General features: G+C 72.3%; 106 protein-coding genes, 1 tRNA gene and 2 pseudogenes (2 of these 109 running past the window's edge). 43 read left to right on the top strand and 66 right to left on the bottom strand.

The genetic code is table 11. From position 1 onward, the window contains the following. The 3 genes in view from DEI91_RS04900 to DEI91_RS04890 are tightly spaced (each overlapping or abutting the next) and all read right to left on the bottom strand, a layout consistent with a single transcriptional unit that may run on beyond the window. Positions 1-524: the 5' portion of a carbohydrate ABC transporter permease gene (locus DEI91_RS04900; RefSeq protein WP_111051184.1), read on the bottom strand. Its footprint begins 325 nt before the window's first position; only the first 524 of its 849 coding nucleotides appear in the window; the start codon lies at positions 522-524; its stop codon lies off the left edge, out of view. Further along, positions 524-1495 (bottom strand): carbohydrate ABC transporter permease, encoded by a 972-nt coding sequence (locus tag DEI91_RS04895; protein WP_111051183.1) that lies wholly within the window; start codon positions 1493-1495, stop codon positions 524-526. Before DEI91_RS04895 ends, DEI91_RS04900 begins: the two co-directional genes overlap by 1 nt. Then, positions 1492-2811 (bottom strand): ABC transporter substrate-binding protein, encoded by a 1320-nt coding sequence (locus DEI91_RS04890; protein ID WP_111051182.1) that lies wholly within the window; start codon positions 2809-2811, stop codon positions 1492-1494. The genes DEI91_RS04895 and DEI91_RS04890 overlap by 4 nt, the downstream gene beginning before the upstream one ends. 214 nt (positions 2812-3025) lie before the next feature. Here DEI91_RS04890 and DEI91_RS04885 point away from each other — a divergent pair, with 214 nt between their 5' ends. From DEI91_RS04885 to DEI91_RS04875, 3 genes are all read left to right on the top strand, one after another. Then, entirely contained in the window at positions 3026-4444 is a 1419-nt protein-coding gene (locus DEI91_RS04885; protein ID WP_111051181.1) for an ATP-binding protein, read from the top strand. Next, a complete protein-coding gene (locus tag DEI91_RS04880) occupies positions 4438-5142 on the top strand; it encodes a response regulator transcription factor (RefSeq protein ID WP_111051180.1) in 705 nt (234 codons plus the stop codon). The genes DEI91_RS04885 and DEI91_RS04880 overlap by 7 nt, the downstream gene beginning before the upstream one ends. Before the next feature lie 120 nt (positions 5143-5262). Then, positions 5263-6153 (top strand): hypothetical protein, encoded by an 891-nt coding sequence (locus DEI91_RS04875; RefSeq protein ID WP_111051179.1) that lies wholly within the window; start codon positions 5263-5265, stop codon positions 6151-6153. A 75-nt stretch (positions 6154-6228) separates the two neighbouring features. On the opposite strand, the gene opgC is transcribed toward DEI91_RS04875, so the two are convergent. From opgC to DEI91_RS04860, 3 genes are read right to left on the bottom strand one after another with little or no spacing between them, the layout of a single operon-like run. Next, positions 6229-8721, bottom strand: a complete 2493-nt coding sequence (gene opgC / locus DEI91_RS04870; RefSeq protein WP_146244214.1) for an OpgC domain-containing protein — start codon at positions 8719-8721, stop codon at positions 6229-6231. After that, positions 8718-9128 carry an ATP-binding protein gene (locus DEI91_RS04865; RefSeq protein WP_111051177.1) on the bottom strand — a complete coding sequence of 137 codons (411 nt, stop codon included), beginning with the start codon at positions 9126-9128 and terminating at the stop codon, positions 8718-8720. The genes opgC and DEI91_RS04865 overlap by 4 nt, the downstream gene beginning before the upstream one ends. Then, entirely contained in the window at positions 9125-11149 is a 2025-nt protein-coding gene (locus tag DEI91_RS04860) for a glycosyltransferase (protein ID WP_111051176.1), read from the bottom strand. The genes DEI91_RS04865 and DEI91_RS04860 overlap by 4 nt, the downstream gene beginning before the upstream one ends. A gap of 280 nt (positions 11150-11429) precedes the next feature. On the opposite strand from DEI91_RS04860, the gene DEI91_RS04855 reads away from it, so the two are divergent. Further along, positions 11430-11849: a hypothetical protein gene (locus tag DEI91_RS04855; RefSeq protein WP_111051175.1), complete on the top strand. Its 420-nt coding sequence runs from the start codon at positions 11430-11432 to the stop codon at positions 11847-11849. A 279-nt stretch (positions 11850-12128) separates the two neighbouring features. On the opposite strand, the gene DEI91_RS04850 is transcribed toward DEI91_RS04855, so the two are convergent. The 7 genes from DEI91_RS04850 to DEI91_RS04815 all read right to left on the bottom strand — a co-directional run bounded on the left by DEI91_RS04850 (position 12129) and on the right by DEI91_RS04815 (position 22352). Further along, entirely contained in the window at positions 12129-12560 is a 432-nt protein-coding gene (locus DEI91_RS04850) for a hypothetical protein (RefSeq protein ID WP_111051174.1), read from the bottom strand. A 31-nt stretch (positions 12561-12591) separates the two neighbouring features. Further along, positions 12592-12978 (bottom strand): hypothetical protein, encoded by a 387-nt coding sequence (locus DEI91_RS04845; protein WP_146244213.1) that lies wholly within the window; start codon positions 12976-12978, stop codon positions 12592-12594. A gap of 138 nt (positions 12979-13116) precedes the next feature. After that, complete coding sequence (locus DEI91_RS04840) at positions 13117-13434, bottom strand: hypothetical protein (protein WP_111051172.1); 318 nt, start codon at positions 13432-13434, stop codon at positions 13117-13119. A 47-nt stretch (positions 13435-13481) separates the two neighbouring features. Next, the gene (locus DEI91_RS04835) at positions 13482-18974 is read right to left on the bottom strand and encodes a DUF6531 domain-containing protein (RefSeq protein ID WP_111051171.1); all 5493 of its coding nucleotides are present in this window, start codon (positions 18972-18974) and stop codon (positions 13482-13484) included. 181 nt (positions 18975-19155) lie between these two features. After that, entirely contained in the window at positions 19156-19437 is a 282-nt protein-coding gene (locus tag DEI91_RS04825; RefSeq protein ID WP_110823592.1) for a pyrophosphorylase, read from the bottom strand. Between the two features lie 185 nt (positions 19438-19622). Then, the gene (locus DEI91_RS04820) at positions 19623-21455 is read right to left on the bottom strand and encodes a DEAD/DEAH box helicase (RefSeq protein WP_111051170.1); all 1833 of its coding nucleotides are present in this window, start codon (positions 21453-21455) and stop codon (positions 19623-19625) included. A gap of 114 nt (positions 21456-21569) precedes the next feature. After that, entirely contained in the window at positions 21570-22352 is a 783-nt protein-coding gene (locus DEI91_RS04815; protein ID WP_111051169.1) for an SDR family NAD(P)-dependent oxidoreductase, read from the bottom strand. A gap of 131 nt (positions 22353-22483) precedes the next feature. On the opposite strand from DEI91_RS04815, the gene DEI91_RS04810 reads away from it, so the two are divergent. The 3 genes from DEI91_RS04810 (at position 22484) to DEI91_RS04800 (ending at position 26086) form a co-directional block, all read left to right on the top strand. Beyond that, complete coding sequence (locus tag DEI91_RS04810) at positions 22484-23053, top strand: TetR/AcrR family transcriptional regulator (protein WP_111051168.1); 570 nt, start codon at positions 22484-22486, stop codon at positions 23051-23053. A gap of 266 nt (positions 23054-23319) precedes the next feature. After that, the gene (locus tag DEI91_RS04805; protein ID WP_111051320.1) at positions 23320-25386 is read left to right on the top strand and encodes an MDR family MFS transporter; all 2067 of its coding nucleotides are present in this window, start codon (positions 23320-23322) and stop codon (positions 25384-25386) included. Positions 25387-25471: 85 nt separating this feature from the next. Then, positions 25472-26086 (top strand): TetR/AcrR family transcriptional regulator, encoded by a 615-nt coding sequence (locus tag DEI91_RS04800; protein ID WP_111051167.1) that lies wholly within the window; start codon positions 25472-25474, stop codon positions 26084-26086. 103 nt (positions 26087-26189) lie between these two features. On the opposite strand, the gene DEI91_RS04795 is transcribed toward DEI91_RS04800, so the two are convergent. The 4 genes from DEI91_RS04795 to DEI91_RS04785 form a co-directional block, all read right to left on the bottom strand. Then, positions 26190-27395 (bottom strand): AraC family transcriptional regulator, encoded by a 1206-nt coding sequence (locus DEI91_RS04795; protein ID WP_146244211.1) that lies wholly within the window; start codon positions 27393-27395, stop codon positions 26190-26192. 119 nt (positions 27396-27514) lie between these two features. Then, entirely contained in the window at positions 27515-27775 is a 261-nt protein-coding gene (locus DEI91_RS04790) for a hypothetical protein (RefSeq protein WP_111051165.1), read from the bottom strand. Between the two features lie 71 nt (positions 27776-27846). Further along, positions 27847-28014, bottom strand: a complete 168-nt coding sequence (locus DEI91_RS16200; protein WP_181439482.1) for a hypothetical protein — start codon at positions 28012-28014, stop codon at positions 27847-27849. 180 nt (positions 28015-28194) lie between these two features. Further along, entirely contained in the window at positions 28195-29160 is a 966-nt protein-coding gene (locus DEI91_RS04785) for a helix-turn-helix domain-containing protein (protein ID WP_181439481.1), read from the bottom strand. A 108-nt stretch (positions 29161-29268) separates the two neighbouring features. On the opposite strand from DEI91_RS04785, the gene DEI91_RS04780 reads away from it, so the two are divergent. Beyond that, the gene (locus DEI91_RS04780) at positions 29269-29631 is read left to right on the top strand and encodes a hypothetical protein (protein ID WP_111051163.1); all 363 of its coding nucleotides are present in this window, start codon (positions 29269-29271) and stop codon (positions 29629-29631) included. A 100-nt stretch (positions 29632-29731) separates the two neighbouring features. Here DEI91_RS04780 and DEI91_RS04775 read toward each other — a convergent pair whose 3' ends face one another. The 7 genes from DEI91_RS04775 to DEI91_RS04745 all read right to left on the bottom strand — a co-directional run bounded on the left by DEI91_RS04775 (position 29732) and on the right by DEI91_RS04745 (position 32848). After that, entirely contained in the window at positions 29732-30001 is a 270-nt protein-coding gene (locus DEI91_RS04775) for a GlsB/YeaQ/YmgE family stress response membrane protein (RefSeq protein ID WP_111051162.1), read from the bottom strand. Between the two features lie 485 nt (positions 30002-30486). Next, complete coding sequence (locus tag DEI91_RS04770) at positions 30487-30660, bottom strand: CsbD family protein (protein WP_111051161.1); 174 nt, start codon at positions 30658-30660, stop codon at positions 30487-30489. A 92-nt stretch (positions 30661-30752) separates the two neighbouring features. Next, positions 30753-31316 (bottom strand): hypothetical protein, encoded by a 564-nt coding sequence (locus DEI91_RS04765; protein ID WP_111051160.1) that lies wholly within the window; start codon positions 31314-31316, stop codon positions 30753-30755. Then, positions 31313-31888: a DUF6286 domain-containing protein gene (locus DEI91_RS04760; protein WP_111051159.1), complete on the bottom strand. Its 576-nt coding sequence runs from the start codon at positions 31886-31888 to the stop codon at positions 31313-31315. Before DEI91_RS04760 ends, DEI91_RS04765 begins: the two co-directional genes overlap by 4 nt. Before the next feature lie 11 nt (positions 31889-31899). Continuing rightward, entirely contained in the window at positions 31900-32217 is a 318-nt protein-coding gene (locus DEI91_RS04755) for a hypothetical protein (RefSeq protein WP_111051158.1), read from the bottom strand. Then, a complete protein-coding gene (locus tag DEI91_RS04750) occupies positions 32214-32405 on the bottom strand; it encodes a hypothetical protein (protein WP_111051157.1) in 192 nt (63 codons plus the stop codon). The genes DEI91_RS04755 and DEI91_RS04750 overlap by 4 nt, the downstream gene beginning before the upstream one ends. Continuing rightward, positions 32402-32848: an Asp23/Gls24 family envelope stress response protein gene (locus DEI91_RS04745; protein ID WP_111051156.1), complete on the bottom strand. Its 447-nt coding sequence runs from the start codon at positions 32846-32848 to the stop codon at positions 32402-32404. The genes DEI91_RS04750 and DEI91_RS04745 overlap by 4 nt, the downstream gene beginning before the upstream one ends. A 340-nt stretch (positions 32849-33188) precedes the next feature. On the opposite strand from DEI91_RS04745, the gene DEI91_RS04740 reads away from it, so the two are divergent. The 3 genes from DEI91_RS04740 to DEI91_RS04730 all read left to right on the top strand — a co-directional run bounded on the left by DEI91_RS04740 (position 33189) and on the right by DEI91_RS04730 (position 36310). Next, a complete protein-coding gene (locus DEI91_RS04740) occupies positions 33189-33791 on the top strand; it encodes an alpha/beta fold hydrolase (protein ID WP_111051155.1) in 603 nt (200 codons plus the stop codon). After that, positions 33788-35377: a GMC family oxidoreductase gene (locus DEI91_RS04735; protein ID WP_111051154.1), complete on the top strand. Its 1590-nt coding sequence runs from the start codon at positions 33788-33790 to the stop codon at positions 35375-35377. Before DEI91_RS04740 ends, DEI91_RS04735 begins: the two co-directional genes overlap by 4 nt. A 105-nt stretch (positions 35378-35482) precedes the next feature. After that, complete coding sequence (locus DEI91_RS04730; protein WP_111051153.1) at positions 35483-36310, top strand: DNA-formamidopyrimidine glycosylase family protein; 828 nt, start codon at positions 35483-35485, stop codon at positions 36308-36310. An 18-nt stretch (positions 36311-36328) separates the two neighbouring features. Here DEI91_RS04730 and DEI91_RS04725 read toward each other — a convergent pair whose 3' ends face one another. Beyond that, positions 36329-38212, bottom strand: coding sequence for a family 43 glycosylhydrolase (locus tag DEI91_RS04725; RefSeq protein ID WP_111051152.1), 1884 nt, complete (start codon positions 38210-38212; stop codon positions 36329-36331). 167 nt (positions 38213-38379) lie between these two features. Here DEI91_RS04725 and DEI91_RS04720 point away from each other — a divergent pair, with 167 nt between their 5' ends. From DEI91_RS04720 to DEI91_RS04690, 8 genes are all read left to right on the top strand, one after another. Continuing rightward, a complete protein-coding gene (locus tag DEI91_RS04720; protein WP_111051319.1) occupies positions 38380-38892 on the top strand; it encodes a DUF427 domain-containing protein in 513 nt (170 codons plus the stop codon). Then, on the top strand, positions 38889-39203 hold the full coding sequence (locus DEI91_RS04715; RefSeq protein WP_111051318.1) for a hypothetical protein: 315 nt from the start codon (positions 38889-38891) through the stop codon (positions 39201-39203). Before DEI91_RS04720 ends, DEI91_RS04715 begins: the two co-directional genes overlap by 4 nt. Before the next feature lie 185 nt (positions 39204-39388). Further along, complete coding sequence (locus DEI91_RS04710; protein ID WP_111051151.1) at positions 39389-41107, top strand: discoidin domain-containing protein; 1719 nt, start codon at positions 39389-39391, stop codon at positions 41105-41107. Between the two features lie 67 nt (positions 41108-41174). Continuing rightward, positions 41175-41324, top strand: a complete 150-nt coding sequence (locus DEI91_RS16195) for a hypothetical protein (RefSeq protein WP_181439480.1) — start codon at positions 41175-41177, stop codon at positions 41322-41324. 39 nt (positions 41325-41363) lie between these two features. Next, on the top strand, positions 41364-41594 hold the full coding sequence (locus DEI91_RS04705; protein ID WP_111051150.1) for a hypothetical protein: 231 nt from the start codon (positions 41364-41366) through the stop codon (positions 41592-41594). Between the two features lie 133 nt (positions 41595-41727). Beyond that, positions 41728-42462: a YafY family protein gene (locus tag DEI91_RS04700; RefSeq protein ID WP_309148041.1), complete on the top strand. Its 735-nt coding sequence runs from the start codon at positions 41728-41730 to the stop codon at positions 42460-42462. A gap of 98 nt (positions 42463-42560) precedes the next feature. Next, positions 42561-42968 carry a VOC family protein gene (locus DEI91_RS04695; protein ID WP_111051148.1) on the top strand — a complete coding sequence of 136 codons (408 nt, stop codon included), beginning with the start codon at positions 42561-42563 and terminating at the stop codon, positions 42966-42968. Between the two features lie 40 nt (positions 42969-43008). Next, complete coding sequence (locus tag DEI91_RS04690) at positions 43009-43473, top strand: GNAT family N-acetyltransferase (protein ID WP_220038043.1); 465 nt, start codon at positions 43009-43011, stop codon at positions 43471-43473. Between the two features lie 97 nt (positions 43474-43570). Here DEI91_RS04690 and DEI91_RS04685 read toward each other — a convergent pair whose 3' ends face one another. The 10 genes from DEI91_RS04685 to DEI91_RS04640 form a co-directional block, all read right to left on the bottom strand. Then, the gene (locus tag DEI91_RS04685) at positions 43571-44374 is read right to left on the bottom strand and encodes an ABC transporter ATP-binding protein (protein WP_111051147.1); all 804 of its coding nucleotides are present in this window, start codon (positions 44372-44374) and stop codon (positions 43571-43573) included. Further along, the gene (locus tag DEI91_RS04680) at positions 44371-45183 is read right to left on the bottom strand and encodes an ABC transporter ATP-binding protein (RefSeq protein ID WP_111051146.1); all 813 of its coding nucleotides are present in this window, start codon (positions 45181-45183) and stop codon (positions 44371-44373) included. Before DEI91_RS04680 ends, DEI91_RS04685 begins: the two co-directional genes overlap by 4 nt. Then, entirely contained in the window at positions 45180-46115 is a 936-nt protein-coding gene (locus tag DEI91_RS04675; RefSeq protein WP_111051145.1) for an ABC transporter permease, read from the bottom strand. The genes DEI91_RS04680 and DEI91_RS04675 overlap by 4 nt, the downstream gene beginning before the upstream one ends. Continuing rightward, on the bottom strand, positions 46112-47074 hold the full coding sequence (locus tag DEI91_RS04670) for an ABC transporter permease (protein WP_111051144.1): 963 nt from the start codon (positions 47072-47074) through the stop codon (positions 46112-46114). The genes DEI91_RS04675 and DEI91_RS04670 overlap by 4 nt, the downstream gene beginning before the upstream one ends. A gap of 43 nt (positions 47075-47117) precedes the next feature. Then, entirely contained in the window at positions 47118-48620 is a 1503-nt protein-coding gene (locus tag DEI91_RS04665) for an ABC transporter substrate-binding protein (protein ID WP_258374294.1), read from the bottom strand. Between the two features lie 67 nt (positions 48621-48687). After that, the gene (locus DEI91_RS04660) at positions 48688-49428 is read right to left on the bottom strand and encodes a DUF1684 domain-containing protein (protein ID WP_111051143.1); all 741 of its coding nucleotides are present in this window, start codon (positions 49426-49428) and stop codon (positions 48688-48690) included. Between the two features lie 226 nt (positions 49429-49654). After that, positions 49655-51085 (bottom strand): UDP-glucose/GDP-mannose dehydrogenase family protein, encoded by a 1431-nt coding sequence (locus tag DEI91_RS04655; protein WP_111051142.1) that lies wholly within the window; start codon positions 51083-51085, stop codon positions 49655-49657. 108 nt (positions 51086-51193) lie between these two features. Continuing rightward, positions 51194-52357 (bottom strand): nitrous oxide reductase family maturation protein NosD, encoded by a 1164-nt coding sequence (locus DEI91_RS04650; RefSeq protein ID WP_111051141.1) that lies wholly within the window; start codon positions 52355-52357, stop codon positions 51194-51196. A 3-nt stretch (positions 52358-52360) separates the two neighbouring features. Beyond that, positions 52361-54280 carry a right-handed parallel beta-helix repeat-containing protein gene (locus tag DEI91_RS04645; RefSeq protein WP_111051140.1) on the bottom strand — a complete coding sequence of 640 codons (1920 nt, stop codon included), beginning with the start codon at positions 54278-54280 and terminating at the stop codon, positions 52361-52363. Then, positions 54277-55641: a glycosyltransferase gene (locus DEI91_RS04640; RefSeq protein ID WP_111051315.1), complete on the bottom strand. Its 1365-nt coding sequence runs from the start codon at positions 55639-55641 to the stop codon at positions 54277-54279. The genes DEI91_RS04645 and DEI91_RS04640 overlap by 4 nt, the downstream gene beginning before the upstream one ends. A gap of 630 nt (positions 55642-56271) precedes the next feature. Between DEI91_RS04640 and DEI91_RS04635 the strand changes: the two genes are divergently transcribed. Next, the gene (locus DEI91_RS04635; RefSeq protein WP_111051139.1) at positions 56272-56625 is read left to right on the top strand and encodes a hypothetical protein; all 354 of its coding nucleotides are present in this window, start codon (positions 56272-56274) and stop codon (positions 56623-56625) included. A gap of 314 nt (positions 56626-56939) precedes the next feature. Here the strand turns inward: DEI91_RS04635 and DEI91_RS04630 are convergent, their stop codons facing one another. Beyond that, positions 56940-57767 (bottom strand): PhzF family phenazine biosynthesis protein, encoded by an 828-nt coding sequence (locus DEI91_RS04630; protein ID WP_111051138.1) that lies wholly within the window; start codon positions 57765-57767, stop codon positions 56940-56942. Positions 57768-57943: 176 nt separating this feature from the next. Further along, a tRNA-Gln gene (locus tag DEI91_RS04625) sits at positions 57944-58015 on the bottom strand. A gap of 131 nt (positions 58016-58146) precedes the next feature. On the opposite strand from DEI91_RS04625, the gene DEI91_RS16190 reads away from it, so the two are divergent. Next, positions 58147-59214 carry a hypothetical protein gene (locus DEI91_RS16190; RefSeq protein WP_181439479.1) on the top strand — a complete coding sequence of 356 codons (1068 nt, stop codon included), beginning with the start codon at positions 58147-58149 and terminating at the stop codon, positions 59212-59214. 75 nt (positions 59215-59289) lie between these two features. Then, positions 59290-59784, top strand: coding sequence for a MarR family winged helix-turn-helix transcriptional regulator (locus DEI91_RS04610; RefSeq protein WP_111051135.1), 495 nt, complete (start codon positions 59290-59292; stop codon positions 59782-59784). A gap of 28 nt (positions 59785-59812) precedes the next feature. On the opposite strand, the gene DEI91_RS04605 is transcribed toward DEI91_RS04610, so the two are convergent. The 7 genes from DEI91_RS04605 to glp all read right to left on the bottom strand — a co-directional run bounded on the left by DEI91_RS04605 (position 59813) and on the right by glp (position 65565). Then, a complete protein-coding gene (locus DEI91_RS04605) occupies positions 59813-61681 on the bottom strand; it encodes an ABC-F family ATP-binding cassette domain-containing protein (RefSeq protein ID WP_111051314.1) in 1869 nt (622 codons plus the stop codon). A 273-nt stretch (positions 61682-61954) separates the two neighbouring features. Then, a complete protein-coding gene (locus DEI91_RS04600; protein WP_111051134.1) occupies positions 61955-62353 on the bottom strand; it encodes a PLD nuclease N-terminal domain-containing protein in 399 nt (132 codons plus the stop codon). A 34-nt stretch (positions 62354-62387) separates the two neighbouring features. After that, positions 62388-62705, bottom strand: coding sequence for a hypothetical protein (locus DEI91_RS04595; RefSeq protein ID WP_111051133.1), 318 nt, complete (start codon positions 62703-62705; stop codon positions 62388-62390). Positions 62706-62832: 127 nt separating this feature from the next. Next, complete coding sequence (locus DEI91_RS04590; RefSeq protein ID WP_111051132.1) at positions 62833-63270, bottom strand: molybdenum cofactor biosynthesis protein MoaE; 438 nt, start codon at positions 63268-63270, stop codon at positions 62833-62835. Next, positions 63267-63785 (bottom strand): molybdenum cofactor biosynthesis protein B, encoded by a 519-nt coding sequence (locus DEI91_RS04585; RefSeq protein ID WP_111051131.1) that lies wholly within the window; start codon positions 63783-63785, stop codon positions 63267-63269. The genes DEI91_RS04590 and DEI91_RS04585 overlap by 4 nt, the downstream gene beginning before the upstream one ends. Continuing rightward, complete coding sequence (moaC, locus tag DEI91_RS04580; RefSeq protein ID WP_111051130.1) at positions 63782-64252, bottom strand: cyclic pyranopterin monophosphate synthase MoaC; 471 nt, start codon at positions 64250-64252, stop codon at positions 63782-63784. Before moaC ends, DEI91_RS04585 begins: the two co-directional genes overlap by 4 nt. Beyond that, positions 64249-65565 carry a gephyrin-like molybdotransferase Glp gene (gene glp, locus DEI91_RS04575; protein ID WP_258374293.1) on the bottom strand — a complete coding sequence of 439 codons (1317 nt, stop codon included), beginning with the start codon at positions 65563-65565 and terminating at the stop codon, positions 64249-64251. The genes moaC and glp overlap by 4 nt, the downstream gene beginning before the upstream one ends. Positions 65566-65689: 124 nt before the next feature. Here glp and DEI91_RS04570 point away from each other — a divergent pair, with 124 nt between their 5' ends. The 9 genes from DEI91_RS04570 to DEI91_RS04530 all read left to right on the top strand — a co-directional run bounded on the left by DEI91_RS04570 (position 65690) and on the right by DEI91_RS04530 (position 75769). Then, on the top strand, positions 65690-66607 hold the full coding sequence (locus DEI91_RS04570; RefSeq protein WP_111051129.1) for an MTAP family purine nucleoside phosphorylase: 918 nt from the start codon (positions 65690-65692) through the stop codon (positions 66605-66607). Next, positions 66604-67674, top strand: coding sequence for an NAD(P)-dependent oxidoreductase (locus tag DEI91_RS04565; protein WP_111051128.1), 1071 nt, complete (start codon positions 66604-66606; stop codon positions 67672-67674). Before DEI91_RS04570 ends, DEI91_RS04565 begins: the two co-directional genes overlap by 4 nt. Before the next feature lie 323 nt (positions 67675-67997). Then, positions 67998-68780 (top strand): glycosyltransferase family 2 protein, encoded by a 783-nt coding sequence (locus tag DEI91_RS04560; protein ID WP_309148040.1) that lies wholly within the window; start codon positions 67998-68000, stop codon positions 68778-68780. Next, positions 68777-69457 (top strand): DUF2064 domain-containing protein, encoded by a 681-nt coding sequence (locus DEI91_RS04555; RefSeq protein WP_111051127.1) that lies wholly within the window; start codon positions 68777-68779, stop codon positions 69455-69457. Before DEI91_RS04560 ends, DEI91_RS04555 begins: the two co-directional genes overlap by 4 nt. Continuing rightward, positions 69454-70122, top strand: coding sequence for a bifunctional 2-polyprenyl-6-hydroxyphenol methylase/3-demethylubiquinol 3-O-methyltransferase UbiG (locus DEI91_RS04550; protein ID WP_111051126.1), 669 nt, complete (start codon positions 69454-69456; stop codon positions 70120-70122). The genes DEI91_RS04555 and DEI91_RS04550 overlap by 4 nt, the downstream gene beginning before the upstream one ends. Before the next feature lie 39 nt (positions 70123-70161). Beyond that, positions 70162-70482, top strand: coding sequence for a hypothetical protein (locus tag DEI91_RS04545; protein WP_111051125.1), 321 nt, complete (start codon positions 70162-70164; stop codon positions 70480-70482). A 154-nt stretch (positions 70483-70636) separates the two neighbouring features. Continuing rightward, complete coding sequence (gene pgm, locus DEI91_RS04540; protein ID WP_111051124.1) at positions 70637-72256, top strand: phosphoglucomutase (alpha-D-glucose-1,6-bisphosphate-dependent); 1620 nt, start codon at positions 70637-70639, stop codon at positions 72254-72256. 33 nt (positions 72257-72289) lie between these two features. Then, on the top strand, positions 72290-73183 hold the full coding sequence (locus DEI91_RS04535) for a hypothetical protein (protein ID WP_111051123.1): 894 nt from the start codon (positions 72290-72292) through the stop codon (positions 73181-73183). Between the two features lie 126 nt (positions 73184-73309). Further along, on the top strand, positions 73310-75769 hold the full coding sequence (locus DEI91_RS04530; RefSeq protein WP_111051122.1) for an MDR family MFS transporter: 2460 nt from the start codon (positions 73310-73312) through the stop codon (positions 75767-75769). A 47-nt stretch (positions 75770-75816) separates the two neighbouring features. Here DEI91_RS04530 and DEI91_RS04525 read toward each other — a convergent pair whose 3' ends face one another. The 3 genes and pseudogenes from DEI91_RS04525 to DEI91_RS04515 all read right to left on the bottom strand — a co-directional run bounded on the left by DEI91_RS04525 (position 75817) and on the right by DEI91_RS04515 (position 79208). Then, positions 75817-76245, bottom strand: coding sequence for a hypothetical protein (locus tag DEI91_RS04525; protein WP_146244209.1), 429 nt, complete (start codon positions 76243-76245; stop codon positions 75817-75819). Between the two features lie 130 nt (positions 76246-76375). Next, a complete protein-coding gene (locus tag DEI91_RS04520; RefSeq protein ID WP_181439478.1) occupies positions 76376-78205 on the bottom strand; it encodes an alpha/beta hydrolase in 1830 nt (609 codons plus the stop codon). 48 nt (positions 78206-78253) lie between these two features. Further along, positions 78254-79208, bottom strand: a pseudogene (locus tag DEI91_RS04515) (DNA-methyltransferase). Positions 79209-79304: 96 nt separating this feature from the next. Here DEI91_RS04515 and DEI91_RS04510 point away from each other — a divergent pair. After that, on the top strand, positions 79305-79589 hold the full coding sequence (locus tag DEI91_RS04510) for a GNAT family N-acetyltransferase (RefSeq protein ID WP_111051119.1): 285 nt from the start codon (positions 79305-79307) through the stop codon (positions 79587-79589). A gap of 24 nt (positions 79590-79613) precedes the next feature. Here the strand turns inward: DEI91_RS04510 and DEI91_RS04505 are convergent, their stop codons facing one another. Next, a complete protein-coding gene (locus DEI91_RS04505; protein ID WP_181439477.1) occupies positions 79614-79979 on the bottom strand; it encodes a hypothetical protein in 366 nt (121 codons plus the stop codon). A 64-nt stretch (positions 79980-80043) separates the two neighbouring features. Further along, positions 80044-81093: a biotin/lipoate A/B protein ligase family protein gene (locus DEI91_RS04500; protein ID WP_111051117.1), complete on the bottom strand. Its 1050-nt coding sequence runs from the start codon at positions 81091-81093 to the stop codon at positions 80044-80046. Between the two features lie 428 nt (positions 81094-81521). On the opposite strand from DEI91_RS04500, the gene DEI91_RS04495 reads away from it, so the two are divergent. Continuing rightward, positions 81522-82661, top strand: a complete 1140-nt coding sequence (locus tag DEI91_RS04495) for a S9 family peptidase (RefSeq protein WP_181439476.1) — start codon at positions 81522-81524, stop codon at positions 82659-82661. Here the strand turns inward: DEI91_RS04495 and DEI91_RS04490 are convergent. Together DEI91_RS04490 and DEI91_RS16185 are read right to left on the bottom strand one after the other, a co-directional pair. Further along, on the bottom strand, positions 82654-83541 hold the full coding sequence (locus DEI91_RS04490) for an alpha/beta hydrolase (RefSeq protein WP_111051115.1): 888 nt from the start codon (positions 83539-83541) through the stop codon (positions 82654-82656). The genes DEI91_RS04495 and DEI91_RS04490 overlap by 8 nt on opposite strands. A 29-nt stretch (positions 83542-83570) precedes the next feature. After that, the gene (locus DEI91_RS16185; protein ID WP_181439497.1) at positions 83571-83726 is read right to left on the bottom strand and encodes a hypothetical protein; all 156 of its coding nucleotides are present in this window, start codon (positions 83724-83726) and stop codon (positions 83571-83573) included. A gap of 444 nt (positions 83727-84170) precedes the next feature. On the opposite strand from DEI91_RS16185, the gene DEI91_RS04480 reads away from it, so the two are divergent. Next, positions 84171-85109 (top strand): acetamidase/formamidase family protein, encoded by a 939-nt coding sequence (locus tag DEI91_RS04480; RefSeq protein WP_111051113.1) that lies wholly within the window; start codon positions 84171-84173, stop codon positions 85107-85109. A 169-nt stretch (positions 85110-85278) separates the two neighbouring features. Here the strand turns inward: DEI91_RS04480 and DEI91_RS04475 are convergent, their stop codons facing one another. Beyond that, entirely contained in the window at positions 85279-86031 is a 753-nt protein-coding gene (locus tag DEI91_RS04475; RefSeq protein ID WP_111051112.1) for an SDR family NAD(P)-dependent oxidoreductase, read from the bottom strand. A gap of 152 nt (positions 86032-86183) precedes the next feature. Between DEI91_RS04475 and DEI91_RS04470 the strand changes: the two genes are divergently transcribed. Both DEI91_RS04470 and DEI91_RS16900 read left to right on the top strand, forming a co-directional pair. Further along, complete coding sequence (locus DEI91_RS04470; protein ID WP_111051111.1) at positions 86184-86648, top strand: MarR family winged helix-turn-helix transcriptional regulator; 465 nt, start codon at positions 86184-86186, stop codon at positions 86646-86648. Positions 86649-86728: 80 nt separating this feature from the next. Next, positions 86729-87790: pseudogene (locus DEI91_RS16900) on the top strand (MFS transporter); the annotation flags it as partial. Positions 87791-88021: 231 nt separating this feature from the next. Here DEI91_RS16900 and DEI91_RS16895 read toward each other — a convergent pair. Further along, complete coding sequence (locus DEI91_RS16895; protein ID WP_111051311.1) at positions 88022-89026, bottom strand: alpha-E domain-containing protein; 1005 nt, start codon at positions 89024-89026, stop codon at positions 88022-88024. A 48-nt stretch (positions 89027-89074) separates the two neighbouring features. On the opposite strand from DEI91_RS16895, the gene DEI91_RS04455 reads away from it, so the two are divergent. After that, positions 89075-89584, top strand: a complete 510-nt coding sequence (locus tag DEI91_RS04455; RefSeq protein WP_111051110.1) for a MarR family winged helix-turn-helix transcriptional regulator — start codon at positions 89075-89077, stop codon at positions 89582-89584. Positions 89585-89621: 37 nt separating this feature from the next. Next, positions 89622-89810, top strand: a complete 189-nt coding sequence (locus DEI91_RS04450; RefSeq protein ID WP_111051109.1) for a hypothetical protein — start codon at positions 89622-89624, stop codon at positions 89808-89810. A gap of 6 nt (positions 89811-89816) precedes the next feature. Here the strand turns inward: DEI91_RS04450 and DEI91_RS04445 are convergent, their stop codons facing one another. From DEI91_RS04445 to DEI91_RS04425, 5 genes are all read right to left on the bottom strand, one after another. Continuing rightward, positions 89817-90698, bottom strand: a complete 882-nt coding sequence (locus DEI91_RS04445; RefSeq protein WP_258374291.1) for an NAD(P)-dependent oxidoreductase — start codon at positions 90696-90698, stop codon at positions 89817-89819. Positions 90699-90745: 47 nt separating this feature from the next. Further along, entirely contained in the window at positions 90746-91435 is a 690-nt protein-coding gene (locus DEI91_RS04440) for a M23 family metallopeptidase (RefSeq protein ID WP_220038042.1), read from the bottom strand. Positions 91436-92139: 704 nt separating this feature from the next. After that, on the bottom strand, positions 92140-92655 hold the full coding sequence (locus tag DEI91_RS16180; RefSeq protein ID WP_181439475.1) for a hypothetical protein: 516 nt from the start codon (positions 92653-92655) through the stop codon (positions 92140-92142). A 191-nt stretch (positions 92656-92846) separates the two neighbouring features. Next, on the bottom strand, positions 92847-94694 hold the full coding sequence (recQ, locus tag DEI91_RS04430) for a DNA helicase RecQ (RefSeq protein WP_111051107.1): 1848 nt from the start codon (positions 94692-94694) through the stop codon (positions 92847-92849). A gap of 9 nt (positions 94695-94703) precedes the next feature. After that, positions 94704-95882, bottom strand: a complete 1179-nt coding sequence (locus DEI91_RS04425; RefSeq protein ID WP_146244208.1) for a CPBP family intramembrane glutamic endopeptidase — start codon at positions 95880-95882, stop codon at positions 94704-94706. Positions 95883-95918: 36 nt separating this feature from the next. Here DEI91_RS04425 and DEI91_RS04420 point away from each other — a divergent pair, with 36 nt between their 5' ends. Next, positions 95919-96899, top strand: a complete 981-nt coding sequence (locus tag DEI91_RS04420) for an EamA family transporter (protein ID WP_146244207.1) — start codon at positions 95919-95921, stop codon at positions 96897-96899. Between the two features lie 18 nt (positions 96900-96917). On the opposite strand, the gene DEI91_RS04415 is transcribed toward DEI91_RS04420, so the two are convergent. Further along, positions 96918-97409, bottom strand: coding sequence for a GNAT family acetyltransferase (locus DEI91_RS04415; protein WP_111051104.1), 492 nt, complete (start codon positions 97407-97409; stop codon positions 96918-96920). 103 nt (positions 97410-97512) lie between these two features. On the opposite strand from DEI91_RS04415, the gene DEI91_RS04410 reads away from it, so the two are divergent. Both DEI91_RS04410 and DEI91_RS16175 read left to right on the top strand, forming a co-directional pair. After that, a complete protein-coding gene (locus DEI91_RS04410; protein ID WP_258374290.1) occupies positions 97513-98319 on the top strand; it encodes a class E sortase in 807 nt (268 codons plus the stop codon). Further along, positions 98316-98492 (top strand): hypothetical protein, encoded by a 177-nt coding sequence (locus DEI91_RS16175; protein ID WP_181439496.1) that lies wholly within the window; start codon positions 98316-98318, stop codon positions 98490-98492. Before DEI91_RS04410 ends, DEI91_RS16175 begins: the two co-directional genes overlap by 4 nt. 48 nt (positions 98493-98540) lie before the next feature. Here DEI91_RS16175 and DEI91_RS04405 read toward each other — a convergent pair whose 3' ends face one another. Together DEI91_RS04405 and DEI91_RS04400 are read right to left on the bottom strand one after the other, a co-directional pair. Continuing rightward, a complete protein-coding gene (locus tag DEI91_RS04405) occupies positions 98541-101633 on the bottom strand; it encodes an AAA family ATPase (protein WP_111051103.1) in 3093 nt (1030 codons plus the stop codon). Further along, positions 101633-102802: an exonuclease SbcCD subunit D C-terminal domain-containing protein gene (locus DEI91_RS04400; protein WP_111051102.1), complete on the bottom strand. Its 1170-nt coding sequence runs from the start codon at positions 102800-102802 to the stop codon at positions 101633-101635. The genes DEI91_RS04405 and DEI91_RS04400 overlap by 1 nt, the downstream gene beginning before the upstream one ends. Positions 102803-102911: 109 nt before the next feature. On the opposite strand from DEI91_RS04400, the gene DEI91_RS04395 reads away from it, so the two are divergent. Next, positions 102912-103424, top strand: coding sequence for a DinB family protein (locus tag DEI91_RS04395; RefSeq protein WP_111051307.1), 513 nt, complete (start codon positions 102912-102914; stop codon positions 103422-103424). Positions 103425-103577: 153 nt separating this feature from the next. On the opposite strand, the gene DEI91_RS04390 is transcribed toward DEI91_RS04395, so the two are convergent. Together DEI91_RS04390 and DEI91_RS04385 are read right to left on the bottom strand one after the other, a co-directional pair. Beyond that, the gene (locus DEI91_RS04390) at positions 103578-105644 is read right to left on the bottom strand and encodes a DEAD/DEAH box helicase (protein WP_111051101.1); all 2067 of its coding nucleotides are present in this window, start codon (positions 105642-105644) and stop codon (positions 103578-103580) included. A 259-nt stretch (positions 105645-105903) separates the two neighbouring features. Then, positions 105904-106758, bottom strand: a complete 855-nt coding sequence (locus DEI91_RS04385; protein WP_258374289.1) for a PPK2 family polyphosphate kinase — start codon at positions 106756-106758, stop codon at positions 105904-105906. 64 nt (positions 106759-106822) lie between these two features. Here DEI91_RS04385 and DEI91_RS04380 point away from each other — a divergent pair, with 64 nt between their 5' ends. Next, positions 106823-107830: an alpha/beta hydrolase gene (locus tag DEI91_RS04380; RefSeq protein ID WP_111051099.1), complete on the top strand. Its 1008-nt coding sequence runs from the start codon at positions 106823-106825 to the stop codon at positions 107828-107830. Between the two features lie 21 nt (positions 107831-107851). Here the strand turns inward: DEI91_RS04380 and DEI91_RS04375 are convergent, their stop codons facing one another. The 3 genes from DEI91_RS04375 to DEI91_RS04365 form a co-directional block, all read right to left on the bottom strand. Further along, positions 107852-111208: an efflux RND transporter permease subunit gene (locus tag DEI91_RS04375; RefSeq protein ID WP_146244206.1), complete on the bottom strand. Its 3357-nt coding sequence runs from the start codon at positions 111206-111208 to the stop codon at positions 107852-107854. A 97-nt stretch (positions 111209-111305) separates the two neighbouring features. Further along, positions 111306-112004, bottom strand: coding sequence for a DUF6518 family protein (locus DEI91_RS04370; RefSeq protein WP_111051097.1), 699 nt, complete (start codon positions 112002-112004; stop codon positions 111306-111308). A gap of 132 nt (positions 112005-112136) precedes the next feature. Next, positions 112137-112832, bottom strand: partial view of a PLP-dependent aminotransferase family protein gene (locus DEI91_RS04365; protein ID WP_258374288.1) — the 3' end only. 744 nt of this gene lie beyond the right edge of the window; the window shows 696 of its 1440 coding nt (coding positions 745-1440); its start codon lies beyond the right edge, outside the window; the stop codon is at positions 112137-112139.

Genomic DNA, 112832 nt, shown 5'->3' with positions numbered 1-112832 from the left:
TCGATCGTCGACGGGATGCCCTGCAGGTAGTTGCGCATGATCCAGATGGCGAACGGCAGGTTGAACGCCACGTACGGCACGATCAGCCCGGGGTACGAGTTGAGCAGACCGAGGTTGCGCTCGAGCAGGTACAGCGGGGTGAGCACCGCGATCGCCGGGAACACCGACAGCATGAGCAGCGACGTCATGATCGCCGTGCGCCCGCGGATCCACCGACCGGCGAGCGCGTACCCGGCCAGGAAGGCCAGCGCGAGCACGATCACGGTGGTGGACACCGAGACGATGATGCTGTTCACCATGTACTGCCCGAGCGCGTTGTCGCGGAAGGCCACCACGAAGTTGTCGAGCGTGAACGACCGCGGGAAGGCGGTCGGCGGGGACTGCGCGATCTCGGACGACGGCTTGAACGACGTCGTCACGAGCCAGTACAGCGGCAGCGCGGTGACGACAGCGATGACGACGGCGCTGACGTTGACGGTGTTGACCCACCGCCGCCAGCCCTTGCGGATCCGTTGACGGGGCATCAGGCCTCGCCTCCCTTCGCCTGGTTCCGGAAGGCCCGGAGGAAGAGCAGACAGCCGGCGGCCACGATGAGCGCGGTACTCGTCGCGATCGCGGCTCCCGGCCCGATGTTGATGTCCTGGAAGAGCACCTTGTAGCCCATGATCGCGAGCGACTGGGTGCTCGTGCCGGGGCCGCCGTTCGTCAGCACGAAGGGCAGGTCGAAGACGCCGAACGCCTGCAGGATGCGGAACAGCACCGCGATCGTCAGCGTCGGGGCGAGCTGCGGCAGCACCACGCGCCAGAACGTCTGCCAGCCGTTCGCGCCGTCGAGCTCCGCGGCCTCGTAGTGGTCCTCGGAGATCTGCACCAGGCCCGCGAGCAGGATGATCGCGACGAACGGCGTCGTCTTCCAGATGTCCGCCACCATGAGCCCGGTGATCGCCGGGACCGGCTCGCCGAGGATCACCGGTGCCTCACCGAACAGGGCGAAGAACCAGGTCGCCACCCCGTACGTGGAGTCGTAGACGTACTTCCAGAGCTGCGCGTTGACGATCGTGACGAGCGACCACGGGACGAGCATGAGCGCGAGCATCCAGCCCCGGGTCGCACCGAGCCGCTCGAGCACGAGGGCGACGAGCATGCCGAGGACGAGTTCCACGAACACCGTGACGATCGTGTACAGGAACGTGAACCCGAGCGCCCGGTACCAGTCGGCGCTCTGCACGAGGGCCGCGTAGTTGTCGAACCCGAAGCCCTGGATCGCGAAGCCGTCGTAGCCGATCTCGACGTCCGCGAAGCTGAGGACGATCGAGTAGACGACCGGGAAGATCGTCACCGCCGCCACGACCAGGAGGGCCGGGGCGGCGAAGCCCCAGGCACTCCGGGCGCGGAGACGGTCGAGACGGTTGCGCCCGGTCCGGCGCGCCACGGGATCGGCGTGGGGCGGGCCTCCCGGCCGGGTCGGCGTGCGCACGCCGGTCGCGGCGCTCACAGCGCTGCTCCCCGGAGCGCGAGGTCGATGGCGTCGGCCATCGCGCTCGTGCCGCCGTCGACCGTGCGCTGCCCGCCGAGGATGCCGTTGCCGTTCTGGTAGACCCCCTGCGAGACCTTCGGGTAGTAGGCGGTGGACGTCGGCCGGGGCACGAGCGTGATGCCCGCGGCGGTGTCGTACGTCGGGCGCTGCTGCCGCTCCGCGTCGGCGCTGACGAGCGACGCCGAGCGGGCCGGCAGGACGCCGCCCTCGCGGGTGAGGAACTGCTGCGCCGTCTCACTCGACATCCACCGGGCGAACGTCAGGGCGGCCGCGGGCTGTTGGGTGTGCGGGTTGATGTAGTTCCCCCAGCCACCGATCGTCGAGTGGTGGTCCTCCATCCCGTCGAACGTCGGGCGGGCGGCCAGCCCGACCTTGCCCTGCACGGCGCTGTCCGGGCCGTTCGCGATCCCCCAGGCGTACGACCAGTTCCGGAGGAAGGCCGCTCGGCCGCCCGAGAAGGCGTCGTTCGTGTCCTGCTCCTGGTACGTGAGCGTCGCACGCGGGCTGGCGCCGGAGGTGACGAGGGAGCGCATGAACTCGAACGCCCGGCGGGTCTCGGAGCTCGTCGTCGTCGCGTTCTCGAGGTCGTCGTCGAGCAGCGAGCCGCCGGCGTCGCCGACGAACTCGGTGACGTTGCAGGTCAGGCCCTCGTACACGTCGCCCTGGAACGCGAACCCGTACGAGACGTCCCCGGTGTCGACGAGCTTCGCCGCCGTCTCACGGACCTCCTCCCACGAACCGGGGACCTGGAAGCCGTGCTTGTCGAGCAGGTCCTTGCGGTACAGGAAGAACGACTCGTCGATGTAGAGCGGGAACATGTAGTACGTGCCGTCGACACTGGCGGCGAGCCGGAGTCCCTCGGGGAACTGCTCGAAGAAGTCCTCCCCCACCAGCGTGTTCACCGGCGTCGCGAGCTTGTTCTTCGCGAACTGCCCGGGCCAGGCGACGTCGCCCAGGTACACGTCCGGGGTCGGTGACCCGGCGGCGATCTGCGTCGTCAGGGACGTCCGGTTCGTGTCGGTGTCGCTCGGCGCGCTGACGATCCGGACGCGGATGTCCGGGTGCTCCTTCTGGAACTCGGCGATGAGACGCCGTCGGAGGTCCCCGCCGTCCTTCGACGCCACCTGCCCGGCCCACCAGCTGATCGTCGCCGGGCCCTCGGGTGGATCGGTCGGCCAGTCGGCGACCTCGGTGCGCTCGGGGCGGGTGGAGCAGCCGGCCAGCAGCAGCACCCCCGTGCCTCCGAGCAGGAACAGCCTGCGGTCGATGTCCATCCGTCCTCCTCGACGTCCGGTCCGCACCCCCGGCCTCCGTCTGAGCGGGCGCGCGAAGCTGTGAGGCCACTCAACCCCTGGCCGCCCGACCGCGCCTGGGAGTCCGCCGAGCACCGCATCGTCCGCGCGCGGGTCGGCGCCGGGTCTCGTCCGCCGCGCGCGACGACGGCCCCTCGGGCCGTGTCGGGCGCCGAGCACCGGTTACGGTGACCGGGTGCGCGGACCACGGACGACGGAGCCAGCGCCCGACGACGACGCCGACCGCGCGCCGGGGGCCGTGGTCGTCGTGCCGCCCGACCCGCGGCGACGCCCCGCCCGCGCGACCCCGTGGCGTCGCGTCCTGGTGGGCGTCGTGCTCGCGGCGGTGCTCGGCGGGGCCGCGGTCGCCGCTGCCGGGACGCTCGTGTCGCAGCGGACGGCCGAGCGCTTCGCCGTCGAGGACGCCACCCGCGACACCGCCGCCGTCGCCCGGGCCGTCGTCGAACCCGCACTCCGCGACGCGATCGCCGACCCGGACGCGGACGCCGACGACCGCCGGCGCGCGGTGGACGCCCTCGACCGGGCCGTGCGCCGTGCCACCACGGCGAGCGCCGCCGTCCGCGTCAAGCTCTGGGCTCCGGACGGGACCGTGCTCTGGTCGGACGAACCCCGGCTCACGGGTGAACGGTTCACCCTGTCCGACGAGGACCTCGAAGCGCTCGCGGAGGACCGGTCCGACGCCGAGGTGTCCGACCTGACCGCTCCCGAGAACCGCTACGAGCGTGGGCAGGGGCCGCTCCTCGAGGCGTACCAGGCCGTCCACGTGCCGTCCGGCGACCCGCTGCTGCTCGAGGTCTACTACCCGTACGACGACGTGCTGGCGAGTTCCGCGTCGCTCCGTTCGGCGTTCGCGGCACTCGCGTTCGGTACGGTCGCGGTCGTGCTCGGGTTGCTCCTGCCGGTGCTCCTGTGGCTGCTGCTCCGCCTGCGGTCCGGCCAGCGGGACCGCGAACGCCTGCTCGTCCGTGCACTCGACGCCGAGACCGCCGAACGTCGCCGGATCGCCGCGGACCTGCACGACGGCCCCGTCCAGGACGTCGCCGGGCTCGCGTTCTCGCTCGGCGCCGTCGCACGGGGCGCGACGGGCCCGACGGCGACGGCACTCGACGCCGCCGCCTCGACCCTCCGCGGGGCCGTCTCCGCGCTGCGCTCACTGATGTCGGCGGTGCAACCGGCCGCCCCGGACCGGGACGGCCTCGGAGCCGCGCTCGCCGACGCCACCGCACGCGCCCACGCCTTCGGCATCACCACCGTGCTCGACGTGCCCGACCGGGTGGACGCCCCACCCGCAGCACTCGCGGCGGCGGTCCGGTTCGTGCGCGAGGCCGTGGCGAACACGGTGCGCCACGCGGGGGCCTCGATGGTCGAGGTGGTCGTCCGACGGCAGGACGGCGACCTGTCGGTGCGGGTGACCGACGACGGCGTCGGCTTCGACCCGGTGCCGGTGCTCGCGGCGCGCCGGGAGGGGCACCTCGGCACGACACTGCTCCGACAGGTGGCCGAGGACTCCGGTGGGTCGCTGCGCCTGCGGACCGCGCCGGGCGCCGGGACCACGTGGGAGCTCGCCCTGCCGACGGAGGCCGACCGGTGGTGAAGGTGCTGCTCGTCGACGACCACGCCCTCGTCCGCAACGGGCTCCGGGCGGTGCTCGACACGACGGCGGACTGCACCGTGGTCGGCGAGGCCGGCACGGGCGAGGTCGCGGTGGACCTGGCCGCGGACCTGCAGCCGGACGTCGTCGTGATGGACCTGTCCATGCCGGGCGCGGGCGGGGTCGCCGCCACGGCCGCGCTCCGGGAGCGGCTCCCCACCGCGCGGGTGCTCGTGCTCACGACGTTCGCGGACGACGCCCGGGTCCGAGCCGCCCTGGCGGCCGGGGCCACCGGGTACCTGCTCAAGGACGCCGACCCGGACGACGTCGTCCGGGCCGTGCGGGCGACGGCGCGGGACGAGGTGCCCATCGACCCGCGCGTGGCGCGGAGTCTCCTCCCTCGCGGCGGCGAGGACCGGGCGGGGTCCGGCACGGCTCCGGACGGGCCCGGCACGGCTCTGGACGGGCCCGGCACGGTCGGTCCGGTGCGCGGCGACGCCCACCGGGACGGACCGGACCTGCCCCCGCGCGAGCGCGACGTCCTGGTGCGCCTGGCGCGCGGCCTGTCGAACCGGCAGATCGCCACCGAGCTCGGCATCGCCGAACGGACCGTGAAGGTGCACGTCGGCAGCGTCTTCCGACGGATCGGGGTCGCCGACCGGACCAGCGCCGCGCTCTGGGCCCGCGACCACGGCTGGTGACGCCGGGCCGGGGTCGTCCGTCCTTCGGGTACTAGTACCAAGGTCCGATGGTGCCGTCCCGCCGCGGCGGCGACGATCGTGCTGAGGGGACGCACCGCCCCCGAGCACAGGAGGCACACCATGGACACCACGACCACCCACCGCGGCCGCACCGCGGGTCGTCGCACGGCCGGCATCGCCGCCACCGTCGTCGCCGCCGCGGTCGCAGCCGTCGCCCTCGTCGGGGTCACCCCGGCGCAGGCGTCCGGCAAGACCTCGACCGGCGGGGACTACGCCGTCACCGTGAACGGCACCACGACGAACCCCGCGGTCGGCAAGGACTTCCGACTCCGCGACACTGCGGTGTCCGGCACGATCGCCGTCCGCGGCAAGCACAACGGGTTCGACATCCGGCTCGCCGACCTCGGGGTGTACGACTACACGCTGACCGGTGCGCCCGACTCGCAGCGGATGGTCACGAAGCCGACGGTCGTGTTCGCGTCGAAGGTGCCCTCGCTGACCACCGCGCAGCTCGCCGGCACCCGGCTGTCGTCACTCGAGGTCCGCGACGACACGCTCGTCGCGGTCTTCAGCACCGGCGCCGGCAAGTTCAAGATCCAGGCGAAGGACGGCGCGCAGGGCGGGGTCTTCCAGATGGAGACCGAGTTCGCCGGCCCCGTCACCTTCACGCACACCCTCGGCGCCGGGCTGTTCTACTTCGTCAACCCGTACACCGGCAAGGTCAACTTCGGCGACGGCACCGCGGCGGTGACCTCGGGCACCGACGCGCACCAGATGCTCCTCGGCAAGGACTCGCCGCAGGTCGCGACGAAGACCTCGCAGACGGCCACGACCACGACCTGGACCGTGCAGCCGGGCGGGCGCATGGGCGGGGTGCTCGGTGAGGACGCCGTCGAGCTGAGCGCGGGTGCGACGAACTGCACGAGCGACTGCCAGGCGCAGAACCAGGTCCGCGGCTCCCTGCCGGTGCCGCCGGACCCGGTGGACCCGACGCCGATCGCGTCGCGCTGACGCGCGGACCGACGGACGGGAGGCCCGGTACCAGCTGGTACCGGGCCTCCCGTCCGTCTCGGCGTCCCCTGCGCGTCAGCGCGGGATGACCGAGAACAGGAACTTCTTCCGCACCATGTACCAGACGAGCAGGATGAGCACCGTGTGGGTGATGGTGCCGATCCAGACGTTGCCGTAGTCGACCGGGATCGACGCGATGACGAGGGCGAAGAAGACCTGCCACACGAACACGTAGAGGCTGGCCTGCCCGAGCGGGATCCACAGCCAGCCGATCACCGCGTTCACCGGCTTCCAGAACACGGTGAGGATGGCGTACGACACGATCGCGAAGAACGCGATGTCGACCAGACGACCCCACTGCAGGTCCACGCGCTGGTACGCCGTGTTGTAGAGCTCGCGGTACATGTCCGCGGGGAACGGCACCGGGGTGAACCCGAACCGGTCACCCGCCCAGACGTAGACCAGGAACGCCGCGTACCCGCAGACCAACACGCCGACGAGCACCTTGCCGAGTCGGCCGGTGAGTGCGTGGGTGATCTGCCGACGGTGGTACCCGAGCACGAGGCCGTGCGTGAACACCACCTGCCAGATGAACAGCGGGAACACCGCGTCGAACTGGGCGTTGACCGGCTTGAACGCCGGGTTGAGCACCTGGAACACGTAGAGCGCCCAGCTCGCGATGAGCAGCGCCCACCAGAACCTACGGCGGATGATCCACATGAACACCGGGATGAACAGGCTCAGCACCACGAACAGGCCCATGATGTTGAACGGCCAGGGGCCCATCTCGAGCAGCAGGAACTGACGGATCGCGTACCAGGGCGGCGGGTAGGCGAGCAGCTGCATCGCGTTCGGGTACAGGTCGTAGACGCGGCCCTCGGCCCGGACGCCGTCGGTCCCGGTCCCGCGGTCGGTGAAGGTCGTGATCGCGTCGGTGTTCAGGAACGGGATGAAGCTCAGCGCGAAGACGACGAGGATGACGACGAGCGTCACGACGTACTGCTTGCGCGCCCGCTTGAACGCCCCGATCGCCGATGCCCACTCTCCGAACCTGGCGACGCCGAGCGGGTAGACCATGCCGAGCACCATGCCCGAGAGGAACACGAACATCTCCGCTCCGGTGATGGCGCCGACCGCGTGCAGCGTCAGGTACGAGTACGGGCCGGAGACCTCGATGTGCGTGATCACCACCGCGAGGATGATGAACCCGCGGAACAGGTCGAGTCGGAGATCACGTCCGGGCTTGCCGTCGTCGGGGTAGCGCCAACTCGGCACGAGCCGTCCGAACAGCCCGCTCAGCACGAACACGACCGCGAGGCCCGCCGCCAACCAGACGATCCACGCCATCTGGTCGCCACCGGTGTCGAGCTGCTGGTTGGTCGCCTCGGCGCCCTGCTGCGGGGTGACCCGCTCGGTGACCGGTCCGAACACGAAGTGGTCGGACTCCTGCAGGTCGGTGCGGAAGGACCCGGCGACCCCCGGGGCCTTGGCGAACCGCCAGTCCGCGGGCCGGTTCCCCGCCTCGGGCTCCCGGCGGATGGCGTCGACGTACGTGACGCCCGTGATCTCCGGGTGCTCCTGGACGGAGGCGATGACCTGCCGCCACCACCCCTGCTTCACGGGCAGTTCGGCGTCCCCGCGGAGCGAGTGGTCGTAGAGCGCACCGGTGTCGAGGAGCATCGGGAGGTCGCGTCCCTCGGCGAAGCGCTCGGTGAACGTCTCCGGCTGCGGCTGCTGGTAGCCCCAGCTCTCGGCGAACCGCTGGGCGACCTCGTCCGCCTCGGGGACGTCGTTCCGCGTCAGCGGGACGTCCCGGCCGGCGGCCTGCGTCGCCGCGCCCTTGCCGAAGTAGAACATCGACAGGCCGACCCAGTCGACGGACGCATCGCCCGGCCAGTAGGGCAGGTACGGGTCGTCGGCCTCGGTGAGCTGACCGTCGCCGTTCGTGTCGAGCTTGTCGGTGTCGGTCGCGGACAGGTCCGCCAGCCGGCCCGCCGACGAACCGAACGGGTAGCCGGCGCCGTAGGAGGGCTGCCACACCATGCGGGCGTCCGAGTCGCCGGCGTGCACCTGCGTCGCGAGCGTCCGGAAGGCCCGGATGAACTGCGTCGGCTGTTGCCCCCACCGCACCCACGTGCCGTTCATCTGCGGGGCGAACCGGACCAGCAGCTGCGTGTCGTACTGCCGGTGGATCTCCTGCAGCAGCGCGTTCGCCCGGCGTGCGTCGGCCTTCGTCAACGACCGGAGCGCGCGGTCTGGCTCGAGGCTCACCACGAGGACGGCGCCCTGCGCGGCTGCGGCGCGGGTCGCGCGGAGCAGTTCCCGTTCGGCCGATCGGTCGACCGGGTACGCGATCTCGACGCCGTACATGGAGGGCGTCGCACCGAGTCGCCCCTCGTAGCCGTCCGGGGAGTCCGAACCCCAGTCGAGGTCCGGCCCGAACCAGGTCCTGCCGCTCGCCGGCTCACGGACACCGGACGTGACGGCGTCGGCGGGCAGCGCTCCCCCGAGCAGGAGCACGCCGATCGTCACGAGCAGCGCGACGGCCTTCCCCACGATCCGGCTCACCGAGCGCACACCAGTGTCCAGACGTTGCGGCCACCCTGGTGGGTGTGCTCGAGGCGGTCGAGTGCGGCGATCGCCAGGGCCAGCCCCCGGCCGCCCTCGTCCTCCGGGTCCGCCATGGTGACCTCGCCCAGGTCGATGTCGACCGGCATCCCGTTGTCGGACAGGACCGCGACGAGGTCGTCACCGTCGGTGCCGAGGTCGAGCAGGAACCGTCGTCCCTGGTCGACGTCCGACCGACGGGTGTGCTCGATCACGTTCGCCGCGATCTCGACGAGCGCGGTCTCGAACCGGAAGCGCAACGAGGCGTCGTCGATCCCGAGACCGTCCCACCACGACCCGAACGTGTCCTGCACCGTGTCGAGGGACGCCGGCACCGCCGGGACGTCGATGCTGGCGTGCGCGTTCACAGGGGTCCTCCGACCGTGGTCGACTCATGGGCCAGGGGCATCTCGGCCTCGGGCCCGCGGTAGCGCACGGCCCGGATGACGATGCTGAAGATGAACAGGTCGAAGACGACCCAGGCGGTGTTGACGAGCGGCGCGATGCCCTCGGCCTGCCCCGCCAGGTACCGGATGACGATCATCACGAGCGCGGCGACGAGTGCCCCCATCGCGATGAGCTGCGGCCGGACCAGGTCCCACCGGGGGCGCGCCTCGGACTCGTCGCGCACCTTCGGCGTCACGCGGAACCCGAGCGGCTTGCCCCGGAAGACGTTCTCGAACGCGCTCGTCACCGACTCGATCCAGACCGGGAAGAGCGCGAGCGAGTACTGCTGCCCCCGCCACGTCGGTCGGCCCGCGGCCACCACCCAGAACAGCAGCTGGTTGAGCACCAGGAACGGGATGAGCCGTGCGAAGAAGTCGACGCTGTACGCCTGGACGGGCACCACGCCGAAGGACAGGCAGAGCACCGGTGCGGCGATGTAGACGACCGCGGCGAAGCCCGACAGGTAGCTCCACATCGTCGAGAAGTACATGAGGCGCTGGCCGAACGACAGGCCCTTCTGCACGAGCGGGTTCTCGCGGAAGAACACCTGCATGGTGCCCTGCGCCCAGCGGAGCCGCTGCACGAGCATCGTCTGCAGGTCCTCGGGCGCCAGGCCCTTCGCGAGGATCTCGTCGTGGTACGCCGACTTCCACCCGAGACCGTGCAGGCGCATGGCGGTCGCCATGTCCTCGGTCACCGAGATCGTCGCCAGCGGCATGATCGGCTGCGCCTCGTCGTCGCGGTTGACGTCGAGCGCACGCGTCAGCACCGCGATCGCCTCGATCGCGGCCACCGGCGACGCGTCCCGCTGCCCGAGGACGTCGAGTGCGGCGTCGTCGAGGCCCGCGAAGGTGTTGGCGTCGGTGGACATCGCGGCGAGTTCCTGGAGGTCGGCGCGGACCGAGTCGAGGTCGGACGCCGCGAAGCGCCGGGCAATCGCGTCGATGCCACGCTGGAACCGGTACGTGACGTCGCCGAGCGGCTCACCGGCGGCGATGTCGGCACGGGCCTGGTCCACGACGACCTCGGCGTCGTCGAGGGCGACGAGCACGCGCGGGTCGGTCTCGGTCTCGCGCGCGCGGCCGAGGAGCTTCTTCGCCGTCTTGACCGTGCGCTGGACGCTCGTCTCGACCTCCCGCACGTACCGGGTGATGCCGAGCTGCATGAGGGCCTCACGCCGGAGGATCGCGTTCGACCCGCAGAAGAACGCGGCGTTCCAGCCGTCCTTCGACTGCTGGATCGGGCCGTAGAACAGGGGTGCCTGACTGCCGAGCGGGTCGGAGTCCGGGACGTTCTCGAACCACTGGGGCGTCTGCACGAGTGCCATCCGCTCGTCCTTGAAGTACCCGAGCGTCCGGTCGAGGATGGCGGGGTCAGGCACCTGGTCGGCGTCGAGGATGAGCAGGAACTCGCCCTGCGTGGCGAGCAGCGCGTTGTTCAGGTTGCCGGCCTTCGCGTGGCGCGGTCGGTCCACCCAGTCCTTGCCGCGCGTGATGACCCCGAGGCCCTCGGCCTCGGCGGCGGCACGCATCTCCGGGCGGTTGCCGTCGTCGAGGATCCACGTCTCGTGCGGGTGCCGGATCGCCTTCGCGGCGCGGGCGGTGCGCATCACGAGGTCGATCGGCTCGTTGTACGTCGTGATGAAGACGTCGACGGTCACTGGGTCGCGCGGCGGGGTCGGCGGCTCCCCGCGCTCCCGGAGCTTCCACGCCCCGAACGCGAAGAGCACCGAGTCGATGACGCTGTACGTCTCGGCGAGGATGAGCGGCACGGCGATCCACCACGAGTGCCAGTTCACGGACGCCACCCACCGCCACGCGATGTAGTTCAGGCCGGAGACGGCCGCGAGCACGGCGACGGTGCGGACGGCGACGAGGCGGCGGCGGCGGGTGCCGACCTCGAGTCGCCGGCGGTCCTGCCGCCCGACCTCGACCGCCGTCATCGACGTGCCTCCGGTGAACCGTGAGTGCTGTGCACGGCGTCCCCTCCTGATCCCGGCGACCCGTGCGCGCGGTTGCCGGGCACGGGAGTGGCAGCGGGGTCGACGGCGGGTCCGGGTCCCGTCGGTCGCTCCCCTGCGCTCGACGTCGCCCCCTGGCGACGTCGACGTGCTGTCCTGTCTACCGCAGGCGAGCGACCACTGTCAGCACCACGCCCCGATCTGGGGACGCCCGCGTCCCCGCTCCCCGGTGTGGACCGACCACCCGTCCTAGACTCGCGTCATGATGTTCGGGCGAGCACGGCGGAGCGCGGAACCGGTCGACCTCGGGTCGCTCGACCCCTGGCGGTCCGACGCCGTCACCGCCACGTGCGTGCCGCTGCCGATCGGCCGCAAGGGCAAGACCATCCCCGGCGTCATGCTCTTCGACGGGTCGGTCTCCCCGGTGTTCGCGGTGCGCGAGGTGCAGCAGCTCGTCGACCACGACCTGAACACCGCCGAGAACGTCAACCAGCCGCCGATCGCCTTCCTCATGTGGCCGGACGACGCTGCCGACGACTCCCCCGCCGGGCGCTGGCTCCGGGACGCTCCCGCCGAGAGCCTCACGCTGCTCGTCGACCCGCTGGAGACACCACCGACCGTCCAGTTGCAGGGCGACGCGCTGGCGTCGTTCCGCGACTGGGTGCACACCCTGCCCCGCTGACCGCGCAGCGGCCACGGGGCGCGGTCCGTCTCGCTCGGGCGACGTGTGCCGACCCCGTGGTCGGTCACCGCGATGTGCGACCGGAGACGAGCCAACGCACGTGCGCCCCGCACACCGAGCCGGCGAAGCTGCACATGATCCACGGCAGCAGCGGCGTCCCACCCGTCGAGGACGCGGGTGAACAGGGACATCGCGCCGAAGATCCCCACGACGAGGAGCAGCGACGCCGTTCGCGGGCACGGTGTGCTCCGTGTCATGACCCCGACCCCGCCCCTGCGATCAGGTCCGACGCCCCCGCTCGGTGACCCAGCGGAGGTGTGTGCCGAAGACCGACCCCGCGAAGCTCGCGAGGATCCACGGTGGCAGCGCCACGCTCCACCCGTCGAGCACCCGGTTGAACAGGAACATGGCTGCGAACATCGCCGCGACGAGCACGAGTCCCGACCACCCGGGTCGGAGCAGGGAGAACGCCACGACCCCGAGCAGGAGCCCCCCGACGAAGCCGACCGCGAGGTACGGTACCGCCCTGCCCGCCTGGTCCCCGACGACCATGATCGGGACGAGCAGTCCGATGCCCGCTCCGACCGCTGCGGCGACCAGCGTGACCGGGTGCTGTCGCTGGCCTCGCCACTTCTTCACCATGGTGGACGAGGGCGCGCCGTCGCTCGCCCTGAGCGACGACGAGCCGTTCCGCTTCACCCGCTGGACCATGTCCCTCCCAGGCCTCACTGAGGCCGACCGTTCACCGTTCGTCGTCCGCGCCGCTCCGTGCCCTGCGGAGTCGTCGCCGTGCCGCCCTGCCGAACTCGACAGCAACCGCTGCGAGGAGGAGCCACATGATCGCGGATCCCCGGATGAGCCCTCCGACTCCGATCAACAGGATGAAGACGGCAGGGATGGTGAACGGGATCAGCGCTCGGAGAAGGACCTGCCGAGGTTCGAGCAAGCCCAACAGGAATCCGAAGACGAAACCGATCGCGCCGGTCGCAGCCGCGACTGCCACCGGGACATGCGCGAGCCAGATCGTCACCCAGCAAGCGACAGCGATGACGAAGACCAGGACCGCGATCCTCCACGACACCGCACGTCCTGTCACCTGTCTCCTCTCATCTCGCTGCCCAGCAAGCATCTCGGACTCCGTCGGTCACGGCGTGGTTCGCTGCGTCCAGTACGCCGCTGGTGGACCGGTTAGGTCCCGGACCTCAGCGCGCCTCGACGGGTTCGTTCCCCCCAGACCTGACCATGTCCGAGGACCGTTCGGTGTCGGTCACCGGTGTGCGCGATCGGCGACGAGCCAGCGCACGTGCGCCCCGAACACGGAGCCCGCGAAGCTGCACATGATCCACGGCAGCAGGGCGGCATCCCACCCATCGAGGACGCGGGTGAACAGGAACATCGCGCCGAAGATCCCCACAACGAGGAGCAGCGACGCCGTTCCCGGGCGGAACAAGGCGAATGCGGACGCCGCCCACACGAGACCCGCGATGAAGCCCACCACCAGGGACGGCACGAGCACACCGGCGTGCGGGCCCGCGATCCCCACCGGGACCGCGATCCCCACGACCAGGAGGCAGACGGCAGCCACCAGGTTGACCGGATGCTGTCGCTGTCCTCGCCAGGGTCTCGTCTTCGTCATCCCGGCCACAGTCCCCTGTCCTCGAGTGCTCCGTGCAACGTGTCGGTCGCGATGCTGGTGGCGCCACCGACGGCCGCCGAAGTGCGGAGCCGGACAGCGTTCGCCGTACCACTGAAGATGCCGTCGAAGGTCCGGACGTTGTTGACGGCCAGGTGGTTCAACGAGCTGCTCGACGACTGGCCGCCGGGGATGAGCGTACCGCCCGCTCCCGTGGCCGCGTTCCACGTCGCGTCCCATCCGGACAGCCCCTTGCCGCCGACGAGGTCACCGGCAGCACCACCCGCGACGCTGCTGGAAGCCCCGAACCCGAGCGTCGCGACGCGAGCCGTCACCGATTGGGTGGTCTGCCCGAACCGCTGCGCGAACGTCCCACCGGCCGGACCAGCCAGACTGCCGAGCGCAGAACTGGCACCACCACCGACCATCTGTCCGACGAACTCGCGGTTGTCCCACTCGCCGTCGTGGTTCATCGCGTAGGAGACGCCGCTGCTGGCGGCACCGGCGACACCGTTCACCGAGGCATTCACCGCTGCTGCGCCGGCCGTACGCGACGCCGACGCGGCGGTCGCAGCCCTCGCTGCAGCGCGGCCCGCCACCATCATCCCGCCGCCGCCGAGCGCACCGGTGATCCCACCGACCGCCGTGTCCACCCCGACCTGCCCCCAGTCGACGGTGCCCTTGGTCGCCTTCTGCGAGGCGGTCGAGATCGCCCCGCTCACCATCGCTCCCGACGCGGCCATGAGCGCGATGCCCGCGGGTCCGCCGACGCCGGTGAACAGCAGCGCCACACCGATGCCGACGCCGACCGCACCGACGACCCCGGCGGCCACGTACTCCCAGTGGCTCCCGTGCTCGTCCTGGTACGCCTGCAGGTCCGCGTCCGTCGCCGGCCGGAGGCCGAGCGGGTCGACCGCGTGCAGCGGGTCGTTGCCCGCGTACGCGTAGGGGTTCCCGGCCCAGGCGGTACCGGTCACGGCGGGCAGCGGGTCGACGGACAGGAAGCCGCGTGCCGCCGGGTCGTACACCCGGGCGCCGAGCCACTCGAGTCCGGCGACGGCGAGACCGCCGGTGGCGCTCAGACCGATGCCGGCCGGGAGGCCCGGGGCCGCGTCGGACAGATCGGTCGCGGCGGACGGGCCGGTCGCGGCGGACGGACCGGTCGCGCCGAGCGCGCCCGTCGGTCCGCTCACGCGCCAGGGGTCGGCGAGGTCGCTCGCGCGGGCCGGGCGCCAGGTCGGCGCTGCCCATGCGTCCCCGATCGCGGTGATGCCGCCGGCCAGGCCGAGGACCGCGGTACCCCCGATGGACAGCAGCGACGGGAGCGGTGCGGCGCTGTCCCACCAGGTCTCGACGCCGTCGACCTCGATCGGTTCGCCGAGGACGTCCACCCGGATCCGGTGCCCGCCCGTCTCCGTGTAGGACGCGTCACGTTCGACGACGCCGGCGAGGTACCCGAGGTCGTCCCACGCGTACTCGGTCGTCGAGCCGTCCGACGACGTCCGTCGGACCCGTCGCCCGAGCCCGTCGGAGACGTACTCGACCCGTGCGCCGGTCGCGCCGTCGGTGCTCGCGAGGAGCTGGCCGGCGGCGTCGTGCTCGTGCCGCAGGGACGTGCCGCCGGAACGCTCCGCGACGAGTCGTCCGGCGGCGTCGTACTCCCAGGTGGAGACGGTGCCGTCCGGGCGTCCGGCGCGGACGAGCTGTCCGGCGGCGTCGTGCGTGAACGAGGTCGTGCCGTCCCCGTGCACGACCGCGCGGATCCGGTCCTCGGCGTCGTGCTCGATGCGGGTGGCCTCGACGCCGTCGGTCGTCGTGGTCGTGTGCGCGACGAGTCGCCCGTGCTCCCAGCTCCAGGCGTGCACGACGTCGCCCGCCGCCGCCTGAACCGGCCGGCCGACCGGGTCGAGGACGAACGAGACGTCGGGCAGGCCGGCCCGCTGGACGCCGACGACCCGACCGGCTCCGTCACGCCGGTACACCGTGCGGGTGCCGTCGGGGTCGGTCCGGGCGGTCCGGCGGCCGTCGGCGTCGTACTCCCAGCGCACGGCGCGGTCACCCCGGCTCCGTGCGACGAGCAGCCCCCGTCGGTCGTACCGGAGTTCGTGGTCGAACGCGCGGCCGGCCCCGCCGCTGTGGTCGGTGACGACGACGCTCCGGGCCGCCCGGTCGACGCGGATCTCGGACACCGTGTGCCCGTCCACCGCCACGGTGGTCCGTCGGCCGCCGTCCTCGAACGTCCACGTGGTGGAGCGCCCGTCGGGGTCGGTCTGCGCGGTCTGTCGACCGGCTGCGTCGTAGGACGCCGTCGTCCTGCGGCCGAGCGGGTCGGTCACGGCCACCACGCGGTCGGCCTCGTCGTACTCGTACCGGGTGACGCCGCCGAGCGGGTCGGTGACGCTCGTCACCCGTCCGCGGAGGTCGTGTGCGAACCGGGTCACCCCGCCGAGTCCGTCGACGGCCTCGACGAGCTGCCCGGCGGGGTCGTAGCGGAAGCGTCGCTGCCCGGACCGGACGTCCTGCGAGCCGACGAGACGGCCGGCGGCGTCCCAGCGCCAGCGGGAGGTGCCGGAGCCCGGGATGGTCCGCGACACGGGTCGACCCATCGCGTCGTACGCGGTGCGTTCGACGTCACCCGTGGGCTGGGTCCGCGTGACGACCCGGCCGTCGGCGTCGTACCCGAGCTCGGTGCGGGCGCCGAGGGGGTCGGTGCTCGCGACCGGACGGCCGCACACGTCGTACTCGTAGGTGGTCCGGGCACCGGACGGCTCGACGACCGCGGTCACCCGGCCGGCCAAGTCGCGTTCGAGACGGGTCAGGCCGCCTTCGCCGTCGACGAGTTCGACCGGGCGTCCGCAGCGGTCGTAGGTGACGAGCTCGGCCGCGCCGTCCGCGCTCGCGACCTCGACGGGGCGGCCGTACTGGTCGGAGCGCACCGTCGTGGTGCCGAACACGTCCCGCAGGGTGGCGACGCCCGTCGCCACGTCCGTGCTGCCCTCGACGCGGACGCCGGTGGGGTCGGTCACGCCGGTGACGTCGCCGTTCCGGTCGTGGTCACGGCGCCACACCTGCCCGGCGGGGTCGACCGTCTCGCGGAGGCGGGACAGCGGGTCGTGGACGAACGTCCACCGACCGCCGTCGGGCAGGTCGAGCGCGGCGAGGTTGCCGAGGTCGTCGAAGGTCCGGGAGGTCGTGCGTCCGAGGGGGTCGGTCGTGCGCTCGAGCTCGCCGTTCGTGCCGTACCCGTGGGTCGTCCGCGCGCCGGTCGGATCGGTCACCGCGACCAAGCGGGTCCCCTCGTGCTCGAAGGACCACACGGCGCCGTCCGCGTCCCGGCGCGAGGTCACCCGGCCGGCCTGGTCGTACCGGTACTCGGTCCGCGCGCCGGACGGCATCACCACGGCGGTCGGGCGTCCGGCGGCGTCGCGCTCGACCCGCAGGACGTCGCCTCGGGCGTTCCGGGTGGCGACGAGCTCACCGTGTTCGTCGTGCTCGAGCTCGACGACCACCCCGGTCGGGTCCACCGCGCGACGCAGGAGTCCCCGCTCCCAGGTGAGTTCGGTCCGCCCGCCCTCGGGGTCGACGACGACGGAGGGGTCCCGGTCCTCGCCGACGTACTCGTAGGTGACGACGGAGCCGGTCTCGGTGACGACGGTGGTCACCCGGTCGAGCTCGTCGTACCCGTACGTGACGTCCGCCCCGGAGGGGGTCACGGTCCGGGTGCGACGGCCTCGGGCGTCGACGGCGTGGACCGTCACCGAACCGTCCCGCGCCGTCACGGAGACCAGGCGACCGCGGGCGTCGTAGTGCATGGACTGCCGGACGTCGTCGGTGTCGACGACCCCGACGAGACGTCCCTTGGCGTCGGAGACCCAGGTGTTCGACCGGCCGCCGTCGGGGTCGGACACGACCGTGACGCGACCCGGCAGGTAGGCGAAGCGGACCGTGCGCCCGTGCGGGCTGACCTGCTCGACGACCCGTCGACGGTCGTCGTAGGTGTTGCGCGCCTCGACGACACCGTCCTCGCTCACGACGGCGACGACGAGACCGTCCTCGTCCCACTCGTACGTCCGGGTGCCGGTCGGTCCGGAGACGGCGACGAGACGGCCGGCGTCGTCGTAGGCGTACTCCACCCGGCGGCCGTCGGACCCCCGGGCGACGACGACACGGCCGTCGAGCGTGTCGAGGTCGATCCACCGCCCGCGCTCGTTCGCGATCCGGGCGACGCTGCCGTCGGCCGCGCGCTCGACCCGGATCGTGGTGCCCGGCCCGGTGCCCGACGCGAGCCAGACGCCGGACGGGCTGAACGCCCACCACCCGCCGTCGCTGTCCCGCACGACCAGGCGGTCGCCCTCCCGTCCGAGCCGGACGTACTCGTCCACGGCCATGGCCCAGCCGTCCCCGTCCCGCGGGAACCGGAGCACGCGCCCGTCGGCCTGCGTCAGGGCGGCTCCGTCGTCGTCGACGTCGAGCCGTGTCCCGAGGACGGACGCCCAACCGGGTCCGAACACACCGGTCCGGTCGTCGAGCGAGTTGTACATGCGGGTGAGGCGGAGCTGCTCGGACGCCCCGGTGAAGCCGAGGTCCAGTTCCGACTCGAGGAAGTTGCCGGTGGCCGTGTTGACCGGGTCCATCGAGTACCCGGTGGTCGGCGGCGCGCCGAACGCCTGCGGCGGTTCGATCGTCAGGCCGGACCGCTCGGCGGAGACACCCGCGCCCTGCAATGCGGCAGCCAGTGCCACGTCCGACACCGTCGACACCGAACCACTGCCGCCTGCTGCCTCGAAGGCCGCCGCGACCGTGTTCGCCCAGGCGACGTCGGTCTCGTTCGCCTCGAGCCACCTGTCGATCGCGGTCGCGAGCCCGTGCGCGCTGATGGTGCCCCACTTGCAGCGGGCGGCGAAGTCGTCGAGCTTGCCACGGAGCGCTCCGCCCCGGCCCGACAGCTGACCGTTCAGGCTGGCCGACCCGGTGGCGAACGAGCGCAGGTCGTCCGGACGCGCTGAGGACGTCCCACCGCCCCCGCCGCCACCGGAACCGGGTGCCGGCGTCTGCCGGGCGGTCACGGCCGGGTTGCTCGTGGGGAACACGGGCACGGGCTCGGGCGCCTCGGTCGGCGGCTTCTCCTCGCCGAAGAGCCAGTCGTGGCCCTGCTCGAACCAGTTGCGGTTGTCCTGCTCCTCCTGCCAGTCGCGGGCGCGCTTGCGACGGGCGTTCTCCTGCTCGGCGGCGGTCTTCAGGATGCGGACCCACCCGGCGACGTCCCGGAGGGCGGCGGTGAGCCGGGTCGCGTCGCCGGACGCCGTCGTCGCGTTCTGGCCGAACAGGTCGGCGAAGTGCCCGCGGAACTCCTGCGCGGCGGTGCTCACGTACGACGAGCGGCTCCCGGCCTGGCCGTCGATCGCGTCGGCCGAGGACGTCAGCTCGGCGATGAGCGCGTCGGCGGTGCCGTTGTCGAACTCGAGCGGTTCCGCTCCGTGCAGGTCGGCCATGATCTGTCCCCCGGTCGTCGTGCTGGTCGTGCTGGTCGTGCTGGTCGTGCTGGTCGTGCTGGTCGTGCTGGTCGTGCTGGGCGTGCTGGTCGTGCTGCGCGCAGGTCACGCCACGGCAGCCCGGGACGACAGCAGCCCGGGCCGTCGAACGCGTCGACGACCCGGGCACTGTCCGGCGGTGTTACGCGCCGCCACCCGCGGTGAAGATGTCCTGCGAGATCTTGTCGAGCTGCGTGCGGAGCTGCTCGAGCTCCGTCTTCGCCTTGTCGAGCGCAGCCTTCGTCTCCGGCCACGTCGACCCGCGGAAGTTCGCGGCCAGCGGGCCGTCCCACACGTTGGAGTCGGACAGGATGCGGCCCTGCGCATCGAGCTGCGAGATCTGGTCCGTGAACCCACCGTTCACGATGGACTGGATCTGACGGATGGCGGTCTTCGCCTGTTCGGTCGAAAGCACACGCGACATGGTGAACCCCTCTTCTCTTCGTACCTGCACCCCCGCGCAGAAGATCCCCCGGAGGCTCTGACGGTGACCACAGTACCGAATCCGGTCGCAGGTGCACCAGGCGGTGCACAGGAACGACGGGAGGCCCGGTACCAGTCGGTACCGGGCCTCCCGTCGGCAGCCGGTCGCCTGCGCGACCGAGCGGGTCAGTCGCGCGGGGAGCGCGGCCCGCGGGCCTCACGGTCGTCGCGGTACCCGCGACCACCGCGGTCGTCCCGGTCGCCGTAGCGACCTCCGTCGCGGCGCGGGCCGCTGTCGCGGCGGATCGGACCACGACGGTCCGGCTGGATCTCGATGAGCTTGCCGCTGATCCGGGTGTCGCGCAGGCGGTCCAGGACGTCCGACCCCATGTCGGACGGCAGCTCGACGACGGAGAAGTCCGGACGGATCTGGATCGCGCCGAAGTCGTCGCGGCGCAGGCCGCCCTCGTTGGCGAGCGCACCGACGATCTGCCGGGGCTCGACGCGGTGACGACGGCCGACCTCGATGCGGTACGCCGTCATCGGGACCGAGCGACGACGTCGGTCGCCGCCGTCGCGCTCCCGGTCGCCGTCCCGGGCGGGCCGGTCGTCGCGGCTGCGGCGCTCGTCACGCTCGGCCTGCTGACGGACGCGGTCGTCGGACGGGTCGAGCAGCAGCGGGGTGTCGCCCTGCGCGACCACGGCGAGTGCCGCGGCGACGTCCGACTCGGGGACGTCGTGGTGCTCGACGTAGTGTCCGATGATGTCCCGGAACGCGGTGATCCGGGACTGCTGCTCGAGGGCCGCGGTGATCGCGTCGTCGAAGCGGGTGAGGCGGGTCGAGTTGACGTCCTCGACGCTCGGCAGTTGCATCTGCGTGAGCGGCTGGCGCGTGGCCTTCTCGATCGCCGAGAGCAGGCGGCGCTCGCGCGGTGTGACGAAGCTGATCGCGGCACCCGAGCGGCCCGCGCGCCCGGTGCGCCCGATGCGGTGCACGTACGACTCGGTGTCCACCGGGATGTCGAAGTTCACCACGTGCGTGATGCGGTCGACGTCGAGCCCGCGGGCGGCGACGTCGGTCGCGACGAGGATGTCGAGCTTGCCGGACTTGAGCTGGTTGACCGTGCGCTCGCGCTGGGCCTGCGCCACGTCACCGCTGATCGCGGCGGCGGCGTACCCACGGGCGCGGAGCTTCTCGGCCAGGGTCTCGGTCTCGCTCTTCGTGCGGACGAAGATGATCATGCCCTCGAAGTCCTCGACCTCGAGGATGCGCGTGAGGGCGTCGACCTTCTGCGGGTACGAGACGATGAGGTACCGCTGGGTGGTGTTCGCCGAGGTGGTGGTCTTCGCCTTCACCGTGATCTCGGCGGGGTCGTTCAGGTACTGCTTCGAGATGCGGCGGATCTGCGCGGGCATCGTCGCGGAGAACAGCGCGACCTGCTTGGTGTCCGGCGTCTCGGCGAGGATCGTCTCGACGTCCTCGGCGAAGCCCATCTTGAGCATCTCGTCGGCCTCGTCGAGCACGAGGTACTTCAGCTCGGACAGGTCGAGCGTGCCCTTGGCGATGTGGTCCATGATGCGACCGGGCGTGCCCACGACGACGTCGACGCCGCGACGCAGGGCGGACAGCTGCACGCCGTACGCCTGACCGCCGTAGACGGGCAGGACGTGGACGTTCTTCATGTGCGACGCGTACTGCTCGAACGCCTCGCAGACCTGGAGCGCGAGCTCACGGGTCGGGGACAGCACGAGCGCCTGCGGCAGCTTGGCGCCGGACTCCATGCGGGAGAGCACGGGGAGCGCGAAGGCGGCGGTCTTGCCGGTGCCGGTCTGGGCGAGGCCGACGACGTCGCGGCCCTCGAGCAGGGTGGGGATGGTGGCGGCCTGGATGGCGGAGGGGGTCTCGTACCCGATCTCCTTGACGGCCTTCAGGACGGCGTCGCTGAGCCCGAGGTCGGCGAAGGTGATCACGGGCTCCTCGTCGACGGCTTCGGTGGGGGTGTTCGTCTCGGTGCTCATAGGAGGAACGGTATCCCGTTTTCCGACCGCACCCCAGACGGCGCGGGGCGGAGCGGGCGGACGGGAGGCCCGTGGCGGCGTCGCCCCGGGCCTCCCGTCCGTCCCGTGGTCGGCTCAGACGACCGACCAGCCGCCGTCGCTCGGCAGGACCGCTCCGTTGACGTTCGCGGAGTCGTCGCTGAGCAGCCAGGTGATGGCGGCAGCGAGCTGCTCCGGCTGCGCCACCGGCGGGATCGTGGTCTGCATGATCGGGCCGACCCGACGGGCGGCGTACTCGCTGCGCATCGGGGCCTCGATGTTCGTCGCGACCGCACCCGGCGCGACCGCGTTCGCGCGGATGCCCTGCGGCCCGTGGAAGAACGCGACGCTCTTGGTGTAGCCGGCGATGGCGTGCTTCGATGACGTGTACGCGGCACCCGCGGCGGAGGCCTTCAACGCGGCCTCGGAGGCCACGTTGACGACGGACCCCCGGCCCGCGGCGATCATGAGCGGGAGCACGGCGCGGGTGAGCCGCATCGGCCCGGTGACGTTGACGCTGAACACCCGCTCCCACGTGCCGTCGTCGACCTCGTCCGGCGGCAGGAACGCGTCCATGATCCCGGCGACGTTCGCCAACCCGTCGACGCGCTCCCCTGCGGCGGCGAGCAGCGCCTCGATCGTCTCGGCGGCGGCGACGTCACCGACGACGGTCTCGACGTCGAGTCCGGCGCCGTCGACGAGCTCGTTGCGGAGCGCGTCGAGCCGGTCGGCGACGACGTCGGTGGCGATCACGCGGCCGCCTTCGGTGGCGATGCGGACGGCGGTCGCGCGGCCGATGCCGGAGCCCGCTCCGGTGACGATCACGGTGCGGCCGGCGAACCGGGCGGAGGACGGGCTGGCAGGTGCGGGGTCGGTCATGGTGTCTCCTCGTCGAGCGACCGGCGGGCGGGTCCCGACGGTCGACGGTGGTCCGTCGCCACAGTTCTAGCACTCAGTGCCGGAAGTCACCAGGGCACGGGGCAGGAGCACCGTCGTGGCAGGATCGGCGCATGGCAGATCGGCCGACCGGGCGACCCCGCACGATCGACCCGGACCGGGTGTCGCTCGTCGCGCTCCGCCTGTTCGACGAACGCGGGTACGACCTCGTCTCGATGGACGAGGTCGCCGCCGCTGCCGGGGTCAGCCGCCGCTCGCTCTTCCGGCTCTTCCCGACGAAGGCGTCGCTCGTCTGGGGTGGCCTCGACGAGTTCGCCGAGCGCCTCACCGCAGCCCTGGACGCCCGCCCGGCCGACGAACCAGCGCGGGCCGGTCTCCGCACCGCGTACCGGGCGGCCGCGACCTTCCCCGACGCCGCGGTCGAGACGACGCGGCACCGACTCCGGGTCATCCGGGCGAACCCGACCCTGGCCCGCGAGGCACCACGGTTCCCGGCGGGCACCGAGGAGCACCTCGTCCGGTTCGCGGCGGAGCACGACGGGGTCGAGCCCGACACGCTCGCCCCCGCGGTCACCGCCGCGGTCATGGCCGGAGCGGCGACCGCGGCCCTCCGGTGGTGGGCGGAGCAGGACGACGGTCGACCCGAGGACGTGGTCGACCGGGCGCTGCGCGACCTCCCCTGACGCCGACGGCGGCGACGCCGCCGAGATGGTTGCGTCGTGGAACTATCGGGTGTAACTTTGCATGGTCTGCAAGGTTTCACGGCGCGCAGCAGCCCTCGCGATCCGTCCGGATCCCGGCCTCCGCCCGACCTCGACACCGCCCGACGACGCGTCCGCCGCCCGGGCACACCGAAGAAGAAGGACCCCCATTGTCAACAGCCACCGCAGCGACCCCGGTGCAGGACGGGCACGCCACGACCGCTGGCGCGCCCGGCCAGCAACCCCTGATGACCCACCGGCAGATCCTGCTCGTCATCTACGGCCTCATGGCGGGCATGTTCCTGTCCTCGCTCGGACAGACCGTCTTCGGCACCGCGATCCGCACCATCGGTGACGACCTGCACGGCCTCGACCAGCAGGCCTGGGTCACGACCGCGTACCTCATCACGTCGACGATCGCGACGCCGATCTACGGCAAGCTCTCCGACGTCTTCGGCCGCCGTCCGCTCTACATCTTCGGCATCGTGGTGTTCATCCTCGGCGCCGTGCTCTCGTCGATGTCCACGTCGATGCTCATGCTCGCGGCCTTCCGTGCCGTGCAGGGCATCGGCGCCGGTGCGCTCATGTCCCTGCCGCTGGCGATCATGGGCGACATCCTCGCCCCGCGCGAGCGCGCCAAGTACCAGGGCTACTTCCTCGCCGTCTTCGGCATCTCCTCGGTGATCGGCCCGCTCATCGGCGGCCTGCTCGCCGGTGCGTCCGAGATCCTCTTCATCACCGGTTGGCGCTGGGTGCTCCTCATCAACGTGCCGATCGGCATCGCCGCGCTCGTGATGGTGATCGTCTTCCTGCACCTGCCGAAGGTGCACGACACGAAGGACAAGCCGGTCGTGGACTGGTGGGGCGCGACCGCGGTCATCGTCACGCTCGTCCCGCTGCTGCTCGTCGCCGAGCAGGGCCGCACCTGGGGCTGGGGCTCTCCGGCCGCGATCGCGAGCTACGTGATCGGCGCGGTCGGTCTCGTCGCACTGCTGCTCATCGAGTCGAAGATGGGCGACGCGGCGATCATCCCGCTCAAGCTCTTCCGCTCGGGCACGTTCTCGATGGCGACCGTCATCGGGTTCCTGGTCGGCTTCGCGATGTTCGGCGCCATGCTGACCATCCCGCTCTACCTGCAGATCGTCGTCGGCCTGACCCCGACCGAGTCCGGGTTCGCCACGCTGCCGCTCGTCGGCGGGCTGATGATCGCGTCGATCACATCGGGTCAGATCGTCGCCCGTGTCGGTCGCTACCGGATCTTCCCCGTCATCGGCACGTTCCTGGTGTCCGCCGGCTACGTCGTCCTGACCTTCATGACGATCGACAAGCCGCTCTGGTTCCTCATGATCGGCATGTTCCTCATCGGTCTCGGCCTCGGTTCGGTCATGCAGTCCCTCACGCTCGCGTCGCAGGGGTCCGTCGAGGCCCGGGACATGGGCGTCGCCACGTCGTCGGCCACGTTCTTCCGGCAGATCGGCGGCACGCTCGGCACCGCCGTGCTCCTGTCGATCCTGTTCTCGGTGATGCCGACGAACATCGTCCACGCGACGGCGGACAAGGCCGACCTGACGTCGGCACTCGACGCGGCACTCGACCCGCGGGTCGCCAGTGCGAAGGCGAACCAGGGCGTGATGGACCAGATCTGGGACCCGATCGTCACCCCGATCCAGGACAGCATCGGCTCCGGCCTGGCACGCGGGACGACCGCGGCGAAACAGGCCGCCGACCAGGCGGTCACCGAGCAGGTCACCGCCGCCGTCCAGGCGCAGGTCGCCGCCGGCGCGCTCCCCGCAGCCGCCGCCGAGACCGTCATCGCGCAGCAGGTCGCCGACGCCACCCCGCAGGCCGAGGCCGCCGCGCTCGCGACCGCCGCCGACCAGGCGCACGCCAGCGTCGTGGACGGGAAGCTCGCCGTCGACTGGACGGACGCCGGTCAGCGCACCTACTGGGTCGACCAGGTCGTCCCGGACCTCGCGAAGCAGATCGAGCAGGGCGCGAACGACGACTCGAGTGCATCGGCCACGAACGACACCTCGTTCCTGACCGGCGCCGACAGCCGCCTGACCCGCCCGTTCATGGCCGGCTTCAACGCCTCGTCCGTCGCGATCTACTGGGTCGGACTCGGCGTGATCCTGCTCGCCTTCGTGCTCACCTGGTTCTTCAAGGTCCCGCCGCTGCGGCAGCGTTCGGCCCTGCAGGAGCAGGCGGACATGTCCGCGCAGGCACAGCTCGAGTCCGAGGCCGGTCTCGCCGCCGCCGAGGCCGGCTCCTTCACCGGTCCGATGACCGGCTCCACGCCGACCCAGCGTCGGTGACCACCCGGGCCGCCCGTCCACTCGCCGTCCCCTCGGCGGTGTGCGGGCGGCCCACCCCCGTCTCTCCCCCACCGGAGGTCGCCCCGTGAGCACCACGGCAGCACCCGCACACCCCGACGGCACCGAGCCGTGCACGCTCCGCGAGCGCAAGAAGCAGCAGACCCGTCAGGCGATCCACGACGCAGCCCTCACCCGCGTCACCGAGCAGGGGCTGGACGGGGTCACCGTCGAACAGATCTGCGCGGACGCCGACGTCTCGCCCCGCACGTTCTTCAACTACTTCTCGTCGAAGGCGCACGCGGCGATCGGACTCGACACCGTCGAGGTGCCGGACGCGGTGCGGGACCGGTTCGCCGCCGCCGACGGCCGGCTGGTGGACGACGTCTGCACCCTGGTCGCGGAGACGGTCCCGCTCTCCGCCGACCGGGCCCGGGCGAAGGAGCTCCTGGTCCGTCGCCCCGAGATGACCTCGATGGTCATGCGCTGGATGGCCGAGTCCCGACAGTCCCTCGTCGCCGCGGTGACCACCCGGACCGACGAGGACACGGCGCGCACGGCGGTCGCCCTGGTCATGTCGGCGCTGTCCGAGGCGGCGCACCGCTTCTCCGTCCGGTCCCAGGCCGAGCTGGCGGTCCGCCTCCGCGCGGTCGTCGCCGAGATGGTGGCACTCGCCGCCGAACCGGCGGCCGCCGCCCGCTGACGGCACGCCGTGCGCTCGTCCCGGCCGTCGGACGCCCGACCGGCCGAGGCCCGGACCGTCGGACGGGAGGCCCGCCGCGCTCCCGCCCCGCGCCTCCCGGCCGTCAGGAACGTCGGTCCGGCCAGCCGCCCGAGCGCCGGCGGTCCCGGAGCTCGCGGAGCAACGCGCTCGGCGTCGTGCCCCGCTCCTCCCGGAAGAGCTGCTGGAGGCGTCGCGGCCGGAGGCCGGCTGCCGCCGCGATGTCGGCGACCGAGCACGCGCCGTCGAGGTGCGCCTCGATGTAGGCGACGGCCCGGCGGATCCGCCACGACGACCGCCCGTCGGGGCGCTGCGACGTCGATGCGCGCAGCGTCGCCGAGGGGTCCTCGCCGAACCGCGCACGGTAGGCGAGGGCGAAGCGACTCGGGTTCGTGAACCGCCACGCGCGAGCGACCTCGAGCACGCTGTTCGGGGACGCTCCGCGGAGGAGCTCCCGCCGGACCTCGTCCAGGCGGTGGTCGCGGAGGAAACCGTTCGGCGTGACGCCCAGCGTCCGGGCGAACACCTCCTGCAGGCCGCGCTCACTGAGTCCGGCTGCGGCCGCGATGGCCGGGACGGAGGGGCGGTCGCGTGCGTGCTCCTCGATGAACGCGATGGCGTCCCGGATCCGGCTCGCGGTCGGGACGTCGTCCCCGCGGTCGCGGACGGGGAAGGTGTCGAGGACGACCGTCGCGAGCCGCCGGTTCAACGCCGTCCGCATCGCCCCGCGCACCCGGTCGTCCATGAGCGTCGGGCTGACCTCACCGAGCAGGCGCCGCAGCGGGCCGTGCCGCGCGATGCGTTCGTCCTGCTGGTCGAACAGCACCGGTCCCGTCGGCATCCGGAAGCCGAGCTCCGCCGCGGTCTTCCGGAGGAAGGCGTCCGAGATGTGCACACCGTTGTAGACGGTGCCCTCCGACGCGAAGCGGTACGCCTCGGATGCGGACGCGATGTAGGGGGTGCCCGGCTCGATGACCCGGGACCGGTCGGCGAAGTGCATCTCGAGGCGGCCCTGCTGGAGCCAGAACAGCACGTGGTCGTCCCGCGGCCCGATCACGCCACCACGACTGCCGCCGTGTGCGTTCATGGTGCGCAGGGTGAGGTCGGCGTCGCCGATCAGGAAGTACTCGTACCGGGTGCCCTCGGTCGCGAACGCCTCCGTGACCGTGGCGGTCGCCCCGACGTCGTCCCGACCGGAGTACTCGGAACGGAAGATCGCCGTGTAGTCCGCTCCCCCGGCATCCGTGAACCGCTGTCGACGGAACCCGTTGTCGTCGTCGGTCGGTGGCACCACGACATCATCTCATCCAGGAAACGCGGATCGAGACCGTCATCCACCCAGCGTCGGTCCGGGTCGTGCGGGCCGGTCCGGGTGCCACGGTCCGGCCCGGCCGGTCCGTGCGCGAGCGGTCAGCCCCGGAAGAGCGGCGCCCAGAACGCGTCGGGGCCGTCCTGCTGCACGGCGTCGCCGTCGAACCGGAACCCGTAGCCGCCCACGAACGCCGCGGCGGCGGTCAGCTCGTCGACCCCGTCGTCCTGCGTGCGGTCGAAGAGGTGGACACCGTGCCCCATCGGAACGCCGCTGTCGCTCACGATGGTGAGGTCCCAGCGGCCCTCCTCGGCGCGTTCGATGCGGACGACGGCGGCCTGGTCGGCGGTGAAGTCGGACATGGACCGAGCCTACGCACGCACGCCGCACGCGGTGCCGCGGGGCGGCGGTCGGTGCCCGTCTCCCGCTGTCGTCAGGCCCCGGTGAAGAAGTCGGCGTAGGTCGGCTCGGCGGGCATCGACCCGGAGGTCCGGCGGGAGACCATCGCGTCGATCTCGTCGGGGTGGCTGAGGCCGCGGCGGTGCCACTCGTCGGGCTGCCGGCGGAGGTCGTGGAGGGAGGGACGGATGCGCTCGTTCACGGTGCGCTCTTCCTGCTGGTGCGCTGGTCCCGATGGGTTCGGAGGCGCACGGACAGCATCCCGCGTGGGCTCCGCAGCACCAACCCGCGGCCGTGCGGGAGTACGCCGTCCGGACACCGTGTCCGCTGTGCGCACCGGCCGGGGACGCACGGGCTCCGGCAGCGTGCCGGGGACGGTCCGTCAGACGCTGCGCCGGCGGCGGAGGGTCGCGGACGGCGGTTCCCCGAAGGTGGCCGCGTAGGTGCCGGAGAACCGCCCCAGGTGCCCGACACCCCACCCGAGGGCGACCGCGGCGACGGTCGTCGTGGCCGGGTCCGCGGCGGCGAGCTCGGCGCGGACCCGGTGCAGGCGCACCTGCCGCAGGAAGTGCATCGGGGAGGCACCGGTGTGCCGCCGGAACGACGCCTGCAGCGACCGCACCGCCACCCCGGCCGCTTCGCTGACGTCCGTGATCGTGATCGGCCGCCGGGCGTTCGCCACCATCCACTCCTGGGCGAGGCGCATCGTGGCCGGTCCGCCGTCCAGGAGCCGGGACGGGGGGACCGGGGCGGCGTCGAACATCGACACGACCGCCTCGGCGACCGCGGTGCCGAGGGCCGAGCGACGTGCCCGGGCCGTCGCCGGGTCGAGCAGGTCGCCCGCCGCTCCCGTCACCACGGTCTTCAACCGCTGCAGGGCCGCCGGGTCCGGGTGTCGCGCGAACTGCAGCGGCGCCGGCAGGTCCCCCTGTCGCGCGGCGGCCACCGACTCGAGGAACGCGCGGTCGAACCGGATGACGTGCTGCACCGTGGGCGCGGCGTCGAAGGCGAACGCACGATCGGCCGGGTACATCACCGGGACGCCGGGCTGCATGTCGACCGGGTTCGACGAGGCGGTGTCGAGCCGGATGCCCGGTGCCGATGCCCACGCCAGGACGTAGTCGTCCCCGGGCTCGATGGTGCCCCAGCGACGCGCGGCCACGGAGGACGTGCCGAGGGTGACGGCGGCGTCCCCCACGATCCGGTACCGCCACGAGAAGCCCTCGGCCGCGGCCTGGCCGATCGAGATGTCGCGGCTCGAGTAGACACGTTCGTAGAACGCGACCGCCTCGTCCACGGCCGAGCCGCGACGGTCGACGTGCACCAGGGGTTGTTCGACGGAGTCCATGCCCGGCCAGGATGCCGTCGACCACCGACACCGCGTACCCCCGCACCTGGCGGTCGGCTGGGCGAGCAGGGCATCCGGCCGGTTGTCTGGATCGATGGAGACCATCGGATGAAGTACATCGTCCACGGCGAGAACCGGATCATCACGGGGGACGCGATCGCGGCCGCCGCCCTCGCGTACGCCGCCGCCCTCGGGGAGAACGGCACGACCGACATCGTCGAGATCCCGACCGCGGCCGAGGACGGGACCGGAGTCAAGGCCGAGATCCTGCTCGGTCCGGCGTCGCAGATCATGGTCGAGACGGCCCCGGACGACGAGCTGGAGCCGGAGGACGACGACCTCGTCAACGAGCTCCGACGTCGCACGGCCGAGGTGGGCGGCGGGCGCTTCATCGACGCCGCGTCCTCGCACTCCGACGAGCCGGCCGCGAAGTCCCTCCGCACCGACCCGCCGACGGCGTCCCGGAACTGACCGCAGCGCTCCCTCCCGCCCTGGACGACGGAGAGCCCCGCACCAGCAGGTGCGGGGCTCTCCGTGTGGTGCCGGCGGTCCGTGCCGGACCGGGAGTGTCTCAGGCGCGTGCGCCGCGACGACCGGTGATCGCACCCCAGATGAGGAGGACGATGATCGCGCCGACGATGGCGATGATCCACGACTGGATGCTGAAGAACCCGTCGTAGCCCACGTTGAAGATGAGGCCGCCGAGCCAGCCGCCGATGAGGGCGCCGATGACACCGAGCACGAGCGTGGCGAGCCACCCGCCGCCCTGGCGACCGGGGAGGATCAGCTTGGCGATGGCGCCGGCGATGAGGCCGAGGAGGATGAAGCCGAGGAAGCTCATGGGAGTGCCTTTCGAGACGGGCACCGTGCGGTGCCGTTGTGGTGCAGGGGTGCCGCCACGGCGGCGGCGGAGCGGTCGATACCGACGCTCCGGGACCGGACGGTACCGGTCAGACGGTGTCGAGCAGGCCGTCGCGCGACTGCTCGGCGAACAGCGCGGTCATGTCGATGGCCTCGGTGGGGGTGTCCCCGTCGACGAACGTGGGGATCGAGGGCGTCGAGTGCATCTGACCGGTCCTTCCGTGGTGGTGCGTGTACCGCTCCACCCTGCTCCGTGATCAGTAGTTAGGCACACTACACAGTCGGTGATGCGTTAACTGGATGAACGTCGTCCTGCTGGGACGCCGACTCGTCGTCGAACGGCCCGTGGGTGCCGAGCGGGTGATGTGGTCTCGTTCTGCATCGTCCCCTCCTCTGGTCGGGCGGGCCGTCAGCGCACGACGGGGCACCGCTCGTCGCGCGCTGCCCCGTCGTGTCTGCTGGTCGCTACCCGCGGAAGACGTCCTCGACGTCCTCACCGGTCTGCTTCGCGCTCGCGGCGGCCTGGTCCTGCTCGCCCTCGGCGACCTTCGACTCGTCGTCGGTCGCCTTGCCGAAGGCCTCCTTCGCCTTGCCCGCGATGTCCTGTGCGGCGTTCTCGATCGTGTCGTCGAGTCCCATGACGGGCTCCTTCCGGTGGTGCGACCGAGATGTCGGTCGCGGGTGGGTGGTGGTCGGTGGTGCTGGTGGCCGGGAGGCCGGTGGCCGGTCCGTCAGACGACGCGCTTGGCCTTCGACACGGCGGACCGCGTGCCTCCGGACAGGTGGACCAGGACCGGCAGCTGCCGGCCGAGGGTGCGGTCGAGGGTGGCGATCGCCGCGTCCACGGCCTCGAGGACCGTCACGGCGTCCCCGCCGCGGCGGACCGCGACCCGGAGGCGGGCCGCCCGGTGCTTCCGCACCGTGTACACGTCGACCTTCGACGAGACGACGTCGTGGACGCCGTCCAGTTCGTGGTCCACGACGTCCCGGACCAGGGCCACGTTCACGGTGACCTCGTCGTCGCCCGCGGCTTCCCGCACGGCGACGGCGGTGCCACCCCGTCCGCGGGTGAGCACCCAGACGAGCGCGAGGACGACGACGACGAGGCAGGCCGATGCCACGATCCACAGCGAGGCCGCCGGGACCTCGACCTCCGACGGGAACCGGACGTACGGCTCGAGTGCGTCGCGGACCGCGGGCAGGACCCCGGCCCCCATCGCGAGCCCGACCACGACCGCGACGAGGCCGAGCACGAACAGGATCAGCCGGTTCAGCGTGCGGTTGCTCGAGGTCATGACAGGGTGCCCTTCTCGCTGACGCGGACGGTGACGCGGCGGCCCAACCGCTCGTCGAGGCGACCGAGGCGTTCGGCGACGGCGTGCTCGACGGTGGATGGGTCGACGGGGATGCCGGACATCGGCACCAGGTGGACCTCGGTCCGGAGACCCCGGGCACTCGCGGTGACGTGTGCGTCGGGGACGCCGGCGGCCCGGCCGGCGGCGTTCCGGGCGGTGGAGGCGATGATCGACGAGTCGACCACCACGGCGCCACGGTCGTGCGGCACCACCGCGCGGTGTCGTCGGCCGGGTGTGACGGCCAGGACCACGAGGACGATCCCCGCGACGACGAGCACCGCGGCGACGACCTCGATCATCGTCACGAAGGCCGCATCCGGTGCGAGTGCGGCGTCGACCGCAGTCTGTGGGTCGGCGAGGAGCGGCGGCGCTCCGATCGCCCGGAGGACCGACTCGGTGCCGATCCACGCCGCGACCAGCACGAGCACCACCAGTGCCACGGACACGGCCGTGGACCGGGAGCGGTGCACGCTCCGACGGCGCAGCCGACGTTCGACGGGACTGCTGCTCATGGTGTCCTCTCCTACCGGACCCGGCGGTCGCGCTCGCGCACGATCCCGGTCAACTCGATGCGTGCCGACCCGACCCGACGGCCGGTGAGGGCGCTCACGCGGCTCCGGATCGCAGCCGCGGTGGACGTGGTGGCCTCGACGAGGTCCGTGCCGGCGGCGACCGGTCCGGTGATCGCCAGGGCCAGCGCTCCGTTGGCGTCCCCGAGGTCCACCCGCACCCGCTTCGTGGGCGCACCGAGCCGTTCGGCGGCGACGGCGCGCGCGCACGAGGTCAGGGCGCGGGTGGTGACCTCGACGCGGCCCGGAACAGCGCCCGGGCCGTCCGTCACCGTGAACTCCGACGTCCGGTCAGCACGTCCGTCAGGGCACCGCGGTCGATCCGGCCCGTGGCGAGCGCGGCGACGAGTGCCCCGACGGCACCGAAGACGACGACGAGGGCGAAGCCCCAGAAGCCGAACTGCAGGGCGGCGACCGCCAGGAGGGCGCCGACCAGGGCGCCGGTCAGTGTGGTGCTCATGCGACGCGCGGCTCCTTCTTGTCCTCGTCCTCGTCGTCGTCACCGGGGATGAAGACGTCCTGGATCGTGACGTTCACCTCGGCGACCTCCATGCCGACGATGTCTTCGAGGGCACGGGCGACGGAGGAGCGGACGCCCTCGGCGACCTGCTGCAGCGGCACCGGGTACTCGGCGACGATGGTGATGTCGGCGGCGACCTGCTTCTCGCCGACCTCGACCTTGACGCCCTGGCCGTGGTCGCGCTGCCCGATGGCGTCACGGAGCGCGCCGATGGCACGGGCGGCGCCGTTGCCGAGGGAGTGCACGCCGTTGACCTCGCGGGCGGCGATGCCGGCGACCTTCGAGACGACGGTGTCGTCGATGACGGTCTTGCCGGTGCCGGTGCCGGCGCTCGTCGGCGTCGTCGAGGTCGTCGCGAGGGTGTCGGGGGTGGTGGTGGTCATGGTGTCTCCTTCCGGTTGCCCGCCGGACGTTCCCAGCGGGTGCTGTTCACGGATGAGACGGGCTGGAGAGGACGATCGTCACGTGCGCCGCGGGACACCCAGGCCCGTTCCAGGAAGAGCCCGATCCCGCACCCGGAGCTGTACCCCGATCGCGGATCGCTGCTGGTTCCGGCTCGCTCGGTGCGCGGTCCGCGGGATCCGGAGCATCCCTCGATCGGCTCTCCCCTGCCGATCGGAGACCCCGCGGGCGCGGAGCTGGGAGGGCTCGCAGCCGACGGACGACATGACGCGGGGTACACCGTGCTGTGGGCGCGGGCTCCCGCGACGGTAGGAACGGACCATGACGGCGACCGCGTTCTGCCTGCACGCACTCGGCTCCAGCTCCGAGGAGTTCGCCGCGCTCCGAGCGCGGCTCAGCGGGACCGTCGACCTCGTCGGCATCGACCTGCCCGGCTTCGGCACGAGTTCCGCCGCGACCGGCACCACCGTCGAGGAGATGGCGGTGCTCGTCGAGCGGGCGATCGGCACGAGCGGCGCCACCGAGTGGGCCCTCGTCGGGCGCTCGATGGGCGGCAAGGTCGCCTCGGTGGTCGCCGGCCGCACGATGAGCGGCGCGAACGGCCTGTTCGGACTGCGGGCCGTCGTGCTCCTCGCGGCGTCGCCCCTCTCCCCCGAACCGATGAGCGAGGAACGTCGACAGACGATGCTCGACTGGGCCGCCGACCACGAGATCGGCCCGGACGAGGCCGCCGCGTTCGTCGACGCGAACACGTCGGGTCAGCTGTCGCCGGAGCCGTACGCGACCGCCGTGCACCCCGCGACGATGGCGACGATCGACTACGACGGTTTCGCCAACGGCGGGGACGGCGTGCGCAAGCAGGGCTTCCAGTTGCTCGGAGACGGACAACGCGAAGCATGGGAACCGGGAGGACCGACACGATGAAGCTCGACCACCAGCGCCGGTACGGCGAGGACGAGGTCGTCGACGCGGTCGTCGTCGGCACGGGCGCGGGCGGCGCTCCGCTGCTCGCGAGCCTGGCCCGCGCCGGCCTGCGGGTCGTCGCGCTCGAGGCCGGCCGGAACACCGAACCGGGCGACCACCTGCCCGACGAGGTCGAGGCGCCGGCGGACATCAACTGGATGGAGGAACGGATCAGCGGCGGCGGTGCCCCGACCGCCTTCGGTCCGAACAACAGCGGCACCGGTGTCGGCGGGTCGACGCTGCACTGGGGTGCCTTCACACCGCGGCCGAGCGCGCACGACCTGCACCTGCGGTCGGACACCGGCGAGGGCGTGGACTGGCCGGTGGACCACGCCGAGCTCGTCCGCTACATCGAGCAGGTCGAGCACGACGTGGGCGTCGCCGGCCCCGCGCACTACCCGTGGGACCCCGCCCGTCGGTACACGATGCGCCCGCCGGGCCGGAACGCCTCGTCCGACATGATGATGCGCGGCGCCGCTGCCGTCGGGATCACCGCGACGGACGCCCCCGTGGCGCTCACCACCGAGGACCGGCACCAGGAGCACCACGGTCTCCGCCACGCCTGCGTCTCGTGCGGCTCCTGCCACCAGGGCTGCCGGAACGGCGCGAAGGTCTCGATGGACACGACGTACCTGCCGGCCGCCGTCGCCTTCGGTGCGGAGATCCGCGCCGAGGCGTTCGTGCACGGCATCGAGCTCGACGCCCGGGGCGCGGTCGAGGCCGTCGTCTACCGTCAGCACGGTCGTGAGCACCGTCAGCGCACCCGCGCCCTCGTGCTGGCCGCCGGTGGGGTCGAGACGCCCCGCCTGCTCCTGCACACCGGGATCGCGAACAGCAGCGGCCAGGTCGGCCGGAACTTCACCGCACACGGCGCCACGCAGGTCTGGGCCCGGTTCGACGAGTCGATGCGGTCCTACCGCGGCTACCCGTCGTCGATCATCAGCGAGGACTTCGTCCGGCCGGCCGACGCCGACTTCGCCGGTGGGTACCTGATCCAGAGCCTCGGCGTGCAGCCGCTCACGTTCGCCACGACGCTCGTGCGCGGGGGCGGCCTCCGCGGGGCCGCCCTGGTGCGGGCGATGCGGGACTACCCGCACATGGCCGGCGTGGGCATCAACGCGGAGTGCCTGCCGTACGACGACAACCGGCTCGTGCTCGGGGACGAGGTCGACGAGCACGGGGTCCGGAAGGCGACGGTCACCTTCACGCCCGGGTCGAACGAGGAGGCCATCCGGCGCCACGCCGTCCGCACCATGACCGCGATCGTGGAGGCCGCCGGTGGGCAGGACGTCCGCGTGCTCGAGCGGACCGCGCACACGATCGGCACCGCCCGGATGGGCACGGACCCCGGTGCGTCGGTGGTCGACGCGGCCGGTCGGTCGTGGGACGTCCCGAACCTCTGGATCGCGGACAACTCGGTCTTCCCGAGTGCCGTCATCGCGAACCCGGCGCTCACGATCATGGCACTGTCCCTCCGCACCGCCGACCGGATGCTCCGCGGCGACGCGGCCGCCGACCGCGCCCAGGGCCTGGTCGCCTCCGCCTGACCGGTCCGGCCGGCCTGGGGCGGACGGGAGGCCCGTGGCCGGGTCTCCCCGTGCCTTCCGGCGGACCACGGCGGGCGTGTCGGTGGGCGGTCGTAGCGTCGGGGCATGCCCGAGGGTGACTCCGTCCACCGGCTCGCCGCCCGCCTGCGGCAGGTCGACGGGGCGCGGGTCGTCAGCGGTGAGCTGCGCGGCGGCGGCGCCGCGGGACGGCGCCTGAGCGGGCGTCGGGTCCTCGCGCACGCGACGCACGGCAAGCACCTGCTCACCCGGTTCGACGACGGGACGACCCTGCACACCCACATGCGGATGCAGGGCTCGTGGACCGTCACGTCGCCGGGTCGGCGACTGCCCCCGACCGTGGTGCAGCGTGCCCGCGTCCGTCTCGGACTCGAGGACGGCCGTGTCGTCTGGGGCATCGACCTCCCCGTGGTGGACCTGGTCGACACCACCGACGAGCACAGTGTGATCGGGCACCTCGGGCCGGACCTGCTGCACGAGGACTTCGACGCGGCCGAGGCCGTCCGGCGCCTGACCGCCGACCCCGACGCCTCCGTCCGGGACGTCCTGCTCGACCAGCGGCGGATGGCCGGGCTCGGGAACCTCTGGGCGAACGAGCTCGGGTTCGTCCGCGGGCTGCACCCCGACCGCCCTATCGGTACCGTCGACGCCGAGACCCTGGTCGCGACGGCCCGACGGATGCTGCGCCACTCGGCGACCGTGCCGGAGGCGTACCAGGTGACGACCGGCGTCCTCCGTCGCGGCGAGCGGCACTGGGTGGTCGGTCGCGCCGGGCGGCGGTGCCTGCGCTGCGGCACCACGGTCCGAGCGCGGGACGACGTCGAGGTCGTCGGCTCGCCGGCCCGACGGCTCTGGTGGTGCCCGCGGTGTCAGCCGCTCCCGAGCCCGTCGGGCCGACGGCCCGCCGCCGCCTGACCGCTCCTCGACCGCGTGCTACCGCGTCGAGCGCACGGTGCTCACCCGCAGGTGCTCGAACGTGCTCGTCGACCCGGCACCGCCGAGCGAGATGAGCCCGATGCGCGGCGTCGACCCGAGGTCCGCCGTCCAGGTCCCGCCCCGGACGAAGTGGCGTCCGTCGACGCTGGTGTACGCGGTGTAGCGGTGCTCACCGTCGACGACCCGGTGCACGATCCGGAGCGTCGTGGCGTCCCCGACCGGGCCGACGACCATGTTGCCGTAGCTCGGCGCACCCTCGGGCTGCCCGCTGACCTGCTTGCCGAACTCGGTCTGCCGGGTGTTGAAGATCGCGTTCGACACGAGACGGACGTAGTTCCCGTCGTCCCCGTACACGACGAGTCCGCCCTGCCGGTAGTTGAACGTGTCACCGGTCGCCGGGGTGTCCATCCGCACCCGTGTCTCGACGACGTAGTCCCCACTCGGTGCCGCCTCGGTCAGCACCGAGGCGAGCGGCGTCTGCGGCGGGTGCAGGTCGGCGTCCTGGGTCTGCCAGCGGAAGGCACCGCCGGAGACGCCGTAGGTCGTGGTGTCGGGCTGCCGGGTCCACGTGAGCGTCGGCGGCAGCGTGGTGCCGTCGAACTCGGTGGACAGCGACCGGATCGGCCGCGCCGGGGCGTCGACCGGGGCGAGCCGCATGCGGTACGCGGACCGCTGCCCGGGTTGTGCGGCGGGGGCGGGCTCGACCGAGTCGGACGGCCCCGCTCCCCCGCGGACGACGGGCCACTCGCCGACCCAGTCGATCGGGTCGATGAGCGCGGGGCGCTTCGTGTACCCGGACTGCCGGGCGTAGTACGGGTCGGTCCGGTCGACCGCGTGGTAGATCATCCAGTCCTGACCGGCGAAGTCGGTGACGACCGTGTTGTGGCCGGTGCCCACCCAGCGGTTGCCGTTCTGCGCGAGGAGGGGCGAGCCTCCCACCCGGGTGTCCGTGATCGCGACGCCGTCGCGGTCGCGGAACGGCCCGAGCGGGCTCTTCGAGCGGGCGACGAAGACGCCGTACCCGGTGAGCGATCCGTTGCAGCAGTTCGTCGCGGAGCCCATGTAGTACCACCAGCCGCCGTGCCGCATCAGGTACGACCCCTCGTACCGGTTGTCGATCGCGATCTGGCGTTCGGTCTCCGGACGCGAACGCAGGCCGTCGGCCGTGAGCTGCCGCACGTTCACGCCGCCGAAGTAGCTGCCGAAGTACAGGTAGGTCCGGCCGGAGTCGGTGATGACCTCGGGGTCGAACGACCACCGGAAGCCGGCACCGTTCGGCGCGGTCTGCGGTGCGACGACCGGTCCGCCGGAGTCCTTCCACGGCCCGGTCGGGCTGCTGCTCGTCGCGACACCGATCGCCGATCCGCCGCCGGTGGGACCCGTCGCCGAGGGGGTGTCCGACGCGGTGTAGTAGAGGAACCAGGTCCCCGGCTTACCGCGCGACCCCGCGCGGTACACGACGTCGGGCGCCCAGATGCCGTTCGCCTCGCCGACCCACGCCGGCTTCGTGTCGAAGGCGTCACCGACGTACGTCCAGTTCGTCAGGTCCGTGGACCGGTACGTCGGGACGCTGTGCTGGACGAGTCCGCCGTCGGGGCCCGTCTCGGTCTCCGAGATCGCGTCGGTGGTGCAGTACAGGTACCAGTTCCGGTCCCGTCCGACGCCGTGCAGGGCGGTCGGGTCGGCACAGCTCGCGGTCGTCTCGCCGTCCGGGAGGCGCAGGGCCATCGGGTTCTGGTGCGTTGCCGCCGGTGCGTGGCCGCGCCCCGCAGCTGCGGGTGGCGCGACGGCGGCGGGTGGAGCGGCGGTCGCGGGGCTTGCCAGGGCCTGGGCCCCGACGATGGTCACGGCCGCGAGGGTGATCGCGATGGTTCGGCGCACGGGACAGCCTCTCGTCGTTGAGGAGGTGGTGTGTCGCGAGCGTAGCCCCGGGCGGCCCCCCCTGACCAGGGGGGCGTCACGATCGCTGCCACGTCGGGGACGGGAGGCCCGGTGTCAGCTGGTGACGAGCCTCCAGTCCGGTGGGCACCGGCGGGTACAACGGGAGCATGACGCGACGCAGCCCCGGCCACCCCTCCCCCGTGCAGCCCGGACCCGGCCAGGAGTCGGTGTGGGACTACCCGCGGCCGCCGCGCGTCGAGCACACCGGTGCACGTGTCGTCGTGCGCCTGGGCGGGCAGGTCATCGCGGACACCACCCGGGCGTTCCGCGTCCTCGAGACGAGCCACCCGCCGGTCTACTACCTGCCGATCGCGGACGTCGTCGACGGCGCGCTCGTGCCGACGAGCGGCTCGAGCATGTGCGAGTTCAAGGGCAGCGCGACGTACTTCGACGTGCACGGCGGCGACGCCGTCGTGCCGCGCGGCGCCTGGACGTACCGGTCGCCGTGGGAGGGCTACGGCGAGCTGCGGGACCACGTCGCGGTGTACCCGTCGCGGATGGACTCGTGCGAGGTCGCCGGCGAACGCGTGCGGGCGCAGGCGGGCGACTTCTACGGCGGCTGGATCACGGCGGACATCGTCGGGCCGTTCAAGGGCGAACCCGGGACGCTCGGGTGGTGAACCCGGCCCCGTCGCCCTCGGGCACCACCCGCCGTCGGATCGGACTCCGCCTGCGCAAGCCCTGGTTCGCCTGGGGCGCACGTCCCACCGTCACCATCGACGGCGTCGGACACCCCGCGCAGTGGGGCTCCGGCACGTGGGTGCTGCCGGACGACGGCGTCGTCGAGTTCGGCGTCTACTGCATCAACCGGGGCTGGCGGTTCGGCGCGGCCACGGTGCGGGTCGATGCCGTCGACGCCGGGGCCACCCTCGAGTACCGGGCGGGTGCGCTGCCGATCGGACCGGGGACGATCGCGATCAGCCGGGTGTGACGGCACCGGGTCGTGCGACGACACGACCTGCTCCGTGCTGTCCACCACGCACACCGCCGAGTGCAGGGCGGTCTCCTGCCCGTCGGCCCGTCCCTCCTGGCCCCTCGGACTGGGGCGGCGCCGAGCCGTTGACCGGCGGTGCGGACGCTCCGTAGCGTTGCCCGGACACGACCGGAGGGCCACCGATGCGCGCCGTCAGCAGCACCGCCACCACGACCGTCCGATTCGCCGCGGCGGTCGTCGCCGTCGTCCTGCTCGCCGCCCTGCTCGTGGCGCTCCGGACACCGGCCGCGAGCGCAGCGCCGACGGTGCTGTCGACCGGACGCCCGGCCCTCGCGTCGTCGACCGACTCGAGTTCGCGACCGGCTGCGAAGGCGGTGGACGGGAAGACCACGACCCGGTGGGCGAGCGCGCGGACCGACGCGCAGTGGTTGCGCGTCGACCTGGGCCGCACCGCGACGATCTCGAGCATCACCCTGCGGTGGGAGGTCGCCTACGCGAAGGCCTACAAGCTGCAGGTGTCGGCCGACGCGAAGACCTGGACCACCGTCTCGAACGTCACGGCCGGCAAGGGCGGGGTCGTCACGACGGCCGTGTCCGGGACGGGCCGGTACGTGCGGATGCTCGGCGTGCAGCGCGGCACCAACCACGGCTACTCACTGTGGGAGTTCCAAGTGACGGGGACCCCGGTGACGCCGGCTACGCCGACGCCGACGCCCACCACGGGGGTGCGGGTCACCGGCACGCAGGGGAAGTGGCAGCTGACGGTCGACGGCAAGCCGTGGCTCGTCAAGGGCGTGACCTACGGGCCGTCAGCTGCCGAGGCCCCGACGTACATGGCTGACATCGCCGGCATGGGCGTCAACACGGTCCGGACCTGGGGCACCGACGCGTCCTCCCGGCAGCTGTTCGACGCCGCGCAGGCGCACGGCATCCGGGTCGTCGCCGGCCTCTGGTTGGACCAGGGTGCCGACTACGTGAACGACTCCGCGTACAAGACGAGCGCGCTCGCGAGCATCACGAAGACCGTCACGAGCTACCGCGACCACCGCGGGCTCCTCATGTGGGACGTCGGCAACGAGGTCATGCTCGGCCAGGGCGAGGCGCAGCGCGTCGCCTACGCGAAGTACGTCGAACAGGTCACGAAGGCGATCCACGCCGCGGACCCGTCGCACCCGGTGACGTCGACCGACGCCACCACCGAGGCCTGGGACCTCTACCGGAAGTACACGCCGAGCCTCGACCTGTACGCGGTGAACACGTACGGCGGCATCGGCTGGGTGCAGCAGAAGTGGCGGGACGGCGGCTACACGAAGCCCTACCTGGTCACCGAGACCGGGCCGGCCGGCTCGTGGGAGGTCCCGGCGGATGCGAACGGTGTCCCGCAGCAGCTGAGCGACACCGCGGCAGCTCGGTCGTACGCGGACGCTTGGAAGGCCGTCACTGCCGCTCCCGGCGTAGCCCTCGGCGCGACGATGTTCCACTACGGCGTCGAGGACGACGAGCAGGGCGTGTGGTTGAACCTCCGCACCGGCGGGCTCAAGCGCCTGTCGTACTACGCCGTCCAGCAGGCGTACGGCGGACCCGTGACCGGCAACCGCCCGCCGGTCATCCAGCGGATCGCCGCGTCGCCCTCGACCGGAGTCGCACCCGGGTCGACGGTGACCGTGACCGCGCCGGCGGTGGACCCGGACGGGGACGCCGTGACCTACCGGGTGTCGGTGACGAGCCGCTGGATCAACGGCGGCGACGGGGCACTCCGACCGACGCCGGTGACGACCGCGGGCGACGCGACGCTGCGCATCACCGCACCGACCACGGCCGGCAACTGGAAGCTCGCGGTGTACGCGATGGACGGGCACGGCAACGCGGGCATCGAGACCGTGACGGTGCGGGTGCGCTGAGCCTGGGCAGGCGGGAGGACGTCGGACGGTCGACCGTCGACTGTCGGCGCCGTGCAGGATGCTGCACGTGCAGGCGACCATCGCGAGGGTGACGATCGACGGCCGGGAACAGGACCGCGACGCCGACCTCGATCACCATCAGCGGTTCGAGGTGGAGACCTCCCCGCGAGGGCAGGACGGGTACTTCTTCCGCGCCCACAGGGTCGCGGTCATCTGACGGCTGGCCACAGCTCAGGTGGATCAATACGATGCGGCAATGACTCCATCTCGCGTCGCCTGCCTCGTCGGCGGCATCCTCCTCGCTGTCGGAGGCGTCCTCTGCGGTGGTGCGTTCCTCGCAGAGGTGACGTCCGATCCCGAGGGCGGCGCGGTGATCGGGGCCGGCGCTCTGCTGTTCTTCGGGCAGCCGCTCGCGTACACCGGCGTGCTGCTCCTCGTCGTCAGCGTGGTGCTGTTCGCCCGGTCCGACCGCTCCCCGCGACGCTGAGAGCCGAAGGAACTCCCCGCGCGCACGCTGATCGCGACCGGCGCGAGCGAGACTGGCCCTCACCCGGATGGCGGCAGCAGCATGCGAACAGCAGCGCGCTCGTGGACACGACGGAACGCGTCGGCGTGGCCTCGTGTCGTGCGGCAGAGGCGGTGTGTCGGATGATGGGTCGGTGAACCGGACCGATCGTCTCTACGGTCTCGTGGAGGAACTGCGGGCTGTTGCACCGCGCCCGCGGAGTGCGCGTCGTCTTGCAGAACGCTTCGAGGTGTCCGTGCGGACCATCGAGCGGGACCTCGCCGCGTTGCAGCAGTCGGGTCTGCCGATCTGGGCGGAGCCGGGCCGGACCGGTGGGTACGTCATCGACGCGTCAGCGACGCTCGGCCCGGCGGGGTTCACGCTGGATGAGGCCCTCGCGGTGCTGATCGGGCTCGGCGCGCTCCACCACAGCCCGTTCCGGCAGTCCGCCCGGACTGCCACCCGCAAGGTGCTCGCAGTGATGCCGGACCGGGACGCCGCACGTGCCAGTGCTCTCGCATCGCGGGTGCACTTCCTGGAGAGCGAAGAGGACACGACCGTGCCGGTCGCGTTCGCGGAAGCTCTGCGTGCGGACCGTGTCGTCCAGCTGCGGTACCTGGACGCCGGCGGTGCGGAGTCCAGTCGGGACGTCGAACCGTTGGGGTCGGTCGAGAAGGAAGGGCAGTGGTACCTGGTGGCCTGGTGCCGACTGCGAGAGGGCGTGCGGGCATTCCGTGGAGATCGGATGCTCTCGGTCCGGGTCACCGATGAGCGGCCGCCCACGCGGGCGCTCCTCGCAGAGGACCTCGCGATCCAGTACGGACGACTCAGGTCCGTCATCGACGACTGATCGGCGGCCGACGTGTTCTGCGGAACACCGACAGGACGGTGTCGCGACGACCGGTGATGCTGATGCTCCCACCTCACCAGCACCACCGAAGGAGCCCCATGTCGTTCACTTCCATCCGCATCGTCACCGACGACCTCGACGGTCTCGTCGCCTTCTACGAGCAGGTCACCGGCCAGCAGGCCGTGCGTCCCGCCCCGGCGTTCGCGCAGTTCAGCGGCCCCGGCGCGAGTCTCGCGATCGCCAGCACCGCGACCGTCGCGATGCTCGGCGGCGCTCTCACACCTGCCACGAACCGATCCGTGTTCATCGAGTTCGAAGTCGCTGACGTCGATGGCGATTTCGCCGAGCTCGCGCTCGAGAACGAGGACGTCGTCCTCGAACCGACGACGATGCCGTGGGGCAACCGCTCCGCACTGGTCCGTGATCCCGACGGCAACGTCGTCAACCTGTTCAGCAAGCCGACCACCGACCAGGCAGGAAGCCGCACAGCGAGCACCGTCCGGTGACCCATCGGCACTGGCCGCGCACCGTCGAGAGGATGAGGGCGTGACGTTCCACCCCGTGACAGAGCGCGACGTCGATCCCCTCCGTGCTCTCCTCCGCGACGCCGACCTGACCCTTGCCGGGCTCGACGACCCGACCGTTCACCTGTGGATCGAGCGGGACAGAACAGGATCGGTGATCGGCAGTACCGGCTTCGAACCGAGCCGAGACGGCACGCACGCGCTGATCCGGAGCGTCGCCGTCGCGCCCGAGCGTCGCACCGTCGGTGCCGGTTCCCGCCTCGCGATGTTCGCTCTCGAACGAGCAGCCGGCGCGGGGGCCTCGTGCGCGTGGCTGTTCTCGCGGCGGTCGGGGCCGTTCTGGCAGAAGCTCGGCTTCACCGACGCCGACCGGGAACACCTGGCTGCGGCGCTGCCCGAGACGCAGCAAGTACGCCTGTTCGTCAGGACCGGACAACTCAGCAACGAGGTCGCGTGGTCACGCACGCTCACCGACCTGGCTCGGTGAAGGCCCTCGACCGGTCCTCTGCGCCGAGGAAGTGCATCGGGCCGGCAACGGGCAGCCGGGATGACGGTGGCACTCGTCGACGTCCGGGCACACGACCTCAGCGCGGCAGCCGCGGCACCGCGTCGAGCAGCGCCCGCGTGTAGTCCGACCGCGGCGACGCCAGGACCGCACTCGTGTCGCCCTGCTCTTCGACCCGGCCACCGCGGAGGACCACGGTCGACGCACAGAGCCGTGCGACCACCGCGAGGTCGTGCGAGACGAGCACGATCGTCATGCCGTGCTCCTCGGCGAGCCGCTCGAACAGCTCGAGGACGGCGACCCGGGTCGTCAGGTCGAGCGCGCTCACCGGCTCGTCGGCCACGAGCACCCGGGGGCCGGACACCACGGCGCGGGCGATCGCGATGCGCTGCCGCTGCCCGCCGGAGAACTCGTGCGGGTACCGCTGCCCTGCGTCGGCACCGAGCCCGACGTCCCGCAGCGCGGCGGCGACCCGGTCGGACGCCTCGGAGCCGGACGCCACCCCGAGGGAGCGCAGCGGCTCGCCGACGATGCGGTCGACGCGCTGCCGGGGGTCGAGGGACGAGTACGGGTCCTGGAACACCGGCTGCACGGCGGTGCGGAAGCGGCGGAGCGCGGCCCGGTCGCGGAGGTCGAGCGGCGCCCCGTCGAAGGACACGGTGCCGGAGTCCGGCGCCGCCAGCCCGAGGAGCATCCGGAGCACGGTGGTCTTGCCCGCACCGGACTCCCCCACGATGCCGAGGTGCTCGCCGGGCTGCACGGCGAACGAGACACCGTCGAGCGCCAGGCCCGTGCCCGGGGCGGGGCCCGTGCCACCGGTGCGCCGTGCACCGCGGCTCGGGTACCGGAACGTCACGTCCGACAGTTCGAGCAGGGCGGTCATCGTGCACCTCCGCGGCGGCCGGCGTCGAGGGCGTCCTGCAGCGTCCGGGCACTGCCGACGAGCCGCTGCGTGTACGGGTGGGTCGGTGCGGCGATGACGTCGCGGACGGCCCCCTGTTCGACGGCACGACCGTGTTCGAGCACGAGCACCCGGTCGACGGTCCGCGCGACCACCGGCAGGTCGTGGCTGATGAACAGCAGCCCCATCCCCCGCTCGGTCACGGCCCGGTCGAGGAGGTCGAGCACCTGTGCCTGCACCGTGACGTCGAGCGCCGTCGTCGGTTCGTCCGCGATGAGGACGCGCGGGCGGCACGCGAGCGCCATCGCGATCGCGACGCGCTGCCGCTGCCCGCCGGAGAGCTCCCACGGGAACGACCCGGCGACACGCTCGGGGTCGGTGAGGGCGACGTCGGCGATCGCCTCGCGGACCGCGGCGCGCAGGGCCGGACCGCGGAGTCCGCGGTGCCGCCGCAGCGGCTCGGCGATCTGGTCGCCGGCACGCATGAGCGGGTCGAGTGCGGTCATCGGCTCCTGGAAGACCGGGGCGACGACGCCGCCTCGGACGTCGCGCAGGGCACGCTCACGGGCGCCGAGCACCTCGACGTCGCCGACCCGGACCGAGCCGCTGGCGGTGAGCCCGGTCGGCAGCAGCCCCATGACCGCGAGTGCGGTGAGCGACTTGCCGCTGCCGGACTCACCGACGATGCCGAGGCGGTCGCCGACGTCGACCGAGAACGAGACGCCGTCGACGAGCGCTGCGCCATCGGCGGCGGTGATGCGCAGGTCGGTGACCTCGATGGCGGGCGTCATGCGGGCCTCCCGTCCGGGTCGTCGGTGGCGGACGCCACCGGTCCGACGGCGGTGCCGACGCCGTCACCGGCGACCGGCGCACCGGCCGGGAGGCCCGGGGCGGCTCCGCGCGCGGCTCGCCGTCCGTGACGGGTCGGGTCCGCGACGTCCCGCAGGCCGTCCGCCAGCAGGTTCGCACCGATGACGAGCACGACGAGGGCGAGGCCCGGCGTGATGACGCCGGCGGGTGCCTCGAACGCGGTCTGCTGGGCGTCCTGCAGCATCCGCCCCCAGGACGCGTTCGGCGGCGGCGCGCCGAGCCCCAGGTAGGACAGGCTCGCCTCGGCGAGGACGGCGAGGCCGAACTGCAGCGCGAGGTTGACCGCGAGGGTCGGCCAGATGTTCGGGAGCACGTGCTGGGTGATGATCCGCGGCCAGGTCGTGCCGGAGGTCCGCGCCGCGGTGACGTAGTCCTGGCGGAGCACCCGTCGGGCGAGGATCCGGACGAGCCGTGCGACGACCGCGGCCATGACGAGGCCGATCGCGACGATCGCGGTGCCGAGCGACGCACCGCGAGCGGCGACGAGGAGCATCGCGACGAGCAGCGTCGGGAAGGCGATCACGATGTCGAGCACGGCGGACAGCGTGTCGTCGAGCCAGGGTCGGGCGAAGGCCGCCGCGAGGCCGATCGCGGTACCGAGCACCCCGCCGACGAGCACGGCGCCGACGCCGGTCGTCAGTGCGATGCGGGCACCGATGAGCAGCTGCGTCGCGAGGTCGCGGCCGAGCGTGTCCGTGCCGAGCCAGTGTGCGGCGCCGGGCGGGGTGAGCCGGCCACCGGACGTGTCGTACAGCGAGTACGGCAGCCAGACGAGCGAGACGACCGCGGCGACGACGACCAGGCCGACGAGCACGATACCCGTGGTCAGGGACACAGACCGGCGGGCGCTCATCGGTTCCCCGAGACGCTCGTGCGCAGGCGCGGGTCGACGATGCGCTGCACGACGTCGGCGACGAAGCCGATGACGAGCACCGCGACGGTGGAGACGAGCAGGACGCCCTGGATGCTCGGGTAGTCGTGCTGCTCGATGCCGGTGATGAGCATGCTGCCGAGGCCGGGCAGGGCGAAGACGCTCTCGACGACGACCGCGCCGAGGAAGGTCGACGCCAGCTCGATGCCGAGCACCGCGATCACCGGGACGACCGCCGACCGGACGCCGTGCCGGAGGAACGCCGACGCCGTCGACGCACCGAGCGCCCGGGCCGTGCGGATGTGGTCGGCGCCGAGGACGTCGAGCACCGCGCTCCGCACGTAGCGCGCGATCGAGGCCGTCATCACGACCGCGACGGTGATGACCGGCAGCGCGAGCGACTCGAGTGCGTCGCCCGCGTACGTCCAGTCGTCACGCGGGAAGCCGCTCGACGGCAGCAGGCCCCACTGCAGGGAGACCACCTGCACGAGCAGGATGCCGATCCAGAACACCGGAACGGCGATGCCGAGCTGCGTCACACCGGAGAGCAGCACGCCGTACCAGCGGTCGGCTCGCGCAGCCGCGACGAACCCGACGACGCAGGCCACGACGACGGCGATGCCGAACGCGATGAGGGTGAGCGGCACGGTGACGACCAGGCGCTGCGCGAGGTCGGGCAGCACCGGCAGGCCGCTCGTGAACGACGTGCCGAGGTCGAAGTGCAACATCTGGCCGATCCACTGCACGAACTGCTGCGCCAGCGGGAGGTCGGAGCCGACCTCCCGCCGGGCGGCCGCGATCTGGTCCGGCGTCGCGTTCGCCGCGAGGAGCGCGTTCGCCGGGTCGCCGGGCAGGATCCGCAGGAGCGCGAACACCACCACCAGGGCGACCGCGAGCGAGAGCACGAGGATGCCGAGGCGGCGGAGGACGTACGCGGTCATGCGGGGGTGCGGATCCTGCCTGGTCGGTGCTGGACGGTCGGTGCTAGGAGACGGTGATGTCGGAGACGGGGAACTGCGAGTTCAGCCCGTTCTTCCAGTATCCTGTGACGTCCTTGTCCGACACGACGATCTGCGGGTACAGGTACAGCCAGGCACTCGCCGCGTCCCGCACGATCTGCTCGTTCGCCTTCCGGAGCAGGTCCGTCTGCTGGTCCTCGGACGGAGCCTGCTCGGCGTCCGTGATGTCCTTCTGGACCTGCGCGTTGTCGTACCCGAAGTAGAAGTCGGGGTTGCCGTAGAAGACGACGTCGCGGTCGTTGACGTGCTCCTGCAGCGTCGCCTCGAAGTCGTGCTGCTGGTACACCTTCGTGTACCACTCGTCGGCGCTGATCGTGTTGATGTCGACGGTCACGCCGACCTTCTGCAGCGCGCTCTGCAGGTACTGCGCGACGGCCGGGTGCGGGTCGTACGACGGAGTGTCGAGCGTGAAGGAGAACCCGTCGGCGTGGCCGGCCTCGGCGAGCAGCTCCTTCGCCTTGGCGGGGTCGTACGCGTTGACGCTCGTCAGGTCCTCGTACCAGGGGTCGGTCGGCGGGACCATCGAGCCGTTCACGGTGCCGTAGTCGCCCCAGATCGCCTTCAGCAGGGCCTTCCGGTCGATCGCGGCCGAGACCGCCTGGCGGAGCTTCACATCCGTGAAGGGGCCCTCCGCGTCGTTGAACGCCAAGAGCTCCTTGGTGGTGGAGTCGCCCTCGCTGACCGTGTACTTCGACTCGTCAGCGGTGAACCGGGACAGGGCGTCGGGTGACTGGATGCTCGTGATGACGTCGACCTGACCGCTGGCGAGCGCGTTCGACAGCGTGGAGGCGCTGGTGAAGTAGTCGAACTCGACCCCGCCGTTCGCGGGCTTCTCGCCCCAGTAGTCGGCGAAGGGCTCGAGCGTGATGGACGAGCCGCGCTTCCAGGTGTCGAGCGTGTACGGCCCGGTGCCGTCCTCCTCGGTCTTGAGCTTCTCCTCGTCAGCGGGGACGATCCAGACGTAGGAGAGGTTGTAGACGAACGAGATCGACCGCTGCGACAGGTGCACCACGACGGTCTCGTCGTCGGGGGTCTCGATCGACTCCACGACGGCCAGGCTCGACTTGCGGGAGGACTGCGAGTCCTCGGCGGTGACGCGCTCGATGGAGCTCTTCACGTCGGCGCTGGTGAGCTCCGCGCCGCTGTGGAACTGGACGCCCTTCCGGAGCGTGAACGTGTAGGTGAGCCCGTCGGAGGACGTGTCGTACGACTTGGCGAGCAGCGGGGTCACCGTGCCGTCGTCCCCGAGGCGGAACAGCCCCTCGTAGACGTTGTCCTGGAACGCCTCGTTGACGCCCTGTCCACCGCCGTCGACGTTGGACAGGTTCGTCGGCTCGTACAGCGAGCCGATCGCCACCGTGGCGTCCCCGCCCGACGACGATCCGCCGCCTCCGGAGGACGAGCAGCCGGCGAGGGCGAGGCTGAGGGCGATGCCGGACGCGGCGAGCGCGACGATTCGGGTCTTCACGGGACTCCTGGTGCTTCGGGGGTGGTGGAGGCAGGGTGTGGCTGTGCGGCCGACGGCCGCACGACGGTCAGGCGCGGTGGGCGACGTGGCGCTCGCCCGCGTGGACGGGCACGTGCAGGCGGTTCTGGAACGGCGGCAGCGGGCAGTTGTACTGGTCGCTGAAGCCGCACGGCGGCACGAACGCCTGGTTGAAGTCGAGCACGACGTCGGACTCCTCGCCCGTCGACGACCCGTCGGGGCGTTCGACGAACAGGAAGCGACCGGTGCCGTAGGTGCGCTCGGCCTCGTCGGTGCTGCGGTTCGTCGGGTCGCCGAACACGAGCAGCAGGGTGCCGTCGTCGTCGAAGGCGCTGAGCGTGTACTCGCGGTCGCCGATCGTCGCGGTGATGTCCCCGGGCACGACGAGGTCGCGGGTGGCACCGGCGGCGTCCCGGAGGTGCTCGTACGGGATCGTCCGGCCGGGCTCGGCGGGCGTGAAGTGTGCGGTGATCCGCCACGACGGGTCGTACGGGAACACCGGGGTGTCGACGTAGGACCGGATCGCCGGGGACGCGGCGTCCCACAGGCGGAAGCCGTGCTGCGGCTCGCCCGTGTCCAGGTCGATCCGACGCACGCGGGTCGCGGTGACGGTCTCCGGCTGCCCGACGAGCGCTGCCTCGAGGTCGGGCTCCTGGCCGATCGGGAGCCACTCGGTGCGGATCAGCGCCAGGTCGCCCTGCGCGCCGGTGACCCGCTCGCGGCGGGCTGCGCGCCAGGCGTCCCAGGAGGCGGGGGCGTCGTGCGTCGTGTCGGGGTCGGTGATGCTCATCGGGGACGAGAATCGCAGAGTGGCGTCCGGTATTCCCGGCTCGGCGTCACACGGGGCAACACGGCGCCGGTCGGCGCCGCTGCGGACGCGTCGTGCGCCGGACGGGAGGCCCGTGTCGAGCTGGCCACGGGCCTCCCGTCCGCCGTGTGCGGCGCCGCCTCCGCGGGGCGGTGGCCCACCGACACCGTCGTCGACGGGCCACCTCCGCGGAGACGACGCCTGACCGTCACGCGGAGCGCTGGAGGCGGTCCTGCTCGTCGACGGCGATCTCGACCGTGCGCGACGCGACCGGCCGCCCCAGGGCCCGGTACTCCCAGCCCGCTGCGCGGTACCGGTCGGCGTCGAGCGCGTGCCGCCCGTCGACGATGCGCCGGGTGTGCACGAGCGCGCCGAGGTCGTCCGGGTCGACGTCCCGGAACTGCTGCCACTCGGTGAGCAGCACCACGACGTCGGCGTCGATGACCGCCGCGGTCATGGACGGCGCGTACCGGAGCTCGGGACGGACGCGCGCGGCGTTCGCCATCGCCTCCGGGTCGTAGACCGTGACGATCGCGCCGGCCTCGCGGAGCATCCGGGCGACGTCGAGGGCCGGGGCGTCGCGGATGTCGTCGGAGTTCGGCTTGAACGCGGCTCCGAGCGCGGCGACCTTCTTGCCCGCCAGCTCCCCACCGGCCATCTCGGTGACCAGGTCCACGGTGCGCTGGCGTCGGCGGAGGTTGATCGCGTCGACCTCGTCGAGGAAGCGCACGGCCTGTCCCACCCCGAGTTCGTCGGCACGCGCCGAGAAGGCCCGGATGTCCTTCGGCAGGCACCCGCCGCCGAAGCCGAGGCCCGGCTTGAGGAACCGGCCGCCGATGCGCGTGTCGTGGGACAGCGCGCTCGCGAGGACGCTGACGTCCGCTCCGGTCGCCTCGCAGATCTCCGCCATCGCGTTGATGAAGGAGATCTTCGTCGCGAGGAACGAGTTCGCCGCGACCTTGACGAGTTCCGCCGTCGGCAGGTCCGCGACCACGAGCGGGGTGCCCTCGTCGAGGACCGGTCGGAACGCGGCACGCAGCTGCGCCTCGGCCCACGCCGACTCGACGCCGAACACGAGCCGGTCGGGGTGGAGCGTGTCCTGGACGGCGTAGCCCTCGCGGAGGAACTCGGGGTTCCACGCGACCTCGACGTCCGCACCGGCCGGGGCGACCTCGCGGACGACGTCGGCGAGGCGGGCCGCCGTGCCCACCGGCACCGTCGACTTGCCGACGACGAGTGCGCGGCGGGTGATGTGGCTGGCCAGGTCGCGGAAGGCGCGGTCCACGTAGGTGAGGTCGGCGGCGTTCGAACCGGGCTGCTGCGGGGTCCCCACGCAGACGAAGTGCACGTCGCCGAACTCGGCGACCTCCTGCATCGACGACGAGAAGCGCAGCCGTCCGGACGCCAGCGCCTCGGTCAGCTTCTCCGGCAGACCGGGCTCGTGGAACGGGACCCGTCCGGCGACGAGCGCGTCGATCTTGGCCGGGTCGACGTCGAAGCCGAGCACCTCGTAACCGAGGACGGCCATGGAGACGGCGTGGGTGGCGCCGAGGTACCCGGTGCCGATGACGGTGAGGCGGGGCTGTTCGGCGACGGGCGGGAGGTCCCGGGTCGGGATGGTGGTGACGGATGCGGACATGGTGGACGCTCGCTTTCGGGTAGCGGGGACTGGGTGGGACGCGGGGTGGTGGTGCCGCCGTGGTGGGCGGTGGTCGAGCCCGGAGGGTCGAGGGCGGTGGGGGCGGGGTCAGCCCGAGCAGGTGGTCGTGCTCAGCTCGTTCGTCCCGACGACGGTGTTGTCACACGACACCGTGTTGCCCTCGACGGGCCGGAAGGCGAACGCGACACCCTCGGGGTTGCCGAGGTCGACGGTGTTGTCGGAGAAGGTGTTGTCCGTGCCCCAGCCGGAGAGCAGCTCGTGCGTCTGGAACCCGTCGAGGGGCGAGTTGACACCGCGGTTGCCGGACACCGTCCATCCATTCCCCTTCACGTCGACCCACGAGTCGGCGTGGTTCTCCCCCTGCATGCCGGTGCCGTCGAAGGAGTTGTCGGCGAGCGTCCCGCCCGTCGTCCCCTCCTTGATGTCGACGTTCTCGGCCGCCGTGTCGGAGACGGTGTTCCCGGTCACGACGTTGCGGTCGCTCCGGTCCTCCTGGCAGTCCGAGACGCGGCACCAGTTGCTCTTCGAGGACCCGACGTAGATGCCCTCACCGAACTGGGGTTTGCGGAGCCCGGTCTTCGTGACGACGTTGCCGCTGACGGTGTTGTCGCTGCTGCCGGCGCGGAGGTGGATGCCCTCGTCGCCGATCTCGGTGACGGTGACCCCGTCGATGGTGGACTGCTGGACGCCGTCGAACATGACGCCCTTCTGCCCGTTGCGGACGGTGAACCCGGCGAGTTGCCAGTGCGACGCCCCGTCGAGGTGGAGGACGTACCCCTTGTCGGTGGTGCCGCCGTCGAGCACGGCGTCGGCGGGTCCGCAGAGCGTGATCGGCTGCGCGGCCGTGCCGGCGGCGGTGCCGGTGAAGGTGCCCGTGTAGGTGCCGGGTTCCAGGGCGATGACCTGGCCTGCCGCCGCCTTCGCGAGCGCCGACGTGAGCTGCTGGGCGGTCGAGACGGTCGTGGTCGCGTCCGTGGTGCACGAGACGTCGACGGGACGCGCCTCCGGGGCCGGACGCGAGGTCGACGTCGGTGCCGAGGTCGGCGCCGCGGACGGCGTGCTCGGGTCGGTCCACTCGGGCGCCGGGGTGCTCCTCGCGTCGCTCTGGGACGAGCGGGCCGTCGGTGCCGCGCGGGGTTCGCCGGCCGTGCTCGTCGCGACCCACACGCCGCCGACCACGACGGCACCGAGGACCACGCCGGCGGCGCCGACGACCAGGTGGGAGCGGAGTTCCTGCAGGGACGTCGCCATCGGTCAGCTCACCGTCCGCGACGGCGCACCGGGGGCTGCCGCGTGGGCACCCTGCAGCGTGGGGGCGGGCGGCAGGCCGAGCGTGGTCGGGTCGACCGCGCCCCGGGTGAAGCTCGAGAGCGGTGCGAGCTTCGCGTAGGGGTGCTCACCGTGCCCGGCACGACGGCGGCGACGGACGCCTCCGACCGCGGCGACCAGCACCACCGTGAGCAGCACGAGCCACAGCACGGTCAGGGGCTGGAAGACCGCTCGCAGCGTCACGAGCAGCGGCTTCGTCGAGTGCCACTGCACGGTCGTGTTCCCCTGCTGCACGGCGCCGTCGGAACGGGCCAGGTCGATGGCGCTCGGGCCGGAACCACGCACCGCGTTGTCCTCGATCTCGGTGCCGGCGGACGGCCCGACGGTGGTGACGCCGTGGACGCGCGCCGCGGTGATCGTGTTGTCCGTCACCGACGACGACGTGCTCTCGCGGAGGTAGACGCCGATCGCGGCTCCGTCCACCGAGTTCTCCGAGACCTCGGTCGCGGTCGGTCCGTCGAGCACGGCGATGCCGTTCTGCGTCGAGTCCTTGACGACGTTGTTCCGGATGACCACGTCGTCGGCGTCGTGCCGCACGACGATCCCCATCTCGTTCCCGGCCGCGGTCGACCCGCTGACCCGCACGTTCTTCCCGCCGATCACCTCGACGCCGTAGCGACCGTTGTCGGAGCTCGTGCTGTCGGTGAGGGCGTTGTTGCCGTAGGTGGTGGTCGGCATGCCGGCGGCGTTCGGACCGGCCGCCAAGCCGCTGCCGTTGAGGGTGATCCCGTTCCGTCCGTTGCCGGTCGCCCGGACCTGGCTGAACACGATCCCGGTGGACGCCCGCGTCATCTTCACGCCGTCCATGGCGTTGTCGGTCGTCCGGACGGACGTGAACGTCGAGTTCGTCACGTACCGGTGCAGCACCAACCCGTCGATCAGGGAGCGCTTGACGGTGGCGTCGGACATCGTCACGCCGTCGGCGCTCGTCAGGAAGAGCCCGAAGGCGTTCCCGTCGAACGTGACGTGCTGCACGAGCGCCGAGACGTAGCTGTACGAGCCCGCGTTCGCCGACCCCTCCCCGGTGCTGGGGAGCGCGCCGGTGGGCAGGATGGCGTTGCCGAAGACGTCCTTCGTCGTCCGCTTCGTCTTGCCCTCCTGGTCGCCGGACGCCCGGTCGAGGGTGGTCAGGTCGGTGCCGGTCAGGGAGACGCCGCCCGTCGTGCCGCTCCAGAAGCCGAGGTGCGAGAACGACGCGTACTGCAGCGTCGCGGTGCCGCCCTGCACCCGGACGTAGGCACGTCCGTCGGACGTCTGCGTGTCCACGGCCCCGGCCTGCGGGTCCCACGCGTCGATCGCGACCGGTGCCTTCGCGGAACCGACGACCTGGAGTCCGCCGGCCTGCGTCACGATCGACACGAAGCCCTCGTGGTTGCTCTCCAGGTGGATGCGCAGCCCGTCCGGACTCGCGAGCCGGAGCGTGGCGCCGTTCTCGACGACGATGTTCTCGCTGAGGAGCCAGGATCCGTCCGGCTGCTTCACGAACGTCGAGGGAGCGAGTTCGGTGAGGTCGTCGATCGTGTACGCGGCACCGCGTGCCACGAGCACGAGGGTGTACGACGACCCGGTGGCGAGTCGGTACGGCCGGGAGACGGCCAGGCCGCTCCAGCGGGCGGCGGACGCCAGTGCCCGCACGTTGTAGACCCGGTCGTTCTCGGCGGCGACGAGGCGCGCCTCCTTGTCCGGGTCACCGGCGTACGGACGTCCTGCGGTCGCCGTCGTGGCCCCGGTCGGCGTGGCGGCGACGGCTGCGGTCGGTGCCGCGGCCAGACCGGCGAGGACGAGTCCCATCCCGACCGCGAGCGCGGTCGTGCCCCGCAGCACCGCGCTGCGCACGGCGATCATGCTGCCACCGCCTGGTCGCCGGCAGCCGCGGAGGCCGCGACCGCACCCGGCTGGACGACGATCCCGGGCGCCGGACGGCGCGTCTCGGGGGCCGACTCGGGCTGCAGGGTGCGGGCCTGCTGCCCGTCGCCGCCGATCTGGTCGGCGTGCCGTGTGAGCCAGCCCTGCTTGTTCATGGTCACGAACGCGAACACCTTGATCGGCAGGGCGACCGCGATCACCACGAGGGCGAGCATCGGGAGCACCAGGAGGTCGAGCGGGTGGCGCTTGAGGTTCGAGGCGCCGCGCACGGCACGACCGAAGAGGAGCCACCCGATGGTGAACAGGACACCGATGGTGCTCAGCTCGAGCCTGCTGAAGAGCAGGTACCACATCGTGATGCCCATCGTCACGGGCGTCAGGATGATCTGGAGCACGGTGATCTTCGTCACGAACGGCACGCGCCAGACCCAGCCCTTCGCGATGGCCGTCAGGTACGTCCGGTAGGAGTTCCGGCTCCAGCGGATGCGCTGCTTGAAGAACGCCTTGCCGCTGGCCGGGAACATCGACAGCGCCTTCGCGGTCGACTGGTGCACGGTCCGGAAGCCGGACGCGATCACGAGCCAGGTGAGCCGACCGTCGTCGCCGGCGATGCAGCGCCGCCCGAGGAAGAACTCGTTCTCCAGGTTGTCGAGCACCGGCAGCACCGCCGATCGTCGGTAGGCCGCGGTCCGGCCGGACAGGATCGGGACGGCACCGGCCGCACCCATCGCCGGGACGTAGTTGAAGTACCGCAGGTTGACGAGCCAGTCCGCGATGATCCGCCAGATGCTCGAGTTCCGCTGGTACACGTTCTGCTGCGTGCCGACCCCGCCGACGCGCTCGTCGACGAACGGCATCTGCACGGCCTCGAGCAGCCCCGGCTCCCACGAGGTGTCGGAGTCCACGAGCACGAGCACGTCGTACTTCGCCCGCCGGATCCCCTCACCGAGGGCGCTGCGCTTGCCGACGTGGTGGAACAGGACCGGCACGATGGTCGGGTCGTCGAGGGCGACGATCCTCCGGTAGGCGTCGGTGTCCGCCACGTCGAGCACGATGATGATCTCGTCGGGCTGCTGCTCGCGCCAGCTCTCCAGGCAGCGGAGCAGGATGTCCGGGTCCTCGTGGAAGGAGGGGACGACGACCGATGTCGAGGTGCGGAACCCGTTGACGATCGGCTTCGCGCGGGCGGACAGCACCACGCGGTACACCCACAGCGCCCACACGATGATGCCGGCGATGCCGATGGGGAAGTACTTCAGGGCTTCGTGGCCGAAGGCGGCGACGTTGTCGAGCACCACCTGGGTCGATGTCTGTGACGCGAGGAGGACGAGCGGTTGCATGAGGTTCGGGTCCTTCGTGCAGGGTCGGGTACGGGCAGCGCGCAGCACGGCGAGGCGTCCGGTGCAGGGCGACACGGGACGCACGGAGGGTGGGCGGTGGTGGAGCCGCTCGGCGCGCCGGCAGACGGGCGAGCCACGCGGCGTCGCAGGGCGGGAGATCGACGTCCGGCTCGACTCCGAGCGGGACCGTCCCGCTGAAGGTAACTGTGGGCCTGCAGCCCCCACAAGGGGGGAAAACCGCACTGCTGGGTTGCGGGGATGCGGGAAGCCGCATCGGCCGACACAGCGCGCTCCCGGCTCGGCGCCAGCGGGGGTGCACCGGGCGGTCAGACCACGGGGTGGCCGATGAAGAGGGATGAGGGGTCAGGCCGCGGTCACCGTGACGCCCGCCGCCCGGAAGCGGTCGGCGAGCGCGCAAGATGCTGTCCGTCCGACGTGATCCGGCGGCGCTCGTCGCGGACGTGGCCGGATGACGGCCTGGAGGCTCGCTGCGCGCGGGTACCCGAGTCTCCAGGCCGTCAGTGGTCCGGCTCCGGTGATCGACCCTTGACGACCACTCGTCTCCCTGGCAGGGTCGGGCGCAGACGAAGGGGATGGCCTGGATTGCAAGCGACGTACCACCTCTCGTCGATGGAGCACGACCGATTCGGATCGGTGTTCCGGTGCGAGCTGGAGTCGCGAGTCGAACTCCCCGACGGCCACCACGCTCTCATCGTCAGGTGTGACCCACCGGCGCTCGGTCAGGACATCGGCTACCCCCAGGGGATCGCTCGACTCCTCCTCTGGAGCCGTTTCGAGGGGGACGACCTGTGGACCTTCCCGACCTTCCCGACCTTCCCGCAGTTCGTGCAGATCTGTCTCCCCGACGTCGACATCCCGGCCACGCGCATGCCGACCAGCATCGCTTGGGGTGAGCTCTACGCGACCGCGGCGGACGCGGAGGTGCAGTCCATGACCGAGCGTCCGCACACGCCGACTCCCTGACACGGACGATGCTGCAGCACGTGGCAGTCGCGACCCCCCGGAGGTCTGGGATGCGTCCGTCTTCCGGTGCGAGGTGGAACGGCCGATCGAGGTCCCGGACGGTCACGATCCGCTGCTGGTCAGCTGCGATCCGCCGGGGAACGGTCAGGAACGCGGCCACCCGCTCCGGTCTCCGCCTGCTCACGCCGGTACGTCTGCCTGCTGCGCCTCTCCGGGCCGGTCCCCAGCGGCGGAGCCCCGGTCGTCGACCGCCGCGAGGATCTCCTGCACGATGCGATGCGGTCCGCACGACGCTCCGCACGGCTGGCCGACGGTCACGCGAACCGGACGGCTCCGGACACCCGGCACGTGCGCGGCTGGTGTTGCGACTGTCCGCCGGCTTCGACGGTGATCAGTGAGGGCCGACCCATGGCGACACCCTGCCGCACCTGGAGGACGCCGCGCGGCAGGTCACCACTCGCCGCGAGGGCGAAGAAGAGCGCTGCGGCTGCGATCCCGGTGGCTGGGTCCTCCAGGTACCCGGATGCCCGCGGGAACTGCCGCGCTTCCACGTGCCCTTCCGTGATGACCGCGTAGGGGTACAGGCCCGTCGACCCCATCGCGATGCACGCACGTTCGACGGCGGCTGCGTGCGGTCGGAGTCCGCGCAGTACCGCGGTGCTGCGGAGGGGTAAGAGCGTCTTCGTCCGCGGCGCAGCAGCATTCGACGAGGTTCCGACGAGGTCGTCCGGGGTGAGGCCCAGCGCGGCAAGCGCCGGGCTCGGGTCGACCGGGTCGATCTGCTGCAGCGACTGCTCGAACCACCCACCGTCCGTGGTCGCTCCGGCCCGGACCGACCCTGCAGCGGTTGCGAAGACGTATCCGTCATCGGGTTGGGCACAGCCGCGGCGGTTCAGCAACCATGCGGTCCCGATGGTGGCATGGCCGCACATGCTCATCTCGTGGTTCGGTACCCAGTAGCGCAGCCGTCCGACGACCGGTCCGTCCGAAGACGACAGGAACGCTGACTCCAGCCCCGTCTCCTCCGCGAGCTCCTGCATCTGCTGGTCGGTGAACGTGTCCGCTTCCAGCACCACCGGGACTCGGTTCCCGCCGGCCTCACCCTCGGTGAAGACGGTGAGCATCTCGTGCTGGACTGTCATACGTCGTTCCTAGCAGCGCCACTCGTCGAGCGTCTCGCGGATGGAGTAGCCCACGATCCGTCGAGAGCAACTCGTCCTCGGCAGGGTCGTGCTCGGTGATGCCGATCAGCTGACACACAGCGTCCCGAGACGATGCCCCCTGCCCTGGATCCCGTCGATGGGCCGACCGCCCCGGGCTCCGCCTCCAGGATTCGAACCCGGACCTAACGGCACCAAAGGCCGTCGTGCTGCCATTACACCAAGGCGGAACGCCCCCGGAGGAGCCCGACCATCCTCCCATGCCTGCGATGGCGCCAGGTCGCAGGCCGCCTGCCGAGTGTCGGCCGGCACCGCTCCATTGCTCGGTCGTCGTGTCCGCTGTCTCCCGTAGGTTCGTGACGTGTACAGCACCAGGCTCCGATGGTGGCAACGCCCACGTCGACTCCCGCCGACGTTTCCGCACTTCCTCGAGGCGAGCGCGTTCTCGGTCCGACCGCCGATCTCCGGCGACGTGGCGCTGATCAACGAACTCAAGGGGATGGTGGGTGCAGTCCTCGTCGCGACCGCGGTGGCGCTCCTCCCGCTCCAGACCCTGTCGCCGTCCCCCTTCGCGACGGCCGGCCAGTTGCTCAGTGTCATCCTCGCCGTGGTCGGAGGGATCATGGCCTTCCACCTCGTACCGCACGCGCGCGTCGGGACGGCGTTCCGCGCGTCGGATGCCGTGTCCATCACCGTCTTCTGGACTGCGAGCCTCGCGAGCGTCGCGATCGGCCTGTTCGGGGCGGTATCCCTCGCATCGACGGCGAAAGGACCGCTACAGGATCTCCTCGGCGCAGATGACGTCGAGCCGGCGGTTCTCACAGGCGTGAGCATCGCCTCGGCTGCGATGTCCCTCGGCACCCTGGCGATCGGCCTGCAAGGTCGCTTCACGCAGTACATCGGAGTGACGAGCTTCCGTCGCGGGAGCGCCTTCCTGCCTGTTGCGGTGATCTCGGTCGTCGCATCCGGCTACCTCGTCGCGATCAGCATGCTCACAGTGCAAACCGGCGTACTCGCCACCACCGTGCTCGTCAGCACCGTGGTCGCGATCACCACGGCGACTTTCGGAGCCCTTCGGGGAGCGCTCCGCTCGATACGCACGACACGGAACGATCTGATGATCGCCATCGATGATCTGCAGGTCGCGCTGCGTGGCGACGACGAGGCCGAACTCCTCCGATGCACCCTTGCGTTCAACCGAGCCTATTCGGGCCGAACCGCCCTGCGGCATCCGCTCGTCACCGCCTCCGTACGGTCAGCCCTCGACATCGTGGTGGTCCGCGCAGTGGGCGCTGATCTCGGGGATCACTCCTGGATGTCCCAGCACCCGAGCCCGGTCGTACGCGACCTCAGGCCGAAGGACGCCCGCGTTCTCCTCAGCGAGGGAAGCAGTCTGGTCCGCGCTCACCTCGCGGCCCTGGACCGATGACCTGAGCGACCGTGCGCCGCCGCCCGGAGCGAGTACGGCTGGTCGTGCGCTGCCGATCCACGCCATGATGGACGGATGCCGCCAGAGGACGAGGTCGACCGGATCGTCGCGGCGTGGGGACGGGAGCGCCCGGACCTGGACGTCACCCCGCTCGACGTGCTGTCGCGGGTCGACCGGCTCGCCCGGCACCTGGACCGCGCCCGGCGGCAGGCGTTCGAGGCGGGTGGGGCGGAGCCGTGGGAGTTCGACGTGCTGTCGGCGCTCCGGCGGGCGGGGGCGCCGTACGAGCTGAGCCCGAAGGCGCTCATGCAGCAGACCCTGGTGTCGAGCGGCACGATGACGAACCGGGTGGACCGGCTGACCGCGCGCGGCCTGGTCGCCCGGCGGACGGACCCGCGGGACGGTCGCGGCGTCCTGGTGACGCTCACCGACGCCGGCCGTGCTGCCGTGGACGCGGCGATCGCCGACCTGCTGCAGGCCGAGCGGGACATCCTCGCCGGTCTGTCCGCGGGTGAACAAGACCAGCTCGCGGGCCTGCTCCGCCGCCTCATCCTCGGCCTCGGCGACTGAGCCGGCCCGTCAGACCCCCAGCTGCCCGTCAGACCCCGAGCTGCTCGGCGACCTCGAGCCAGCGTTCCTCGAGCTGCTCGACCTCGGCGTCGAGGTCGGCGAGCCGCCCCTGCAGCGTCCCGAGGCCCTCGTAGTCGGACTGGTCGTGCGTCGCGAACGCGTCGAGCAGCTTCTTCCGGTCGTCCCCGAGCTTGGCGATCCGCCGGTCGAGGGCCGACATCTCCTTCTCGACGGTGCGGCGCTCGGAGCCGGACAGGGTCGGCACACCAGCTTGAGCCGAGCCGCTCCCCGCTGCCGGTCGCAGCCCCGAGGCGGCGGCGACCGCGGATGCGCCGGCGGTGTCGGGCCTCCCGGCCGATGCGGCGGCAGCCGCCGACGCCGTCGTGCCACCGCTGCCGGAGGCGCGCAGACGCATGTACTCGTCGACGCCACCGGGCAGGTGCCGGAGGTGTCCGCCGAGCACGGCGTACTGCTGGTCGGTGACGCGCTCGAGCAGGTACCGGTCGTGCGACACGACGAGCAGCGTGCCCGGCCAGGTGTCGAGCAGGTCCTCCATCGCGGCGAGCATGTCGGTGTCGAGGTCGTTCGTCGGCTCGTCGAGGATGAGGACGTTCGGCTCGTCGAGCAGGATGAGCATGAGCTGCAGGCGGCGCTTCTGCCCGCCGGACAGGTCCCTCACCGGGGTCGAGAGCTGCTCGGACGTGAAGCCGAGGCGCTCGAGCAGCTGGGACGGCGTCATCTCCTTGCCGTCGGCGACGTAGCTGGTCTTCTTGCGGGCGACGACCTCGCGGACCCGGTCGTCGGCGTACTGCTGCAGGTCGGCGAGCTGCTGGTCGAGCACCGCGATCTGCACCGTCTTGCCCGTCTTCACCCGGCCCGTGGTCGGCTGGAGCTTCCCGGAGACGAGGTTGAGCAGTGTCGACTTGCCGGCGCCGTTCGGGCCGAGGATGCCGGTCCGCTCCCCGGGGGCGATGCGCCACTCGACGCCCTCGATGATCATCGTGCCGTCGAAGGACACGCCCGCGTCGATGAGGTCGACGACGTCCTTGCCGAGGCGCGCGGTCGCCATCTGGGACAGGGCGACGGTGTCGCGGATCGGGGGGACGTCGTCGATGAGGGCGTTGGCCGCGTCGATGCGGAACTTCGGCTTGCTCGTCCGGGCGGGGGCGCCGCGTCGGAGCCACGCGAGCTCCTTGCGCGCCAGGTTCTGCCGGCGCTGCTCGCTCGACGCGGCCTGCCGGTCACGCTCGACGCGCTGCAGGATGTACGCCGCGTAGCCGCCCTCGAAGGGCTCGACGACGCCGTCGTGCACCTCCCAGGTGTCGGTCGACACCGCGTCGAGGAACCACCGGTCGTGGGTCACGACGACCATGCCGCCCTGGTTCGACGACCAGCGGCGGTTGATGTGCTCGGCGAGCCACTGGATGCCCTCGACGTCGAGGTGGTTCGTCGGCTCGTCGAGGAACAGCACGTCCCAGTCGCCGACGAGCAGGCGCGCGAGGGCCACGCGTCGACGCTGCCCACCCGAGAGTTCGTCGACCGTCTCGTCCCACGGGATGTCCGACACGAGCCCGCCGATGACGTCGCGGATCTTCGGGTCACCGGCCCACTCGTGCTCGGCGAGGTCCCCGACGACGACCTGTCCGACGGTCATGCCCTCGGGCAGGACGTCGCGCTGGTCGAGGTAGCCGATCGTCACCCCGCGGCGGTGCGTCACGCGACCGGCGTCCGGCTCGAGCCGCTGCGCGAGGAGGGCGAGGAGCGTCGACTTGCCGTCGCCGTTCCGCCCGACGACGCCGATCCGGTCACCCTCGTCGATGCCGATGGTGACGCTGTCGAAGACGACGCGGGTGGGGAACTCGAGATGCACGTTCTCGGCGCCGAGGAGATGAGCCACCTGACCAGGGTAGGCGGGCGCGGGGGCGCTCGGCGCCAGGGCCGGGGCCGGCGGGGCCGGCGGGGCCGGCGGGGCCGGCGGCCCGGCGGCCGGCGCCGCCCGGGCTTCGGCGGCACGAGCCGGATCGACCCAAGGGCATCCCGTTCGAACCACGGATTCCCGTGGTTCGGCCCGGATGTCGTTGTGCGGGTCCGCGCGGCACCGGGTCCGCGCGACACCGGGTCCGCGCGACACCGGGTCCGCGCGGCGCCGGCTTCGTCCTGGAGGCTCGGCTCAGCTCGCGGGGCTCGGGTCGCCTTCGCCGGCCGCTTCCTTCGCCCGCTTCAGGCGCGCTTGGGCCTCCCAGTACTCGATCTCACGTTCGAGCTCGGCGAGTTCCTGCTCCGTGCCGGAGATGCGCTTGTCCCCGTGTGCGACCTTGGCCGCGCCGAGCGTGGCGTACCCGTCCTCGTGCCGCCTCGGTTCGACGTACCGGCCGTGGTTCCGGGAACCGGCGCTCCAGTCGTGGCCGATGGCGAACCACACGATGCTGCCGACGAACGGCAGCAGGATCACGAGGATGATCCAGGCGACCTTCGGCAGACCCCGCACCTCGATGTCGGCCCGCGTGATGATGTCGATCAGGGCGAACACGAGCAGGACGACGCTCACGCCGGACAGCAGGATTCCCATGGTCCGGATACTAGGGAGTCTCGAGGTGACCCCGCTACGCCCGTGTTCGTGGGTCGATCCCGCGGCCGGACGCCTCGACCTGACCGGTCAGTGGTGCGTCGCGGCTGCCTCCCACGGCGTCGGTGACGACCGGAGCGCTCACCGACGGGTACGCCGCGCCGAGCCGTCGACGCGCGCGAGCGCCTCGGGTCACGGAGACGACGACCAACACGAACGCGACGCCGATGACGACCAACGCGACGACGAAGTGGGCCTGGTGTGCCTCGCCCCGCGGCAGCACGACGAGCCCGACGACCCCGACCAAGAGCGCGACCAGACCGAGGCCGAGGCTGCAGTTCGTCCACGGCGTCACCCGGAGGAGCGACTACTCACGGGCGAGCACGCGTTCGGCGTCCTCGTCGGCTGCGGCCCACCGTCGGGTGACCAGGTCGTCGATGCTCACGACTCCCGATCGCAAACCGATCGGGACGTCGCCGTGGTCACAAGGCGGCGACCCACTCGTCCGAACCGTCCGTGAACCGCTGGTGCTTCCAGATCGGCACCTGTTCCTTGACCAGGTCGACGAGCGCCCCGCACGCCGCGAACGCCTCGGCGCGGTGCCCGGACGCCACCGCCGCAGCGAGCGCCACGTCCCCGATGCCGAGCGCACCGACGCGGTGCAGCACGGCGATGCGGACCGCCGGGTGCTGCTCGGCGATCGTCCGTGCGACCTCGGCGATGACCTCCCCAGCGCTCGGGTGCCGTTCGTAGTCGAGCGCGGTGACGCCCTTCCCGCCGTCGTGGTCGCGGACGACCCCGGCGAAGGTGACGACGGCCCCGTCGTGGTCGGAGGCGACGACGCGGGAGACCTCGTCCACGGTGATGTCCCGGTCGACGACGTCGGCGACGACCACGCGGTCGGCCGCTCCGGCGCTCACGAGGCGCTCCGCGGAGCGTGGCCGTCACCGTGCAGCTGGGCGAGCAGGTGGTCGAGCAGTCCGTCGAGCACGGCCAGGCCGTCCGCGACACCGCCGCGGGAGCCGGGCAGCGTGACGACGAACGTGCCGCCTCCGATGACACCGGCGACGCCGCGGCTGAGGAGCGCGGTCGGTCCGGCGCCGGACAGTCCCCGTCGGCGGATCTCCTCGACGATGCCGGGCAGTTCCAGGTCGAGCAGGGGCGCGACGGCCTCCGGCGTGCGGTCGGTCGGGGTGACGCCGGTGCCCCCCGTGGTGATGACGACCCGGGCACCGCTGGTGACGGCAGCGGCGAGGGTGTCGGCGACGGGACCGCGGTCGGCGACGACCACCGGGTCGCCGACGATGAACCCGCGCTCGCGCAGCCAGTCGGCGATGACGGGTCCGGTGCGGTCGAGGGTCGGGTCGGCGGCGGCCGAGGTGGACACCACGACGACGGAGGCCCGGCTCCGGTCCGGAGCGCCGGGGCCGCTCATCGTGCGCTCCAGTCGCCGGAACGGCCGCCGTGCTTCTCGAGGACGCGGACGTCGGTGACCGACGCGGTCTTGTCGACGGCCTTCACCATGTCGTAGACGGTGAGCGCGGCGACGCTCGCTCCGGTGAGGGCCTCCATCTCGACTCCCGTCCGCGAGGTGGTGCGCACGGACACCTCGATGACGACCCGGTCGTCGGTGCCGGTGATGTCGACCTCGACCCCGGCGATGGGCAAGGGGTGGCAGAGCGGGATGAGTTCCGAGGTCTTCTTGACGGCCATGATCGCCGCGATGCGGGCGGTACCGATCACCTCGCCCTTGGGCAGCGAGCCGTCGAGGATGCGCGAGACGACGTCGGGACGGGTGACGAGCGTGGCCGTGGCGGTCGCGGACCGAGCGGTCACCTCCTTGTCGGACACGTCGACCATGTGCGCACTGCCGTCGGCGCGGACGTGGGACAGGTCGGTCATCGGATGCTCCAGACGGTCAGGGGGTCGCCCGGGTCGACGCTGGCGGTGCCGACGGGGACGTGGACGAGGTGGGTGGCTTCGGCGTAGTGCCAGAGCAGGTGCGAACTCGGCCCACCGACGAAGTGCACGCGGCCGTCGACGACGGTCCCGCGCCGGACCTGGTGCTTGCCCGCGGGCGACGTCGCGGCCTCGGCCGCCGGCAGGTCGGCGGTCGGGCGGTGCTCGGGCAGGCCGACGGCACGGGCGAGGACCGGGCGGAGGAACACCTCGAACGAGACGAGCGCCGAGACCGGGTTGCCGGGGAAGGCCACCACCGGGACCGGTCGACCCGCGACCTGCACGGTCCCGAGCGCCTGCGGCCCGCCCGGCTGCATCGCGACGGAGGTGACGTCGAGCCCGCGCGGTCCGAGCGCCTGTCGGACGACCTCGTACGCCCCCGCGCTGATCCCGCCGGTGGTGAGCACGAGGTCGGCCCAGTCCCCCGCGGCGTCGTCGAGGGCGCCGAGGAACCGGTCGGGGTCGTCGGGCACCCGGACCCGCCGCGTCTCGACGCCGACCTCGGCGAGCGCGGCGGACAGCGCGACCCCGTTCGCGTCGCCGATGACAGCACCGGCGCGCAGGTCGGTGTCGGCGGTCGAGCCCGGATCGAGCAGTTCGCTGCCGGTCGACACGACGAGCACCCGCGGACGCCGGACCACGTCGACGGTCGTGACCCCGGCGCCGGCGAGCGCGCCGAGCACGGCCGGGGTGAGGGACTCTCCGGCCCGGGCGATGGGAGCACCCGCGGCCAGGTCGGAGCCGGCGACCCGCACGAAGGTCCCGGGCACGAGGTCGGGCGGGACCGGTACGTCGTCGGGCTCGAGTGCGGCGGGGAAGGACCCGGCGGGCGTGGCCTCGACCGGGAAGACCGTGTCCGCTCCCGGTGGGATCCGCGCACCGGTCATGATCGGGACCGCGGTGCCCTCCTCGAGCGGCGGCGGCACGACACCGGCCGGGATCGGGGCGCCCATGCGGACGGTCGTACCGGCGTCGGCGGCGCGGACGGCGAACCCGTCCATCTGGCTGTTGTCGAAGGCCGGCAGTGGCGTCGGCGCGAGCACGGTGCCGGCGAGCACGCGGTACCCGTGGCCGGCTCCGGAGCCGGCGGCGAGCGCGACGACCGACGACGACTCGACCGACGCCGACGCCGAGCCCGTCGCCGAAGACGACGCCGTCGCCGAAGACGACGCCATCGCCGAAGACGGCAACGCCGACGGCAGCGCCGGACCCACGAGCGCCTGGACCGCGTCCCGGTGCTGACCGATCGTTCGCACGCGCGCCTCCGAATGGTCGTGACGTGGCGCCGACAGGACGACGGCACCGCACGCGGGCCGCTCCTGGCCCGCATCTGTAGCGTAACGACGGCGCCGACCAGCGCCGAGGACGACCGGAGGACCTGTGGAGAACGAGAAGACGGCAACGATCGGTGTGATCGGCGGCTCGGGCCTGTACGAACTGTTCGAGCCCGGCACCGCGGACGAGGTGGACGTGGCGACGCCGTTCGGCCCGACCTCCAGCCCGATCAGCATCGGCACCATGTCCGGCCGCCGCGTCGCCTTCCTCACCCGTCACGGCCGCGCCCACTCGGTGGCCCCCCACCGCATCGAGCACCGGGCGAACCTCTGGGCACTGCGGTCCCTCGGCGTCCGTGCCGTCGTGTCCTCGAGCGCCGTGGGTGGCCTCCACCCCGACTACGCGCCCGGCACGTTCGTCGTGACGGACCAGCTCATCGACCGGACGTGGGGCCGGGCCGACACCTACTTCGAGGACGAGGTCCAGCACCTCTCCTTCGCCGACCCCTTCGACCCGGTGCTGCGCCGTGCCGCGATCGACGCCATTGCGGCGCTCGACGTGCCGTTCCGTCCGACGGGCACCTGCGTCGTCATCCAGGGCCCGCGGTTCTCGAGTCGTGCCGAATCCGTCTGGATGCGTGCGGCGGGCGGCCACACCATCAACATGACGATGTCGCCCGAGGTCCCGCTCGCCGCCGAGCTCGGCATCGGCACGGTGAACCTGTCCTTCGTGACCGACGCCGACGCGGGCCTCGCGCCGGCTGCCGACGAGACCGCCGCCGACGAGACCGCCGCGCACGAGACCGCCGCGGACGCGACGGTCGACACCGACCAGGCCGACACCGACCAGGCCGCCACCGAGGCGCCGGTCACGCACCAGGCCGTCATGGACCGTCTGGCCCGCGCGAACGAGGTCATCGTCCGCGCCATCGGCTCGATCGTCGCGGCGGTCCCCGAGGACTACACGCCGCGCGAACTCGTGCCGGCGAGCGCCAGCGCCCGCGTCCTGGAGCTCCGCCCGTGACCCGGCTGCTCGTCACCGGCGGGGCCGGGTTCATCGGCTCGACGATCGTCCGGCAGGCACTCGCCGCGGGCCACGAGGTCCGCGTCCTCGACTCCCTCCGCACCGACGTGCACGGCGACCCGGAGGCCGTCGTCACCGCGCACCGGACCGCCGGGATCGAGCTCGTGCACGGTGACGTCCGTGACCGTGCCGCCCTCGACGCCGCACTGCAGGACGTCGACGTCGTCTGCCACCAGGCGGCGAAGGTGGGACTCGGCGTCGACTTCCAGGACGCGCCCGACTACGTCTCGAGCAACGACGCCGGCACCGCGCACGTGCTCGCCGCGATGGACCGGCTGGACATCGGCCGACTCGTCGTCGCGAGCTCGATGGTCGTCTACGGTGAGGGTGCGTACAGCACCGCCGACGGCGAGCCCATTCGCCCGCCGGCCCGCCGTCGCGAGGACCTCGACGCCGGCCGCTTCGACCCGATCGGTCCGGACGGCCGCTCCCTCCTGCCGGGGCTGATCGACGAGTCCGCCGCGCTCGACCCCCGCAACGTGTACGCCCAGACCAAGGTGGCGCAGGAGCAGCTCGCGTCGTCGTGGTCCCGCGCCACCGGCGGTCGGGCCGTCGCACTGCGTTACCACAACGTCTACGGCCCGGGCATGCCGGCGAACACGCCGTACGCCGGGGTCGCGTCCCTGTTCCGCTCGGCGCTGGCGCGGGGCGAGGCGCCGCGCGTCTTCGAGGACGGGGCACAGCGCCGCGACTTCGTGCACGTCGACGACGTCGCGGGAGCCAACCTCGCCGCGATCGACGCGACCGGGTCCGCGCCGTCCGAGTCGTTCCGCGCCTTCAACGTCGGTTCGGGCACGGTGCACACGATCGGCGAGATGGCCGCCGCGATCGCCGGTCCGGACGGCCCGCAGCCGGTCGTGACCGGGGAGTACCGCCTGGGTGACGTCCGGCACGTGACCGCGTCCTCGGCGCGGATCGCGGACGAGCTCGGCTGGCGTGCGCAGGTCGACTTCACCCACGGCATGCGCGAGTTCGCGACCGCGCCGCTCCGGGCGGCCGTCCGGTAGCGCGGCCCCGCCGCCGCGGCGGCGGACCACCGTCCTGTCCCCCGAACGGGGCCGGGAGGCACGTGGCGGCGCCACCACGGGCCTCCCGGCCCCCGTCGGCCCCGAGACGGGCCCGCGGCGCGCCGCGCGGTCCGCGACCCGGGATCGCGTCCGCGCAGTGCGCAGAACGGCCGTCGGGGGACGCGTTCACTGTCCCCCGACAGCCGGGATCGTGTTTGCTCGTGTGCATGACGCAACACCCCGCCGCCGAACCCGACGCCGGACCGGACCCCGAGGACGCGAGCCCGACCAGTCGATCCGACGGAGCGCACCGAATGGTGTCCATGAGCGTCGACGTGATCCTCCCCTGCCTCGACGAGGCGGACGCCCTGCCGCAGGTGATCGGCCGACTCCCCGAGGGCTACCGCGCGATCGTCGTGGACAACGGCTCGACCGACGGTTCCGCGGACGTCGCCCGCGCGCACGGCGCACTCGTCGTCACGGAACCGGTCCGCGGCTTCGGTTCCGCGTGCGCCGCCGGGGTCGCCGCGGCGACCGCCGACTACGTCGCGTTCTGCGACGCCGACGCCTCGATGGACCCCGCGGAACTCCCCGCCCTCGTGCAGCGCGTCGCCGACGGCCGGGTCGACCTCGCCCTCGGCCGTCGCGTCCCGACGAGCCGGGGCGCCTGGGCCCCACACGCTCGCTTCGCGAACCGCGTGCTCGCCGTCCTCATGCGGCGCGCGACCGGCTACCGTCTCCACGACCTCGGCCCGATGCGCGTGATGCACCGCGCGGACCTCGTCGCCCTCGACCTCCGCGACCGCCGCAGCGGCTACCCGCTCGAGATGGTCCTCGCCGCCCACGCCGCCGGCTGGCGCGTCGACGAGTCGGACATCGGGTACGCGCAGCGCATCGGTGACAGCAAGGTCACCGGGACGCTCCGCGGCACGGTCAACGCCGTGAAGGACATGTCCCGTCTGCTCCGGGCGTACCGCCGGGAGGCCCGGAGCCGCTCCGCCGCGCCCGTGTCGGTCCGCCAGCGGATCGCCTCGGAGCGGTCGGGCGCAGCGCCGTCGAGCGCACCGCAGACCGGCACCCAGCGCGTCGTCGAGGTCCGTCCGTGACCCGCGAGCAGGGCGCCAGCGAGCCCGTCACGGCCCGGCACGAGGGCGTCACGGTCGCGGTCGTCGCGAAGGAGTGCCTCCCCGGCAAGGTGAAGACCCGCCTGACGCCGGCGCTCACCCCCGAGGGCGCCGCACGGGTCGCCGCCGCGAGCCTCGCCGACACGCTCGCGACGGTCTCCGCGCTGCCGGCCGCCCGCCGGGTCCTCTTCTACGACGGCGACGTCCTGCCGGAGGGCGCCGCGGCATTCGACGTCCTGCACCAGCCCGGCGGCGGACTCGACGAGCGCCTCGGCTTCCTGTTCGACACCGTCGACGGACCGCTGCTCCTGGTCGGGATGGACACCCCGCAGGTGTCCGCCGCTGCCCTCGCCCCGGTGTTCGACGACCCCGAGCGGGACGCCTGGTTCGGCCCGGCGGAGGACGGCGGCTTCTGGTCGCTGTACCTGCGCGAGCCGACCGGCGACCTCCTGCGCGGTGTGCCGATGTCCCAGGACGACACCGGGGCCGTGCAGCTGGAACGGCTGCGGTCCGCCGGACTCGGGACGGGCCTCCTGACCGAGCTGCTCGACGTCGACACGCTGCCCGACGCGGAACGCGTCGCGGCCCTCGCACCCGCGACGCGGTTCGCGGCGGCCCTCGCCGCCGAGTCCGCGACCACTTCCGGAGGTGTCCGATGACCGACACGACCAGCACCGTCCAGGCCTTCGGGGCCGGGGGCGACGAGCCGTACGCACGTGCGCTGCGGTCGGACGGACGACTGCGCCTGACCGACCCCGCGCGACCCGGCGAGGTCGTCACGATGGACGTCGGCCGGTGGAGTGCCGCGGCGGACCGGGTCGACGTGTCGCTGCTCGAGGGCGCGGACGGTCCCGTGATCGACCTCGGGTGCGGCCCCGGGCGGATGCTCGTCGCCGCGCTCCGGATGGGTCTGCCCGCGCTCGGGGTGGACGTCTCGGCAGAGGCGGTCGCGATCGCCCAGCGCTCCGGCGGCCGTGCGGTCCAGGGCTCGGTCTTCGACCCGGTGCCGGACGAGGGGCGCTGGGACACCGCGCTCATCATCGACGGGAACATCGGCATCGGTGGCGACCCGGTCGCGCTCCTGGCCCGCGCCGGGCAGATCGTCCGGACGGGCGGCCGCGTGGTGGTCGAGACGAACCGCGACGCCGCCGCCGACCGCACCTACACCGCCACCGTGACGGACGCCGACGGCAACGCGAGCTCCGCGTTCCCGTGGGCGGAGGTCGGGCTCTCCGCGCTCCGTGCACACGCCGCCACCGCCGGACTCACCGCCCGTCAGAGCTGGACGGACGGCGGTCGGCACTTCTGCGAGCTGGTCGCCTGAGCCGTCCTTCTTTTGCATCGTGCAAGAGAAGGACGTAGAGTGGTCGCAGCAGTCGACGGCGTCGCGGACGTCGACTCGACGGACGTGACACCTCGGCACGACAGCGAGGAGACCATCATGAACACCTTCCCCCTCGGCGGGACCTTCGTGAGCGGGCTCCGGCAGCGCGACGAGCACGGCACGTACACCTCGTCCGCGGACGCTCGGACCGACACGATCGGGAGCTACACCGGGGTCGCCGTGGGCCGCCTCGGCCGCTTCGTGGACACGCAGTCCCGTCGACCGAGCACGGTCACCGCGAGCACCCGCACCGTCACCGGTTCCGTCCGGACGGCGACCGGGTCGTTCCGCACCGCCTGACCCGCACCACTCCCCCAGACCGCGAGCGGTCGCACTCCCTGACGCCCCCCTTCGTCCGGGAAGGCGGCCGCTCGCTCCTCGTCCGGCGGGCGACCTCCTGGTGGCCCGCCGCCGTCCCTGAACGCGTCCACGCGTCGGATGCCAGGATGGGGACATGAACGACCGTGCCGGTACCCCAGCGACCGCAGACGACCTCGTCGACCTCGACGCCCTCATCGCCGCGTACTACGACCGGGTGCCCGACGTCACGAACCCCGAGCAGAAGGTCGTGTTCGGCACCTCCGGCCACCGGGGTTCGTCACTCGACACCGCGTTCAACGACACGCACATCGCCGCGATCACGCAGGCGATCGTCGAGTACCGCACCGCGCAGGGCACCGACGGGCCGCTCTTCATCGGCCGCGACACCCATGCCCTGTCCGGCCCGGCCGAGCGGACCGCGCTCGAGGTCCTGGCCGCGAACGGCGTGCACGTCCTGGCCGACGCCGACAACGGCTACGTCCCGACCCCGGCGCTGAGCCACGCGATCATCGCCTACAACACCGCCGGTCACGACGACACCGCCGACGGCATCGTCATCACGCCGAGCCACAACCCGCCGCGCGACGGCGGCTTCAAGTACAACCCGCCGCACGGTGGCCCCGCCGACAGCGACGCGACGACGTGGATCGCGGACCGCGCGAACGCCATCATCGCCGGTGGCAACGCCGAGGTGCAGCGCGCCGAGCACGCCACCCACGACGGCTACGACTTCCTGCACAACTACGTCGCCGACCTCGAGAACATCATCGACATCGCCGCGATCAAGAAGGCCGGCGTCAAGATCGGTGCCGACCCGCTCGGTGGCGCCTCGCTGCCGTACTGGAACCTCATCCGCGACCACTACGGCCTCGACCTCACCGTCGTGAACCCCGACGTCGACCCGACCTGGTCCTTCATGACCCTCGACTGGGACGGCAAGATCCGGATGGACCCGTCGAGCCCCTCCGCCATGGCCTCCGTGGTCGCGCGGAAGGACGACTTCGACGTCCTGACGGGCAACGACGCCGACTCCGACCGGCACGGCATCGTCACGCCCGACGGCGGCCTCATGAACCCGAACCACTACCTCGCCGTCGCGATCGAGTACCTGTACGCGCACCGCCCGCAGTGGCGCGAGGACGCGGCGATCGGCAAGACCCTCGTGTCGTCGAGCATCATCGACCGCGTCGCGGAGTCCCTCGGGCGCCGCCTGTGGGAGGTCCCGGTCGGCTTCAAGTGGTTCGTCCCCGGCCTGATCGACGGCTCGGTGGCCTTCGGTGGCGAGGAGTCCGCGGGCGCCTCGTTCCTCCGGACGGACGGCACCGCCTGGACGACGGACAAGGACGGCATCATCCTGGCGCTGCTGGCGTCCGAGATCGTCGCCGTGACGGGCAAGACGCCGTCCCAGCTGTACGCCGAACTGACCGAACGGTTCGGTGCCCCGGTCTACCAGCGGGTCGACGCCGCCGCCTCGAAGGAGCAGAAGGCGCGCCTCGGCAAGCTCGACGGCGACGCCATCCAGGCCGAGACCCTGGCCGGCGACCCGATCACCGCGAAGCTGTCGAAGGCCCCGGGCAACGACGCGGCCGTCGGCGGCGTCAAGGTCGTCACCGACAACGCCTGGTTCGCGGCCCGACCGTCCGGCACCGAGGACGTCTACAAGATCTACGCCGAGAGCTTCGTCGGGCAGGAGCACCTCGAGCAGGTGCAGCGCGAGGCCAAGGAGATCGTCGACGCCGCACTGGGAGCCTGACGCGGGACGCCGGTCCGTGCGAGGCTTAGCGCCATGCCGTGGTTCGGACGGAAGAAGCCGACGGGGGACGCTCCGTCCCTCGCCGTGCTCGCGCAGCGCACCCTGGCCGAGCGGGGCGTCGAGACGACGGTCGACGGCGACCCGGCTGACCCAGCGCACGCGCGGCTCCTCGGCGCGGACGGCCAGGTGTACCTGCTGGCGAACCTCGCCGTGCAGGTGCGCGGCGAGAACGACGCCCGCCGCGCCCTCATCGTCGGCGCGCACTTCGACCGCATGCTGCAGGCGCACAGCGAACCCCCGCCCGAGGACCTCGGGGCCGACGAGCTCCGCGACCGGATCCGCCTCCGGCTCCTGGCTGAGGACGGCGCCGACCCGACCGACCTGACCTACGCCCGGCCGTTCGCACCCGGGCTCGTCCTCGCGTTGTGCGTCGACTACCCGACGATGGTCAGCACCCTCTCCACCTCGGCCCTGCCGAAGCTGGCGCTCGGGAGCGACGAGCTGTGGGCGATGGGTCGCTTCAACACCGACGCCGAGCCGGTCGACGCGAACGCCGAGATCGCGCCCGGGGTGCACATCGTCGAGGGCGAGTCCCTGTTCACGGCCACGAAGGCCGTGAACCTGCCCGCGCTGTTCGGGGCGGCCCCGTTCGGCACGGTGGTCGCGATCCCGCACCGACACCTGCTGCTCGCCGTGCCGCTCCGCGATGCCGACAGCGTCCAGGCGGTCCAGACGCTCGCCGGGCTCCTGGTGCGCGTCCTCGGGGACCGCGACGCGGGCCTCCCGGGTGGGCTGCTCAGCCCGGACCTGCTGTTCTCGCGCCACGGGCACGTCTCCCCCGTCTCCTCCTACGACCAGGCCACCGGTGAGCTCCGCATCGAAGTGGACGAGCGGTTCCAGGAGGCCCTCGAGGAAGCGGTCGCCTGACGCCATCCCGGCACGCACCGGACTGTGGACGGCTGCCGATCCCCACAGGAACAGCCCTCCGGAGCGCGCGGTGTGTGCGGCGGTTGTAACTTTGCACGCAGCGCAAAGTCCTCGGGAGTCCCGCACATGACACAGACCGCGACCGCACCCGCGGCCCCCACCACGTCGTCGAACGCCGTGATGAACCACCGCCAGATCCTGCTGGTGATCTACGGCCTCATGGCCGGCATGTTCCTCGGCGCCCTCGACCAGACGATCGTCGGCACAGCCATCCGCACGATCGGCGACGACCTGCACGGGCTCGACCAGCAGGCATGGGTGACCACCGGGTACCTCATCGCCTCGACCATCACGACCCCGATCTACGGCAAGCTGTCCGACCTGTTCGGTCGGCGCCCGCTGTTCATCACGGCGATCGCGATCTTCATCCTCGGCTCGCTCGCCGCGTCGTTCTCGACCTCGATGCTCATGCTCGCCGGCTTCCGTGCGCTGCAGGGCCTCGGTGCCGGTGGCCTGATGTCGCTGCCGCTGGCGATCATGGGCGACATGCTCGCGCCGCGCGAGCGTGCGAAGTACCAGGGCTACTTCCTGGCCGTGTTCGGCATCTCCTCGGTCATCGGGCCGCTCGTCGGCGGGGTCTTCGCGGGCGCCGACGACCTGCTGTTCATCGACGGCTGGCGGTGGGTGTTCCTCATCAACGTTCCGATCGGCGTCATCGCGCTGTTCATGGTCCTGACGTTCCTGCACCTGCCGAACTTCAACGCCCGGAAGAAGCCGCGTATCGACTGGTGGGGCGCGAGCCTCGTCATCGTCACGCTCGTGCCGCTGCTCCTCATCGCCGAGCAGGGCCGCGAGTGGGGCTGGGACTCCCCCGGCGCCTTCGCCTGCTACGCGATCGGCGCAGTCGGGCTGATCGCGTTCGTCATCGTCGAGCGCGCGATGGGCGACGACGCGATCCTGCCGCTGAAGCTCTTCGGCTCGCGGGTGTTCTCGATGGCAGCCGTCCTGTCCGTGCTCATCGGCTTCGGCATGTTCGGCGCGATGCTGACCATCCCGCTGTACCTACAGATCGTCAAGGGGGTCACTCCGACCGAGTCCGGCTTCGCGATGCTGCCGATGGTCCTCGGCCTGATGATCTCCTCGATCGCCTCGGGCCAGATCGTCTCGCGCACGGGGAAGTACCGGATCTTCCCGGTCACCGGCACGGCCTTCACCGCCGTCGGCTACACGGTCCTGACGTTCCTGACCGCCGACCGTCCGCTCTGGTTCCTCATGACCGGCATGTTCCTCATCGGTTTCGGGCTCGGGCAGCTCATGCAGACCCTGACCCTCGCCGCGCAGAACTCGGTGAGCCCGCGGGACATCGGTGTCGCCACCAGCGCCGCGACGTTCTTCCGCCAGATCGGCGGCACGATGGGCACCGCCGTGCTGCTCTCGGTGCTATTCAGCCTCATGCCGACGAACATCACCGGTGCGCTGCAGAACGAGTCTGACCTCAAGAGCGCCCTGAACGCGGCGCTCAACCCCGCCGTCGCGAACGCCCAGGAGAACAAGGGCGTGATGAACCAGATCTGGGACCCGATCGTCACGCCGCTGAAGAAGAACGTGCAGGACGGTCTCGACCAGGGCGCGGTGCAGGCGAAGCGCGCGGCGGACCAAGCCGTCACGGAGCGGGTCACCGCGGCCGTCCAGCAGCAGGTGGCAGCCGGACGCATCCCGGCCGCGGCCGCCGACACGGTCATCGCCCAGCAGGTCGACGACGCGAAGGGCGACGCCGAGCAGCAGGCCCTGCAGGCCGCCGCCGCGAATGCGGACGCCGAGGTCGTCGACGGCACGCTGCAGGTCGACTACGCCAACGCCGCAGAGCGGGAGAACGTCGTCGACGCCGTGGCACCGGAGCTCGTCGACCGGTTCCGCGACGGCACGGGCGGGACCTCGTCCGCCACGTCGTCCACCAACGACACGTCGTTCCTGAACGGCGCCGACCCGCGACTCAGCCGTCCGTTCCTGGTCGGGTTCAGCGACTCCGCCGTGACCGTCTACTGGGTGGGCCTGGCCGTCGTCCTCGTGGCCTTCGTCCTCACCTGGTTCTTCCGCGTGCCGCCGCTCCGCAAGACCTCGGCCCTGCAGGAACAGGCCGACGCGGCGCGGAAGAGCGCCGACGACGACCGCCTGCAGGAGCAGGCGAACGCCGCCAAGGGCGACCCCGACCGGCTGACCGCGGACGCGCAGCAGGCGGCCGCGAACACCGGTTCGCTGGTCGCCCCGGACACGGGGTCGATGCGGGCGGTCCCGACCTCACCCGACGTCACGATGCAGCAGCCGCAGGACCGGTCTGGAGGCACCACCTCCCCCGCCGCCCGGCCCGCCTCCGACGCGGATGCAGCTGACCGCGCCGGTCACGAGTCCGAGGGCGGCACCCGGGCACCGCTCACCGACGGGACCACGCACGGCGCGCACGCCGCGGCGGCACCGCTGGACGAGCCTCCGGCGACGACCGCGACGATCCGGACGCACCCGGCGCACGCCGCGTCGGACGGGGCACCTGCCACGGCCGAGCACCACGGGCGACACACGGCGCAGTAGCCCGCCGCCGCCGCTGTCAGTCGACCACCGCGTCGACTCTGCGCTCGTCAGCGCTGCCCGCGCTCCTGCTCCCGGAGCTCCACGTAGTCGCCGGCCGCGCACTCCGAGGTCGCACTGATCGTGTCACCGCCGCCGAGGTCGGACGAGTTGAAGGAGATGTTGGCGATCCCGGCGCCCCTACCGTTCAGACCGGAGTAGCTGCCGTCCCCGTTGGAGAAGCGCTCAGTTTCGAGGCCGGCCCGCTCCCACAGTGTCCTGAGGGTGCTGGCGTCCGTCTCGACGTCGCCTCGCTCCGCCCGCGAGGACAGGATCGTGTAGTTCACGCCCTCGCCGTTGCCCCGTTCGTCCGTGCACGTCCCGAGTCGTGGGCCCTCCTCCACGGTCCAGTTCCCTCCGAGTGCACTGGCCGAATCGTCGACGAGCTGCTCCACGGCTCGCTTCGCGTCCTCGGGTGTCTGAGTCGGTTCAGTCTCCATGGTTCCTCCACTACAGCCGGTCACGAATCCGACCAGGACAGTCGTCATCGCAACGAGCGCGATCTTGCTGGTCCGCATGGTCATGGTCGGTGGTGCTCCATCAGGTCGGTCTCGCTGTTCCGGTCTCGGTTCATCGTGCCGGACTCACGCGATCGCCGTTCCCTGTCGTCGCGAGCGCCACGTTCCGGAGCGATTCCGTGCCGACGTCGAGGTATCCCTCGTGGTGCTCCGTCCAGACGCCGTGATCCTTGACCCCTCTGAGTGCTTGTGGGCCCGCGGGAGTGTCGACGACCGCACCATCGGCGCCGAACGTCTCTGCGCCGAAGCTGGCGTTCGTGGGATCGAGACGGTAGGGAACACTGAAGTCGCGGCCGATGTACGCGTACTGGTCGCCGAAGCCGGGAAACCCGACCAGCGTGTCGCGAGCTTGCCCGGCGTAGACGTGGCTCGCCTGGATCTCGTCGGCGGTCGGGATGCTCTGCGGGATGCCAGCGGAGGCGATCGACACGAAGTTGTCGACGTGCACTCCGGCCTGGGTGAGACCGAGCGATGCAGTCGTCGTGCCGTAGGAGTGCGCCAGGACGTTGGTCCGGGGCATGTCCCCGGCTCGGGCCGCATCGAGACCCCTGATGGAGGCCGCGAGCTTCGGCGCGCCGGCCTGGGCCGCCTCCTCGTTGAACACGCCGAGGTTCGGCGGGGCGGGCGGCGCGTCGTAGCCCATCCATGCAATGACCGCTCGATCCTCGCCACCCGCGACGATCCGCTGCTCGTCCTTGATGTTCTGCGCGGCCTGCACCCAACCCTCCATGCGTTCGCTGCTCGACGTCATCCCGGGGACGGCCCACGTGACGTTCGTGGCCGTGTCGAGGTCGCCGAGCGAGATGGCGGCGAGTGGTGGGACGTCTGCCGTCATCGAGATGAGGAACCGCCCGTCGCCGAGCGATGCCCTGATGCTCCGGAGTGCGCGGTCCTCAACCGGGTCGAGGTTCCCTCGTTCGATTCGATCGTCGAGCACCTGCTGGTTCGCGACGTGCCGCGCCCAGTACGGGATGCCCTCGAGGTTGCCGAGCACGGCGAGGACGTCGGTCGGGAGCGCAGCCAGCTCGTTGTCCTCCGCAGTACCGAGGTCGAGTCCCGCCCACAGCGCGGCGGCGCGGGAAGGGTCCACGCCCGGGGCGAGCAGTCCCTGGAACTGCGAGGGAATCTCTTCTGCGGCAGCGATGTCGATGATCGCGTCCGACAGGGCGTGCCCGCTGCCGGCGCGTTCGAAGGCGTTGGCGATGCGGTCGATCCAGTCGGCATCTGCAGCGTTCTCCTGCAGGTACCGGTCGAAGCCGGCGAAAAGCGACGACCGGGACACGTCGGCCCATCCGCAGTTGGTCCGGAAGACGGTCCAGGCGTTCCGGAGGCGCGCCGCGCCGTCCGCGAACCCCCTGTCGGACGAGCGCGCGGACGCGGTGAAGGCACGGAGTCGGTCCGGGTCCGCAGAACTCGTCCCCGCGCTCGACCCGCCGGCTGTCCTTGGACGGTCGGACGCCGAGAACGACGCAGAGATCGGTGTCGGCCGGATCACCACGCTCGAGGGCTGCGGATCGAGGAACGGAGCGACCGCCGAACCGAGCCCACCGAGGAACTGGTCGGCTGCAGCGCGCTGTCTGTCCTGCTCCCGACCGCGCCACGCCGCGAGGTCGGCGAGCCGCTCCCGCTCACGTCCCGCTTCGGCCTTCACCGTCCGCACCGCGTCCGCCAGGTGACCGAGTGCCGCGGCGAGGGTGAGTCGGTCCGTGGCCTCCGCCGACGCCGCGTCGCCGAAGCGGTCTGCGTACGAGCCAGAGAACTCCATCATCGCCTGCTCGGCAGCGGAACGTCGACTGAACCCACCCGTCACGAGCTGCAGGTCGACCTCCGACGCCACCGCTACGAGCCGGTCGGCTGCTCCGTCGTCGAAATCGATCGTCATCATATCGCCCCCGAGATGATCCCCCACCCGTCGGCCGACGGACATTTCTCACTCTACCCACTGTCGGTGCCGCGCAACACATCGTCGGAATCCATCGTGGATCCGCATCAGGTCGCGCTGTCGCAACGCTGCTTCGCCACGTGAGCTGATGAGATCGACGACCGCGTGCGGCAACCGCCGTCGCATCACGTCGACCGCCACCGGCTCGTCGTCCACGAGCACGAATCGCCGGCCGAGGTCACGGGCCACCGCACCGAGGGTGCCGCTCCCCGCGAAGAAATCGAGTACCCAGTCCCCCTTGCGTGAGGACGCCTGCATCGTGCGCCGCAGGACCCCCTCGGGCTTCTGCGTCGGGTACCCGGTCTTCTCGCTGCCGGTTGGCGACACGATCGTGTGCCACCACCCATCGGTCGGCAGCTTCCCGCGCTCCCGCTTCTCGAGCGTGACGAGCCCCGGCGCCGTGTACAGCTCGCGGTCGACCGCCCCGGAGTCGAACCAGTACCGAGCCGGGTCCTTCACGTACGCCAGGATCGTGTCGTGCTTGGTCGGCCAGCGGGAGCGGGACTTCGCACCGAAGTCGTACGCCCAGATGATCTCGTCGAGGAACGCGTCACGGCCGAACAGCGCGTCGAGCAGGACCTTCGCGTAGTGGGCCTCGCGGTGGTCGAGGTGCAGGTAGGGGGTGCGGTCGACGGTCAGGAGCCGCCAGGCCTCGAGCAGTCGCGGCTCGAGGAACCCCCGGTGATCCCCGAACCGGTCATCGAAGCGCATCAGGTCGCCGCGGATCCGTTCATACGTCCGGCCTCGGAAGCCCGTGACCCTCCCGCGCTCACCCGCGGTCCGACACTCGGCCGTCACCGCGTGGCGCCGCTGCTTCCGACCGGTGTTGAACGGCGGGCCCGAGGTACACGACGGTGAAGGACGCGTCCGGCAGGGTCGGCAGGACGTCGAGGTCGTCGCCGAGGACCACCCGGTCCGGACCCCGGTCGTCTCCGTTGTGCACCGGACCGTCCTCGCGCACAGACGACCGTGCGGGGGACGGCCGGCACCGGGGGCGATGCTCAGCCCGCGGTGTGACGGACGGCGTACCGTCCTCGTCATGGCATCACCCCAGGTCCGCAACGACACCGACGCGCAGCAGTACTCCCTGGTCGAGGACGGCGAGGTCATCGGCTTCGCCGCGTACGAGGTCGACGGCGACGAGATCCGCTTCACCCACACCGAGGTCGACGCGACCCACCGCGGCGGCGGCCATGCGTCGATCCTCGTGCAGCACGCACTCGACGACGTCCGCGAGGGCTCCCTGCGCGTCGTCCCGCTCTGCAGCTACGTCGAGGCGTGGATCGAGCGCCACCCGGACTACCAGGAGCTCACGACCCGCTAGCGGCAGCTCGACGGCCGCCGAACGTCAAGAGGTGCGGTCGAGCGTGCCCGGCCGGGCCTCGTGCCGGCCGACACGACCAACCGACGGAACACGGATCAGCACGGTGCCGCTGAGCAGGTCGTGGTCGTGACGGGCCGGCGTCGGCGCCTCCCGCGGCAACCGCGCCTGACGCTCGTACTCGCTCTGGGTCTCGTGCCGCGTCGGCGCGAACACCTCGTCCAGCATCCCGACCGCACCGCCGGACCCGCCCCCGCGTGTGGCCTTGTTCGACAGGTCGATCCAGCTCAGACGGTCGGCGATCCACATCACGACGGCCGCAACGGCCACCGCCCCCAGGAAGATCAACCAGTTCACGGGAGTGACGCTACGTGGCTGATCCACGGAGGACATCCGCCGCGCGGCTGATCCTCGCGATCCGCACCGACGGCGACGGCCGGACCTCGGGAGTCGGCGCTCAGGGCACCCGCTCGAGCCACTCCCGCGTCGAGAACTTCGTGTCGACGAGTTCCTGCGCCCGCTGCCGCTCCGCGTCGGTGACGTGCCCCTCGGTCGCGCCGTAGAGCTTCGTGAACGTGCCGATGAGCCGGTCGATGATCTCGGCACGCGTCAGACCGGTCTGCGAGCGGAGCGGGTCGACCCGCTTCGCGGCGCTCGTCGTCCCCTTGTCGCTCATCTTCTCGCGGCCGATGCGGAGCACCTCGACCATCTTCTCGCCGTCCATGTCGTAGCTCATGGTGGCGTGGTGCAGGAGCGACCCGGTGCCGAGGCGCTTCTGCGCGGCCCCGCCGATCTTCCCCTTGGTCGAGGTGATGTCGTTGAGCGGCTGGTAGTACGCCTCGATGCCGAGGGACTTCAGCGCCTCGATCACCCACTCGTCCAGGTACGCGTACGAGTCGGCGAACGTCATGCCCTGCACGAGGTCGGTCGGCACGTAGAGGGAGTACGAGATGATCGCACCCGCGTCCATGAACATCGCGCCGCCGCCGGAGATGCGACGGACGACCTGCACGCCGTACTTCTCGGCGCCGGCGGGGTCGACCTCGTTCTTCAGCGACTGGAACGACCCGATGACGACAGCGGGCTGGTCCCACTCCCAGATGCGCAGGGTCGGCCCGCGGCGTCCGGCCCCGACCTCCTCGGTGAGGACCTGGTCGAGTGCGAGGTGCTCGTTCGGGCTGATCGGTCCCTCGTGGACGACCTGCCACTCGTAGTCCCGCCATGATGACGCCCGCGAGAGCGCCCGGCGCACCGCGACCCCGACGGACTCCGGGGTGAACCCGAGCAGGACGGCGTCCTCCGGCAGCGCGTGCCGCACCGCGGCGGCGATCCCTGCGGCATCGGTGTCGGCACGGAGGCCGTTCACCGCCTGGTCGATGAGCGGGAGCGCGTCGTCCGGTTCCAGGAAGAAGTCACCGGCCAGGCGGAACTGGTCGATCCTGCCGTCGACGACCTCCAGGTCGACGACGACGAGCTTGCCTCCGGGGACCTTGTACTCACCGTGCATGCCGCCACCCTATGCCGGGAGGCCCGTGGCGGCCCCGCAGCGGACCTCCCGGCCGGCGGCCGGGAACGGCGTCCGTCGCCCGCAGTGCGACCCGATCACCTGAAAACGAACCGAGTTGCCGCTGTGCGTGTGCGGGCGTAGCGTCGTCACCACGCCTGGGGTGCGACCCCCCTCGAGCCTCGGGCGTCGCCGCTCGATCCGTTCCCCCCAATGGGTCGAGTGGCCCGGCCCCGGTCTGTTCCCCCCAACAGGCCGGGGTCCTTCCCGTTCGCAGGGGGTTCTCCACAGGTCTCCGACGGGTCCCCGCTTCCCGAATAGGGTCGTCGTGTGGTCAGACAGGACAGAGGCAGCCAGGGCAGCGCCGGACAGCACGGCACAGGACCGCACGACGTCGGACCGGGCGTTCGACGGGGCGGTGGGGTCCGCGCATGGGCATGACCGGCGTCGTGGTCCGTGCAGTGTCGGGAGCGGCCGCCGTGGGGCTCGCAGCATCGACCGCAGCGGGTGTCGTGGTCGCCCGCAAGGCCGTCCACCCGCGTCCGAAGCGGACCGTGACCGTCCTCGACGTGGGTCCCGCGGGTGTCACCGTGCCGGCCGACGAGCAGACCCGGTGCCCGGGCGTGTACCGGGTGTACTTCGGGGCCGCCGAGCACAGCGTCCTGCTCGGCGACGTCCGCACGGACGACGGTGATCGGGTGTGCCGCGCCGTGCTCGACGACCCGGGGACCCTGCCGACGCCGGGCGACGAGCTGCTCTGGACCGGGTACCTCCTCGACGAGCCGGCGGCCGTGTCGCCCGACTCCACCGAGCTCGTGATCACGGCCGACGGATCGGACCGGCCGGCCTGGCTCTTCCCCGTGCCGGGAGCGACGACGTGGGCGATCCACGTGCACGGCATCCACTCCAGCCGGACCGCGGTCCTCCGCGGCGTCCCCGACACCCTCGCCGCCGGCATGAGCTCGCTCGTGATCGGGTACCGCGGCGATGCCGAGGACGACCGCGGACTGCCCGCGACCTTCGGTGCCGAGGAGTGGCACGACCTCGACGCCGCGATGCGGTACGCCGTCGACCACGGTGCGGAGCGGCTCGTGCTCGTCGGGTGGTCGATGGGCGCGACCGTCGCCATGCACGCGGCCAGCGACTCGGCCCTCCGCGACCGCATCGACGCCATGGTCCTGGTGTGCCCGGCCCTCGACTGGTTCACCGCGCTGCGGTGGGGTGCGGTGAAGGCGGGCTTCCCCGGGTTCCTCGGCGTGCTCGGGGCGGGCGCGCTCACGGTCCCCGGGCTCTCCCGGCTCGCGGGTGTGCGGACGCCGATCCCCCTCGGACGGTTGCGACCGAGGCCGCCGGTCGGGGTGCCGCTGCTCGTGATCCACAGCGTCGGCGACCGGGACGTGCCGATCGACGCCTCCCGTCGCTTCGTGGCGGCGGCGGGGCCGACGGCGACGCTGGTGGAGGTCGCGCCCTGCCCGCACGGCTCGGAGATGAACCGCGACCCGGACCTGTTCCACGGATCGGTGCGCCGCTTCCTCGGACGCGTGGCGGGGCGTTCCGTCCCCGTCAGCTGACGCCGGGTCCGCGACCCGCGACGGCCCCGTCGAGCCACGCGACGAGGTCCGCGACCACCTCGTCGCGGTTCGTCTCGTTGTAGACCTCGTGACGTGCCCCCTCGTACACGCGGACGGTCACGTCGGACAGCCGACCACGCCGCCGGTACGCCCGTGCGAGCAGCTCGACCGAGCGGGGTCCGCCGAGCGAGTCCTCGGACCCGACCTGCAGCAGCATCGGCAGGTCGTGCGGGATGTTCCGGCGCGGGACCCCGAGCAGCCGGAGGGTGTCCGGCAGCCCGAACAGGCCGAGCACGTCGGCCTCCACGGCCAGCGGGTCGACCCCGACGGCGTCGATGACGGCCCGGTCCCGGGTGAGCCACTCGTGTTTCGTCGGCCCCGATGCCGCGTGCCGCCGGTTGAGGTCGCCGCCGTTCATGAGCCCGGGCAGCCGGTAGGCGGTCGCCGACAGCACGACACCCGCGTACCGCTCGGACGAGGTGTTCACGATCCGCTGGGCCATGAGCGACCCCCACGAGTGTCCGAGCAGCACGACGGGCAGCCCCGGGTCGTCGGCCGTCGCCACGGACGTCATCTGCTCGACGGCCGCGATCGCCGCCCGGAGCCCGCCGGCCCCGAGTCTCCCGAGCTTCCCGTGGTCGCCGTCCCACTGACCGAGACCGGTCCGACCGTGCCCACGCTGGTCGTTCGCGTGCACGGTCCACCCGGCGCGCACGAGGTCCTGCGCGAGCGGCTCGTACCGCAGCGCGTGCTCCCCGACGCCGTGCGCGATCTGCACGATGCCCTTCGGCTTGCCGGCACGCCAGGTCGAGTAGACGATCTCGACGCCGGAGGCGTCGGTGAACGAGGAGTCGCCTCGCGCGGCGGAGAACGTGGGCACGGCGCCATCCTGGCAGACGCCGCACCTGTTCATCCCGCGTTCACGCGCACCGTCGGGTACCGGCCTGGCGTCGCGCGCATGGACGTCCTCGTCACCGTCGTGGTGGTGATCGTGGTGGCCCTCGTGTTCGACTTCACGAACGGGTTCCACGACACCGCGAACGCCATGGCCACCTCGGTGGCCATGGAGGAGACCCCGCGCTCGGGCACGACCCCGCGCGCCGCGACCCCTCGCCGCGGCCCTGGGTGTCGGTGTGTGCTTCGCACTCTGCGGCGCGGCCGTCCTGTACGGGATCTGGTTGACCATCCCCCGGTTCCACTGACCCGCGGGACACCACCGTCTCGCCGAGACGCCGCCGTGCGCACAGGATGCGCGGCGCGCGAGACGCCACCGTCTGCAGGAGACGCCGCCGTGCGCACACACCGCGGGGCGCGCGGGACGCCACCGTCTGCGGGCGACGCCACACCGCACGCGAGACGCCGCCGGATCCGGCGGCGTCTCGCGCGTTCCGCGGCGTCCAGAGCAGACGGGCCCGTCTCGCCGCCGCAGGCCGCAGGTCCGCCTCGGTCCGCCCCGGACGGGAGGCCCGCCCCACCTCACCGACAGGCGCCGCCTGGCAGGATCACCGGGTGACCCATCACCGCATCGCGACCACCGAGGACACCGCCGTCGACGTGTTCACCGCCGAGCGCGACCCCGTGCTGACGGTCGAGCCCGGCGACACCGTCACGGTCCACACGCTCGACGCCGCCGGGTACACCCGACGGCTGCCAGCCCCCGGCGTCGACGTCCCCACCCTCATCAGTCCCCGACGCGGCCACTGTCTGCTCGGGCCGATCGCGGTCCGGGGCGCCCGACCGGGTCAGGTCCTGGCCGTGCGGTTCGACGACCTCGTCCCGGACGACTGGGGCTACACCGGCTCCGGCGGCGTGGACACGCCGGTGAACCGCGCGCTCGGGCTGGCCGACCCCGCGACCCGCGGTCCGCTCCTGTGGGACATCGACCCGTCGGCGGGCACCGCCTCCAACCAGCTCGGACTCGGCGTCCGGACCGCCCCGTTCCTCGGCGTCGTCGGGGTCCCGCCGGAGGCCACCGGTGAGCACGTGACCACCCCGCCCCGGGCCGTCGGCGGCGGCAACATCGACTGCCGCGAACTCGTCGCCGGCGCCACGCTGTACCTGCCGGTGACGGTGCCCGACGCGCTGCTGACGGTCGGGGACGGGCACGCCGCCCAGGGCGACGGCGAGGTCTCCGGCACGGCCGTCGAGTGCGGCATGACGACGACGATGACGCTGTCCCTGCTCGACACGGCGCCGGTCGCGGGCATCCACGCCGACACCCCGGCCGGGCGCATCACGTTCGGCTTCGACGCGGACCTCAACGCGGCGACGACCACGGCCCTCGACCGGATGGTCGACTGGATCGCGTCCGAGCACGGCATCGGCCGCGCCGAGGCGCTCGCGATGGCCAGCGTCGCGGTGAGCATGCGGATCACGCAGATCGCCAACCGGACGTGGGGCGTGCACGCACTGCTCGCACACGACGCGATCCTCACGCAGACCCGCTGACGGACGGGAGGCCCGGCCGCGGTGAGCAGATCTGCTCACGGCGGTCGGGCCTCCCGTCCGTCCGCCGGCCGGTCCGTCGGCGCACGCGCACCGGCTCGCGGTCGTCCGCGCGACCGCACGGAGGGCCTGTGCACCGAGGCGGGTGCGCTGAGGCTCAGTGCGCGGACGGTCAGTGCGCGGAGTAGCCGCCGTCGACCAGGTGGTAGCTGCCGCTGATGAACGACGCCCGGTCGCTCAGCAGGAACAGGACGAGCGCGGCGACCTCGGCGTCGGTGCCGAGCCGACCGGCGGCGTGCAGCGACTCGAGGCCCGCGAGCTCCTCGGCGCTCAGCGAGGACCGGACGAGCGGGGTGTCGATGAAGCCCGGGCCGACGGCGTTGGTGCGGACACCCTTGGCCGTGTACTCGAGTGCCGCGACCTTGGTGAGGCCGACGAGCGCGTGCTTCGACGCCACGTACGCGGCGTTGTTCGCGATGCCGACCGAGCCGAGGACGGACGACATGTTGACGATCGCGCCGCCACCGGCCTCGAGGATCGCCGGGATCTCGTAGCGGAGGCCGTAGAAGACGCCGTCCAGGTCGACGGCGCGGACGCGGTCCCACGCTGCGACGTCGTACTCACCGATGGGCTGCGGAGCGGCGCCGATGCCTGCGTTGTTCACGGCGAGGTGCAGTGCGCCGTAGGTGTCGACGGCGAACTGCACGGCCCGCTCGTTGTCGACGGCGAGGGCCGAGTTCGCGGCGACGGCGGCCGCGGTGCCACCGGCCTGCTCGATCTCGGCGACGACTCGCTCGGCCGCCTCCTGCTTGATGTCCGTCACGACGACGGAGGCACCCGCTGCCGCGAGCTCCTTCGCGATCGACTCGCCGATCCCGCTGCCACCTCCGGTGACGATGGCGACCTTGCCCTCGAACCCGTTCATGTGTCCTGCTCCTCCTCGTGCCGTCCGGCCCGCGTCATCTGGGCAACACCTGTTGTCCAGATCCCCATCGTACGCCTGGTGGTCGGCGACAGCGGCGGTGAGGCGGCCCCAACTGGTTCGTTCGCTGAACTAATGAGGTAGGCTGACGATCCGTGACCGCCACCGAACCGCTCCCGACCGCCTCTCGACGTCGACCCGCAGCGTCCGCCGCGCTCGCGACGGACGTCCGGGTGGCCGTGAACCGGCTCTCGCGGACCCTCCGGGCACAGAAGGCCGACACCTCCGTCACCGACGCCCAGTTCTCCGCCCTCGCGCTGCTGCACCGCGATGGTGCGATGACGCTCGCCGACCTCAGCCGGGCCGAGGGCGTGACTCCCCCGTCGATGACGAAGACCGTGGACGTCCTGATCGACCGCGGCCTGCTGACCAAGGACGACCACGGCGACGACCGGCGGAAGGTGCTGCTCTGCCCGACCCCGGCCGGCGTCGAGTTCGTCGCCGAGACCCGTCAGCGTCGTGACGAGTGGCTCAGCCCGCGGCTCGCGGCACTCACGGCGGCCGAACGGCGGACCCTCGCGGCCGCCACCGACGTCATGCGGAAGCTCGCCGTCCGGTGAGCGCCGTGTTCCGGTCCCTCTCGGGACGCAACTACCGCATCTGGTTCGCCGGCGCCCTCGTGTCGAACATTGGCACCTGGATGCAGCGCACGGCCCAGGACTGGATCGTCCTCACCCAGCTGACCGACGAGGACGCCGTCGCGGTGGGTGTCACGATGGCGCTGCAGTTCGGCCCGCAGCTGCTCCTGCTGCCCTGGACCGGGCTGGTCGCCGACCGGTTCGACCGCCGTCGGATGCTCATGCTGACCCAGGGCCTGATGGGGCTGCTCGGGCTCGGCCTCGCCGTGATGGTCCTCACCGACACCGCGACGCTCTGGTCCCTGTACGGCTTCGCCCTCGCACTCGGTGTGGTCGCCGCGTTCGACACCCCGGTCCGGCAGGCCTTCGTGTCCGACGTCGTCACAGGCGAGGACGTGTCGAACGCCGTCGCCCTGAACTCGGCGTCGTTCAACGCAGCCCGGCTCGTCGGCCCCGCGGTCGCCGGCGTCCTCATCGCCGCGATCGGCTCCGGGTGGGTGTTCGTCATCAACGCCGGGTCGTTCCTGGCGGTCCTCGTCGCCCTGCACTTCGTCGACCCGCAGCAACTCGCCGAGCACCCGCGGGCCGCACGGGGCAAGGGGCAGCTCGTCGCCGGCTTCCGGTACGTCCGGACCAGACCGGACGTCCTCGTCGTGCTCGCCATGGTCTTCGTGGTCGGGACCTTCGGCGTGAACTTCCCGATCTTCACCTCGACGATGGCGCGGGTGGAGTTCCACCGCGGTGCCGGCGACTTCGGGCTGCTCAACTCCGTGATGGCGATCGGCTCGGTGCTCGGCGCCCTGCTCGCGGCACGGCGCGACGCTCCCCGGATGCGCACGCTGACCCTGGCCGCCGGCGGGTTCGGACTCGCGTGCACGGCAGCCGCGTTCGCCCCGACCTACTGGACCTTCGCGGTCCTGCTCGCCTTCGTCGGCCTCGCGGCCCTGACCTTCATGACGACCGCGAACGCGCTCGTGCAGACCACCACGACCCCCGCCATGCGCGGCCGCGTGATGGCGCTGTACATGGCGATCTTCGTCGGCGGCACCCCCGTGGGCGCACCGATCGTCGGCGCCGTCGCCGACGCCTGGGGACCGCGGTGGGCGATCGTCGTCGGTGCGCTCGCGGGCTTCGTCGCCCTCGCGATCGCCCTCGTGTGGCTCGTCCGGTCCCAGCACGTCCGGCTCCGGTACGACGCCGACGCACGCCTGCACCTCGTCGTCACGCGGTCGATCCCCGTCGTCGGGTCGCGGGCGGGCCGAGGCGGTGCGCCGGGACCTCGAGCACGACGAGGTGGTGGCGGACCGGTCGAGCGCGGTCTGAGCCGCGGTCCCGCCAGTTGCACGGAGCCGCCGTCAGCGGACCGGTTCCGGTGCGGCGAACACGTGGGCGTCCAGCGCCGCCGTGACCGTCTCCGCCGCCACCGCGAGCCGCGCCCCGGCGGACCGGGCGGCGTCGACCGCCGTGTCCGGTGTCAGCGTCTCGAGCTCGGCGCGGGCGTCGCCGAACGCCCGGACCTCGGCCGCGAGGTGCACACCGACCAGGTCGTCGAGGCACTCCTCGCTCCGTCGGGTGAGGAAGAGCAGGGACCGCGGGCTGTGTGCGTCGAGGAGGAGGAACGTGGCCGCCGCCGAGGAGGTCGTGCCGTGCCGGTGTTCGCGGTGGAACGCCTCACCCGCACCACAGGCCCGCAGCGCGGTCGACCACGACGCCGTGGAGGTGGGGTCGAGCAGGTCCGAGGCGAGCATCCGCGCGGTGACGGTCAGGCGGGTGAGCGACCGACCGAGGGTGAAGAACTCCCACACCTCGTCCCGACTGGCGTCGCCGTCGACCACCCCGACCGCGAGCGCACTGCGTTCACGCACCCAGCCGAGGAACTCGTGCGCCCGCTCCCCCGCGATCTTGCGCGGCAGCCGGGACCGCGTCGTGTTGAGGCAGTCCCACAGCTCGGTCGAGACGACGTCACGGGCACGACGCGCATCGTCCCGGGCCACCGCGACCGCGGCGGCGATCGAGGCCGGCTCGTGCCGGTCGAGCGCGAGCGCGTCGAGGGTGGCCTCCGGCCCCAGGTCCGCACCCTCCGGCACCGTGGCGCCGACGACGCCGCGGAGGGTCCGACCGAGCGTCCCGGTCTCGGTGGCGGGATCGCGGCGTGCGAGGTGCACGTCGAGGAGACGCGCGACGACGTCCGTCCGCTCGACCGCGCCCCCGACGCTGTGGACGCTCCGCGCGAGTCGGTTCAGCACGGCGACTCCTGCATGCGGCGAACCTACTGACCGCGCGTTGCCGGGGTGTTTCGGGACGGGGTCCCGGGTGTTGCAGACCGTCGACGCTTCGTTCCCTGGACGGCAGGAGTGCATGTCCACCGATCGCTAGACAATCTAACTAGAGCGTCTAGCATTGACGGCATGACTTCCGAGGTGACGACCACAGCCCCGGGTTACTGGTACGGCGAGGACTCCCGGGTCGACGCGGTGGACGTGTTGAACGCACTGCGTCGGTACCGCACCGCCGAGAGCTCCGCCCAACGTCGTGTGCGCGAGGAGCTCGGCATCGGTGAGAACGCGTTGATGGCCCTGCGGGTGCTCGTCGACGCCGAGACCTCGGGGCGGACCGTCAACTCGAAGGAACTCGCGGAGCGTCTCGGCATCACGGCGGCGTCCACGTCGGCACTGGTGGACCGTCTCGTCCGGTCCGGCCACGTCGAGCGGCACGCGGACCCGGCCGACCGGCGCGGGGTCATCCTCACCGCGACGGGCCGTTCGATGCGTCGCGCCCTGGCGGTCATCGGCGACCTGGACTCCCGTGCGGTCGAGGTCGCACAGCACCTGCCCCCGGAGGACATGGCCGTCGTCGTGGCGTTCCTGCGCGAGATGGCGGGTGCCGTCGACGAGACCGCGGACCGCGACGAGGACTGATCCCGGCCCGCTCCGCACCCCGGCGTACGCTGAGGACATGCGCGAGCCGGAGGACGACATGCCCGCGGCCGAGCTGGACGCCCGCGCCCGCGCCGACGCCGCGTTGCGTCGCATCCGGGACGGCGCGGACCCCGCGCAGGAGGCCTTCACCCTCGCGAACACCCTCAACGACGAGTCCGTCAGCCGGTTCGTGCGGCGCCTGCGGCAGGCGTTCCGCCGCTCCTGAGGGCCGTCAGAACGCGGTGCCGACCGCCGCGATGTCGTCGCCGCCGTGTCCCGCTGCGCTGGCCTCGGCGTACACCCGTCCGAGCGCGTCGAGCAGGGTCGTGTCGACGCCGGCCTGTCGAGCCGCTGCCGTGATGAGACCGATGTCCTTCCGCAGCCCGTCGAGGGCGAACTGGGCGGGGAACTCCCCCGCGATCATCGCCGCGCCCTTGGTGTGGGCGTAGGCGGAGTCACTCGCCGACCCCTCGATCGCCTGCAGGAAGAGCTGCGGGTCGAGACCGAGTGCCGAGGCGATCGCCAACGACTGGCCGGTGGCTGCCGTGATCGACGCGATCCACGCGTTGGCCGCGAGCTTGAGCGCCGTGCCCTGGCCGACCCGGTCCCCCGCCCGGACGACCTTGGCGCTGACGGCATCGAGCACCGGCTCGACGACGGCGACAGCGTCGGCGGCACCCGCGACGAGCATCGTCAGCGTGCCCTGCTCCGCCGGCGCCTTCGTCCCGAGCATCATGGCCTCGACCAGGGTGATGCCGTGCTGCGCGGCGAGCTGCACGACGGTCTCCGTGCCGGCGACCCCGATCGTCGACGCCTGCACCCAGACCGTGTCCTCCGGCGCGCCGTCGGCGGCCCGCTCGAGGACGTCGACCACGGCATCGGTGTCGAACAGGGTCAGCATCACGACCTGCGCATGGGCGACGGCGTCCGCGACGTCCGCCGCGACGGTCGCACCGAGGTCCGCGAGGGGCCGTGCGCGCTCCGCAGTGCGGTTCCACACCGTCACCTCGTGCCCGTCGCGGAGCAACGACTGCGCCACACCCGCTCCCATCGCTCCGGTCCCCAACACCGACACGCGCACCGTGGTCTCCTCACCGCGTGACCCGAGCGCCACGACGACGTCGACGGTACGCCGCTCCCCGGCGCCTCGCCGCAGCGCCGTCAGTGCAGGAGGTGACGCGCGGCGAGCCACGGTTCGGGATCGACCGCTCGACCGCCGAGGATCACCTCGAAGTGCAGGTGCGGACCGGTGGAGATCCCGGTGCTCCCGACGGCGCCGATCTGCTCGCCGGCACCGACCACCTGGCCGATCCGCACCCCGATGACCGAGAGGTGCCCGTACCGCGTCTCCGTGCCGTCGGGGTGCCGGAGCAGCACCTGGTTGCCGTACCCGCCGAGCACGCCGGCGGACTCGACCGTTCCCGACATCACCGCGAAGACCGGGGTGCCGAGCGCGGCCGCGAAGTCCGTCCCCTGGTGCTGGGTCGAGCACGCCGCGCAGCCGGCGACGACCCGTCCGCCGAAGTTCCCGGCCGACGGGATCGTCCCCGCGACCGGACGGGCCACCAGCTCCGCGGACCCCGGCGCTCGGCGCAGTGTGACGCCGCTCCGGCTGCCGGCTCCGACCGTGAAGCCCTCCCGGGCCACGGTGGCCGTCGTGCTCCTGGTCCCGTGGAAGTCCTGCGTCTGCAGACCGGGCGCGAGGGTGACCGTCGGCGACGCGACGGCGACGGCGACGGCGGACCGGGGTGCGGTGTCGGAGACCACCAGGCACACGGCGAGTGCGAGCGCGGTCATCGCGGTCCGGCGTCGACCCCACCAGTGCGCACGGACGTCATGGACGGTGGACACGAGCGAGGCCGAGACGAGCGCGACGGTGAGCGCACTGCCGCCGGACCGTCCGGCACGTCGGGATGCCGACCGGCACCGCGACCGGGACCGGGACCCGGGTCGGGACCCGGAGCGTGGACGGTGGACGGACCTCCGGCTCGGGAGGTCCGCGCGCGGAGCGTCGGGACCGCCGACGGCGTCGTCCCGCTCTGTCGGCGTGGGGAGCCGCGGTGGGACAGCCGGACGTGTCTGCGCAGACTGCGGCAGCGGCGCGGGTACGGGTCGCGGCGGGCACACCGAGTCCGGCGCGACCGTGTCCTGCACCCTCGTCGCCGTGGCCGCTCGGGGTCCACGCGGCCTGATCGGCGGGACCGGCGCCGGCCGATCACCCATCGGCTGCGCGGGGCTGACCGAGGCGTCCGTGACCGCTCGGCGTCCGCGCGGTCGACTCGGCGGGACCGGCGCCGGCCGATCACCCATCGGCTGCGCGGGGCTGACCGAGGCGTCCGTGACCGCCGCTCGTCGTGCCCGGCGGGTCGGGTGCCCCGTCTGCTCGGCCACGCGTCCCGAGGGGGTCGGATCGGCCGACGGCGGAGTCGGGCCGGCCAGCGGCGGGGTCGGATCGGCCGACGGCGGAGTCGGATCGGCCAGCGGCGGAGTCGGATCGGCCAGCGGCGGTTCCAGGCCGACCATGGTGTCCGCGGCGACGGCCGCCTGCGTTCGGCTCAGGATCGGATCACTCCGCTCGTGATGATCCGGTCGACCTCGACGGCGACCGCGTCGACGACGGCCTTCGTGACGGCGTCGACGACCGCTTCGACCAGGGGCAGCTCGTTCCGGCCGACGGCGTACTCCCGGGCCAGTGACGCACGGAGGCTGGCGGGGATGTCGTCGATCACGGCGATGAGGTCCGCGGGGACGGCGGCGGTGGGAGCGGCCGAGCCCGCCGACCCCACCGGCGACGTCGGAGTGGTCGGGGCGGCTGCCGGGTACGCCGGCGCGTCCACCGTGCTGGCACCGGCCGCTACCGAGCCGTCGGCGGGGACACCGAGACCGGACCCGGTGCCCCGGGCGTCGATCCCGGTGGTGTGCGTGCTCGGAGCGGCCAGGTCGACGGCGACGGGGACCGGGACCGCCGGCGAGTTCGACGTCGCGCGGGCGGTCTCGCGTCCGGCGGTGCGGGTGCGTCCGACCTCGGCCGTACGGCGGGCGATGGCGTCGAAGAGGGGCGTGGAGGACATGGCAGGCCTTTCCCTGGGGAGGAGTTCGGATGTCCCGCCGGTGCTGATCCCGACGAGCGAGACCGAGCATAGTGTTCGTATTTCACATCTGCAATACCTGGTGCCGAGCAGGCAGCGGTCGGCGCAGCAGGCAGCGCACCCGTCCGCCGACCGGATGACCGAGCCGGCGGACGGGAGCACGCCCGCGCTGCTCAGACCGCGGCGGCCACCACGTCGAGGACGGCGCGCCCGTAGGACTCGAGCTTCGCCGCACCGACGCCCGAGATCTCGGACAGCTCGTCGAGGTCGGACGGTCGGACCGCCGCGATCCCGCGCAGGGTGGCGTCGTTGAACACCACGTACGCCGGGACCCCCTGCTCGCGCGCCTGACCGGCTCGCCACTGTCGCAACGCCTCGAACAGTGGCATCGACTCCTGCGGCATGTCCGACACGACGGCCCGACGGGTGCGACCGGCACGCGGGGCCTTCACCGGGTCACGGCGCATCCGGACCTCGACCCGTCCCGCCAGGACGTCGGCGCTCGTGGGACTGAGGACGAGCGTGCCGTACCCGTCGCCCGAGACCGCGACGTAGCCCTGCGCCAGGAGTTGTCGTGCGACGGCCTTCCAGTCGGCGTCGGAGAGGTCCTGGCCGATGCCGAAGGTCGCGAGGGTGTCGTGTCGGAGCTCCTGCACGCGCGGCGACTGCTTGCCGGTGAGGATGTCCACGAGGTGCGCCACGCCGTACCGCTGCCCGCGCTCGCGCTCGAGCCGCACGATCGTCGACAGGAGCTTCTGCGCCGGGACGGTGCCGTCCCACGACTCGGGCGGCGCCAGGCAGGTGTCGCAGTTGCCGCACGGCGTGGACTCCTGCCCGAAGTACGCGAGCAAGCGCACCCGTCGGCACTCGACCGTCTCGCACAGGGCGAGCATGGCGTCGAGGTGCGCACTCAGCTGCCGTCGGTGCGCGGCGTCGCCCTCGGACTGGTCGATCATGCGGCGCTGCTGCACGACGTCGTTCAGCCCGTACGCCAACCACGCGGTGGAGGGCAGCCCGTCACGGCCGGCACGCCCGGTCTCCTGGTAGTAGCCCTCGACGGACTTCGGCAGGTCGAGGTGCGCGACGAAACGGACGTCGGGCTTGTCGATGCCCATGCCGAACGCGATCGTGGCGACCATGACGATGCCGTCCTCGCGCAGGAACCGGGACTGGTTGCGCTCGCGGACCCGCGCGTCGAGACCGGCGTGGTACGGCAGGGCGGCGATCCCCTGGTCGACCAGGGCGGCAGCGGTCCGCTCGACCGAGTTGCGGGACAGGCAGTAGACGATGCCGGCGTCCCCGCTGTGCTCGGTGCGGATGAACGTCAGGAGCTGCTGCAGGGCGCCGGTCTTCGGCTCGATGCGGTACTGGATGTTCGGCCGGTCGAAGTCGGCGACGAAGTGGGCGGCGTCGTCGAGTCCGAGCCGCGCGGAGATCTCGCGGTGGGTCTGCGGCGTCGCGGTGGCGGTCAGGGCGATGCGCGGAACGGTCGGCCAGCGCTCGTGCAGGATGCTCAGCTCGAGGTAGTCCGGCCGGAAGTCGTGCCCCCACTGGGCGACGCAGTGCGCCTCGTCGATGGCGAAGAGCGCGATGCGGGCTCGGTCGAGGAGCGCTCGCGTCGACTCGATCCGCAGACGCTCGGGCGCGAGGTAGAGCATGTCGACCTCGCCGGCGACGATCGCGCGCTCCACACGCGCACGTTCGTCCGGCGCCTGCGTCGAGTTCAGGAAGACAGCCCGGACGCCGTTCGCCGCGAGGGCGTCGACCTGGTCCTGCATGAGGGCGATGAGCGGCGACACGACGACGCCGACCCCGTCGCGGACGAGCGCGGGCACCTGGTAGCAGAGCGACTTGCCGCCACCGGTCGGCATGAGCACGAGGGCGTCCCCGCCGGCGACGACCCGGTCGATGATCGCGGCCTGTTCGCCGCGGAAGGCGTCGTACCCCCACACCCGGTGCAGCACGTCGAGGGCAGCGGAACGGGTGCCCGCCGACTCGGGCGCAGGCGCGGTGGGACTCATGCGACGAGCCTACGGCCGGGGGCCGACACCACCGGACTTCTCCACAGGCGTCGCGGCGGACGCACCGGCCCCGGCACCGGCCCCGGCACCGACGGGCACCGGCTCCCGCGCAGGATCGCCGGAGGTGACCGACCCGTGACCGAGCGCCGGCGCACCGGACCAGCCCGGGCCTCCCGGCCGGAGCCACCGCCGCCCACCCGCCCAGGGCGGGACCGGCCCGCGGAACCGCGGGGCCTCCTGACCGGGGAAGCGACGGTCCAGCCGTCGCCAGTGGGCCACGAGCTCGACGAGTCCCCAGTACAAGAGGGACGACGCCAGCGTGACCAGGAACCCGCCCGGCGACCCCTGGGAGCCCTCACCGGACAGGTCGATCTCCGACCACCCGGGGGCCTGCAGCACGAAGATCATGATGTTGTTCAGCGCGTGCTGGAGGACCGTCGCCTCGAGCCCGCCGGTCCGGAGCACGATGACCGCCGCGACGAGCCCGAACGAGCCGACGTCGAGGATGCCCCAGATGTTGTACCCGTTCGGCACGTGCAGGACGGCGAACAGCACGGTCGAGACCCCGACGGCGACGACGGTGCTGACGACCCGCACCGGGATCCACGAGCCGATGGTCTGCATGAGGAACCCGCGGAAGACGTACTCCTCGGCCGCCGCCTGGAACGGCACGAGCAGGACGACGAGCAGGATCGTCACCGTCAGCGTCTGCACCGACACGGTGGACTGACCGATCGCCGCGGTGTTCCAGTGCAGCCCGCCGTCGAACGCGAACATGCCCCACGACTGGAGCAGGAACATGGCGATCCCGAGCACCAGCAGCGGGAGCAGGCACCAGCCGAGCCACCCCCACCGGACCCGCAGCCGGATCGAGGACAACAACCCGTACGGACCGAGCCGCGCGACCTTCGTCGACAGCATGATCGCCGGCAAGAGCACCACGAGGGACACGAGCGACATCGACAACACGAGCGGGTCCGTCGGGTCGAGCGCCCCCTCGGACAGCTTCGCCAGCAGGTCTTCCAGTCCCTCCGGGCCGCGCTGCACCCCGATCGGCACGAGGTAGGCGATCGCGATGAGGACCTGCGACAGCAGGTAGAAGCCGAGGAAGACCGCCAGGGCCACGAGCGGACGCCACCACCGCCAGGCCGCATCGACACGGGGCAACCGGTGGTAGGGAACGCTCACGCCGAGCAGGGTACCGGTCGGGGCAGGATGGGACCCGTGATCACCGTGCTGCTCGGTCTGGCCGGCGCCGTCGTCTACGGCGCGGCGGACTTCCTGGGCGGCCTCGCGTCCCGCCGGGCGCGGCCGGTGTCGGTGACGGCGGTCGCCGCCGTCGTCGGCCTCGCCCCGCTCCTGGTCGGCCTCGTCCTGCTCGGCGGGCGCTTCGGCGCCGAGGCGGTCCGCTGGGGTGTCGTCGCCGGGGTCTCCGGTGGCGTCGGCGTGCTCCTCCTGTACGCCGCGCTCGCGACCGGACCGATGAGCGTCCTGTCACCGCTCACCGCGGTGTTCACCGCGGTCGTACCGGTCGCGGTCGCGCTCCTCCGTGGCACGGTGCTCACCCCGCTCGGGATGGTCGCGCTCGTCGTGGCGGGAGTCGCCGTCGTCCTCGTCGCCGCGGTGCCGGACAGCGGCGGTGCCCGCCTCACCGTCCGGGGGGTCGTGACGGCAGCGGCCGCGGGGTGCGGGCTCGGCGGGATCGTCCTGGCATACGACGGCGCACCGCCGGACGCGGGCGTCGCGACGCTCGTGGTGGCGCGGGTCGTGCAGGCGGTGCTGCTCGGTGCGGCGGCACTCGTGGTCGTCCGGCTCCGGCCGGGAGGCGCGGCGCATGACGCAGGGTCGGTCGCCGGGCGCCCCGGGGTCGCCGCGGGCGGTGCGGTCCGGCCGGCGGGCACGTCCAGCGGCGGGGTCAACGACCCGGCAGCCGTCGGTGCCCCGCGGGCGAGGCCGGGCCGCGCGCTCGTGCTCGCGGTCGTCGGGTGCGGGGTCCTCGACGCCCTCGCCAACCTCTTCATCCAGGCGGGCCTGCACTCGAGCGACGACCCGTCGACCCTGCCCGTGATGAGCGTCCTCAACGCGCTCTACCCGATCGGGACGGTCGTCCTGGCCGGGGTCGTGCTCCGAGAGCGGCTCACTGCGGTGCAGACGACGGGCATCGTGCTGGCGTTCGGCGCCGCCGTCGGGCTCGCCCTGTCCTGAGAGCGCTGCGAGGATCCGTCAGGCCGTGTGACCCGTCCGCTCGACGACCGCGGCGTGTGGGTCCGGTCCGACACCGTCGACGACGAGTCGCTTGCCGAGCGAGACCGCGTGGTCCGGGGCGTACCCGAGCGACTCGTAGAACGCGATGACCTGCTCGTTCCCGGCGCGCACCTGCAGGTTGAGCTTCGGACACCCCATGTCGGTGAGCAGCCGCTCGAACTCTGCCATCATCGCCCGTCCGAGCCCGCCACCCTGCAGGTCCGGCCGCACGGCCAGGTAGTTCACCCAGCCCCGGTGCCCGTCGAAGCCGGCCATGCCGGCGGCGACCACGGCCTCCCGGTCGACGCCCGCACGCCCCTCCGCCACCAGGAACAGCTCGGGCTGCACGGTCAGCTTCCGGGCGATGTCCCGACGGGGGTCGTTCCACGGGCGGACGAGGCCGCAGGACTCCCACAGCGCGACGACCGCGTCGGTGTCCTCGGGACGGAACGGGCGGATGACGTGCTCCATCTCGCCCACGGTAGCGGTGGATCTCCCTGTGGATGATCCCCGCAGCGAGTCGTCGCCGTGGTCTGATAGACCTACTGCGCCGTCCACACGAACCGGAGTCCCAGTGACCTCTCACGACACGCTGCCGTCCCGACGCGACGCGCGCGACGCGACCGAGGCCGAGCGGCCCCGCCGACGACGCCCCCGCCAGACCGTCTTCGGCGCGCTCGTCGCGCTGCTCGCGGAACTCCTCATCATCGCGGGAGCCGGCACCGGCCTCTACGTGGTCTGGACCGCGTGGTGGACGGACGTCGTCGCGGTGAACGAGCAGAACGCGCTCGTGGACACCCTGCAGCAGCCGGAGACCAAGAAGGCCGTCGGCCCGGAGCACCGCGACGAAGCACCCGTGCTGTCGGAGCCGCCGGGACTGTCGACCGTGTTCGGCACCATGCAGATCCCCCGCTTCGGGGCGGACTACACCCGTCCGATCGGCGAGGGCACGGACCGTGAACAGGTCCTCAACACGATCGGGCTCGGGCACTACCAGGACACCGCGATGCCGGGCGCCGAGGGCAACTTCGCCGTCGCCGGTCACCGTGTCACCTACGGCAAGCCGCTCAACCAGATCGCCGAGATGCAGAACGGCGACGCGGTCGTCGTGCGCGTCACGGACGCGGCGAAGGACTTCGACGTCTGGTACGTCTACAAGGTGACCGACAGCCAGATCGTCACGCCGGACAAGATCGAGACCATCGCCCCCGTGCCGAACAAGCCCGGCGTCGAACCCGGTGCCGAGGACCGCTGGCTCACGCTGACCGCCTGCCACCCGATGTGGTCCGCCGCCGAGCGGTACATCGTGCACGCGAAGATGGACTACTGGATGCAGGCGTCGGACGGCACGCCGAAGGAACTGTCGGAGGCGGCCAAGTGATCTTCCCCCTCGTGTGGCGCCTCCTGCCCGGCCCCACCGCGCTCAAGGTGCTCGAGCTGCTCGTGCTGCTCGTCGCGATCGTGTTCGTCCTGTTCACGTGGGTGTTCCCGTGGATCGCGGCCGACATCCTGCCGCCGCCCGACGGCACGGTGGACGCGCCCCGATCGTCCTGACGCGCCCGGACCGGGCGTCCGCGGCCCGGTGACGATCCGGCTCGGCTGTCAGACCGTGGTGATGACGCGGGAGCCGCCTCCGGGGGTCCGCCGGACGGCGATGCGCTCCGGGATCCGCTGCTTGAGCTCTTCCACGTGGCTGACGATGCCGACCTGACGTCCGCCTGCCGTCAGCCGCGACAGCTGCCCGATGACGTCGTCGAGGGTCTCCGGGTCGAGCGTCCCGAACCCCTCGTCGACGAACAGCGTGCCGAGCGACACACCGCCCGCCTCCGCCTGGACGACGTCGGCGAGCCCGAGCGCCAGACACAGCGAGAACGTGAAGGTCTCACCACCGGACAGGCTCCGCGGGTCCCGCGTGCTGTCCGTGAGGTGGTCGCGGACCGCCAGCGCCAGCCCCGTCCGTCGGGCTCGGGTACCGGACTCCCGCTCGTCCGACGTCTCGAGCGCGAAGCGACCGGCGAGCATCGCGCGCAGCCGGTCGTTGGCGGCTGCGACGACGTCTTCGAACCGGCGCATGAGCACGTAGGTCCCGAGCGTGATCCCCGTCGGGTTGGCGGTCGGCGCAGCGGTGGCGATGTCGGCGAGACGAACCACCGCGCGGCTCTCGGCGCTCGTGGTGTCCCGCCCGCGGACGGCGCGGGCGAGGTCGGCGGCGCAGCGGTCCGCGGCCGCGGCACGCTCGGTCGCGGCGGCTGCGGCTCGGGTCGCGTCGTCGAGCGCGGCAGCCGCGGTATCCCGAGCGGTCCGGGCGGCGCCGAGGTCGAGCTGGACACCGCCGACCTCGTGTCCGCAGTCCCCGTGTCCGCCGCCCTCGTGTCCGCGGTCTTCCTCTGCCGTCACGGCCACCAGGTCGTCCGCCGCGGCGACCACCGCCGGCTCCGCGAGGCCGGCCTCGACCACGGCCTGCTCCCGGTCCGCCGCGGCGACGAGCCCGCGGAGCCGGTCCGCCTCGCCACGGCTGAGAGCGGCCGCCCGCGCCGAGCCGACGTCGGTGAAGCCCTGCGCCTGCACGGCGGCGTCGACCTCGGCCTTGCGGTCGGCGACGTCACGCTCGGCGGCGGCGACCCGGTCGTCCAGGTCCGCCACCGCGCGGAGGACCACGGTCACCGCGTCGACCCGTCCGACCAAGCCGGACAGGGTCTCGTCGCCGTCGGCACCGACGGCAGACCGGGCTTCCGCCCCGGCCCCCGCGGCGTCTGCGACGGCGGCGACCGCGCGCACGGCCTGCCTCGCTGCCCGCACGCGCCGCTCGTCGTCGTCGACCCGGGCGCGGTCACCCTCGATCCGGTCGGCGAGGACGCGACTCCGGGTCACCAGGTCGTTGTGGTCCTGCTCGAGCGACCGGGTCGCCCGGTCGTGGTCCTGTAGCTGCCGTTCGTGCTCCGCGATCGCGGCGACGGCAGAGCGGGCTGCGTCGAGCCGGCTCTCGGCGTCACGTCGCTGCTGGGCGACCGACGCCTCGTCGTGGGCACCGACGGCCTCGGTCAGGCGGGCGAGTTCCGCGCCGGCGACGGCGTGCTCGGCGGTCGCGGCGGCGAGGGCACGCTCGGCATCGGCGCGTGCCGCCGCGGCACCGTCGATCTGGTCGGCGCTCGGGTGGTCCTCCTGTGGTCGCGCCACGGCGGGGTGCTCGACCGAACCGCAGACGGGGCAGACGTCGCCCGGGGCGAGCGCGCCGCCCAGTTCGCCCGCCAAGCCGGCGATGCGGCGAGCCCGGAGGTCGTTCTCGGTCGACAGGGCCGCGGAGGCGGTGGCGGCTGCGTCGGTGACGGCGGCAGCGGCATCCGCCGCGGCGTCGGTGGCGGCGACCCGTGCGGCGAGCAGACGAGCGAGTTCCTGCGCCGTCGCCACCGCACGCTCCGCGGCGTCGGCGTCGGCGGCGGTCTCCGCCGCCCGGCTCGCGGCGAGCACGATCGCAGCACGCTCGTCCGGTCGGGCGGCGAGTGCCCGCGCGGCCGTGTCGAGCCGGGCCTGTGTCCGCTCGAGCTCCTCGACCGCGGTCTCGATCCCTGCCCTCCGGTCGCCGAGGGTCCGCTCGAGCTCGACGAGGTGCCGGACGTCGGCGAGGGCCGCCACCAGCCGGTCGTGGGTCGCACGGGGGGTCGGGTCGGTGACGTCGTGCCGGTCGCGGATCGTGGAGCGCTCGCCCACCAGTGCGGTCAGGCGGTCCTCCGCCGAGGCCGCGCCGTCCGCGACCGCGACGACCACGGCGGCGTGGTCGGCGAGGGCGAGGGCGGTCCGGTGCTCGGTGATCGCCGGTGCTGCGGCGGCGACGGCGCTGCGGCGGGTGAGCAGGTCGCGGCGTCGGTCGACGGCCGCCAGGCGCGCGGTGACGTCGTGGAGGTGGGCGACCGCGTGCTGTGCGGCGGTCGCGGCACGTGCGCGGGCGTCCTCGTGCTCGACGACGGCTCGGTGCAGCGCGGCCACGACGTCGTCGGCGGTGGACTCGTCGGCGTCGTCGTCTCCGGAGGCCTGGCGGAACCGACCGAGGGCGTCCCGCACCCGGGCGTCCGCCGCTTCGACCTCGGCGACCGCGGCACGTCGCCGTGCGGCGAGCTCGTCGGCGGTGCGGTCGTAGACGGCGGTCCCGAACAGGGACTGCAGGAGCTTCCGGCGGTCCTCGCCGGGAGCGCGCAGGAACTTCGCGAACTCCCCCTGCGGCAGGACGACGGTCTGCAGGAACTGGTCGCGGTTCAGGCCGACGACCCGGGCGACCTCGGCACCGATCTCGGGCGCCCGGTGGGACAGCGGCTCACCGACGAGGTCCGCCGGGTCGGCGAGCCGCCACAGCTGGGCGGACGCCTGCTGCCGGACGGTGCCGCTCCCCCGCTGCTTCGGACGGTCGTACGGCGGGGTCCGACGGACGCGGTACACGCCGGCGCTCGTCTCGAAGACCAGGTCCACGAAGGGCTCGACGGCGGGGTCGGCGTGCTGGCTGTGCAGTCGGTCGGCACTGGCGTCGCTGCCGGCGAGTCCGCCGAAGAGCGCGTACACGACCGCGTCGATGATGGTGGACTTCCCCGATCCGGTGGGGCCCTCGAGCAGGAACACCCCGGACGCGGCGAGCGAGGCGAAGTCGATCGAGACGAGGTCCGGGTACGGGCCGACGGCGCGGAGCTCGAGGCGGTGCAGGTACATCAGCGTGCTCCCTGCTCGGCCAGGGCGGCCGCGGCGGACTCGTAGGCGTCCCGCAGGATGCCGAGTTCGACGTCGTCCGGGCTGCCGCCGGTGGCGTAGGCGACGAAGTCCGCGGCCACCTCGACCGGGTCGGACGTCGCGCTGACGGCCCGTGCCGCAGACCGGTCGGGCACGTCCGCGGGCTCGTGCGTGATGGCGAGCGCGTGTGGGAAGCGGTCCTTCACGCGGGCGTACAGGCGCTCCGGGTGCACCGTGTCCGTCACGGCGACCCGCACCCATGCGTCAGCGTGCTCCGCGAACGCCCCGGACTCGATCTGGCCGATGCTGCCGCGCACGTCGACGAGCCGGCGCGGTACGGGCGTCGGGAGGAGGTCGACCGTCACGGCCCCGTCCGGAGCGAGTTCGACGAGGGTGACCGACTTGGTGTGGTTCCGCTCCCCGAACGAGAAGGCCAGGGGTGACCCGGCGTACCGGATGCGGTCGCCCGACCCGACGCGCTGTGGCCCGTGCAGGTGTCCGAGCGCGACGTAGTCGACGCCGTCGAACGTGGACTCGGCGACCCGGTCGACGCCCCCGACGCGGATGTCCTGCTCGCTGTCGCTCGGCAGCGCGCCGCCGACGAAGGCGTGCGCGACGACCACCGACCGGGTGCCGGGGCGTTCCGCGAGGTCGCGCCGCACCCGGTCCATCGCCGCGCCGACGACGGCCTGGTGCGAGCGGGCGAGCGGCTCGTCGGGCACGGGCGCGAGGGCGTACCGCACCATGTCGGGCTGGAGGTAGGGGATGCCGTACACCGCGACCGGACCGCCGCCGTCGTCGGTGTCGACCAGCACCGGCTCCGCGAGCCGGGCCGGCTCGGCGAGGATCCGGACCCGGTCGCTCATGACGCCCGCACCGAAGCCGAGTCGGACCGCGGAGTCGTGGTTGCCCGGGGTCACGACGACGGTCGCCGTCTCCGCGAGGCGTTCGAGGACGTGGGACAGCATGCGGACAGCCTCCACCGGCGGGATGGCCCGGTCGTAGACGTCCCCCGCGACCACCACGAGGTCGACCGACCGCTCGCGGACGACCTGCACGAGGTGGTCGAGGAACGCCGCCTGGTGCTCCAGCAGGTCCGCACCGAGGAGGGTGCGCCCGAGGTGCCAGTCGCCGGTGTGCAGGATCCGCATGTGAGCCACGGTAACGGCCGCCGGGGACATCCCGGACGCCGCCGCCGGGCCTGTGGACGGCGAGTCGACGACGAGCGCCAGTGGAACGGCGGCGGCGTACGGTCGGTCCATGACCACTCCTGCTGAACTCCTCGTCGAAGCGTTCTCCCGCGTCCCCGAGACCGTCGGACGTGCCGTCGACGGCCTGTCCGAGGACCAGCTCGCATCCCGACCGGCCGCCGGGGCGAACACGCTCGCCTGGCTCGCGTGGCACATCGCCCGCGGGCAGGACGCCCAGGTCGCCGCCCTCGCCGGGAGCGAGCAGGTGTGGACGGCGGACGGCTGGGTCGAGCGCTTCGGGCTGCCGTTCCCCGCCGAGGCGCTCGGCTACGGCATGTCCCGCGAGGACGTCGGCCGCGTCCGCGCCTCGGCGACGCTCCTGACCGGCTACCTCGACGCGGTGCACGAACGCACGGTCGCGTACCTGCGGACGCTGTCGCCGGAGGACCTCGACACCGTCGTCGACGACTCGTACGACCCGCCGGTGACGGTCGGCGTCCGGCTCGTCAGCATCCTCGACGACTGCGTCCAGCACGCCGGCCAGGCCGGCTACGCCCGGGGCGTGCTCTTCTTCAACCGCTGACGCACGGACGGGAGGCCCGGTACCAGTCGGTACCGGGCCTCCCGTCCGTCGTCAGACCGTTGAGACGCCACACCGCCGTCGAGACGCCGCCGTTTCCGGCGGCGTCTCGACGGAGACGGAGGCGTCTGGTGCAGACGCCTCCGTCTCACGAGCTCAGCGCGCGGCGAGCTCCGCGATGATGCGGTCGCCGGGACCGCTCTCGACGAGGTCCGCCTCGATCTCCGCGTGCTCGAGGATCCCCTCGATCTTGCGGCGACGGCCACGCGGGACGATCGTGACGACGGTGCCCTCCTTGCCGGCACGACCCGTGCGGCCGGAGCGGTGCATGTACGCCTTGTAGTCGTCCGGGGCGTCGGCCTGCACGACGAGCGAGATGTCGTCGACGTGGATGCCGCGGGCCGCGACGTCGGTGGCGACGAGCACGTTCACGCGGCCGCTCGTGAGCAGCTGCAGGTTGCGGGTACGTCGCGACTGGTTCAGGTCACCGTGCAGCGAGGTCGCGCGGATGCCGGCGTCCTCGAACTGGTCGGCGAGCCGCTCGGCGTAGGCACGGGTGCGGGCGAAGACGATCGTCTTGCCCTCGCCGGCGACGAGCTCCTCGAGGACGCGGTCCTTGTCGCGCTGCTCGACCACGAGCACGCGGTGGTCGATCGTCGAGGACGCCTGGTCCTCACCCGCGACCTCGTGCACGCTCGGCTCGTGCAGGAACTCCTCGACGAGCGCCGCCACCTGGGTGTCCAGCGTCGCGCTGAACAGGAGCTTCTGTGCGCGGTTGCCCTGCGGGGTGACCTCGGCCGTCGCGGAGAGGATCTCCTGGACCGGCTCGAGGAACCCGAGGTCGCACATGTGGTCGGCCTCGTCGAGGACGGAGATGATGACCTCGCTGAGGTCGAGCGTCCCCTTCTTCATGAGGTCCTGGACACGGCCCGGGGTGCCGACGATGATGTCGACGCCACGCTGCAGCGCACCCTCCTGGCGGCCGTAGGGCACACCGCCGTAGATCTGCGTCGTGAACAGGCCGACCGACCGGGCGATCGGCTGCACCGTGCGGTCGATCTGCAGGGCGAGCTCGCGGGTCGGGGCGAGGATGAGCGCACGGGGGGCGCGGCCCATCTTGCGCTTCGTGCCGCCGCCGTGCTCCATGAGCTTCTCGACGAGCGGGGCGCCGAACGCGATCGTCTTGCCCGAGCCGGTGCGGCCTCGGCCGAGGACGTCCTTGCCGGCCAGGACGTCGGGGATCGTCGCCGCCTGGATGGGGAACGGGCTGCTCGCACCGAGTTCGGCCAGCGCGCGGGAGATGTTGCCGCCGATGCCGAGGTCGCCGAAGGTCACGCCCTCGACGTCCGCGGCGACGATCGACTCGGCCTGGAGCTTCTCGAGCTTGACGTCGTCGGCGGGGACGAAGTGTCCGCGGGGAGCGTCGTCACGACGCGGGGCGCGGTCACGGTCGTCACGGTCGAAGCGACGGGGCGCACGCTCGTCGCTGTCACGACGCGGGGCGCGATCGTCGCGGTCGAAGCGACGCGGCGCACGCTCGTCGCTGTCACGACGCGGGGCGCGATCGTCGCGGTCGAAGCGACGCGGGGCGCGATCGTTGCGGTCGAACGATCGCGGCGCTCGGTCGTCTCGGTCGAAGCGACGCGGACCACGATCGTCACGGTCGAAGCGGCGCGGGGCACGCTCGTCGCTGTCACGACGCGGCGCACGATCGTCACGGTCGAAGCGACGCGGGGCGCGGTCGTCGCTGTCACGACGGGGTGCACGATCGTCGCGGTCGAAGCGACGCGGGGCGCGGTCGTCGCTGTCACGACGCGGAGCGCGATCGTCGCGGTCGAAGCGACGCGGGGCCCGCTCGTCGCTGTCACGACGCGGAGCGCGCTCGTCGCGGTCGAAGCGACGGGGTGCACGATCGTCACGGTCGAAGCGACGCGGGGCACGGTCGTCGCGGTCGGACCCGCGCGCGGGGCGGCCCGCACCGCGCGGCTCCCACGCAGGGCGGCTGCCGCGGCTGTCGCGCGGCTCCCAGTTCGGGCGCTCGCCAGAGGACGGACGGGAACGACGCTCGTCGGCGTCCCAGCGCTGCTTCTGGCGGGGAGCCGTCGGCTCGGCGGCGCGGAAGCCGCGGTGCTTGGCGCTGCGAGCGGCAGGGGTGCCGTTCGGGTGGCGCGTGCGGTCGGTGCGGTCGGCGCGGGAGTTCGCGCCCTTGTCGTACGGGGCCATGTGTTCTTTCCGGGGTGCAGACGTACCACGCAGCCCGGCAGCGACATCGGCGGGGGCGGCTCGTGGAGAGGGGGTTCATCGCAACGTCGATCGACGCGATTCCAGCCCTCGAACTACACAACACCCAAACACGTCCGCGGCTCGCGGCCGCGGTGTCGAAGGCCGACCGATCGAGCATACGCGACCGCGCTCGATCAGACCAGCCCCGTCGACCGGCGAGACCGGAACCGGAGGCGGGCCGGGCCTCCCGTCGGTCGCTTCAGGACTCAGCGAGCCGCTGGCGCTGCTCGGCCACGTCGAAGTCCGCCGCGGGCCACGACAGGTGCATGTCCTCGAGGGCGCGCAGCAGGAGCTGCTGGACGGCGAGGCGCGCGTACCACTTGCGGTTCGCCGGCACGACGTACCACGGAGCCTCCGGGGTCGAGGTCCGGTCGAAGACGATCTGGTACGCGTCCTGGTACTCGTCCCAGAGCAGGCGGTCGTCGATGTCGCCCGGGTTGAACTTCCAGTGCTTGTCCGGCCGGTCGAGGCGGTCGCCGAGGCGTTCGCGCTGCTCGTCCTTCGAGATGTGCAGCATCACCTTGACGACCGTCGTGCCCTGCTCGGTGAGCCGACGTTCGAAGTCGACGATCGCGCCGTAGCGTCGCTCGATCTCCTCCGGCTCGGCGTACTGCCGGACACGCTGGACCAACACGTCCTCGTAGTGGGACCGATCGAAGACGCCGAGCTGCCCCGCGTCCGGCAACCGCCGTTCGATGCGCCAGAGGAAGTCGTGCTCGCGTTCCTCGGCGGTGGGGGCTTTGAAACCCGCGTACCGGACGCCGTTCGGGTCGACCGCGCCGACCACGTGCGAGACGATGCCGCCCTTGCCCGCGGTGTCCATCGCCTGCAGGACGAGCAGCACACGTCGCTGGTCCCCCGCGGTCGCTGCTGCCCAGAGCCGTTCCTGCAGGGCCGCCAGGCGGGACGCGCCCGCGGTGAGCGCTTCGAGCCCGTCGATCTTGCGGCCGGGGAACCCCGGCGTGCCGTCGGGGTCGACCGTGTCGAGCCGGAACCCGGGGCCGACGCGGAGGAGCGGCTCGGGGTCGGCGTTCCAGGACTTCTGACGGCTCACGGGTCCTCCTGCGGATCTCGCTCTCATCCTGGCACCCCCACCCGTCCATGTACCGTGGCTGGCGATGAAGTCCGGCCGCCGCACCCTGCTCGCGCTCGTCGTCGCGGCCGCGGTCGTCGGTGCAGCGGCGTCCTGCACGGTCGACGGGACCGGGGACGGGAACAGCACCGTCACCGCCGACCCGGTCATCTACCCGCTGTCGCTGGAGTACCACGGCATCGACGTCGTGCCGGACGTTCCGTACGGGCAGGACCCCCTGCAGCAGCTCGACGTGTGCCTGCCGGCCGACAGTCCACCCGAGAGCACGTCGACCCCGACCCCGACGCCGACCGCCCCGGCCGCGGAGGAACCGGACCGCGTCGAGGTCGGTTCGCGCCCGGCCGTGATGATGATCCACGGTGGCAGCTGGTCACACGGCGACAAGGCCACGGCCGCGTACCGGTCGGTCTGTCAGTTCCTGGCGTCGGAGGGCTTCGTGACCTTCAACGTCGACTACCGCCTCGCACCGACGGACCCGTTCCCGGCCGGGCTCGACGACGTCCGACGCGCGCTCGACTTCGTCTTCCGACCGACCACGTTGCAGACGTACGACGTCGACCCGGACCGCGTCGGGGTGTTCGGCGGCAGTGCCGGCGGCAACCTCGCCGCGCTGCTGGCGGTCGAGGACCACGAGTCGGCCGCTCACGCCGACGGCTTCCGCATCCGGGCGGTCGTGGACCTGAGCGGGCCGACCGACCTCACCGCGCGGTCCACCGGCCCGGACGGTGTCGCCGCGTCGTTCCAGCGGAAGCAGCTGCTGTACCTCGGATGCGAGTCGTACACGTCGTGTCCGGCGGCCGGACGAGCGTCGCCCCTGTACCAGGTGACCCAGGAGACCGCGCCGTTCTTCATCGGTCACTCCACGGACGAGTTCATCCCGCTGTGGGAGTCGCAGCGCTTCGCGACCACCCTGCGCGACCACGGCGTCCCGGTGACGTTCGTGGCCGTGCAGGGGTCGGCGCACTCGATCGCGCAGCTCGACCGGGCGATGAGCCGGCGGGTGACGGCGTTCCTGCGCGACCGCCTGCGCTGACGGCGCGACGGCGCTCGGCCGTCACGCGTCGGACCGAGCCGCCCTCCGCTCCGCCCGACGTTCACGGGCCCCCTCGACGAGGGCGTACAGCGCCGGCAGCACGACGAGGGTCAGCAGCGTCGACGACACGAGGCCACCGATCACGACGAGCGCCAGCGGCTGGGAGATGAACCCCGACTTGCCGGTGAGCCCGATCGCCATCGGCAACAGCGCGAAGATCGTCGCCAGCGCCGTCATGAGGATCGGACGGAGACGACGGGTCGCGCCCTCGAGCAGCGCTTTGCGGACGGGGAGCCCGCGTCGCCGGTACTGGTTCACCAGGTCGATGAGGACGATCGCGTTCGTCACGACGATGCCGACGAGCATGAGCAGCCCGATGAGCGACGCCACACCGATCGGGACCCCGGAGACGACCTGCAGCAGGATCGCACCGGTCGCGGCGAACGGCACCGAGACCAGGAGCATCAGCGGCTGGAGCAGGCTCCGGAACGTGGCGACCATGATCACGTAGACGATCAGCACGGCGACCACGACGGCGAGGCCGAGCTGCGAGAACGCGGACGACTGGCTCGCGGCGACACCACCGATGGAGGCACTCGCGCCCCGCGGCAGGTCGAGCTCGTCGACCGCCGTGGTGACCGCCTGGACGGCCGCGCCCAGGTTCGTCGCGTCCGGTGTCACGGTGATCGTGGCGGTGCGGGCGGCGTTCGTCGTCGTGACCGTGGTCGGCCCCTCCGACTGCTCGACCGTCGCGACGTCCGTGAGCGGCACGGTCCCGGTGCTCGTCGGCACGTCGAGGGACCGCAGGGCTGCGACGGTCGTCGGCGGGTCCGGGTTCGCGATGTAGACGTCGAGGGTGGCGTCGTCGATCTCGATGCTGCCGGTGTCGCGCGGCGAGACCGCGGCGGCCACGAGCCCGCCGACCTGGGTCTCGGTGAGTCCGAGGTCGGCGGCCTTCGCCCGGTCCACCCGGACGGCGAGGAAGGGCTCCGCGGCCGAGAGGTTGCTCGTGGCCCCGGTGGTGCCCTCGACCGAACGCATGGTCGCGAGGACCTTGCGCGAGGCGGTCTCGAGCTGCGCCTGCGTCGGGGCGGTGACGTCCACCTCGATGTCGCTGCTGCCGCCGAACCCGCCACCGGACGAGGCGATGGTGATCTCGCCCACACCGTCGATGGCGTCCAGCCGCTTGCGGGCATCGGCCTGGATCGTCGGCTGGTCGGCTTCCGCGTCCGTCGTCACCGCGTACTGCACCGACGCCGAGCCCCCGCCCCCGAACGCGGCCTGGATGGACTGTCCACTCGTGCCGATGGTGGTCTGGACGGTCTCCACGCCGGGCACGTCCTGGAGTTCGCGTTCCACCTGTCGCGCGGAGTCGGACTGGACGTCGAGGCTCGAACCGGCCTCGAGGTCCTGGGTGACGGTGAAGGTGTTCTGGCCGGAGTCGCCGAGGTAGTTCGTCGTGACCAGCGGCAGCGCGGCGACCGTCCCGCCGAGGACGACGACGGCGAGCAGGACGACGACGACCGGCGCGCGGACGGCCCACCGGAGCACCGGCAGGTACACCCGGCGGAGCCGGTCCGAGGAGCCGGCGTCGTGCAGGTCCGCGGCGGAAGCGAGCGACGCCTCGGAGGTCGGCCGCAGTGCGGCGGGCTCGACGGTGCGCTCGTCGCCGCGGGCCGCGGCGTGCGCGGCCTGTCCGGTGTCGGCGGTCGGCTCGTCCCGCTCGCCCTCGACCTGCTTCGCCTTCTTCGGCCGCAGCCACCAGTACGCGAGCACCGGGACGATCGTGAGCGACACGAGCAGCGAGGCCACGAGCGCCAGGGTGACGGTCACGGCGAACGGCCGGAAGAGCTCCCCGACGAGTTCCGCGACGAAGGCCACGGGGAGGAACACCGCGACGGTCGTGAGCGTCGACGCGGTGACGGCGCCGGCGACCTCGCGCACGGCGTCGAGCACGGCCTGCGCCCGGTCGACGCCGGGCCGCATGTGCCGCTTGATGTTCTCGATGACGACGATCGAGTCGTCGACCACGCGGCCGATCGCGATGGTGAGCGCGGCCAGCGTGATGATGTTGAGCGAGTAGCCGGCGGCCTGCATGCCGATCGCCGCGAGGAGCACCGACGTCGGGATCGAGACCGCCGTGACGAGCGTGGACCGCACCGAGAGCAGGAACACCAGGATGACGACGACCGCGAAGGCCAGGCCGAGCAGCCCTTCCTCGGCCAGCGAGTCGATCGACTGCTGGATGTAGGGCGCCTGGTCGAAGACCACGGTGAAGCGCGGGTCGCCCTCGATCTTGTCCTCGATGCCGGGCAACGCGTCCCCGACGATGGTCGACACGTCGACGGTGTTGGCCTCCTGCGTCTTCGTGATCGAGATCGTCAGGGCCTGCTCGCCGTCGACGCGGCTGATCGACGTCCGCGGCGACTCCTTGATCGCCACCTCGGCGACGTCGCCGAGGGTGGTGTCGGTCGGGGTGGCGGCAGGGGTGGCGGCTGCGTCGGTGGGTGCGGCATCGGTTGCGCCACCGGTCGTCGTCCCGCCCGGGGTCGTCGCACCGGCAGCGGGTGCACCCGCGCCGGGTGCACCGGTCGTCGTGTCGGTCGACGTGGTGTCCTGCGTGTCCGATCCGCCGGACCCCGACGAGGCGGTGAGGGGCAGCGCACGGATGTCGTCGAGCGACGCGATCCGCTCACCGGTCTGCACCGAGAGGGTCGACCCGTCCTCGGTGATCGTGCCACCGGGGATGAGCGTGCCGTTGTCGTCGAGCGCGTCCGAGATCGCCGTCTGGCTGAGGCCCCGGGCGGCGAGCTCGTCTTCGTCGGGCGTGATCACGACACGACGTCCGGGGTTGCCGAACACGTCGGCCTGTCGGACGCCGTCGAGCTTCTCGAGGTCGGGGATCGCCGTCGCCTGCAGCCGGTCGACCAGCTCCTCCTGGTTGCCGGACGCCGAGACCGCGACCTGCAGCACGGGGAGGTCGTCGAAGGACCCGGTGACGATCTGCGTCTGCACGGAGTCGGGCAGCGAGAGCGCGTTCACCGCGGTCTGGATCTTGTCCTCGGCGCTGGCCAGGTTCGATCCGTAGTCGAACGAGGCGGAGACGACGCTCTGTCCGGTCGATGACGTCGCACTCGTCGACTCGAGGTCCGGGACGACCTGGATCGCCTGCTCGATCTTCGTCGAGACGTCGTTCGACACGACTTCCGGCGTGGCCCCCGGGTAGGCGCTGACGATGGCGACCTGCGGGAACTCGACGCTCGGGATGAGTTCCTGCTTCAGGCTCGACAGGGCGACGCCACCGAAGACGGCGACCACGATCGTCACGAGGGCGATGAGGGCGCGGTTCCGGAGACTGAAGACGGAGAGGAGGTGCACGCCCTGATCCTCGCAGCCCGGTCCTGCATCCACCCAGCCGAAGTGCATCCTGGGGATGAACGTGCAGGTACCCGTCCCGGTGGCGGGACGCCTCGGGTCAGCCGGCGCCGAGCACGGCGTACACGACGAAGACGGCGACCGAGCCGACGACGCCGACCCCGAGCGCGACCGCACGGCCGATCGGCGACCGGGCCAGGGCGATGCCGGCGACGAGGACCGCCACGCCGACGACGATCTGGACGACCCACGTGACGGTCCCCGTGCTCGCCGCGACCTGCAGCAGCGCCCGCGCCCCCTCGCCGACGAGGACCGCGGCGGTGACACCGGCTGCCGCGCCCCGCCAGCGGCCGTCCGGGGAGCGGAGCGCCAGCGCGACGGCACCGGCGAGCAGCCCGGCCGGCAGCGCCATCACCACCCAGAAGTTGGTGATCGACAGGGTGTCGACGTACCCGCGGAGGTTCGTCGCCGCCCAGTAGCCGATGTGCATGAGTTCGAGCAGCACGACGCCGGAGACCATCGCGAGGGCGGTCCGCAGACGGGGTCGGCGACCGCCGCGGGTGATCCCGGCGGCGAGCACGAGCAGCACGGCGACGACGAACCACGGGCCGGCCGCGTTCGAGATCGACGACAGTCCGGGCACCGCCTGCCCGAAGCTCGTCGCGATGCCGGCGAGCACGGCCCCGGTCACCGCCATGGTGCAGCGGGCGAACGGCGGCACCGCGCTGCCGCTCTCGGGCCCGGGAACCGACGACGACGCGGCCCGGGTGACACCAGCGGAGGACAGGGTGCTGTTCATGGTCCCGATGCTGACGGGCCGGGACCGGAGGACGCATCCGCCGGGAGGGCCATCCCCGTCCTCCGGAGGAGTGACGCGACCGAGGAAGAGTGACGCGGCCCACGGAGGAGGAGCGACACACGGCGAGCGCCGTCACACCACCGCGGCCGACGACCCCCGCGCCCCGACGGCCGCGCCGCCGACCCGTTCCCAGGACCGCGCGAGCGTCTCGACCACCCGGTCGCGTTCCGCCGCGGACAGGGTGAACGGCACGCGGAGGGACCGTTCGAACCCGCCGTCCGGCCCGAACACGCCCCCGGACGCGAGCACGACGCCCTCCGACCGCGCGGCGAGGACGAGCGCGGTCGACACCGGCCGCCCGAGCCCGATCCACGTCGTCAGGCCGCCGGCCGGCGACGGCACGTCCCACTCCGGCAGCCGCTCCCGCAACGCGGCCACGAGACCGTCGCGACCGGCACGGAGGGCCGGACGCCGGGCCTCCAGGACGGCTGCCGTCTGCGGGACCAGCTCGCGCGCGACGAGCTGGTCGAGGGTCGGTGTGCCGAGGTCGCCGGTCGGCCGGGCGAGGAGCAGGCGGTGCAGGAGCTCCGGCGCGGCGCGGATCCAGCCGATCCGCAGCCCGCCCCAGAAGACCTTGTCCGCGGAACCGACCATGACGACCTCACCCGGCGCCCCGGCGGCCAGCGGGGGCGCGGACGGGCCGTCGATGCGGAGTTCCCCCATCGTCTCGTCGGCGACGACGACGGTGCCGACGGCCGCGGCGGCCTCGAGCAGGACGCTCCGCGTGGACGTCGGCATGGTCGCGCCCGTCGGGTTGTGCAGCTCGGG

This window comes from Curtobacterium sp. MCBD17_032 (assembly GCF_003234855.1).
Classification (GTDB): domain Bacteria; phylum Actinomycetota; class Actinomycetes; order Actinomycetales; family Microbacteriaceae; genus Curtobacterium.
This window is presented reverse-complemented; position numbering and strand designations above follow the sequence as displayed.

What these genes read in the sequence shown, in the direction of transcription:
- DEI91_RS04520 (WP_181439478.1), bottom strand. Translation starts at nt 78,205, where the DNA reads ATGACGATCGATTTCGACGACGGAGCAGCCGACCGGCTCGTAGCGGTG.
- DEI91_RS04640 (WP_111051315.1), bottom strand. Translation starts at nt 55,641, where the DNA reads ATGCAACCGCTCGTCCTCCTCGCGTCACAGACATCGACCCAGGTGGTG.
- DEI91_RS04475 (WP_111051112.1), bottom strand. Translation starts at nt 86,031, where the DNA reads ATGAACGGGTTCGAGGGCAAGGTCGCCATCGTCACCGGAGGTGGCAGC.
- DEI91_RS04495 (WP_181439476.1), top strand. Translation starts at nt 81,522, where the DNA reads ATGGGCATGACCGGCGTCGTGGTCCGTGCAGTGTCGGGAGCGGCCGCC.
- DEI91_RS04405 (WP_111051103.1), bottom strand. Translation starts at nt 101,633, where the DNA reads ATGTACCTGCACCGCCTCGAGCTCCGCGCCGTCGGCCCGTACCCGGAC.
- DEI91_RS04745 (WP_111051156.1), bottom strand. Translation starts at nt 32,848, where the DNA reads ATGACCACCACCACCCCCGACACCCTCGCGACGACCTCGACGACGCCG.
- DEI91_RS04500 (WP_111051117.1), bottom strand. Translation starts at nt 81,093, where the DNA reads ATGCACGGTGAGTACAAGGTCCCCGGAGGCAAGCTCGTCGTCGTCGAC.
- DEI91_RS04720 (WP_111051319.1), top strand. Translation starts at nt 38,380, where the DNA reads ATGACGCGACGCAGCCCCGGCCACCCCTCCCCCGTGCAGCCCGGACCC.
- DEI91_RS04645 (WP_111051140.1), bottom strand. Translation starts at nt 54,280, where the DNA reads ATGATCGCCGTGCGCAGCGCGGTGCTGCGGGGCACGACCGCGCTCGCG.
- DEI91_RS04550 (WP_111051126.1), top strand. Translation starts at nt 69,454, where the DNA reads ATGACCGACACGACCAGCACCGTCCAGGCCTTCGGGGCCGGGGGCGAC.
- DEI91_RS04740 (WP_111051155.1), top strand. Translation starts at nt 33,189, where the DNA reads ATGACGGCGACCGCGTTCTGCCTGCACGCACTCGGCTCCAGCTCCGAG.
- DEI91_RS04370 (WP_111051097.1), bottom strand. Translation starts at nt 112,004, where the DNA reads ATGAACAGCACCCTGTCCTCCGCTGGTGTCACCCGGGCCGCGTCGTCG.
- DEI91_RS04680 (WP_111051146.1), bottom strand. Translation starts at nt 45,183, where the DNA reads ATGACGCCCGCCATCGAGGTCACCGACCTGCGCATCACCGCCGCCGAT.
- DEI91_RS04525 (WP_146244209.1), bottom strand. Translation starts at nt 76,245, where the DNA reads ATGGAGACTGAACCGACTCAGACACCCGAGGACGCGAAGCGAGCCGTG.
- DEI91_RS04810 (WP_111051168.1), top strand. Translation starts at nt 22,484, where the DNA reads ATGGCAGATCGGCCGACCGGGCGACCCCGCACGATCGACCCGGACCGG.
- DEI91_RS04395 (WP_111051307.1), top strand. Translation starts at nt 102,912, where the DNA reads ATGACCACTCCTGCTGAACTCCTCGTCGAAGCGTTCTCCCGCGTCCCC.
- DEI91_RS04535 (WP_111051123.1), top strand. Translation starts at nt 72,290, where the DNA reads ATGCCGTGGTTCGGACGGAAGAAGCCGACGGGGGACGCTCCGTCCCTC.
- DEI91_RS04655 (WP_111051142.1), bottom strand. Translation starts at nt 51,085, where the DNA reads ATGTCCGCATCCGTCACCACCATCCCGACCCGGGACCTCCCGCCCGTC.
- DEI91_RS04785 (WP_181439481.1), bottom strand. Translation starts at nt 29,160, where the DNA reads ATGGACTCCGTCGAACAACCCCTGGTGCACGTCGACCGTCGCGGCTCG.
- DEI91_RS04695 (WP_111051148.1), top strand. Translation starts at nt 42,561, where the DNA reads ATGTCGTTCACTTCCATCCGCATCGTCACCGACGACCTCGACGGTCTC.
- DEI91_RS04775 (WP_111051162.1), bottom strand. Translation starts at nt 30,001, where the DNA reads ATGAGCTTCCTCGGCTTCATCCTCCTCGGCCTCATCGCCGGCGCCATC.
- DEI91_RS04585 (WP_111051131.1), bottom strand. Translation starts at nt 63,785, where the DNA reads ATGAGCGGCCCCGGCGCTCCGGACCGGAGCCGGGCCTCCGTCGTCGTG.
- DEI91_RS04670 (WP_111051144.1), bottom strand. Translation starts at nt 47,074, where the DNA reads ATGACCGCGTACGTCCTCCGCCGCCTCGGCATCCTCGTGCTCTCGCTC.
- DEI91_RS04845 (WP_146244213.1), bottom strand. Translation starts at nt 12,978, where the DNA reads ATGCTTGCTGGGCAGCGAGATGAGAGGAGACAGGTGACAGGACGTGCG.
- DEI91_RS04455 (WP_111051110.1), top strand. Translation starts at nt 89,075, where the DNA reads ATGACTTCCGAGGTGACGACCACAGCCCCGGGTTACTGGTACGGCGAG.
- DEI91_RS04530 (WP_111051122.1), top strand. Translation starts at nt 73,310, where the DNA reads ATGACACAGACCGCGACCGCACCCGCGGCCCCCACCACGTCGTCGAAC.
- DEI91_RS04650 (WP_111051141.1), bottom strand. Translation starts at nt 52,357, where the DNA reads ATGGCGACGTCCCTGCAGGAACTCCGCTCCCACCTGGTCGTCGGCGCC.
- recQ (WP_111051107.1), bottom strand. Translation starts at nt 94,694, where the DNA reads ATGAGTCCCACCGCGCCTGCGCCCGAGTCGGCGGGCACCCGTTCCGCT.
- DEI91_RS04825 (WP_110823592.1), bottom strand. Translation starts at nt 19,437, where the DNA reads ATGTCGCGTGTGCTTTCGACCGAACAGGCGAAGACCGCCATCCGTCAG.
- DEI91_RS04750 (WP_111051157.1), bottom strand. Translation starts at nt 32,405, where the DNA reads ATGAGCACCACACTGACCGGCGCCCTGGTCGGCGCCCTCCTGGCGGTC.
- DEI91_RS16895 (WP_111051311.1), bottom strand. Translation starts at nt 89,026, where the DNA reads ATGCACTCCTGCCGTCCAGGGAACGAAGCGTCGACGGTCTGCAACACC.
- DEI91_RS04890 (WP_111051182.1), bottom strand. Translation starts at nt 2,811, where the DNA reads ATGGACATCGACCGCAGGCTGTTCCTGCTCGGAGGCACGGGGGTGCTG.
- DEI91_RS04660 (WP_111051143.1), bottom strand. Translation starts at nt 49,428, where the DNA reads ATGAGCATCACCGACCCCGACACGACGCACGACGCCCCCGCCTCCTGG.
- DEI91_RS04850 (WP_111051174.1), bottom strand. Translation starts at nt 12,560, where the DNA reads ATGGTCCAGCGGGTGAAGCGGAACGGCTCGTCGTCGCTCAGGGCGAGC.
- DEI91_RS04860 (WP_111051176.1), bottom strand. Translation starts at nt 11,149, where the DNA reads ATGACGGCGGTCGAGGTCGGGCGGCAGGACCGCCGGCGACTCGAGGTC.
- DEI91_RS04780 (WP_111051163.1), top strand. Translation starts at nt 29,269, where the DNA reads ATGAAGTACATCGTCCACGGCGAGAACCGGATCATCACGGGGGACGCG.
- DEI91_RS04685 (WP_111051147.1), bottom strand. Translation starts at nt 44,374, where the DNA reads ATGACCGCCCTGCTCGAACTGTCGGACGTGACGTTCCGGTACCCGAGC.
- DEI91_RS04805 (WP_111051320.1), top strand. Translation starts at nt 23,320, where the DNA reads ATGACCCACCGGCAGATCCTGCTCGTCATCTACGGCCTCATGGCGGGC.
- DEI91_RS04610 (WP_111051135.1), top strand. Translation starts at nt 59,290, where the DNA reads ATGCCGCCAGAGGACGAGGTCGACCGGATCGTCGCGGCGTGGGGACGG.
- DEI91_RS04875 (WP_111051179.1), top strand. Translation starts at nt 5,263, where the DNA reads ATGGACACCACGACCACCCACCGCGGCCGCACCGCGGGTCGTCGCACG.
- DEI91_RS04815 (WP_111051169.1), bottom strand. Translation starts at nt 22,352, where the DNA reads ATGACCGACCCCGCACCTGCCAGCCCGTCCTCCGCCCGGTTCGCCGGC.
- DEI91_RS04415 (WP_111051104.1), bottom strand. Translation starts at nt 97,409, where the DNA reads ATGGAGCACGTCATCCGCCCGTTCCGTCCCGAGGACACCGACGCGGTC.
- DEI91_RS04705 (WP_111051150.1), top strand. Translation starts at nt 41,364, where the DNA reads ATGACTCCATCTCGCGTCGCCTGCCTCGTCGGCGGCATCCTCCTCGCT.
- DEI91_RS04710 (WP_111051151.1), top strand. Translation starts at nt 39,389, where the DNA reads ATGCGCGCCGTCAGCAGCACCGCCACCACGACCGTCCGATTCGCCGCG.
- DEI91_RS16185 (WP_181439497.1), bottom strand. Translation starts at nt 83,726, where the DNA reads ATGGCCACCGAGGTGGCCATGGCGTTCGCGGTGTCGTGGAACCCGTTC.
- DEI91_RS04770 (WP_111051161.1), bottom strand. Translation starts at nt 30,660, where the DNA reads ATGGGACTCGACGACACGATCGAGAACGCCGCACAGGACATCGCGGGC.
- DEI91_RS04510 (WP_111051119.1), top strand. Translation starts at nt 79,305, where the DNA reads ATGGCATCACCCCAGGTCCGCAACGACACCGACGCGCAGCAGTACTCC.
- DEI91_RS04730 (WP_111051153.1), top strand. Translation starts at nt 35,483, where the DNA reads ATGCCCGAGGGTGACTCCGTCCACCGGCTCGCCGCCCGCCTGCGGCAG.
- DEI91_RS04600 (WP_111051134.1), bottom strand. Translation starts at nt 62,353, where the DNA reads ATGGGAATCCTGCTGTCCGGCGTGAGCGTCGTCCTGCTCGTGTTCGCC.
- DEI91_RS04835 (WP_111051171.1), bottom strand. Translation starts at nt 18,974, where the DNA reads ATGGCCGACCTGCACGGAGCGGAACCGCTCGAGTTCGACAACGGCACC.
- DEI91_RS04630 (WP_111051138.1), bottom strand. Translation starts at nt 57,767, where the DNA reads ATGACAGTCCAGCACGAGATGCTCACCGTCTTCACCGAGGGTGAGGCC.
- DEI91_RS04765 (WP_111051160.1), bottom strand. Translation starts at nt 31,316, where the DNA reads ATGACCTCGAGCAACCGCACGCTGAACCGGCTGATCCTGTTCGTGCTC.
- DEI91_RS04735 (WP_111051154.1), top strand. Translation starts at nt 33,788, where the DNA reads ATGAAGCTCGACCACCAGCGCCGGTACGGCGAGGACGAGGTCGTCGAC.
- DEI91_RS04675 (WP_111051145.1), bottom strand. Translation starts at nt 46,115, where the DNA reads ATGAGCGCCCGCCGGTCTGTGTCCCTGACCACGGGTATCGTGCTCGTC.
- DEI91_RS04760 (WP_111051159.1), bottom strand. Translation starts at nt 31,888, where the DNA reads ATGAGCAGCAGTCCCGTCGAACGTCGGCTGCGCCGTCGGAGCGTGCAC.
- DEI91_RS04790 (WP_111051165.1), bottom strand. Translation starts at nt 27,775, where the DNA reads ATGTCCGACTTCACCGCCGACCAGGCCGCCGTCGTCCGCATCGAACGC.
- DEI91_RS04505 (WP_181439477.1), bottom strand. Translation starts at nt 79,979, where the DNA reads ATGTCCTCCGTGGATCAGCCACGTAGCGTCACTCCCGTGAACTGGTTG.
- pgm (WP_111051124.1), top strand. Translation starts at nt 70,637, where the DNA reads ATGAACGACCGTGCCGGTACCCCAGCGACCGCAGACGACCTCGTCGAC.
- DEI91_RS04450 (WP_111051109.1), top strand. Translation starts at nt 89,622, where the DNA reads ATGCGCGAGCCGGAGGACGACATGCCCGCGGCCGAGCTGGACGCCCGC.
- DEI91_RS16180 (WP_181439475.1), bottom strand. Translation starts at nt 92,655, where the DNA reads ATGTCCTCCACGCCCCTCTTCGACGCCATCGCCCGCCGTACGGCCGAG.
- DEI91_RS04855 (WP_111051175.1), top strand. Translation starts at nt 11,430, where the DNA reads ATGATGTTCGGGCGAGCACGGCGGAGCGCGGAACCGGTCGACCTCGGG.
- DEI91_RS04380 (WP_111051099.1), top strand. Translation starts at nt 106,823, where the DNA reads ATGAAGTCCGGCCGCCGCACCCTGCTCGCGCTCGTCGTCGCGGCCGCG.
- DEI91_RS04820 (WP_111051170.1), bottom strand. Translation starts at nt 21,455, where the DNA reads ATGAGCACCGAGACGAACACCCCCACCGAAGCCGTCGACGAGGAGCCC.
- DEI91_RS04560 (WP_309148040.1), top strand. Translation starts at nt 67,998, where the DNA reads ATGAGCGTCGACGTGATCCTCCCCTGCCTCGACGAGGCGGACGCCCTG.
- DEI91_RS04400 (WP_111051102.1), bottom strand. Translation starts at nt 102,802, where the DNA reads ATGCGGATCCTGCACACCGGCGACTGGCACCTCGGGCGCACCCTCCTC.
- DEI91_RS04635 (WP_111051139.1), top strand. Translation starts at nt 56,272, where the DNA reads ATGGAGCACGACCGATTCGGATCGGTGTTCCGGTGCGAGCTGGAGTCG.
- DEI91_RS04390 (WP_111051101.1), bottom strand. Translation starts at nt 105,644, where the DNA reads ATGGCCCCGTACGACAAGGGCGCGAACTCCCGCGCCGACCGCACCGAC.
- moaC (WP_111051130.1), bottom strand. Translation starts at nt 64,252, where the DNA reads ATGACCGACCTGTCCCACGTCCGCGCCGACGGCAGTGCGCACATGGTC.